This is a genomic window from Leisingera sp. SS27, assembly GCF_028368855.1.
GTDB lineage: Bacteria > Pseudomonadota > Alphaproteobacteria > Rhodobacterales > Rhodobacteraceae > Leisingera.
Map to the genome: position 1 here is coordinate 109,543 of NZ_JAQNCY010000005.1, position 114,242 is coordinate 223,784.

Here is a 114,242-nt window from a genome sequence, read left to right on the forward strand (position 1 = left end):
CGCCAGCGGCGCAATCGCGGCGGTTGACCCGGTCAGCGCAATCGCGACCAGCACCACCGGTTCCATGTCGCGGAAGCTGCGGGCGATATTGACGGAGAAGGCATAGCACAGCGGCGCGCACAGTGTGATCAGCACCGCCCAGGCTTCCGAGGACTGGCCGCCCTCCAGGATCGGCAGCGACAGCAGCACAATGCCCAGGAACCCGCAGATCACCCCCAGCGACTTCAGCACCGTCGCCCGCTCGCCGCCGGGCCAGAAATGCGACACCACAACCGCCAGCGCAGGCGTGGTGGCATTGACGATCCCGGCCACGCCGCTGGCGATGTGCTGCTGGCCCAGCGCGTAGAAGGCAAAAGGCCCGGCATAGCTCAGCACGCCGAACCCGAACAGCGCCAGCCAGCGCCGCGCATCAGCCGGCACTTTCTTCCGCGCCGCCAGCACGTAGATCCAGCAGCCCAGCGCGCCAAAGCCCACACGGCCCATGGAGACCGACAGCGGCCCCAGCTCGCGCAGCAGAATGGCATTGAACATGAATGACATGCCCCAGCCGATGCCGAGAATGAAAATCACCGCCCAATAGCGCAACGCCATGCCAACTGCTCCCTCGAAATGCTTTGCACCGATCCATCGCAGTTTTTGCAGGATTGTCGACCCGCTTCTTGCCCTTTAGGAGTATCAGGCATGAGCGACACCCTCGACACCGTCTTTGCGGCCCTCGCCGACCCGACCCGCCGGGCGATCCTGACCATGCTGCTGGAGGACGACATGGCGGTCACTGACGTGGCAGAGCCGTTCGAGATGTCGCTGGCGGCGATTTCCAAGCACCTGACCATCCTCACCCGCGCCGGCCTCATCGCGCAGGAAAAGCGCGGCCGGGTCAAATGGTGCAAGCTGCAGCCCGACGCAATGCGGGCCGCAAGCGTATGGATGCAGGGCTTCGGCCAGTTCGAGCCGGTGAACCTGGACGCCTTCGAGCGTTTTCTGGAGGCGGAGCACCTGTCTGAGGATGCCCCATCCGAAACCTAGGGGCCGAAACCTAGCGGACGACGAACACCGAAATCTCGGAATGCAGCACCAGGTGGCTGGCGTGGGACGAGAACACATAGTCCAGAATGCCGGGCATATGGGTTGCGATCACGATCAGGTCCACCTCCAGCTCCTTGGCGGTCCGGGCCAGGATGGAGTCCATCTCCGACCCCACATCAACGGAATGAACCGGCAGCCCCTCGACTCTTGCACCGCTGCTTTCGGCCATCTTGCTGGCCAGTGCAGCCAGTTCATCACCTGACGATCCCAGGGTGTGTGCGCCTTCGATCTGCTCACCTGTCACATGGACCAGCGTCACCCGCGATCCATGGTTGGCAGCGAAATCCGCGGCCACGTTCAGGGCTTTCTTGACCGCCGGGGGCATGTGCAGGTCAACGGGCACCATGATATGTTTGAACATCTTTCCCTCCTTCTCCTGACGCGTCCCTCTGGACCAGCATACAGGAAAACAAGAGGCTTGCGTTGACCTGCCGCAAGCGGCACCAGGGGCCAACTTCAGGCGCGCACCGGCTTGGCGTCGCCCTCCAGCAGCATCACCAGGGCAATAACCGACATCACCACCCCGATCAGCACCATGCCCGGCGGCGCACCGCGGCCCAGCGCGATCTCCCACAGGATCACCCAGCTGGGCGTCAGATAGGTATAGGCCATCACCTTGGCCGACGGCAGGCGCAGGGTGGCGTATTGCAGCAGCACGAACGTCGCAGAGCTGGCAAAGACCGCAAGGTAGAATAGGCCGATCCAGACAATGCCCGGCAGCTGCATCCAATCGGTTGCCAGAATGTCCTGCCAGCCGAACGCCGCCAGCAGCGCACCCCCGGCCAGCAGCATCCCGAAGGTAAAGACCACCGCGGGCTCGCCCCGGTTCAGCTTGCGCACCATCGGCGTGTAAATCGCGTGCAGCACGCAGCCCCAGAAATAGATGATCTCCCCCTGGCCGATCTGAAACGCCGCCAGTGCCTGCATGTCGCCGCGCACAATCACCCAGACCGCACCAGCGGCACCTATCGACAGCGCCAGCGCCATCCAGCGGGTGGTCACCTGCCGCAACAGCAGCCAGCCAAAGCCCGCGCTCATCACCGGCACCAGCGTGAAAACCGCCGCTGCGCTGACCGGTGCCGCAGACTGCAGCCCGTAGAACATCAGCACGAAATAACCGCCGAACAGCCCGCCCAGCACCGCAAACCGCCAGGGGGCCTGGAAATGCACCCGCCGCATCCCGGTGGTGGCCATCGCGGCAACGCCAATCACCACCGCAGCAATGCCGAACCGCGCCGCATTCAGCGCCGCCGGTGCAATCTCATTTGCCACCATCACGCCCAGCGAGAACGACCCCGCCACCAGCGCTGAAAACAGCAGCATCGCCAGATGCCCGCGCAGCGCCTCGTTCACAGCTGCCACTCTTTGGCCTGTTCCTTGAGGAACTTCAGGAAGGTCTGCACTTTGGTGGTGCGGTGCAGGTCCACATGGGTCACCAGCCACAGGGTGCCTTCCCACTCTTCCTTCGGCGCCATCATCTCCACCAGGTTCGGGTTCTGGCGCGCCTCCCAGGCCGCCATAAAGCCGATGCCGGCGCCGCTGTGCACCGCGTTCTGCATGGTGAACCCGTTGGAGCAGCGGAACGAGATCGCCTCAGCCGGCGCATTGGCCCGCAGCCAGCGCGAAAACGGAGCGCGGCTGTTTTCATCGTCATTGCCGATGAAACGGTGATTGGGCATGTCTTCGACACCCTGCAGCACGCCGTATTTCTCGGCATAGGCCTTGGAGGCATATAGACCCACCTGCTGCTTGATGAAGGGCTGCACCACGTTGTCCGGCTGATCCGGCGCATTGCCGGCCCGCACCGCCACATGCGCCTCGCCGTATTCCAGCCGGAACAGGCGGTCGCCGGTCAGATAGCGGATGATCAGCCCCGGATGCATGTCCTGGAACTCCTTCAGCGCCGGCACCAGCATCGGCGCAAAGGACGCCAGCGACGTCACCACCAGCTCTCCGGAGACGTCGTCGCCCTGCCCCTTCAGGCGGCCGACCAGCTGGCTGAACTGGTCATCGGTTGCCTGCGCCACACGCAACAGATCCTGCCCGGCCTCGGTCGGCGTGTAGCCGCGGGCGTGGCGCTGGAACAGCTTCACCCCAAGCCGGGCCTCGATGGCGTCGATATGGCGGATCACCGTGGCATGGTGCACGCCCAGCACTTCAGCCGCGCCGCTGACCGTGCCCATGCGGGCCACCTGATAGGCGGTGCGGACTTCATCCCAGTTTTCCATGCCGGTCTCCTTGCCAACATGCGCACATGCGCACAATCAGTGTTACTTTTGCGGCGTTGCGTTCGAAAATGCAATAACCCAAATTCCTGTCAGCAACAAGCACAGGAATACCAAAATGACCCGCACCGTTCTGCACCTCGACTCCTCTGCCCGCACCGAAGGCTCGGTGACCCGGGACCTCTCCGCACAGATCGTCAGCCGCCTGGGCGCTGACACCGTGGTCCGCCGCGACCTGGCCGCGCCGCTGCCGCTGCTGGACGGCGCCTGGATCGGGGCCAACTTCACCCCCGCCGACCAGCGCAGCGAGGACGACAAACAGCTGCTCACCCTCTCCGATGCGCTGGTGGAGGAACTGAAACAGGCCGACACCATCGTGATCGGCGCGCCGATCTACAACTTTTCGGTGCCTTCCACGCTCAAGGCCTGGATCGACTTGGTGGCCCGCGTCGGCGTCACCTTCCGCTACGAGGAAACCGGCCCCATCGGCCTCCTGCACGGCAAGCGCGCCATTATCGCGGTGGCCTCCGGCGGCACCCAGGCCGGGTCCGACATCGACTTTGCCACTACCTACCTGCGCCATGTGCTGGGTTTCATCGGCATCACCGAGGTTGAGATCGTGGCCGCCGACGCCATGTCCATCGACGCCGAGGGCGCCCTGGCCAAGGCCCAGACCCAGATCGAAGCGCTGGCGGCCTGATCCCCTGCACCGCCCCGCGCACCTGCCGTCAGCCCCCCCGGCTGACGGCATATTTACGTTTGGCAGCGCGGCGAAGCCTGTGCCACTCTGCCTGCACCGGTATTTCAAAACACAGGCATTCCCATGAAGAAGATCGGCATTCTCGGCGGCGTCGGCTGGGCCTCCACTCTCGATTACTACCGCGCCATTTGCGAAGGCGCCGGGCGGTTCTTTGCAGAGCGCGGCGCGGGCTCACCGCTGCCGGTGCCGCCGATCACCATCGAATCCGTGGTGCAGGCGCAAACCCGCGCCTTGCGCGGCCGCCCGGGGGATGAGGCAAGCTGGGCCGCTTTTGATGCCGTCTTCCGCGAGGCGATGCTGACGCTTGAACGCGCCGGCTGCGATTTCGCCCTGATCGCCTCCAACACCCCGCACGCCCGCCTGCATGCGATCCGCGAGGGCGTGGTGATGCCGATCCTCAGCATCTTCGACGCCACCGCGGAAGCCACCGCTGCAACCGGTGCCGCCCGCGCACTGGTGCTGGGCACAACAGTCACCATGCAGGCCCGCAACTATTCCAGCGTGCTCGCCGCACATGGGGTCACAGCAAATGAGACCCTGCCGCAGGACGAGATCGCTGAAATGCAGATGATGATCGACGAAGATTTCTACGGCGGCGCATCGGCCACCGCACAGGACCGCCTGCTGCGGTTCTGCGCGAAACACGCCCAGCCTGGCACCGCCATCCTGCTGGCCTGCACCGAACTGCCTCTGGCCTTCCCCGGTCACATCGACGACGTCAGTTTCGAGGCCGGCGGCTTCCTGTTCGTGAACCCTTCGGCCGCCCATGTCACCGCAGCGCTGGATCTGGCGCTGGCGGACGAAAAGGCCGGTTAGACCCAGCGCACCTCAACGCCGATGCGCTCAAAGAACGCCATCACGTCATCGCGCTTCATCGCCACCGTGCGGTCATTGACCAGCGGGTGCATATAGATCACGTCCGCCTCCTGCGCCTGCGCATCCATATAGAAGGTGACGCCCTTCCCAGCGCCAGTGATCATCGCCAGCGGGCTGACCGCGCCGGGACGGATGCCGAGATTCTCCAGCAGCCGGTCGGCAGAGCCAAAGGACAGGTTGCCGATGTCCAGTTCTGCGCCCAGCGCCTTCAGGTCGATCTCCCGGTCCTGCTGCAGCGTCACCAGGTAGTTCCGCTTCTTCTTGTCCCGCAGGTACAGGTTCTTCAGCCGCAGCGCGTTTTCGCCCGGCACCATGAACTGCGCCTCGACACCCTTGGCATCCACCACCGTGCGCAGCGGCACATGGGTATGCAGCTGATAGGCAATGCCCCAATCATCCAGCTGCTTCAGCAGCGCATCCGAGGAGATGGGCAGGCTGTCCTGATAGGCCGATGACGCATCCATGATCTTACTCCGCAAGCCGTTCCGGTTTGCCGCGCAGATCACAAAAAACAGTGCCGGGGCGCAAGAGCTGTTCCGCCCTTCGCGCCCCGTTTTGCGCCATCGCACCACAGGGCGGGTGCTCAGACCCGCCCCCTGCCATATCACGCCTCAGCGAAATCCGCCCGCCGTGCCTCCTCGTAGTGGTCGAAGTCGGTGCTGAACCAGCCGGTGCCGCGGGTGGCGCTGGCCAGGGTGCTGCACAGATCATCCTGCGCCGACATCGGCAAGAGCGTCTCGAACACGTCCCAGCCCGCGACGCCGTCCTCGGCCTCGAACCCCAGGATTTGCCCCTTCATGCCGCTCACCACCGGCACCAGCCCGCCGGTGAACACCGACGGCACATGGATATGCACCCGCATGATCGGCTGCAGCAGCACCGCACCGGCTTCTGCCAGCGCCTCCTTCACCGCGTTCTTGCCAGCGGTCCGGAACGCATAGTCGGAACTGTCCACCGAATGGTGCTTGCCATCCTTCAGGGTCACGCAGATATCCACCACCGGATGGCCATTGAGGCCCAGCGCCAGCGCCTCGCGCGCGCCCGCCTCGACCGAGGGGATGTAGTTCTTAGGCACCGCGCCGCCCTTCACGGTTTCCTCGAACACGAAACCGCTGCCGCGGGGCAAGGGCTTCACCTCGATCACCACATCGGCGAACTGGCCGGCGCCGCCCGACTGCTTGCGGTGCCGGTGATGCACCTGCACCGCTTTCTTGATGGTCTCGCGCAGAGCCGGCGGCACCGGCGCCTCCTCCACTTCGACGCCGAACTCATCCTTCAGCGCTTGCTTGATCCGCCGCATATGCAGCGGCCCCTGCAGGTTCAGCAGCACATGGCCGCTGGCTTCATCCTGGCCCAGCACCAGCGCCGGGTCGATTTCCGCCAGCCGCTCCAGCGCCGTGGACAGCCGGGCGTCATCACGCTCGTTCACCGGCGTGATCACCCGCCGGAAGGTTGAGGGCCGCGGCTGCGCCCACTCCGGCAGCGGTGCCGCGCCATCCGGCCCGTAGGCAAAGCCGAGGTTCAGGTGGTCGGATTTCACCGCCTGCCCCATATCGCCTGGCGTCAGGCTTGTATTGGCGGCCGAACCGACGCCAGTCAGCGATCCCAGCGCCGCACCGCCAACCGGCACGCCGTTGCCGACACTGCCGTCCAGCGCGCGCACCATCACTGTCTTGCCCAGATGCTTGACCAGATCCGCCATACAGCCGACCGCCGTAACGCTGCCGTCCTGCGACAGCCGTTCCAGAGCCGCCCCCACATCCGGCGCTTCATGGCGCAGCGACTTCATCAGCCGCAGGATCCCGTTCTTGTGCTCCGCCGATCCCATCAGCGCCGGGATCAGGTCGTTGTGCTGCAGCACCTTGGTGGCCACCTCATAGGCTTCCTCGGCCATCACCTGCTGATCCTCGATCAGCTCCTCCAGCAGCGTGTCGTCAAAATCCGCCAGCGCCTCCAGCAGTTCGGTTCGGGCTTCCTGTTCGCGCGCGTACATGGCAACCGGCAGCTCGATCAGCGCCGAAGGCTTGCCTTCCTGATACTGCCAGGCGCGCTCGGAAATCAGATCCACAGCACCCACAACCTGTCCATCCTCGCGGATCGGCACCTGCCGCAGGATGATGTTGTGGCTGCAATAGGCCTGAAGCGCAGCAACGATCTCCGCCACCCGGTCCGCCGCCTGGTCCATGCGGTTGACAAAAATAAAGGCGGGGACCCCCGCCTCCTCCAGCTTGCGCAGGTACGGCGCGCTCAGCACCGCAGCGCCGGCGTCAGCCGGAACGCAGAGGACGGCAGCATCACTGGCCGCCAGCGCCGGACCCGCCTGCGCCAGATTGTCAGCACCGCCCGCGATGTCGATCGCAGCCCAGTCCTCGCCCATAAATGAAAAAGGCTGCAAAGCGGCGACGCCTGCAACCTCCTGCCGCTTGCCTGCAGCGCTGTCCAGATTGGCCAGCGCCGAGGCCAGCGTTGATTTGCCGGACTGCGACGGTCCCAGAATAGTGAAAACGCGCATGTTCTCAGATCCTCCCTTAGCTGATGCGGCTGCCCGCCAAGGTGCGCGAACCCTTCGGTTCGCGTGAACTGCCTGCGCTGAAGATCTGCCTCACGGCTCTTTCGAGCCGGCCCATCCGCTGAGTGATTGGCGTTGGGCCACCGTTTGATGTTGGCCAGCCACCCGCGCCCGTGTCAAGCGCGCAGAGGGTGTAGCGGCGGGCCCCCGCGCACGATTTTTGACGCAACCCGTGCCGATTTCCCCTCCCTCCCGCCTTTCCCTGGGGTAAGCTTGAATTATGAAAATCACCCGCAACACGCCTGAGCAGCTGATCCTGGCCGACAACCCCTGGTTCATCGGCATCTCCCTCATTCTGTTTATCCTCGTCTTTGCCGGGGCAGGCCTGGGGGCGGCCAGTACCGGCGGTGAAAATCTCTGGTTCGGCCTCTTCTTTGCCCTCGCGGGCGGCGGGATGGGCTTTGCCGCTTTCTGCCTGTTCGTGCGCCGGGTGCAGGTGATCCTCGACCGGCCCGGCGGCAGCGTCGTGATCCGGCGCCAGTCGGTGTTCGGCTACAGCCAGGTGGAGCACCGCCTCGCCGACCTCTCCCATGCCGAAGTGGAAAGCACCACCAGCCGCCGCGAGGGCCGCACCCGCACGCTCTACCGCCCGGTGCTTGTGCTCGACAGCGGCATGAGCGCCGGCCGCCACCCGGTGGTCGAAGCCTACACCAATGGCAGCGGCCCGCAGCGGCTGGCGGAGGCGATAAATGCCTGGCTACCCGCCTCAGAGACGGACGGGCAGCAGGAAAGCCGCTAGGCTCAGCCCGTGAAGGTGCAGTATTCCCGGACATAGCGGAGATAGCCTTTGGTGAACATCTCAGCCTTGGCCTGCACATCTTGGCCTTCATGTAGGATGAAGCCGCTGTTTTTTCTTTCAATGTAATGTGTTGTACCGTCACCCCGGGGGGATCTTTCAAACTCTCCCTTTGGCGTCCGTTCAAACGGTTTCTCGTGGGTAAACTCGGTTCCAGACTTGGCCTTCAGAACTATCAGCGTCAAAGGCGGGCTTGCTTCCAAATAACTATAGCGCAAAACCTCACCTGACTTGGAGAAATCACCCAAATCCACCGACGCCATTGGCAGAGTAAAGGACGTCCATAAGACCCAGCCCTCATCTTCAACGTTTTTCCAGCGAAAGGTCGTCAAAGTGCAGCCGTCAACTTCGACTTCATGGCGCTCCTCGCTGGTCTCATTCCTTCCGCCTGCTTCAATCTGCGCAATCAGATCCTCCCGGGTCACCTCATCCGCCAGCAGCGGCGATGCCAGCACCGCACAGCACAGGGCAATAACGTTCAGAATATTCCTCATCAAAAGCCTGCTTTTAACAACATCACTTTTGCAGCTAGCCACTGCCCCGCCAGCGTTCAAGCCACAAAGGTTGACTCCGGCCCCCAATCCGCGTAACCCCCGCCCCAACATCCGGGAGATTTGAGTCTTCCGGTCCCTGCCCGTGCCAGGGATCGCCCCCCACCAGCGTGTTACGCCCGTGGGGGCATTTGCGCATGGTTCGCTTGTCCCCTACATACGGGGGCGCCACACCTTGAAACCGGCATTAGGAGGCCGCAGGCATGTTTGAAAATCTATCCGAACGCCTTTCCGGCGTCTTTGACCGGCTGACCAAACAGGGCGCCCTGAACGAGGAAGACGTCAAATCCGCCCTGCGCGAAGTCCGCGTGGCGCTCTTGGAAGCCGACGTCTCGCTGCCGGTTGCCCGCGACTTCGTCAAGAAGGTGCAGGAACAGGCCACCGGCCAGGCGGTCACCAAATCGGTGACCCCGGGCCAGCAGGTCGTGAAGATCGTGCACGACGCGCTGGTCGACGTGCTGCGCGGCGACGAGGACCCCGGCAAGCTCAAGGTCGACAACCCGCCCGCCCCCGTCCTGATGGTCGGCCTGCAGGGGTCCGGTAAAACCACCACCACCGGCAAGCTGGCGAAACGGCTGAAGGAGAAAGAGGGCAAGAAGGTCCTGATGGCCTCGCTCGACGTCTACCGCCCGGCGGCGATGGACCAGCTGGCCGTCCTCGGCACCCAGATCGGCGTCGACACCCTGCCCATCGTGCCCGGCCAGAAACCCGTCGACATCGCCAAACGCGCCAAGCAGCAGGCGACCTTGGGCGGCTATGATGTCTACATGCTGGATACCGCCGGCCGCCTGCACATCGACGAGACCCTGATGCAGGAGGTCGAGGACGTCCGCAATGTGGTCTCCCCGCGCGAGACCCTGCTTGTGGTCGATGGCCTGACCGGCCAGGTCGCCGTCGAGGTGGCCGAGGAATTCGACGCCAAGATCGGCATCAGCGGCGTGGTGCTCACCCGGATGGACGGCGACGGCCGCGGCGGTGCGGCGCTGTCGATGCGCGCTGTCACCGGCAAGCCGATCCGCTTTGTCGGCCTGGGCGAGAAGATGGACGCGCTCGAAACCTTCGAGGCCGACCGGATCGCCGGCCGCATCCTCGGCATGGGCGACATCGTGGCGCTGGTCGAAAAGGCCCAGGAAACCATCGAGGCCGAACAGGCCGAGAAGATGATGAAGCGCATGATGAAAGGTCAGTTCAACATGAACGACCTGAAGATGCAGCTTGAACAGATGCTCCAGATGGGCGGCATGGAGGGCATGATGCAAATGATGCCCGGCATGGGCAAAATGGCCAAGCAGGTGCAGGACTCCGGCATGGACGACAAGGTGCTGAAGCGCCAGATCGCCATGATCCAGTCGATGACCAAGAAGGAACGCGCCAACCCCGCCCTGCTGCAGGCCTCCCGCAAGAAACGCATCGCGGCCGGTTCCGGCATGGAGGTCTCCGACCTCAACAAGCTTCTGAAGATGCACCGGCAGATGGCCGATGTGATGAAGAAGATGGGCAAGATGGGCAAAGGCAAGATGCTGAAACAGGCCATGAAGGGCATGTTCGGCAAGGGCGGCATGCCGGATATGGGCGGCATGGACCCCAGCCAGATGGACCCCAAGGCGCTGGAAGCGGCAGCCAAGGCAATGGGCGGCAAAGGCGGCCTGCCCGGCGGCCTTCCGGGTCTTGGCGGCGGCATGGGCCTGCCCGCAGGCCTCAGCGGATTTGGCAAGAAGAAGTAAGCCATGCAGCTCCCCGCCATCCCTCAGCTCGAAACCGAACGCCTGGTCCTGCGCGGACCGGAGGCGGCGGACTTCGGGCCGGTGGCAGCGTTCTTCGCGGACGAAGCACGCTCCTGGGGGTTCGGCGGGCCGCTCGACCGCAACGAGGCCTGGCGCTGGTTCACCATGTCGGTGGGCCACTGGGCGATGCGCGGCTTCGGCTTCTGGACCATCACCTGCAAGCAGACCGGCGAGGCGCTTGGCATCACCGGCGTCTGGCAGCCCGAAGGCTGGCCCGAACCTGAACTGGGCTGGGTTGCCTTCCCTGCAGGCGAAGGCCGCGGCATCATGGCAGAGGCCGCACTGGCCGCTCGCACCCACGCCTATGAGGTGATGGGCCTGCCTGCACTTTGCTCCAACATCTTCCCGGGCAATACCCGCTCGGTGGCGCTGGCCGAACGGCTGGGCGCAGTGTTCGAGGCAGAGTTCGACAACCCCAAACACGGGCGCGAACTGGTCTACCGCCACCCCGCGCCCGTAACGCCTTGCGACGGCGGAATGGAGGCCTACGCATGACCTCCCGTCAGTTCACCGTGCCCGGCTTAACGAAAAATTACGCAGTCTCCCCGATACTCCTTCACCGGATGGGTGAAATTGACACCGGGCGGCCTGCCGCCCGGGCAATGGGGTATGACATGAAAGACGCGCAAAGGCAGTATCCTAGGCTGGCCTCCAAGCGGCTAATGCTGATTTCTCCGGCGGACCCGGAGTTTGACGCCCAGGCGGCCTTCCTGGCGCCGGACGCGCCGCGTTTCATCAATGTTGCAGATGATGCCGATTCGCTGTGGTGGTCGATTGCTACCATCATCGGCCACTGGCACCTGCACGGCTACGGCCTGTTTGCTGTGCTGGAGCGCAGCACCGGCCAGACTGTCGGCCTGGTTGGCCCCTGGTTCCCCAAGGGCTGGCCGGAACCGGAATTGTCCTGGCACCTGATGGAAACCGGCGAGGGCAAAGGCTATGCCAGCGAAGCTGCGCAATGCGTGCTGGACTGGCTGTTCACGGTGGCTGGCTGGGACTCGATCGTTTCCTACGTGCCAGAGGAAAACAAAGCCTCCATCGCACTGGCCCGCCGGGTTGGCGCACAGCCGGAAAGGACCGTCTCCTTCCGCCTGCAGCCTGCCCCGAACATCCGCGCCTGGCGTCACCTGCCGTCTGCCCGCGGCGGGCATACCCGGGATGCACGGGGGTTGCTGCACTGATGCGCCCGGCATCCGTCATATCCCAGCGCCACCGCGCCCTTCCGCAGGAAGGAGCGCGCTGATGCCGTTTGACATCCCGGTGATCGAAACCCGCCGCCTGGAACTGCGCGGCCCCGAAGCGCAGGACTACCCTGACTTCAAGGCCACCTTCAGTTCCTACCGCTCGCGTTTCATGGGCGGGCCTCTGAACACATATGAGGCCTGGATGCTTTACGCCGCAGAGATCGGCCACTGGCAGGTCCGCGGTTTTGGCATGTGGATGATCCACGACAAGGCAAGCGGCGAGACCTACGGCATGGCCGGCGGCTGGCAGCCCGCGGGCTGGCCGGAGCGCGAGATCGCCTGGATCATCTGGCCCGGCGCGGCCGGCAAGGGCTACGCGCTGGAGGCAGCACATGCCGCCCGCCGCCACTTTTATTCGGAACTGGGCTGGGAGACGGCGGTCAGCTATATCGACCCGAAGAATCTCGACTCGATCCGGCTCGCGGAACGGCTCGGCGCCACCAAGGACCATGGTGCCGCCACCATCGACGGCAACGATGCCGTCTACCGCCACCCCGCGCCGGACGCCCTGAAGGACAGCCAGATTGCCCATGGCATCGACATGGAAATCAGCCATTACGCCGATCCGCTCTTCAAACCGGAGGGCTGGGCCATTGACTGACCTGCGCGCGAATTTGCGGATGCTGCGCTGCGGCGGTGCACAGGTGGTGCACAGCCGGTGCACCCCAGGCACCCCCCTGATGACACCCCGGCCTGCTGCATTGCGGAGAACCCGATGACAACAGATACCCAAGATCCCGTCGCCCGCGCAGCCCAGCTGCTGAAGGGCCACCGCGAAAGCATCGACCGTCTGGATGCAATCCTCGTCTATACTCTGGGCGAGCGGTTCAAGCACACCCAGGCGGTGGGCCATCTTAAGGCCGAACACGACCTTCCCCCGTCCGATCCCACCCGCGAAGCGGCCCAGATCGCGCGGCTCGAAGACCTGGCGGAACAGGCCGATCTGGATCCTGAATTCGCCAAGGCATTCTTGAACTTCATCATCGATGAAGTCATCCGCCACCACAAAAAACACCAAGAATAACAAAGACAACAGGAACAACCGGGGCATACCCCGGATAACGCCATCAAAGGAGATGTACCCATGGCAATGAAAATCCGTTTGGCCCGCGGCGGCTCCAAAAAACGCCCCTTCTACCGCATCGTGGCTGCTGACAGCCGCATGCCGCGCGACGGCCGCTTCATCGAGAAGCTGGGCACCTACAACCCGCTGCTGCCGAAAGATTCGGAAGAGCGCGTGAAAATGGACATGGAGCGCGTGCAGCACTGGCTGGACCAGGGCGCGCAGCCGACCGACCGTATCGCCCGCATGCTGGAAGCCGCAGGCGTCCGTGCCAAGACCGAGCGCAACAACCCGAAAAAAGGCACCCCGGGCAAGAAGGCCCAGGAGCGCGCTGAAGAAAAAGCTGCAAAGGCTGCTGAAGCCGCCGAAGCAGCTGCTGACGCGGAATAATTCCGTGGAGCTGCGGGGCGCTTTTCCCGAAGAGTTCCGCAGCCAGCTTGATCTGCTGATGCGGCTCCGGCGCGACGTGCGCCGGTTCCGCAGCGATCCGGTGGAGGAGGCAGTGCTGATGCGCTGCCTCTCTGCCATTCAGCTCGCCCCCTCCGTGGGCCTGAGCGAACCCTGGCGCATCCTGCGGGTGGAGAGCGATACCGCCCGCGCCGCGGCGCTGAAGAATTTCGAAGCCGCCAATGCCCAGGCGCTGACCGGGTACTCCGGTGAAAAGGCTGAACGCTATGCGGAACTGAAACTGTCCGGCATGCGCGAAGCTCCGGTGCAGCTGGCGGTCTATTGCGACGACGAGACCCTCCAGGGCCACGGGCTGGGTGCGTCCACCATGCCGGAAATGCGCCGCTATTCGGTAGTCACCGCCATCACCCTGTTCTGGCTGGCGCTGCGCGCCGAGGGCCTGGGGCTCGGCTGGGTTTCGGTCCTGGACCCCCAGCAGCTGAACCGTGACCTGAATGCACCCGAAGGCTGGAAGCTGATCGGTTATTTCTGCATCGGTTACCCGGAACGGCTGTCGGATACGCCGGAACTGGAAGAAACCGGCTGGGAAAGCCGGATGGCGGATCTGCCGCTCGAAACCCGCTGAGACCGTCATGGGACGGTTGATAAGGCTTGTGTTTTTTGTTGCAGTGGCCTTTACCGCGGGCATCTTCTTTGAACGCAACCACCAAGTGGAACTCTGCGAACAATCCGGCGGCCAATGGCTGCGCGCGGGGTTCTGTGCAAAGGACTGACACCATGAGCGATCTGATCTGCGTAGGCGCAATTGCCGGCTCCTTCGGGGTGCGCGGCGAGGTGCGGCTCAAGAGCTTCTGTGCGGTCCCGGAAGAGATCGAGGACTACTCGCCGCTCAGCAACGAAGACGGCAGCCAAAGCTATTCCCTGACCATCACCCGTCCGATCAAGAACGGCTTTGCAGCGCTGCTGGGTGGTGTGGAGACCAAAGAAGACGCCGACGCAATCAAAGGCCTGCGCCTGTTTGCCCGCCGCGATCAGCTGCCGCAACTCCCGGACGACGAATTCTACCACGCGGATCTGATCGGTCTGGAGGTTTATGACACCGGTGGCACCCTGCTGGGCACCGTGAAGTCGGTGCAGAACCACGGCGCCGCCGACCTGCTGGAAATCCACGGCCCTGGCCTTAAGGCCACGGTGCTTCTGCCCTTCACCCTGGAAGCTGTGCCAACCGTGGATCTGACCCAACGGCGCATCATCGCTGACCCGCCTGAAGGGCTGTTCTGAGACGGCAGGTCAGTCTGCCTCATCCGCCAGAAGGGCATCCAGAACCCGCACCGACCAGACGGCTACCATTTGGGTCTTCACACGCTCCTCAGGTGGTTTGGCCCCCAGGCTGAGCCAAAGCCGGAACAATCGCCAGGCAAAGAAGAAACGGAAAACCGGATCCCCTGTCAGCCCGGCGCCATAACCTTCTTCAAAAGCCGCCCAATCCGCTTGTGCCACCAGCCCGAACCCGGGGACACTGTCTTCTGCAGCTAAGTGCTCCAGGCAGTTTGCCAGCCAGATATCGGCCAGATCGCGCTGCGGGAAAACAGCCTTATGGTTCAGGAAATCAATGAACGAGACCTCCTGATCCGACAGGATAATATTGCGCAGGTGCAAGTCGCCATGCGCCACTGCGCTGCGGAACTCGCATCCCCGCGCGCGCCTTGCAGCCCGGTGCAGATGTGCGCACAGCCCCAAAAATCTATTGGGTTTCGGCAGTTGAAGCTGCCCCTCGCGCACCGCCTGCGCACGGTCTGAAACCGACTTCAAAAAAGGTTTCGGCCAGAACTGCTTCTGCCCGGCGTCGGATACTCTGTGCAATTCGGCCACTGCACCACCAATGCGGCGCAGAACATCAGCCCTGGCACCAAAGCCGTAGTCGGTCAGGGCCAGCGCCCGGTAGGCTGTTTCCCCGGGGACAAATTCCATCAGCACATAAGGATGTTCCGGATCCTGCCACAAGACTTCCGGAACCGACACACCAGGGACAGACTTCAGCTGCCGGGCAACTTGCCCATGACGCTCCAGGTCCCTTACCCGCCTTAGCGGATTGTCGGATTGGAAATCGGCCCGCAGCACAAACCGTTGCCCCGCAGCTGTCGCAATCTCCAGCACGCAGCGGCTTTGCTGCAGGCGCCGGTTGGACTGCATCCTGCGGAACTTCGCGCCAGCTTCAGGCAGACCGGCGGCCGCTGCCGCCTGAGGCCACAGCGCCTGGGTGCGGGCCTGCACCTCGTCCGAGGCAGCAAACCCGTCTCCGGCAACCGTTGGCGGCCTTTCTGAATTCATCAAAACACCCAAGCTTTGTATTGCGTGAAAATCTGACTGAACTAAACAGCATCATTATGACAGCACCAAGCAAATCCCATGGCCGCAAAGCCATCCGCCCGACCCTGAAGCCGCGTGAGCTGATGACCCCGACGCCGGATCTGGCCGGCGTGTGGAAGGCCAAGATCATCACGCTGTTCCCGGAGGCCTTTCCCGGTGTGCTGGGCGAAAGCCTGACAGGCAAGGCGCTGCAGGAGGGGCTTTGGCAGCTGGAAACCACCGATTTGCGCGAATTTGGCATCGGCAAGCACCGCAACGTGGATGACACGCCTGCAGGCGGCGGGGCCGGCATGGTGCTGCGCGCTGATGTGCTGGGCGAGGCGATCGAACACACAATGGCGGACACCCGCGGCAACTGGCCTCTGGTCTACCTGACCCCGCGCGGCCGACCGATGAACCAGCAGATGATGCATAATTTTGCCCAATGCGACGGCATCACCCTGCTCTGCGGGCGGTTCGAGGGCGTCGATGAGCGGGTGCTGGAGCATTACGGCATCCAGGAGGTCTCGCTGGGAGATTTCGTGATGACCGGCGGCGAGTTAGCCGCGCAGGCACTGATCGACGCCACCGTGCGGCTGATCCCGGGGGTGCTGGGCAATCACGCCTCAACCGAGGAGGAGAGCTTCTCCTCCGGTCTCTTGGAGCACCCGCAATACACCCGCCCCGCCGAATGGAAGGGCCGGGAAATCCCGGATGTGCTGATGTCAGGCCATCACGGCAAGATCGCCGAATGGCGGCACGGGATGAGCGAAGAAATCACCAAGGCCCGCCGTCCGGACCTGTGGGAGGCCTATGTCCGCGTCAAGGATCGCGGCAAACCGTAACGCAAGTGATGCAGCAACCTGGCTTTTCCCCGATGCAAGCCGTTGCCGCAATGGCGAACCCGTGTTTTACTCTTCCTGCATAAGTTAAATGACAGGAGACCGCAGGGTGGCTGGGAAATTTGAACTCTATACAGACAATGCAGGCGAATTCCGCTTTCGCCTGAAGGCAGGCAACGGCGAGAACATTCTGGCCAGCGAAGGCTACAAGCAAAAGGCCAGCGCTGAGAACGGCATTGCGTCGGTCAAGAAGAACGCCGGCGATGATGCGCGCTATGAGCGCAAGGAAACCTCAGCCGGCAAGCACATGTTCAACCTCAAGGCCACCAACGGCCAGGTGATCGGCACCTCGCAGAGCTATGCCAGCGCCTCTGGCCGGGATGGCGGCATCGAGTCGGTCAAGAAGAACGCGCCGGATGCAGCCATCGACGATCAGACGGCCTGAGACGGCTCCGGGCCCGGTCCGGGCCCGGCCGCAGCCTGCCTTCAGGGCATCTTGTTGTTCTGCCAGACGGTCAGCGTTGTTCCCTGTTTGAAGGTGACATCGCCCTTGGACTGGTTTCGCACTGTTTCCCAGCCAATATCACTGCTGCCCAGCCGGTCATCCGGGAAGTGGGTCTTGAACTTCCAGTCGCCGGCCGTGGACGAGCGGGTCAGCACGACCAGGCAGTGGGGCACCATCTTCACACCGCCGCCGCCGGATTTCTCGACCAGTTTCACGTTCAGGGCCTTGAACATATCATCCAGGCTGGATTTACCCTGCTCAAAGTCGGAAACGGCGGATTTGATATCGTTGAGCGAAACGGCAGCCCCATCGCGCTTGAGCGCGTAGCCCCAGCCCGGCGCCGAAGCCGGCGGCCCCATCTTCAGGGTCAGCGACGTCAGTTCATCCGTCACCTGATTGGCCTGGGACATCTTGCCAGTGGCATAATGCGTGAACCCCTTGAACTTCGCGGCAATGGCCGTTGCCCGGTCGACGGCTTCCTTTTCAAGAACCGGGGTTGCCCACATGGAGGCATTGCCGCCGCTGTACTGTTTACGGTCAAAGCTGGCTGCGATCTGCTTTTCGACCTCCGAACGGTTGGCGATCACCCGTTTGCCGTCCTCCTCGGTATAGGTGATTTTCACCTTGTTCCACTTCTCGGTCACCTGCGCCGTGCCTGAGGAATTGCCGCTCTGGTCCGGGGTTACCCCGTCCTGCGAAGAGGCCCGCATCGCCTGGCGCTCCATGCCGGTCTGCGCACCATGGCGACCCGTGCCGTGGCCTTCGCCGCCGTCCTCTGCCTTGATGCGTTCTTCCTGCCATTGCTGCGCCTCAGCCTGCTTCTTGATCAGCGCCTCGATCTGGCTGCGGGCCTGATCCACCGGCACGCTGTCCAGCATGTCGTCCAGTGCCGTGATGCGGGACTTGATGTTGCTCAAAGCTGTCACAAAGGCCTTCTCCTTCTCCAGCTTCTCGGCCTTCATCTCCTCAACATTCTTCAGCAGCTGGCCACGGGACTGCTCCAGCACCTGTTTGGCCTTCTCAAGCCGCTCGGCGCTGGCATCCACCTGCTGCTGCTTCTTGCTGATATCCTTGGCTTTGGTCAGCCCTGATAGGGTCTCCTGCAAGTCCTTCAGCACCCCGGCTTCGCGGGTCACAGCCGTTTCCAGCTTGCCCAGTTTAGCGATTTCCTCCTTGATCCGGCTGGCCAGCATCTTGGCCGCCTTGCCAGAGTCTGATTGCGCAAAATCCTTGCTGCGCTTCTCCGCGTCCTGTTCATCGGACGCCAGCGCCGCCTTCACATAGCCGACCATTTCCTTGTCGAGCACTTCCATCCGGGCGTAGGCCTGTTTCCATTCGCCTTTCTCGAAATGTTCCGCCACAGCCCCGAAATGCTGGCGCAGTGCCTTGCGCTCATCATCCATGATCTTGCCCTTGACCTTGTCGAACCGGGCCGTCGTGGCTTTGAGCCGGGTCTTGGCGTTGGTTTCTTCCTTGGAGGCCTCCTTGCCGCCGCCGATCAGCTTGATCAGCTCCTCCATCCGGGTATTGAGGGCGATCAGAGTCTTGGCAGCCTTCTCTTGATCGGTGTCCTTCTGCTCCTCAATTTGCCCGAACAGGATGCGCAGTTCCTTGCGCTCGTCATCGGTTATCCTGCCCTTGATCTTGTCAAACCGGCCTTCCACTGCTTGCAGCCGTTTCAGAAATCGCTTGTCCGGATCAGCCTCGCCGCCCGCATCCAGGTCTACGGCCACAAGCTCATAGCCGAACTGGGTGCCCTTCATCAGCGGCTTCAGCTTCTTTTCAGGCATTCTGCCCTTCACAAGGCTGAGCCTCAGCGTGCCATCCTTGACAGAACACTGGCCCACAGCCCGCTGCTTGGCTTTGGACTTCAGCTCCTTCAGCAGGGGCGGTGCCGCTTCGCCGACAATCAGAATGGATTGAGCTGAGCCATTCAGCGTGACCTCATCATAGAAGTAGAAATCGCCCGGCGTGGCATCCAGTTTCTTGAGCTCCTTCTTCAATTCCGTCTTGTAGGATTGTTCGCTGTTGAAAATGTCGATTTTCTTGAATGGCATGCTGTTTCCCCTCCCTGATGAGGCGTGCCCGGCCCGCTGCATATGCTGACGCAGCGTAAAGTAATGTATTTGAACGGTAACCGCAGATCTGCAGCCGATCAAAAGGAAAACACGGCCTGCGATCCGGGCGGTACCGCAGAATTCCCTTGAAACATTGGCACGGCAGGCCTAAAAGCCGCTCGTCTGGTGCCGGGAATCGGCCCCGGGCCGCTGGCTGTTGGATCAGTCCCGGAAATCTTCTTCGGTTTCCTTCAGGATCCGGCCTGCCAGCTGCAAGGAACAGACGGCGTGATCTCTGGCGGGCTGCCTAAGGCGGGACCCGGTGAAGACCAGGAGCTCTCATGACGGCACAAACCTCTGCGGAATGAACCGCAGGCAAATTAGGAGAGTTGCGATGGACCTGATCGCACAGCTGGAGGCGGAACAGATCGCCGCCCTGGGGAAAGAGATCCCCGACTTCAAAGCCGGTGACACCATCCGTGTCGGCTACAAGGTGACCGAAGGCTCGCGTTCGCGCGTGCAGATGTACGAAGGCGTTTGCATCAGCCGCAAGAACGGCTCGGGCATTGCCGGCTCGTTCACCGTCCGCAAGATTTCGTTCGGCGAAGGCGTGGAGCGTGTGTTCCCGCTGTTCTCGACCAACATCGACTCGATCGAAGTGGTGCGCCGCGGCCGTGTCCGCCGTGCCAAGCTGTACTACCTGCGCGCCCGCCGCGGTAAGTCGGCCCGTATCGCAGAAGATGCGAACTACAAGCCCAAGAAAGCCTGAGGAGCGGTATCATGAAAAAAGACACCCATCCCGAATACCACTTCATCGACGTCAAAATGACCGACGGCACCATCCTCAAGATGCGCTCCACCTGGGGTTCTGAGGGTGACCAGCTGGCACTGGACATCGACCCGACCGTGCACCCGGCATGGACCGGCGGCACCTCGCGCCTGCTGGACGCCGGCGGCCGCGTGTCCAAGTTCAAGAAGAAATACGAAGGCCTGGGCTTCTAAGCCGCCTGCCGTACTTTTCAGAACTCCCGAAGGCTGCCCCGGACGGGCAGCCTTCTTTCTTTTTCTCCTGACGCTGGGGCCCGATGCGCGCCCTGCGGGAAAGACAGCCCCCTCGTGAAACAAGCCCTGGCCAACGCACTGCAAGAACGCGGATATGAAACCCTGACCCAAGTGCAGGAGGCCGTGACCCAGCCCGAGGTGGAAGGGCGCGACCTGCTGGTGTCTGCACAGACCGGATCGGGCAAGACTGTTGGCTTTGGCCTGGCTTTGGCCCAGGATCTGCTGGGTGAGGATGAGGCGTTTGGCGACGCCGCGGCGCCGCTGGCGCTGGTGATTGCCCCGACCCGCGAACTGGCGCTGCAGGTGAAACACGAACTGGGCTGGCTCTACCGCGGCGCAGGCGCACGGATTGCCTCCTGCGTGGGCGGCATGGACATGCGCGACGAGCGCCGTGCGCTGGAGCGCGGCGCCCATATCGTGGCCGCGACCCCGGGCCGCCTGCGCGACCATATCGCGCGCGGCTCCATCGACCTCAGCCAGGTGCGCGGCGTGGTGCTGGACGAGGCCGACGAGATGCTGGACCTTGGCTTCCGCGAGGATCTTGAGTTTATCCTGAGCGAAGCGCCCGAAGACCGCCGCACCCTGCTGTTCTCCGCCACCGTGCCGCCGGCAATTGCCAGCCTGGCCGAAACCTTTCAGCGCGATGCGATGCGGATCAAGACCGCGGGCGAGACCAAGCAGCACGCGGATATCGAATACCGCCTGATGAGCGTGGCGCAAGCGGACGCAGAAAACGCCATCATCAACGTGCTGCGCTTCTATGAGGCGCCCAGTTCCATCGTCTTTGCCAACACCCGCGCCGCGGTGAACCGTCTGGCGGCGCGCCTGACCAACCGCGGCCTGCCGGTGGTGACCCTGTCGGGCGAGCTGTCCCAGACCGAACGCAGCCACGCGCTGCAGGCGATGCGCGACGGGCGCGCGCGGGTCTGCGTCGCCACCGATGTGGCGGCCCGCGGCATCGACCTGCCGGGGCTGGAACTGGTGGTCCATGCAGAGCTGCCCTCGAACCACGAAACCCTGCTGCACCGCTCCGGCCGCACAGGCCGCGCGGGCCGCAAAGGTGTCAGCGCCCTGATCGCGCCGCCAAAGGCACGTTCGAAGGCGTTGCGCCTGCTGAAATGGGCCAAGCTGACCGCCGAGCATTGCGAGGCCCCTTCTGCCGATGATGTGCTGGCCCGCGACGAAGAGCGCATACTGGCCGACCCCGTCTGGCAGGAGCCGGTTGCCGAAAACGAGCAGGCTGGCGTTCAGACCCTGCTGGACACATTCACACCCGAACAGATCGCTGCCACCTACCTGCGCCTGTTCCGCAGCCGCCACTCTGCACCTGAGGACCTGCGCCCGGCGGACACGCCGGAACCCCGCAAGGAGCGCAAGGAACGCAAAGCCTTCGGCCCATCCGTCTGGTTCTCGCTGTCCGGCGGCCGCGAGGCCGGCGCCGACCCGCGCAAGGTGCTGCCGATGCTGTGCAAGGCCGGCAATATCGACCGCGATGCCATCGGCGCAATCCGGGTGCAGGACAATGAAACCTTTGCCGAAATCAGCGAAGGCGCGGTCGCGGGCTTCCTGAAGGCGCTGGACGGCAAGACCGAACTGGAGCCGGGCGCGGTGCTGACGCAGCTGGCGGAAGCACCGGAGCTGGCCCCTGCCCCGCGCCGCGGCCCCGGCGGGCCGAAGGGCGGCTTCAAAGGCGACCGCAAACCCAAGCCGCACCGCGGCAAGGAAGACGGCCCGAAACCCTACCGCGGCAAAGACAGTGCGGAGAAGCCCTACCGCGCAAAATCCGAGCGGTCCGAGGACAACCGTCCGCCGCGCAAGGAGTGGAAAGACAAACCGGCCCGGGAAGAGCGCAGCGAGCCGCGCAGCGACGCCCGCCCCAGCAAGCCCAAGCCCGCAGTAACTGCCAAGCCCAAAGGCGCATCGGATCCGTCCAAGCGGATGGCCCGGCCCGGCGCGCCCGCGGCCAAGCCGTTCAAGTCCAAGGGCCCCAAACCGCCGGTTGGCAAGCCCAACAGCAAGAAGAACAAGGCCCGCGCTGCGGCAGGGCTGACTGCAAAAGGCGGCAAGGGCGGCGATGCCCGCCCCAAGCGCAAGCCGGCGGGTCCTGCAAAACACAGGTGATACACTAAGTTTACCAGACTGTCCGCGCGGCTTTTCTTGGCGGAATCCAGAGCCTATACAGGGTCTCAAAGCAAAAGACGTGCAACAAAGCACGAGCGAAGGGACCTGTACATGGCGCATATCATTGTCGTCGGCAACGAGAAGGGCGGCGCGGGAAAGTCGACCGTTTCCATGCACGTCGCAACCACCCTGGCCCGGCTGGGCCACAAGGTGGCGGCGCTGGATCTGGATCTGCGGCAGCGCTCCATGGGACGCTACCTGGAGAACCGCAAGGAGTTCTGTGCCAAGGCAGGGCTGGATCTCCCGATGGTGGAAATCCACGAGCTGCCGGAGATTGACCCGGCGAGCCTGCAGCCGGGCGAAAACATCTATGACCACCGCCTGTCGGCGGCGGTTTCGGCGCTGGAGCCGGGCCATGATTTCATCCTGATCGACTGCCCTGGATCACACACGCGCCTCAGCCAGGTTGCGCATTCGCTGGCAGATACGCTGATCACACCGCTCAATGACAGCTTTGTCGATTTCGACCTGCTGGCGCATGTGGATCAGAAGGGTGAGACCATTACCGGTCCGTCGGTTTATTCCGAAATGGTCTGGAACGCCCGTCAGTTGCGGGCACAAGCCGGGCTTAAGCCGATCGACTGGATTGTGATCCGCAACCGGGTCGGCACCCAACGCATGGTCAACAAGGAAAAGATGGAACGCGCCATCAAGATGCTGTCCAAACGTATCGGATTCCGCATCGCACCGGGTTTTTCCGAAAGGGTGATTTTCCGCGAGCTTTTCCCGCGCGGCCTGACGCTGCTGGATCTCAAGGATATCGGCGTGAAGCAGCTGAATATCTCCAACATCGCCGCGCGGCAGGAGCTGCGCGACATGATGAAAGAGGTTAACCTGCCCGGGGTCGAGATCAGCCTCTGACTCCGGCTGGGCGGCCGCTTAGCTGTCGCAGCCGCAATTGCCACGGTAGATCGTGTACAGCTCCATCGGCTCTGCCACACCACGCAGCATGTAGCGCCCCAGGGACACCAGATCATGATTGGTGCCTCTGGCGGCGGTTTTCACATCTTCGGACATGATGATGTTCTGGCCGACAGAGCGGTGCATGCCGGCAATCCGGGCGGTCTGGTTCACCGCCTGGCCGATCACAGTGAAATCCAGCCGGTTCTCGGCCCCGATATTGCCATAGAGAATGGTCCCGGCGTGCAGCGCCAAGGTGAAGCCGGCAGTCGGCAGCCCCTCCTCCTCACGTTCTGTGTTGTAGGCGCGCACTTTGCCGCATAGCTCATTGGCGGCAGCCAGAGCTGCGTGGGCGTCTTCCTCGATGCTGCCCAGATTGAACATGGTCAGCATGCCGTCCCCCATGAACTTGAGGATGTTGCCGCCATGCGCCTGGATGGTTTCCACCGCCAGTCCGAAATAGCCGTTCAGCATCTCGATGAGTTCCGTTCCCGGCAGCCGTTCGGCCAGCCGGGTGAATCCTTTGAGGTCGAACAGGCAGATCACAGCGTCGATCTGCTGCGAGGAGCCGCGCTGGATTTCCCCGGACAAAACCCGGCGCCCGGCGTCGCGCCCCAAGTACACCTGCAAAAGATCGCTGGCCATCTGCCGGTTGGAAGATGATTTTAACGCGAGCCCCAGATGCGGCAGAGTTGTGCGGATCAGGTCCAGCTCGCGGCCGGAAAACCCGCCGGGCCGGTCTGAAGCCCAAGAGACCAGCATGCCCTCGCGCGGGTGGCGCGGATCGTTGGGCTGATCATCCGGCGGCGAGAACCGCACGCCTTTGGCAAAGTAGTCGGTCGCCCCGCGCTCCCGTAGTTCGGGCAGCAGGGGGAACTGTTCCGGCGCGCCGTCCTCCAGCCGCTCTCGAAACTCTTCCAGATTGTGTTCCAGGATGTGGAAGAACGGACTGCGCAGCCATTCCTCGCGCGGGGATTCGCGGTATTCGTAATGTTCGTGGCTGATGCCGTCTGCCCGGGTCCAGTTGAAGCCGATACCGCCGAATTTCGGGTGAAACGCCCGCTGTGCCAGATGGAACCGCCACAGCGGCACCCCCGCATCAACCAGACGCTGGCAATACCCCTGCAATAGATCCTGCTGCTGCGCCCCATGCAGGCCCTGCTCCATCAGCCAGGCAATCAGCGGCCCTGAATTGACATCAATCTGTATCATCGCTTCACCTTCAATCCCGCTGTCTTATCTGGGGGCTGGGCCTTGCAATGTCTATGGTTCAATCCCTGCTAAATTGCGCAGCATATACCGCAAAATTGCAACCTCGCCGGTGGTGAAGCGGGCACAGATCCTGGTGTCGAATTCCAGCGCGTGCTCGCGCAGGTCCTTATACGCCGCCTCACCGGCCGGGGTCAGCGCCAGATGTTCGGCCCGGCGGTCGTTTTCATCGCGGGTGCGGGTCACAAAGCGCTTTTCGGACAGCTTGGCCACCGCGCGGCTGATCTTGGTCTTGTGGATCTTGGCGCGGCTGCCGATCTCCTTGGCGGTCATCTGGCCGTAGTTGCCCAGGTGGAACAGTACCCGCCACTCAGTCCGCAGCATCCCATAGCGGTTCTTGTAGTGTTTCTGGAACCCCAGCGAGCTTTCCTCAGCGGCGCGGTTCAGCAGGTAAGGCAGGAAATCCTGCAAAGCGAAATCATCTTTTTCGTTCATATTCGTCCCCTCTCCCTTGTTAGTTACAAAAACAACTAATATCCCGCAAGCAGCAAGAGGAGAAACGCGCGATGAATCGGCCAGCCGATCCACATGAAATGATCCAGGCCCCCTCTCTTCAGGGGCCGCACGAGGGCTATATGCCCGGCTTTGCGAACGACTTTGAAACCGAGGCGCTGCCCGGTGCGCTGCCGCAGGGCATGAACAGCCCGCAGAAGTGCAACTATGGCCTTTACGGTGAACAGCTGAGCGGCACCGCCTTCACCGCCGATGTGCCGGAGCGAACCTGGTGCTACCGGATCCGCCCGTCTGTAAAACATTCGCACCGCTATGAAAAAACCGACCTGCCGCACTGGAAGTCAGCACCTTGCGTTGATCCCGACGTGATCTCATTGGGCCAGTACCGCTGGGATCCGGTGCCCCACACGGAGGAAGGCCTCACCTGGCTCACCGGCATGCGCACCATGACCACCGCGGGCGACGTGAACACCCAGGTCGGCATGGCGAGCCACATCTATCTGGTCACCGAGTCGATGGTGGACAGCTACTTCTTCTCCGCCGATTCCGAACTGCTGGTGGTGCCGCAGGAAGGCAGGCTGCGGTTCGCGACCGAGCTTGGCATCATCGACCTGGCACCGCAGGAGATCGCCATCATACCGCGCGGGCTGGTCTACCGGGTGGAGGTGCTGGAAGGCCCCTGCCGCGGATTTGTCTGCGAGAATTACGGCCAGAAGTTCGACCTGCCGGGCCGCGGGCCGATCGGGGCAAACTGCATGGCCAACCCGCGCGACTTCAAGGCGCCGGTGGCGGCGTTTGAGGACCGCGAGGCGCCCTCGACCGTGACCATCAAATGGTGCGGCCAGTTCCACGAGACCAAGATCGGCCATTCGCCGCTGGATGTGGTCGCCTGGCACGGCAATTACGCGCCCTACAAATACGATCTGACCACCTATTGCCCGGTCGGTGCGATCCTGTTCGACCACCCGGACCCGTCAATCTTTACCGTGCTGACCGCGCCGTCGGGCGTGCCAGGCACCGCCAACATCGACTTTGTGCTGTTCCGCGAGCGCTGGATGGTGGCCGAGAACACTTTCCGCCCGCCGTGGTACCACAAGAACATCATGTCTGAGCTGATGGGCAATATCTACGGCCAGTATGACGCCAAACCGCAGGGGTTCGTGCCGGGCGGCATGAGCCTTCACAACATGATGCTGCCGCACGGGCCGGATAAGAACGCCTTTGAGGGCGCGTCGAACTCCAACCTGGGCCCTGAGAAGCTCGACAACACCATGTCCTTCATGTTCGAGACCCGCTTCCCGCAGCATCTGACCGCATTTGCAGCCAAGGACGCACCGCTGCAGGATGACTACATCGACTGCTGGAGCGACATCGAGAAGAAATTCGACGGCACCCCCGGCCTGAAATGAAACGGTGAGGGGGCGCTGCCCCCTCTGGGCCGGACAGGCCCATTCACCCCCGGAGTATTTCCGGAAAGATGAAAAGGATCTTCGGATCCGGAAACTGGAGACACGATGCCTCTGCTGAAATCCTGGGTGGCCTCGGCCAATGATGCGAACCACCCGTTCCCGCTGAACAACCTGCCTTATGGTGTATTTTCCATTGATGGCGATGATCCGCGTTGTGGCGTTGCCATTGGCGACATGATCCTGGACATGCAGGCCGCCGAGGAGGCCGGGCTGGTCCAGCTGGGCGATGCGCCGCTGTTCGACGTGCCCTACTGGAACGACCTGATGGAGGAAGGCCCGGCCGTCTGGACCGCGCTGCGCGACCGTCTGACCGCGCTGCTGTCCGAAGGCGCTGCCGAGCAGACGAAGCTGGAGCCCCTGCTGGTTGCCGCTGCGGATGCCGAGCTGCACATGCCCTTTGCGGTCAGTGAATACACCGACTTCTACGCAGGCAAAAACCACGCCTTCAACGTCGGCACCATGTTCCGCGGCCCGGAAAACGCGCTGCCGCCGAACTGGCTGCATATACCGATCGGCTACAACGGGCGCGCGTCCTCAGTCGTTATTTCCGGCACCGATGTGCGCCGTCCCTGGGGCCAGCTGAAAGGCCCGAATGACGACACCCCCCGCTGGGACCCCTGTGCACGGTTCGACATTGAGCTGGAGATGGGCGCCATCGTGGGCACCCCGTCGGACGGCCCGATCACCGTGCAGGAAGCCGATGACAATATCTTTGGCTATGTGCTGCTGAACGACTGGTCCGCACGCGACATCCAGGCCTGGGAATACCAGCCGCTGGGGCCCTTCCAGGCCAAGGCAACCGCCAACACGATCTCCCCCTGGATCGTGACCAAACCGGCGCTGGAGCCGTTCCGCTGCGACACGCCGGAGCGCGAAGTGGAACTGCTGGACCACCTGAAGGACTGCGGTCCGATGCTCTATGACATCGACCTCGAAGTGACCCTGGCTCCGGAAGGTAAAGAAGCCACAACCATCGCGCGGACCAACTACAAGGAGATGTACTACTCCGCCGCGCAGCAGCTGGCGCACCATACCACTTCGGGCTGCCCGATGAACGCAGGCGACCTGTTGGGCTCCGGCACCATCTCCGGCCCCACCAAGGAAAGCCGCGGCTCGCTGCTGGAACTCAGCTGGGGCGGCAAGGAGCCGATGACGCTGGATACCGGCGAGGAACGCTCCTTTATCGCCGACGGCGACACGCTGACCCTGAAGGGCGCGGCCATGGGCGATGGCTATACGATCGGCTTCGGCGACTGCACCGGCACCGTGCTGCCCGCACTTGAAGACCCCTACGCAAGATAAGGAAGACCACCATGGCAAAGGCTTTTGCGTCCCAAGGGGACCTGACCGAAAAGAAGATCACCTTTGATGAGATCGGCGAAGGGCTTTATGCCTTCACCGCGGAGGGCGACCCGAACTCCGGCGTGATCATCGGCGATGACTCTGTGATGATCGTCGAGGCGCAGGCCACCCCGCGGCTGGCAAACAAGGTGATCGAATGCGTGCGTTCGGTGACCGACAAGCCGATCACCCATGTGGTTCTGACCCACTACCACGCTGTGCGGGTGCTGGGCGCCAGCGCATTCGGCGCGCAGCAGGTGATCATGTCCAACGCCGCCTATAACATGGTGCTGGAGCGCGGGCAGGAGGACTGGGACAGCGAGTTCCAGCGTTTCCCACGCCTGTTTGAAGGCCACGAAAGCATCCCGGGGCTGACCTATCCCACCACAACCTTCACCGATCAGATGACTGTCTTCCTCGGCAACCGCCGGGTCGACATCAAACAGATCGGCCGCGCCCACACCGCCGGCGACGCGGTGATCCATGTGCCGGATCAGAACGTGATGTTCACCGGCGACATCGTCGAATACCACTCGGCCTGCTACTGCGGTGACGGGCATTTTGCCGATTGGGGCCGGACGCTCGACAACATCAAAGCCTATGATGTGGACGCGATTGCGCCGGGCCGCGGCGATGCGCTGGTGGGCAAGGAGATGGTCAACGCCGCAATCGAAAACACCCGCGATTTTGTCGAAAGCACCTACCGCCCGGTTCAGCGCATCGCTGCACGCGGCGGGTCTCTGAAAGAAGCCTGGGACGCCGTGCGCGCGGAATGCGATCCGAAGTTCGCGGACTACGCGATCTACGAGCACTGCCTGCCCTTTAACGTCGCCCGGGCCTATGACGAGGCACGCGGCATAGCACACCCCCGCATCTGGACCGCCCAGCGCGATCTGGAAATGTGGGAGGCCCTGCAGGGCTGATTCTGCAACCGGGGCGCTTTGATCCAGATCGTATCGCCCCGGAAGAACCTGTGAGACGCTAAACCATCCTCCCGGCGTGCCCATGCCGGGAAACGGTGAAGCTGTGCCTGACGGCACCCGGAAATTGGGAGGAGACCTGATGAACAAGATCTTTGAAGTCCCGTTGTACCCCTATGCGCGCCACGCGGATCAGGATGCCGCGGCACCTGTGCGCCGCAAGGTGGTGGTGATCGGGGCAGGCCCTATCGGCCTGGCGGCCGCCATCGACCTGGCGCAAGCCGGAACCGAGGTGGTGGTGCTGGATGACAACGACAAGGTGAGCTTCGGCTCCCGCGCGATCTGCTTTGCCAAGCGGCCCTTGGAAATCCTCGACCGGCTCGGCTGCGGCCAGCCGATGGTAGACAAGGGCGTGCAGTGGAACGTCGGCAAGGTGTTCTTTGACGACCGTCAGGTCTATGACTTCAACCTGCTGCCGGAAGAGGGCCACAAGCGCCCCGCTTTCATTAATCTGCAGCAGTATTATTTCGAGGAATACCTGGTGAACCGGGTCCGCGAACTGCAGGAGCAGGGCGCGCCGATCGAAATCCGCGGCCGCAACAAGGTCTCGGCCATCGGCACCCATCCCGGCCATGTGACGCTGGAAGTCGACACGCCCGAAGGCCCCTACAATCTGGAGGCCGAGTGGCTGATCGCCTGCGACGGCGCAGGCTCCCCCACCCGGCAGATGCTGGGACTGGACTTTGTTGGCCGGGTTTTCGAGGACAATTTCCTGATCGCCGATGTGATCATGGAGGCGGATTTCCCGACCGAACGCTGGTTCTGGTTTGATCCGCCTTTCAACAAGGGGCAGTCGGCCCTGCTGCACAAGCAGCCGGATGGTGTCTGGCGCATTGACCTGCAGCTGGGCTGGGACATCGACAAGGAGCGCGAGAAGCGCCCCGAGAACGTGATCCCGCGGCTGCAGGCCATGCTGGGCGAAGACGTGAAGTTCGAGCTGGAGTGGGTCTCGATCTACACCTTCCAGTGCCGCCGGATGGAAAAGTTCCGCCATGGGCGGGTGCTGTTTGCGGGCGATGCCGCGCATCAGGTCTCACCGTTCGGCGCCCGCGGCGCCAACTCTGGCCTGCAGGACACGGACAACCTGTGCTGGAAGTTGCAAATGGTACTAGACGGCAAGGCGCCGGAAAGCCTGCTCGACAGCTATGACATCGAGCGCATCCATGGCGCCGACGAGAACATCCTGAACTCTTCGCGCTCGACCGATTTCATCACGCCCAAGTCGGAGATGAGCCGGGTGCTGCGCGACGCGATTCTGGACCTGTCCGAACAGTATGAATTCGCGCGTCCCTTGGTGAACTCCGGCCGGTTGTCGGTGCCGTGCACCTATGACGGCTCACCGCTGAATTCGGCGGACGCGCTGGACGGGCCAGAGCGCACCCGGCCCGGATCGCCCTGCCCCGACGTGCCGCTGGGCGACGGTTTTCTGCTGGACAAGCTTGGCGACAAATTTGTGCTGCTGACCATCGATGCCGATGCCCCCGAGGTGATCGAAGAAGCAGGCGTAGAGGTGACCCGGCTGGCGTTGTCCATCAAGGACGACAAGACACTGGCGCTGAAGGACCGCTACCTGGGCAAGCATGAGAGCGGTGTCTACCTGATCCGACCGGACCAGCATGTCGCCGCCCGCCGTCCCAGCTATGACGATAACCAGTTCCGGCACGCGATCCGCCGGGCCATCGGCAAGGAGTGATCAAGATGACCGAAGACCAACTGATCCTGGCCGCCAACCTCGAGCGCGCCGACGATTTCTATGCCGATCTGCTGGCCGCTCATGAGGACCTGAGCAAGGCGGAAAGCGACGCGCTGAACGCGCGCCTGGTGCTGGTGCTGGCCAACCACATTGGAAAACGCGCGATCCTGAAACAGGCGCTGGCGGCTGCCGCGCTCAAAACCGGGGAGGACTCCGCTTGAAAATCGAACAGATCCACCACGTCGCCTACCGTTGCAAAGACGCCAAGCAGACGGTGGAGTGGTACAACAAGATGCTGAACATGGACTTTGTCCTGGCGATTGCCGAAGACCATGTTCCCTCCACCCACGAACCCGATCCCTACATGCATATCTTCATGGATGCAGGCAACGGCAACGTGCTGGCCTTCTTCGAGCTGCCGACCAAGCCGGAAATGGACCGCGACCGCAACACGCCGGTCTGGGTGCAGCATATCGCCTTCAAGGTGAAGGACCGCGAAACCCTGATCCAGTTCAAGAACCATCTGGAGGCCAACGGCGTTGAGGTGCTGGGTGTTACCGACCACTCGATCTTCCACTCGATCTACTTCTTCGATCCGAACGGCCACCGGGTCGAGTTGGCCTGCCCCGACCCGGAAGAAGAGGCGCTGCTGCAAAAGCTCGACTCGGTAAAATGGGAAATGCTGGAGGAATGGTCCAAGACCAAGAAGGCACCCAAACATGCCGAATGGCTGCACGCCAAGGAATTGAACAAGGTCTGATTGGTTCAGGCCGCCAAGGCAGCCCGTGGGGCTGCCTTTACCGTAATGGAGGACGCCGATGGGCAGCACCATCCTTTATGATTACTGGCGCTCATCAGCCAGCTACCGGCTGCGCATCGCGCTGAACCTGGCCGGGATCGACTACGCCTCAGTCCCGGTTGATCTGGTCAAGGGCGAACACAAGAGCCCGGAACATCTGGCCCGCAATCCGCAAGGGTTCGTGCCGGTGCTTGAAATTGACGGGCTGCGCCTGACCCAGTCTTTGGCGATCCTCGATTACCTGGACGAAACCCGGGGTCTCGGCTTGCTGCCCAGTGATCCCGCTCAGCGTGCAAAAACACGGGCGCTGGCGCATTCCGTCGCGGTTGACGTGCATCCAGTCTGCAACCTGCAAGTTGCCAAACACGCCAGCGCGCTCAGCGGCGGCGCGGCGGATATGCCCAAGGCCTGGATGCAGCATTTCATCCGCCCCGGCCTGCAGGCGTTTGAAAGGCTGTTGGAAGGCTTCAACCAGACGCTGTATTGCACCGGAGACACCCCTGGCCTGGCCGACATCTGCCTAATGCCGCAGCTCTACAACGCCCGCCGCTGGGAAGCGGATTTTTCAGACCTGCCGCGAGTCTCAGCTGTGGAGGCGGCCTGCGCCGCCCACCCTGCCTTTGCCGCAGCCTTTCCCGTGCAGCCGGGCTGACCGGACAGGTCAGCCCTCCGCGTCACGAAGAGCGCAGCAGAACCTTGCTGGAATTCAGCGCCTGGGCGATCCGCTGGTAGTGCAGTGCCACATCGTTGTTGCCCTCCGCCGAGCGCAAAAGAACCGTTGTGGTGTCTTCCAGAATTGCCAGCGCCTTGGCGTTGGTTTCAGCCACGGTTTCCTGCTTCACCGCCGCAACCGGGCGGCGCTTGGTCTCGCTGTCTGATGGCACAGTGATCTGCAGCCGGGGCTGGCTGTAGTCACGGTTCTGCCGCGACAGGCTGGCCAGCTGAGCCGAGGCGGTGGCCAGTGCCTCACGCGCAGCGGCATATTCACCGTGAGCCGGCAGCTTCTTAACCAATGCCTGCAGTTCCTTGGCCAGACAGTCCGTCCTGTAAGCCGTGCCAACGGCTTCACAGGCTGCCGACGAGATACTGATTTGCGCGACCACAGCGCTGGTCACCGAGTTTGTGACAGACGCCGGGCCGAACGCTGCAGCCGTGCTGCTGCTTCTGACGCCATCCGCTTCTGCCGCATCACCGCCCGTTTCGCCAATGCCGCTCCCGCTGACACCAGTATTGCCAGACCCGCCGAAATTCGAAGCCGACGGGGCTCCCCGGACCTGCGCCTTGTGCAAATATGGCGCGGCGCCTTTCTGCAGCACTGGCCTGCTGGACACTGCAGCGGCTTCAGCCAGTCCTGGCACCAGAAACAGTGCAGCGAACAAGGGCACAGACCTGGCCATATGATACTTTTTTTCGCTCATTGAACCCTCAATTCGTTGTCTTTCACAAGCATAATCCATTGCTGGCAAACTAGGTTGCCGACCTGAAAAGACGCACTGGAAACAGCGCCTCCTACATCGGTGCGGGACCACCGGAAAGACCGATAATGTGATCTGATGTCAGTTCTGTCACTCCGAGAAGAAGGATTTCGAAGTCGAGCAGGTTCTCACTGCTGTCATATGCCAAAATAAGCAGACCGTCGGCATGATCATCGATGTCGATGAAAATGTCATAAAATGTGCTTCCATTGGACGGTGTCAGATCAAATCCGCCATCATCAAGAAACACGCCGATATATGCGTCATTCAAGGTGAGGGAACTGAAGTCGATCTGATCCTGAGCTCCGTCGAAATCCGTGACCACATCCCGCTGCCCGTCGCCAGCCAGGCTGTGATCGAAATTGTTGAAGACGAAAACATCTGCATCCGCGCCGCCAGTCAGAGTATCGGACCCGAGGCCGCCACCCAGAGAGTCCGCTCCGGCACCGCCCTGCAGAAGATCATCACCGTCGTAGCCGAGCAGCGTGTCGGAGTCCGCGCCGCCCTGCAGTGTGTCGTTGCCGGAACCGCCTGTCAGCGTGTCACTGCCGGAACCGCCCACCAGCACGTCGTCGCCACTGTTGCCCCGCAGATCGTCCGCTCCGCTGCCGCCACCCAGAGAGTCCGCTCCGGCACCGCCCTGCAGAAGATCATCACCGTCGTGGCCGAGCAGCGTGTCGGCGTCCGCGCCGCCCTGCAGAGTGTCGTTACCGGATCCGCCTGTGAGCGTGTCGCTGCCGGAACCGCCCACCAGCACGTCGTCGCCACTGCTGCCCCGCAGATCGTCAGCTCCGCTGCCGCCACCCAGAGAGTCCGCTCCGGCACCGCCCTGCAGAAGATCATCACCATCGTAGCCGAGCAGCGTGTCGGCATCTTCATTGCCCTGAAGCGTGTCGTTGCCCGAACCGCCTGTCAGCGTGTCGCTGCCAGAACCGCCCACCAGCACGTCATCGCCACTGCTGCCCCGCAGGTCGTCCGCTCCGCTGCCACCACCCAGAGAGTCCGCTCCGGCACCGCCCTGCAGAAGATCATCACCGTCGTAGCCGAGCAGCGTGTCGGCGTCTTCATCGCCCTGAAGCGTGTCGTTGCCGGAACCGCCTATCAGCGTGTCGCTACCGGTACCGCCATGCAGGAAGTCTGCACCACCGCCAGCTTGCAGCGAGTCATTCCCTTCATTGCCGGAAAGTGTATCCGCATCTTCACCGCCCGACATTACGTCTGCGCCGGCACCGCCTTCAAGAATGTCTGCACCTGCGCCACCGTACACTCTGTCGTTACCCGAACCGCCGGAAAGCACATCAGCGCCTTCCCCGCCGAACAAGGTGTCCGCGCCATCCCCGCCCTCTAGCCTGTCAGATCCGTCTCCACCAATCACTTCATCATTGCCAGCCCCCCCGGCCAGGGTATCGTCTCCGATGCCGCCATAGAGAGTATCGTCGCCGCTGTAGCCCCAAATCAGGTCGGCTCCGGACAGGCCGTTCATCGTATCGCTCGAATCCGAACCGTAAAATGTGTCGGAACCGCCATAGAAAAGCAGCAGAAACTCCTCAGATGTTATGTTCGGGTCCGCCACGACGGTATTGGCATCAAGTGACAGGCCGGTAACAGAATAAGTAAGCTCCGTAACGCTGTAGGGCTGGTACTGATAGTAGGACTCAATTGTGCCGGTCATCGAGAAACTGTTATTCGGGCCAACTATCAGCTGGAATGCCGAACCTGCCGCAGCTCTGTATTCTGCGCGAAAGCCGTCTGCGCCTGTAAAAATGATACTGCTGCTTGTCACCAGAAATTCTGCCTGAATTTCCGTACCGACATCAAAGGGCTCATAAAAGGTGATCGTCGCCATGGCGGCCTCATCAAGTTTTCGCGGGTGTATCAATCACGGCCCGGGGCAACCCGCTGCTGACCAGACCTTTGGCTTTGGGAAAATGAGCAGGCAGGTGTCCCGCCATGCCTCGCCACGCTAGCCCAAGTTACACGCCATCTCCAGACCATTGCCGGCAGGATTTTTTTACTGCCGACCAAAGATGCAAAAATGGCACCAGCGTACTTCCCTGCAATCCCGCCACTTGGCCGCGCCAACCTGCAAGCGGCAATGCAAGCAAACAAGTTTCCGGTCTGCCGTTCCGGAATGCGCCTCCAGCCCCCGGCAACCACCTGGCTCCGGGCCCTGCGATACCACACAAAGTATTGCACGACAGCGTAACAGCAACCTTTCGGCATTTGTTTCTGCTACTGACTGCTTCGGCCCGCCGCTGGAAGGATGGATTCTCCAGCATATGCCAAACACCTGCTGATGCCGCCAGAACGGCAATAGCACTCCAATCCGTGCCAACTATAGAACATTACGGGCTGGACTGGGCAGAGGCGGTCAGACTTGCCATCAGCATTGACTTTTTACCGGGCTTTTCCAGCGCCGCAACTGTTCCCAGTTACCAGGACAGGGTCCAGAAACCCAAATCTTTTGACAGGTTTGAGCAGCCCAGCACCGGATTTCCGGCAGCCAGTTCGTTCATACAGCAACAATCCAAGCAACGAGCAAACACATTGCAGCCGACTGCGGCGCATGTCCAGGCGCGGGGCGCATTCAGTTCAATAGTGCTGCCGCTTCTGTCACCCGTTCTTCAGACAAGGGCTTGGTAAGGAACTTGCGGATCAAGGGGAACTTGGCCGCTCGTTCAAGGTCAGCCGGATTGACCGTCGTGCTGACAATCACAATAACGGGTACCGGATCCAGGCTTTCTATCTGTGCACTGCATTGTTCCAGGAACTCGAAACCGGTGACCGGCGGCATGTTGATATCCAGGAAAATCAGCTCCGGAGGCCGCCCGACGTTCTCAATATGCTGCATTGCAGCCGCGGGCCCTTCGAACAGCTCCACTGTTTCAAACAGCTGCGATTTACCAAGAGAGCGCTTCGCGAATTTCCGGTCCATTCTGTCATCGTCAATGACATAGGCAGTGCCGCCGCATCTATTCACTTTTTTTCTCCTGCAGTTTCAAATCAGCACTAAAGCATGAGCCCTGTCCGGCTTCGGACTCAACCGTGATCACAGTGCCGTGGTTCTCTGCCACCCTCTTGCACAGGGCCAGCCCGATGCCAGAACCGGGGTGCTGCTCGTACCGGTGCAGGCGTTTGAACAATTCAAAGATACGCTGCTGCATTTCCACCGGAATACCTGGCCCGCGATCGGCAACAAACAGGCGCACCCGGCCTGATGACTCTGCCGGTCCGCAGCCGACGCTGACCTCAGCTGCCTGCCCCTCTTTCCTGTATTTCAGCGCATTTGCCAGAAGGTTGGTCAGCAGAACCCGGATTTGGAAGGGGCTTCCCATAATCACAGGCAGTTCGCCCACGTGTATCTTGGCCTGAGCGCTAACGACCAGACTGTCAATGTCCTGAAGGATTTGCTGCACCATCTCCTGCAGGTTCACTGCTTCAGGTGTAAACTGATGACCGACTACCCTTGAGTAATCCAGCACATCGTCCACCAGCTGCCGCATCCTCTGCGCTGTCCCGGTAAGATCCCTGATGATTCCAGCCGCGTCAGGCGGCAGTTCGCCTTCAAAATCCTCCAGCAGAACATCCAGAAAACAATGTATCGTGTTGATCGGTGTTTTCAGGTCGTGAGACAGTGCGTATGTGAAATTGGACTGGTCCTGATTGGTTTGAATCAGCTGCCTGTTTTTGCATTCCAACTCCTCTGCGCGGAATTGAATCTCTGCTGTCCTCTTCTGCACCTCTGCATCCAACTCATCCCTCTGGCGGGCCAGTTCAAAGGTGATGTCGCGCAGTTCTTCCTCAACCCGGCGCCGTTCCGCGACTTCTTTTCTCAATTTGGCAGTGCCGCTGACGTACCCGCGCAGCGCCATGTCATAAACTGCCATCCCTTCCAGAAAGAAATCCTCTGCCCGGTCAAGGCACAGCCCCGATCCGCCCGGCGCCTGCAAGCGCTCCCTCAGTCCCGAAAAATGGAAAAGCCCAAAGTCGGACAATGTCACATTGGCCGCCAGGGCAAGGCGGGCTGCTTCATATGCCGCCTCCAGCTGCCTGGCATCGCCGCTGTCCATATACGCAGCCATGGCAGTGGAATAGCGGCGGGCCGCCGCCATCATGGCGTCTTGCGTGCGGGAGGCGTCCACACTGCTCATTCCACCCTCCCGCAGTGAGCAGCAATCAGGATTGTCCGGTCATCATTTTCCCTGCCAAATTCATCTAGACAAGATGACGCCCACTCTTGAGGCGGGACTTGAATAAAGGGCAACGCGTTCCGGAATTGCCGGGAGATCCCGTCAGACGCAAGGATCAGAACGTGCTGCCTAGGAAATTTTTGCGACTGACAGTAAATGCCAGGGAAATGCACGCCCAAGGTGCCTCCCTTCTGCATAACCGCGCTGCTGTCCGTGCTGACAGTCTGCATCCGGCAGATTATACCTTCCACATCCCCAACAGCGGCCCATTCGACAGTCTCGTGACCCGGGTCGATCAGCGCCACAGCCAGCGCCGCTCCCCGAGAGCCCTGCAACCGCGCATGGGCGGCCGTGAACAACTCCGCGATCCCTCCGACAGGTCCTGCTGCCAGTTCCGCCAGACAGGCGTTTGCCGCGTCCCGTGCATGCGGGCCGCTGCCGACGCCATCTGCCAAGGCAACCAGCAGCCTTCCGCCTGCCCGTCTGAGCAGATATCCGTCGCCGCAAACGGTGCATCCCGCCTTGGAGGCCTGGGCTACTGCCCAATCAATCCGGGATCTGCCTGTGCCGAATGCAATACTGCCGCCTGCTGCATTTACCGCCATTTCGCCACCGTCACAATGAGCCCGCGCCCAGGCTCTGAGCGGATCTCGAAATCATCAACGATCCGCCGTGTGCCCGGCAGGCCCAGACCGAGACTGTTCCCGGTTGAATACCCGTCCTGCATAGCCAGCTCGACATCTTCCACCCCGGGCCCCCGGTCCCGCGCTGCCACCTTAATCCCGAACCGAGTACCGCTGGCGATAGTGCACAGCTCGATCTCACCTTCGTCGGCATATTTCACAATGTTGCGTGCAAGTTCTGAAACTGCAGTTGCGATCAAGGCTTGATCAGGCCTGCTGAATCCGATCTCCACAGCCAGCCTGCGTGCCAGCTGGCGCGCTGCCACGACATCGCTGTCGCAGGATACTGGCTGCAGCACGGCAGAAGGCTCCATCACGGGCACATTCATGACCTGTCCCGCAAGATTTCCATTCCGTGGTCCAGGTTCAGCGCCGTAGGAACACTCTCCAGGTTGAGCCCAAGGAGCACCATTGCCATGGCAATTTCCGGCCGGATGCCAACAATTGCAATCCTCGCACCGCGCAGGGAAACAGATGCTGCGATATCACTCAGCATCCTCGTGCTGAAACTGTCGATGACATCCAGAAGACTGACGTCCAGAATAACTTTGGACGCCGCACGGCGGGACACTTCGGTCAGGATTCTGTGCTGCATTTCCTGCATATCACTGTCTGACAGTTCTTCCTGAACCGCCACGATCAGCATGTCTTCCTGACTGATTATTGGAACGCGCCGCCCCACCTCAACGCTCCAGTAGCCTGCGAGCGGTTGCGACACCGCGCTCCAAGTCGCCAGCGGGGTTCAGAGCATCGCCTGTCACACCGATCTTGACCAGCGCCTGTGCCACTTCTGCGCTGATACCGGTCAGCACCGATTGCGCCCCCATCAGACGGGTTGCTGTCATGGTCTGGATCAGATGATTGGCTACCATGCTGTCCACCGCCGCGACCCCGGTGATATCGAGCACCACGACGCGGGCATCCTGATCCCGGATCGCATCGAGGATTTGCATTGTCAGCAGGCGCGACCGGTGGCTGTCCAGCACTCCGACCACAGGCACCAGCAACAGCCCCTCCTGCAGGCGCAATGCCGGTGTCGGCAATTCACTCATCTGCCGTTCGCGCTGTTCAATCGCTTCCGTTCGCGCGGCTGAAAATGCCTCAATGGTGATTGCCTGGTGACAGGCCGCCATCTTGCGCAGCGCCCGCTGAGTTTCCAGGGCTTCTGCCGGCTCATTCGTTTCATTCTGAATCAGATCGCAGATCCGGTTGATGGAGTACGTGTAAAGGCTCAGATAAAGGCTTGGAGAGACACCGTGAGCTTCATTGAAAATTCCAGCAAGCATGCGACCATCAAAATACTTCTGATCAAGACCAGCATCGTAAAGTTCAAGAAGATGACGCCTCTGCTCCTCCATCACCACCTGCATTCCGGAAGCGTGCCCCCGAACGCCGCGACGGTCATAGCCGCCTTCCCGTGCATAGAAGTCTTGCAGAATTGCTTCGATATTCTGCTCAGCCAGCGGCAGAAGCTTCGAAACCCGGGCCCGGTCGTCCTGACTGACGTCGAACCAGCCCCAAACTTCCTGCAGCCCCTTTTCGGGGGGCAGTATTGTCGAAGAAATGACCTCGTTCATAGGACCCTCACAACCGTGGCTAACTGCCAAGAGAGAGTCTGGCGATATGCTTAACGAATAGCTAAAGGCGGCAGGTTGGCAGCAATAACTTTTCATAAATTCAATCACTTGGCAGACTTTACTCTGTCACATGAGCAGACCAGGGGCATTAGAATACCCACTTGAACTAGCCCTCCGCTATTCTGGGAAACGGAGGACTGCGAATGGCGAACAAGGGGTACAAACCAAAGGAAATAGTTCAGCAGTTTCCGCAAGTTGATGTGCTTGCAGGGCAAGGAATGCATCGGCTGGACGCGATCCGCGAGGTTTGCATGACCGAACAGACGTATTATCGCTGGCGAAAGCAGTATGGCGGGATGGGAACCGAGCAGCTTAAGGAACTCAAGCCGCTGCAGAAAGAGAACGAGCGGCTTTGGAAAGCGGTTTCAAAGGTGACCTTGGACAAATTAATCCTGAAGGAAGCCGCACGGGGAACTTCTGAGTCCCGCCCGTCGCCGCGCCTGCATCGAGCTGATACGCAGCGAGATGAAAGTGCCGGAACGCCGGATTTTCCGGGTGCTGGGACAGCATCGATCAACACAAAGGAGTCAACGGCAAGGCCAGGAAGAACGAGCCATTGAAGGCGCCATTGGTTCGAGCCCAATGACGAGTGACCGGCTCGTAGCGGACATGATTGAACTGGCCAGGCAGTCCGGTGGCAACCGCAGCCGTCATCTACCGGCTGTGAAACTCAGTGTGTCCTGACCCTGCACGGCGTTGCCGGTCAACCCCTGCTGCATGGCAGACAAAAAGCTGGACAATCAGGAAAGCACAGCAAGGACTCGACAGCCATCGGCTGGTTCTCGACGGCATACCTACGCCAATGGGCACGGGTTGCAACCTGCCAAGGAGGACGGTTGAAAGGTCAGTGCCGCCATAAAAGAAAGAACAACGGCCACCCCTTCCAGTGCGGCCGCTGTGAGGTGCTTGAAAAGTTACGCCCGCGAAACGTCGGGAGTTTTCAGCACATGGGGTGTGTCATACGCTTCCAGATCAATTTGATCTTCAGACTTCGCAATAAGCACCGTGCAGGCTGCGTCGCCCGTGACATTGAGCGCGGTGCGGGCCATGTCGAGAATGCGGTCAATGCCTGCAACTATGGCAACACCTTCCAGAGGAAGACCGACGGAGGTCAGAACCAGCGACAGCATGACCAGCCCGGCCCCGGGAACACCAGCGGTGCCGATGGAGGCAAGCGTCGATGTCAGAATGATCGTGGCGTATTCCGCCATGCCCAGTTCAATTCCAAAGGCCTGCGCCACAAAGAGAGCAGCAACACCCTGGTACATGGCGGTGCCGTCCATGTTGATCGTCGCGCCAAGCGGCAGCGTGAAGCTTGCAACTGACCGGTTCACACCAAGGTTCTGCTGCACGGCAGTCATGGTGACAGGAAGTGTTCCCGAGGAGGATGTGCTGGTAAAGGCCACGATCTGCGGCTCAATGATACCTTGGAAGAAGCGGACCGGGTTCAGGCGTGCAAAGACCGAAACAAGACCGCCATAAACAATCAGCGCGTGCAGGACACAGCCGATGTAAAGCGCAGCGATGACGGTGCCCAGAGGCAGCAGAAGATCAAGCCCGTAGGTTCCGGCGACCCATGCCATCAGTGCAAACACGCCGTAAGGGGCGAAACTGATCACTATTTCTGTCAGCTTGAGCACAACTGAATTCAGGGATTCAAAGAATTCCCGCACCGGCTTGCCTGCCTCGCCAACCAGGTTAATGGCCAGGCCGAACATGATCGCGAAAAAGATGATCTGCAGAACGTTTCCGTCTGCTGCGGCGGCAACCGGATTCTTCGGGACGATCCCGATGAGCTGCTGAATGAAGGGCGGTGAGGTTTTGGGTTCCATGGCGGCGGCGGCGCTCAGATCGATGCCCGCGCCGGGTTGCATCAGCAACCCCAAAGCCAGGCCGATCGTGATCGCAAATGCGGTGGTGCCCAGATAGAAAACGATCGATTTCAGGCCAATACGCCCCATGCGCGCCATGTCGCTGACGGATGTCATGCCGCAGACGAGCGACACGAAGATCAGCGGGACAATCAGCATTTTGATGAGCGACAGGAACAAGGTCCCGATGTTTTTGATCATTCCGGCAATTGCCTGGTTGCCGGTCGCGTTCAGCAGAACGCCTGTAATCACTCCAAGTACAAGTGCGATTACGATTTGCTTCCACAGAAGCATGTTTCTCCAAGGTGCCAAAAACCCTGTTTTTTGACTGGTATTCGCCATAAGGACCTCCCTTTCCATGGCAGCCGAACGGATCGGGCTGCCGGCAGTCGCAGCATGGTACCAGTTCGGTGACGGGCAGCGTCGCGCAAACATGGAAAGGGCGTTGCAAGTTTTGCAACGCCCTTTCAGCCTCCAAGAGGAAACCGGTTCCTCTAGGGTTTTGCCAGGTGCACACATTTGCGGGCCAGCACATCGGTCGGGTCAACGGCCAGCGCTCCCAGTTCCCCGGCGCCCGCTGTTACAAGCAGAGGAAGTTCCGTGCAGCCGAGAATGACCGCTTCGGCGCCGCGCGTGACCAGGTGGGAAAAGGCCCGGGTTACCTGCTCCTTGCAGAGGCCCTCAGTGTGCCCTGCCTTGACGCCGGCCGGGCCGTAGATCGCTTCCATGACCAAATTTTGATGCGGCTCATCGGGAACAATATAACTCAGGCCAGCCTCCTCAAGAGCCTGCTGATACAAGCCGCTACGAATTGTGCCATCGGTGCCGAGTATCCCGACCGTGCGCGTCCCGGGAGAATTCTCCCTTATGTGGTCCGTGGCCGCTGACAAAATGCTGATGATCGGAACGTCGAGATGGCGCTGGATACGATCGACATAGGCGTGGGCGGTGTTGCAGGGGATGACCAGAATATCGGCCCCGCCGCGTTCCAGCTTCTTGCAGGTGGAATAGAGGGCGACTGTCGGATCGGTTCCTGACCCCACCAGGTTTTCAGTCCGGTCAGGGATTTGCGGGTTTTGTTCGACCAGCACCTTGATGTGATCCTGATCGCAGGCAGCCTCTGTCCCCTTGACCAGTTTGGAAAGGAAATCCACCGTCGCCGCAGGTCCGACACCGCCAACCACCCCGACCTTGAACCGGCGGCGGCGGCCCGGGTGCGTCTCCCTCAGCGCATGTTCCGCATAAACCGCTGCGGTGTCGATGGCTGTCATCCCCTCCGGCAGGTCAAGCTGATCAAGCAGCAGGGGCAACTCGGAAAGCCCGGGCACAAAAACCGCCGCCCCCTGTTTCGAAAGGCTGGCAAGGGCTGCGTTGATAGGTTGCAACACCTCATCCCTGCGGTTGCCGGTTTTGAAGCCGTTGCCGCCATAGACTGCCTCCATCACGGCGCTTTCCAAATCAATGGCAGGATAGACAACCTGCACATCTTCGCCGAACAGGTTATCGAACAGGCCGTTCTCCCTGACATAAGGCGTTGCGATAACGCCAATCTTCTCCGGTTGCGGTTTCAGCTTGGCAACGGCAGCTGTGATTGCGCCGGTCATGCTGATCAGCTTCAGCTCCAGCTCCTCTTCCAGCTCATGCAGGAAACTATGCGTGACAAAACAAGGGAGAAGAGCCGCATCGCATCCATCCCGCTGCATGCGGGAGAGCGTATCAAATACGTAAAGCTTCCGGTGTGTGGGGATGTAGGCCGGCTCCTTGGGGGACACGGGTTCGCGCAGTGGCTTCTGATGGAAAATCAGCTCCCGGTGATCCTCTTCCGACCTGACCGGGGTCATCTGCACAATTCTGTTCAGCAGATCGGCCCCGGCGAGGGCGCCCAGGCCTCCAACGATTCCCAGGCGGAGAGACTGGTTTCTGTTCATCAGGCGTTCTCCGGTATCCTGCCCTGAAGATGTTTCAGGGCTGTCTCGGCCAATTCTTCCGGCAATGCCGGCAGTGCAGCGGACTGCAGACACAGACCGTTTGCCTGCGCATATTTTGCAAGTTTGGTCGCAGCTTCATAGCCGATTACGGGGGCGAGCGTAGTTACTTGCACAAGACTATTGCTCAGCAGAAACTGGCATCTTTCCTCATCTGCGATGATGCCGTCCACGCACCGGGTCCGCAGCACGTTCATTGCACTGGTCAGTGAACCCATTGTTTCCAGCACCTTATGGATGATGACAGGCTCCATCGCGTTGAGCTGAAACTGGCCTGCCTCGGCGGCCATGGTGACAGTCAGATCATTACCAATCGCCTGATAGCAAACTTGATTAACCACTTCCGGAATGACCGGGTTCACCTTTCCAGGCATAATCGACGACCCCGCCTGGACTGCAGGCAAAATGATTTCGCCAATTCCTGCCCGCGGCCCCGAGGACATGAGGCGCAAATCGTTGCAAATCTTGGACAGTTTGATGCCAACCCGCTTGAGCGTGCTGGAAAACATCACAAAGGCGCCCAGATCAGAGGAGGCCTCGATCAGGTCCGGGGCCAGTTGAAGAGGTTCGCCCGTTATTTCACGCAGGTGCACAACAGCTGCTTCGCCGAAATTCGCAGGAGCATTGATGCCGGTGCCGATAGCTGTACCCCCAAGGTTCACTTCTGTCAGAAGACGGGAAAGGTCACGGAGCCGGTCAGCGTCCTCATTTATCGTCGTGGCATACCCCCGGAACTCGGCGCCAAGCGGCATCGGCACAGCATCCTGAAGCTGCGTGCGCCCGACTTTCATAATATGCTGAAACTCGGATGCCTTGTTGCCGAATGAAATGGTCAGCCCGTGCATCGCTTCAATGAGAGGGGTGATCCGTGAGAGGACGGCAAGCCGGATTGCGGTGGGATAAACATCGTTTGTGGATTGCGAGCGGTTCACATCGTCATTCGGATGAAGCCGGCCGTAAGTGCCAAAATCCGCACCAAGCTTCTTCAGCGCAAGATTCGCAATGACCTCGTTGGTGTTCATATTAGTCGACGTGCCAGCGCCGCCTTGCATGACATCGACAACAAAGTGGTCGTGATGACGGCCGCTGATGATCTCATCGCAGATACCGGCAATGGCAGCCGCCTTTCCGGCGGGCACAGCGCCGAGATCCCGGTTCGCCAGCGCACAGGCCTTCTTGACGGAGGCCAGGCCCGTGATCAATTCCGGATAGTGGCTGATTGACACCCCGGTAATCGGGAAATTTTCCAGCGCCCGCTGGGTCTGACTGCCCCAAGCGGCGGCTTGCGGGATCTTCACCGGGCCAAGACTGTCGGACTCTGTTCGGTATTTGCTCATCACTTGGGACCTTTTTCTGCGGTCTTGCAGCCAGCAACTGGAAACGCAGAGCCGGGAGACCGTTAAAGTGCAGGCCAGAACCTACTGCCGCCCTTCCCTTGTAACCATGACAACCGGCGCAAGGATGTTGCAAACATTGCAACCCGTTCCTACCGTTCAGGGACCACTTTCAGATGGAGAAGACAGGTGGAGATCGACTGGCTGGAAGACTTTTTGGCCCTTTCGGCCGCAGGTGTGTTTGCCCGCGCCGCGGATGCGCGGAACATTAGCCAGTCAGCCTTTACGCGACGGATCAAAAATCTGGAAAACTGGACAGGGACTCCGTTGTTTGACAGGAGCGTGCACCCTGTTGAGCTCACCGCGGCAGGCAGGGCTTTCAAGCAAACCGCCATCGACACAGTTGCGGCGCTGAAGCAATCCAAAAGCGATATACGCGGCCTGTCCCGCCAGGAAGCATCAGTGCTGGACTTCGTCGCGCTTCATACCCTGGCCATTTCCTTCTTTCCGGCGTGGCTCATGCGCATGTCCAGCCACCTTGGTCCCATCAAGTCCAGGCTGGTTGCGGAAAACTTCTCTGGCTGCGCGGAGGCAATACTGTGCGGAAGCGCAGACTTCATGCTGTGCTACCACCATCCTGCCGTCCCCACGATTTCTGATGAAAACCGGTACCCGTCCTCGACGATTGCCAAAGACCGGATCATAGCCGTCAGCAGTGCCGGTGCTGACGGGCGCGCCAAGTTCAGCTTGGAGGGCGATGACCCGGTGCCGCTACTATCCTATTCCCCCGACACCTTTCTGGGCCGGGTGTCCCAGGTTTGCCTGGAACGGGGGAACTTAAGCAGCAAAGTGGACCCCATCTATGAAAACTCGGTGGCTGAAGCGCTAAAATCCGCCTGTCTCGCCGGGCTGGGAATTGCTTTCCTGCCCGAAGGGGCCGCGGCGCGGGAGCTGAAAGTCGGAACACTGCACAAAATCAGCCGGCCGGAATTCGAACTCGTCATTGACATAAAGCTTTACCGTTCAATCGAACGTTCCAGAGCGGAACTGGAACGCTTCTGGATGCTGGCTCAAAACCTTTGAGGGCTGCAGCAGAGTTTACCGCGCTGAAGAAGCAGCACTTTTTGCCAGCGTCCAAAACCTCTCCACGGAAGGGCGGCTTCTCTCAATTGAGCGGTACAGCTTGATGGACATCCGGCGTTCAGAAAGGTCGTCACTGATGCGCACAAGCTTGCCCTGATCAAGCATTGGCAGAATTGTCATCCGGGGCAGCCAAGCCACTCCCAGCCCCTCCGCACAGGCTGCTTTCTGCGCTTCAGCCACCGAGTTTTCGCTGCGGATCTCCAGTTTTTCTGCCAACCCTGCCCGCTTGATGGAGATCTCGCTCATCCGCCCCAGAAAGCTCTCCGGGGAATAGGCCAGGAACGGCAGTTTACCGTCCTGATCGAAGCGGTAGAGCGCGTTGCCGGAAGTGTCGGTGCCGGACACGGCCACAAGCCTGTCGTCCGCGATCCTGATTGACGGGTAGCGGTCATCCTTGGACATTGAGGCAATGGACGGATGATCATAACACAGCATGAAATCGGTTGTTCCGGCCATCAGCGTTTCGACGCAGTCCGAGAAATTCTCAACCGCAAACTTGGTGTTGATCGGGCCTATGGCAGCGGATACGTTTTTTATCCACGCTGGGATGAAGGAAATCGCGAGTGTGTGCAATGTGGAAATACTGATGACATCCCCCTCGCGCTGCACGAGCTGTTTCAGATCCTGCCGGGCCAGGCGAAGCGCTTTCATGGTCTCATAGGCTGTTGGCTGGAAAGCCTCTCCGGCCGCCGTCAGAACCACCGGGTGCACGCTTCTATCAAACAGGACCGCCCCCGCCCAGTGCTCCAGGTTCTTGATCCTGCGCGTGAAGGCTGACTGGCTGATATTTCTGGCGTTGGCGGCTTTAGCAAAGACTCCTGCGGAGGAAAGAGCCAGGAAATCCTCCAGCCAATCAATTTCCATACCTGCTCTCCTTAGGGTTCAATAGATTGTAGCGGCGAAGCAAGATGCGTAGCGTTGCAATCCTTGCAACGCAGTTGCAAACTTTCGCTGAGCTTTGGCGAGGTTCCCTTCGACCAAACCCCGGAACAATCAACCGGTGCAACCGCGGGACATTTTCGCATGCCGAATAGACAAAACCTTGAAACGCTCAAAGGCTCTAAGTCATGTTGACAAATGGCAGAGCCAAAGGCGGATCAAGCAGCGCAAGCGTCTGAAGCGGGAAAAGCCGGACGAACTGGCTGTGCCTGGCCGAATTCCCGAAGGAGCCCGCGGATCACGTTCAGCATCTGGGTTGTCTGGCGGACGATGAGCTGGTGCACCGGATGCATCGTAAGCAGGGCTTGCTGTTCTTTCGACTTAACGGCAACAAGCCGCGTCGTCAGCCGAGTGACTGCCTCGCAATTCGCCTTCGCGTCGACAGTTTCCGTCTTTCCGCGTTTCACATATGGCTTGACTTAGACCGCAGGCATCAGGCGCACATCTTGCCCGATAGCAATCAGTTTACGCGCACAATGATGCGCTGATCCACATGCTTCAATACCGATCAAACAACTTGGCAGCGCCCCGAACAACTTAAGCAATTTTCTTCGCCGGACCGAACGATTGAAGACAACAGCGCCATCGGAGGCAATGCCGAAATCCTGAAAAACATCCTTGCCCAGATCCAATCCTACTGTCGTGATTTCCATGGTGGGGCTCCTTTCCTGTCAGAAGATGACTTCCACAGTTTACCGCAATGCGCAGCGGTTGGGAGCAGACTCAATCCACCCCATCCGCATCCGAACCCGGCCAGGAGGACAGCACTGTTCTCGCGGATCGGACATTCACGTCTGGCGCGACGAAAGTGCAGGAAGAGCCCTAATTGCTAGATGCTACGAAGCGGACAAATGTCTGGATATTTCAAAGAGCAGCCAATAGGTGGTTGTTTGGAGAATGCCGCTGAATGGAGTATCCTCGTCTGCCCGAGCAGTGCCCTCATGCTTTCGCGGGCCTGCCCAGACGATCTCCGTTGATAGCCCCCTTTCAGGACCCGCCGGGCCACGCGAAAGCACTCCAAGTCCTGTGGCACCCCGCAGTAGATACCGATCACGTGGATGATCGCCCGGGTTTCATCCTGGGTGACGCCATTATTCCGCACGCCGCGGCAATGGGTTTCCCATTCGTGCATTTTGCCGAGCGCGCCGATCATCGACTGGTTCATCATCGACCGGGTCTTGGCGTCGATCACGTCGTCGCCCCACCCAAAGCCCCAGCACCACGCAGTCATCGCCTCCTGAAAGGGACGGGTGAAGTCATCCGCCGCAGCGAGGTTTTTCTCGACATATTCGGCGACAAGCGTTGCCTTGCGCTGCCCCAGCCCTTTCAGGAACAGGTCTTCGTCGAATGTGCTCAGGTGCTAGCCTTTCAGTCGGATCGTAATATTCTTGGTCTGCACGTAGTTCCAAAGCGCCTCGCGTCCCTTTTCGCGGGCATAGCCGGATTTGCCATAGCCCCCGAAGGGCGTTTCGGCACCGCCTGCATACCATTCGTTCACGAACACCAGACCGGCACGCAGGTGCCTCGCGGCGCGGGTGGCGCGACCCAGATCGACGGAAAAACACCCGCCACAAGCCCGTAGTCTGTTCCGTTGGCGATCTCGATGGGATACGCGTCGCCGCGAAAAGGAAGGACCGAGAGAACCGGGCCAAAAACGTCCCGCTGCGCGATCTCAATGCCGGGTGAGACGCCCGCCAGCACTGTGGGTTCTAAGAACGCACCGGGACGGGACGGTTTCCGCAAGCCGACAATGACCCATGCGCCCTGTTCGCTGGCGCGAGTGATCATCCCGAGTGCGCGTTCGCGCTGGCTGTCGCTGACCATGGCCCCCATGTTGGGGCCGAAATCAGGCCGGTCGATGCCCGGGCCGACAGAGAGGGATCTGGCGATGACCGCGGCGCGCTCGACAAGTTTATCATAGCGGCTTTCGTGCACGATTACGCGGAACATGGCCGAACATACCTGCTCTGCATTGAAATAGATGCCCCAGCGGATGTCGGTCTCGAAGGCGTCTGGATCGGCGTCACCGTGCACAATGGCGGCCGACCTACCGCCCAGTTCAAGCACGCAGGGCACCACGTTTTGCGCTGCCGCTGTCGCGATGGCGATGCCGGTTGAAACGGAGCCGGTAAAGACGATTTGATTGACATGCGCATGCCCAGCGAGCGCCGCGCCTGCATCCCGCCCCAAGCCCGCAGATCACAATACCGCGGCAGCCGGAAAACCCGCCGCCGCTGCTGCCCTGGCCAGCCACATATCGGTCAGCGGCGTCATCTCGGGCGACTTGATCACACAGGCATTGCCGTGGCCAACGCCGCCGAGAGCGAACGCGCGGTCATCTCGACAGGATAATTCCACGGGATGATCTGGGCCGAAACCCCGCAGGGTTCGTATTCCGTCCAGTCCATGTAACTGGCACTGAGGGGATTGAGCGGCCTTCGACGGTGCTGGCCTGATTGCCGTAATACTCGAAGTAGAGCGCTGCGCCTTCCACTTCGATGTGAGATTCCTACAAGGGTTTGCCTTGTTCCAGCGTCAGGATGCGGGCGACCTCGTCCTCATGCTCAAGCATATACCGGCCCATAGCCTGCACCATCCGGCTCCTTTCGATCGGGCGCATGGCTGTCAACGCGCCAGGCAGGTGCAGCCGCCGCGCGGCCTGCATGGCGATCTTTTCCGCTGTCGCCGGGTCGGTGGTGTCGATCCGTCCTGAACCGTCATCAACCCAGCGACCGTCTATGAAATTCTGCCAGTAGGGGGGTCATATCAGCCATCCACTGCCTCCCGCATCCAGCGTTGCAGGTGCATGACAGAGTGTTCCGAGTTCACTCCGCAGCCGGGATCAACCACCAGAGGCCCCGGCACGTAGCCGCGAGATTTCAGGCCGCGCTGCACCGACTCGACAAGGTGGATGTCTTCCTCGACAGTCGTGGCGCGATCCTGCTGGGCCATACGGCGGACGGTTTCATCATCATAGCCCCCGACGGAATACCAGCCGCGCCAGACCACCACGTGATCGGCGTCCACCGCGCGCCAGTGATAGGTGTTCAGCAGGTTGCCCGGATAGACCTGAAAGCTGAACATCGGCCACAGGAACCAACTGGAATACTTGTCATTATTAGCAAACCCGCTGTCGATGCCATAACTCATCTGGCTCAGGTCATTGCTCTCTGTCGTGTGGCGCAGGCAGTAGCCCTGAGGCTGGATATCATAGGTTTCCGGCCGGATCACACCGGTGGCAAAGGTCGGGTGGTTCAGAGCGCAGTGGTAGCATTCCGAGTAATTCTCGACCGAAACCTTCCAGTTGCAGGCCTCTGGGATCTTTACCCATTCCAGCGGCTTCAGATCGGCCCAGTTGGGCACGAAGCCTTCCAGCTCGGCGCGTGCATTCGGGAACCACTCGTCCATCGGACCGGCATCCGGGTCGAGGTTGACGAAGACGAAGCCCAGGAACACCTCTGTCCGCACTTCGGTCAGGCAGATGCTGGCGGCATCAAGGCCGGGCACCGATTTGGCGTTGGGCGCGGCGCGCAAGCGTCCGGTCAGCTCATAGGTCCAGGCGTGATAGGGGCAGACCACGACACGGGTGCTACCTTCACCGCTGACAAGCTGATGCGCGCGATGCTGGCAGACGTTGTAGAAAGTGCGGATTTCACCATCCCTGCCTTTGATCGAAAACAGGCTTTCATCGCTCAGATCAAAGGCCACGTAGTCGCCCGCGTTCTCCAGCTGGCTGGCGTGGCATGCGAATTGCCAGGTGCGGGCCAGCAGCCCGGTCTTTTCGACCTCGAAGACGTGCGGATCGGTGTAATAGCGCGCGTCCAATGACCGGACGGGGCCTGTTTCATCCGTCATTCCGGTTCCTCCAAATAAATGCCAAGCTGATGGCGGCGGGCATGAAATTTCCCGACCCGCTCCACGATCTCCTCCGACGCCACAGCAATCACGAAGCTCAGCAGGGTTTCCAAAACCGAAATGGTCGACACCGACGACGGAAAGAACTGCGGGGTATCGGCGGCAACGACAAAGCCGTGATCGGCGGCACGGATGATCGGGCTGGCGGGGCTATCGCTCAGGCCAATGATCGTCATGCCCTGTTCGCGGGCGACCTCGATGGCTGCCATGACCTCGGTTCGGTAGGGGCGCATGGACATGGCGATCAAGACATCACGGCTGTCGGCCCAAGCCAGATCATCCGTGGGCGTTGATCCGGGGCGGGGGATCGCATGGAACTGCACCATCCCGGTAGAGGCGAGGTAGGTGAAGTTGCGCGCATTGGCGTTGTTCACACCGACGCCCAGCGTAAAGACCTGCCGGCTGGCCCAGATCGCCTCGGCGGCGCTTTTCAGCGCGCCTGCATCGATTCCGGCAAAGGTTTCTTCAAGGTTGCGGATCGCTCCTTCGGCCATATCGGCATAGAGCCCGCCGAGATCGCCAGACTTGCGGATGTCCTGCAGCCAGCGCGCCCGGTCGGGGAAGCTTACCGCTCCCTTGCGGATCGCCTCGCGGAAGGGCGCGCGGAAATCCTCGTATCCTTCGAATCCCACCTGACGTGCCATCCGCACAAAGGTGTTGGGTTTGACATTTGCCGCCTCGGCAATCTCGCGCACCGTAGACACCCCAACGTCATTGGGGTTCTCGAGCACATATCGTGCGGCCTTCTGTGCTTCGGGGGTCAGGGCGTCCCACTCTTCGGTAAGACGCGCCAGGACTTGGTTTGATACATTTGTGTCATTCATGATTGACAGTGGTACAATCATACACTTAGCCTTGTCCACAAGTTTTGCGGCTCCCGAACAAAGGACGCGACAATGCCGGACAGGAAGTTTCCCAGCCACGCCCGCGTGGTCATCGTAGGCGGCGGCGTGATGGGGGTCGGGCTTGCCTACCACCTCGCGCATGAGGGTTGGGGGCCAGAGGTAGTCTTGCTGGAAAAGGCTGAACTGACCTCGGGCAGCACCTGGCACGCAGCGGGGCAGATCACGCATTCGACCTCCAGTTTCAGCCTTGGAAAATGCGTGGACTACAACATCGGGCTCTACTCCGGCGGGCTGGAGGCCGAGACCGGGCAGGCGGTGACATGGCATGGCTGCGGGTCGTTCCGGTTGGCCTATACCGAAGACGAGATGGACTGGTTGCGCCACACGCTGTCGGTCGGGCGGTCGCTCGGGTTCAATATCGAGCTGGCCGGCCGGGACCGGGTGGCCGAGCTGCACCCGTTCTATAACCTCGACGGCGTAATTGGGGCGCTGCATACGCCCGATGATGGGCATGTCGACCCAACTAACGTGACCATGGCGATGGCGGCAGGGGCACGGGCCAAAGGCGCGCGGATCATCCGCCGTTGCCGCGCAACCAATATCACGCAGGCCGCAAACGGCGAATGGGTGGTCGAGACCGAGCAAGGCACGATCACCTGCGAACATGTGGTCAACGCGGGCGGCACCTATGCGCGGCAGATGGGCGAATGGTCCGGCCTGCAACTGCCCATGACCTCGATGACTCACCATTACTTTGTCACCGACGAGGTGCCGGAATTCCGCGATCTCGACCGCGAATTGCCGGTGATCCGAGATGACCGCAAGGTGTCAGGCTATATCAGGATGGAGCAGAAAAAGGGTCTCATCGGCATCTACGAGAAGGCCAACCCCAACTCGGTCTGGGAGGATCACTGTCCTTGGGAGGCCGAGAACGAGTTGTTCGAGGCCGATTATGACCGCGTCATGCCCTGGCTGGAGGAAGCGATGGGGCGGATGCCGATCTTTGCGGAACTGGGCATCACCCGCGATGTCCATGGCGCGATCAGCCATCCGCCTGACGGCAATCCGCTGATCGGTCCTGCGCCGGGCGCGCGCAACTACTGGTGTTGCTGCGGCACCCAGATCGGGATCGGCTGGGGCCCGGGACTGACCCGCGAACTCGCGCGCTGGATGGTGCATGGCGCGGCGGATATCTCCATGCGCGACTATGATCCGCGCCGGTTTGGCAGCTACGCCACCAAGGACTGGCAAGTCATAAAGGCCAAGGAGGATTATTGCCTCCGCCACGAAATCCCGTTCCCGCATTTGAACCGCCTGGCCGGTCGGCCGATCAAGCCATCGCCCTTGTATGAAACGCTCAAGGCCAAGGGCGCGGTCTTTGAAGAGGTCTACGGGTTCGAGCGCCCGCGCTGGTTTGCAAAAGGCGGCGTAGCGCAACAGGATCACTACAGCTTCCGGCGCACGGTGGTGGACGGCATGGTTGCGGCCGAGGTCAAAGCCGTGCGTGAGCGCGTGGGGATCATGGAAGTGACGGCCTTCACCAAAGTGCTGGTCGAAGGGCCGGATGCCTATGCGCTGCTGGACCGGCTGACCGCCAACCGGATGCCGCAAAAGGTCAGGTCCATCACGCTTACACATATGCTGAACCGGCGGGGCCGGATTGAGCTGGAAACGACCATCGTGCGGATGGCCGAGGACAAATTCTATCTCGTCTGCGCCGCCTTCTTTGAGCAACGTTTGTTGGACCACTTTGCAGCGCAACGGACGGATGAAGACGCCACCGTCACCGCGCTTTCCAGCACATGGGGGGCGCTGTCTCTCAATGGCCCGAGGTCCCGCGATGTGCTCGCCGCCTGCACGGATGCGCCGCTCGGCAATGCGGCCTTCCGCTGGCTTTCGGCACAACAGATCACTGTCGCAGGCCACAGCGTCTGGGCCTTGCGCATGTCCTATGCGGGCGAATTGGGGTGGGAGTTGCACATGCCGTTTGCCGCGATGCAGGATGTCTATGCCGCTCTTTGGGGCGCGGGCGAGTCGCATGGCATCGATGACTACGGCAGTTTTGCCATGAACGTGATGCGCATGGAAAAGGGCTTTAAGGGGGCAGGGGAGCTCACCAACGAAGTTACCCTCGCTGAGGCCGATGTCCTGCGCTTTGCCCGGACGGACAAGGATTATCTGGGCCGTGACAAGACTCTGGGCACCGACCTGCCGTGGGTCTGCGCCTACCTGGAGATCGAACCGGACGGCGCAATCGACGGGCATGGCGGCGAGGCGGTGACGCTGGATGGCAAAGCCGTCGGATCAACGGCATCTGTGGTTTATGGGCACACGGTTGGCAAGATCCTCGCCTTTGCCTACATCAAACCGCACGCAGCCGCCCCCGGAACAGCGCTGCAGGTGATCATCCACGGCAAACCGCGCCCTGCGCGCGTTCTCAGCGAACCGGCCTATGATCCGCAAAGCCTGTTGCCCCGCGCCGATACCGTGCAGGAACCCGCCGGATGAGCCTGCCTGACACAATGCAGGCCATGGTCACCATCGGCCACGGCGATCTGGACCAGCTTGTCCTGCACGAAGACTGGCCCCGCCCCGATCCCGGTCCGGGTGAGGTGCTGATCCGGGTTGGCGCATGCGGGCTCAACAACACCGACGTGAACACGCGCACCGGCTGGTATTCGAAGGCCGTGAACGAGGCCACAACGGGCGCGGCCTATGACACGGTGCACGAAGACGATCCGACATGGGGCGGCGCACCGATTTCCTTTCCGCGCATCCAGGGCGCTGACGTCTGCGGCAGGATCGTCGCGGCGGGCGCAGGCGTAGACCCGAACCGCATTGGCGAGCGGGTGATCACCGACAATTGGCTGCGCGATCCCGATGACCCGGACAACAAGGACAAAACCGGTTACTTCGGCTCTGAGCGCGATGGCGGCTTTGCTCAGTTCACCACGATCCCTTCACGCAATGCGCTGGCGGTCAACAGTCCGCTCAGCGATGCGGAACTGGCCACATTTTCCTGCTCCTACTCCACCGCCGAGGGCATGCTGACGCGGGCGATGGTCACGTCCGGCGACACCGTGCTTGTCCCGGGGGCTTCAGGCGGCGTCGGCGGCGCGCTGGTGCAATTGGCAAAGCGACGCGGCGCCCGCGTGATCGCGATGGCCTCCCAGGCAAAACACGTAGATGTCGCCGCGCTTGGGCCGGACCGCATCCTGCCCCGCGCGCCGGGTGACCTGCGCGCCGCACTGGGCGATGAACAGATCACTGTTACCGCTGATGTGGTGGGCGGCCCCTGCTGGCCGCAGCTCATCGGCATTCTCGAACGCGGCGGCCGCTACACGTGTTCGGGGGCCATCGCCGGCCCGATGGTCGAACTTGACCTGCGGACTTTCTACCTGCGCGACCTGACCTTCACTGGCTCTACCGTGATCGACGCAGCTGTGATGCCGAACCTGATCCGCTATATCGAGGCGGGCGAGATCAAACCCGCGCTGGCTGCGGCCTATCCCCTGGAAGATCTGCGCGAGGCGCAAGCCGCGTTCATCGCCAAAAAACACACCGGCAACATTGTGGTGATCCCATGAAGATAACCCGTATTACCGTCTATCAGGTCGATTTGCCGCTAGAGCATCCCTATTGGCTGTCGGGCGGGCGGCTGAAGTTCGAGTGTCTCGATGCGACGCTTGTCAAACTGGAGACCGACGCCGGGATCACCGGTTGGGGAGAGGGCACGCCTTGGGGACACACCTATGTTCCCGCCCACGGGCCCGGCATCCGCGCCGGGATCCAAACGATGGCGCCTTTCGTGCTGGGTCTTGATCCACGCCGGGTGCTGGATGTGGAACGGGCGATGGATCTCGCCTTGCCGGGACACCTCTATGCCAAATCCCCCATCGACATGGCGTGCTGGGACATTGCCGGGCAAGCGGCGGGGCTGCCCATTGCCGATCTGATGGGGGGAGGAAGCCGCACGCCGCGGCCTATCGCATCCTCAGTCGGAGCCAAGACGATCGAGGAAACCCGTGCTGTCATGGATCGCTACCGCCAGCGCGGCTATGTGGCGCATTCAGTCAAGATCGGTGGTGACGTGGAACGCGATATCGCGCGGATTCGCGATGTAGAGAGCATCCGCAAACCCGGCGAGATCGTCCTTTACGACGTCAATCGCGGCTGGACCAGGCAGCAGGCGTTGCGCGTCATGCGCAGGACCGAAGACCTGCACGTCATGTTCGAACAGCCGGGCGAGACGCTGGACGACATTGCTGCGATCCGCCCGCTGCATTCGGCGCCTGTCAGCGTGGATGAATGCCTTGTCACGCTCCAGGATGCTGCGCGTGTCGCGCGCGACGGGCTGGCCGAAGTCTTCGGCATCAAGCTCAACCGCGTCGGCGGGCTGACCAAGGCTGCGCGGATGCGCGATATTGCATTGGCACATGGGATCGACATGTTCGTGATGGCCACTGGCGGCTCGGTTCTGGCCGATTGCGAGGCGCTGCACCTTGCCGCCACCATTCCCGACCATGCCTGCCATGCGGTCTGGGCCTGTCAGGACATGCTAACAGTGGATATCGCGGGCGGACGCGGCCCGCGCAACACGGATGGCCACCTGCATCTGCCCGAAGCCCCCGGCCTTGGCGTGCATCCCGATGAAGACGCCCTTGGCGATCCTGTGGCGGTCCATTCATGAAAGTCACCCGCCTCAGTCTCTGGCATGTGCCGCTGACCAGCCACACGGCCTATTACATGGCCGATGGAAAAACCTGCGACACCGTCGAAACCGTGGTGATCGCGGTTCAGACGGATACGGGGATAACCGGCTGGGGCGAGGTCTGTCCGATCCCGCATTACCTGCCGGCCTATGCGCGCGGCGTCGCCCCGGCCGTGCAAGAGCTGGCCCCGGTGATCCTCGGAGGCGACCCTGCCGGGGCAGAGGGGCTGATGGCTACGGCCGATTCCTACTTGCCCGGCCACGTCTATGCCAAATCCGCGCTGGACATTGCGCTGTGGGATATCACCGGGCAGGTGGCGGGCTTGCCTTTGCATGCGCTTCTTGGAGGGCGACGGCAAGAGACCCTGCCGCTCTATCATTCCATCACCTGCGTAGAGCCGGACAAGATGGCCCGCATTGCCCGCGAAGCGCTGCAACAGGGGATCACCCAGTTCCAGGCCAAACTGGGGGCGTCCGGTGACTGGCAAACCGACGTGGAAAGGCTAACCAAGGTGCGCGAGGCTGTTGGGCCCGGCCCCTTGGTCTATGGGGACTGGAGCTGCGGCGCGACGACGCTGGACGCAATCCGCGCCGGCCGCGCCGCGGGGCATCTCGACGTCATGCTGGAACAGCCATGCGCCACGCTGGAGGATTGCGCCCGGGTGCAGTCAGCCACCGGTCTTCCGATGAAGCTCGATGAGCTGGCCCACGACACCGCGTCGCTGCTTGCGGCGCACCGGCTGGGCATCATGGATGCGGTCGCGCTGAAGCTGTCCAAGTTCGGCGGGGTGTCAGCGGCACGGCGGGCGCGGGACCTGTGCCTGCATCTTGGCGCCAAGATGTGCATCGAATGCACATGGGGCAGCGATATCGTCACAGCCGCGGCGCTGCACCTTGGGGCAGCAACCCAACCCGCCCGCCTTCTGAACGTCTGCGACCTCTCGGGCTATGTCAGCCCGCGCCTTGCACCCGACGCACCAACCCGCAGCCATGGCCGCATCGCGCCGCCCGATGGGCCGGGCCTTGGCATCACCGTCGACAAGGAAAGCCTCGGCACACCCGACCTGATACTGGATTGAGCCCATGAACCGCATTCACTCCCAAGCCGACTGGATCGCCCGCGCCCGCGAAGTTCTGCCGGCGGCGGGCTTCGGCAATTTTGATGCCTCCATCGTGATCGCGCGGGGCGAGGGATCCCGTGTCTGGGACGAGGACGGAAATGAATACGTCGACTACCTGATCGGCTCCGGCCCCATGCTGTTGGGCCACGGCCACCCCGAAGTCATGGAAGCGGTGCTGGAACAACTGCCCAAGGGCATGACCTTCTTCGCCAACAACGCCAAGGGCATTGAACTGGCCGAAGCGATCGTCGAAGCTGTGCCGTGTTGCGAGCAAGTCCGGTTCGTCGCCTCTGGCGGTGAGGCGGATATGTACGCGATCCGGCTTGCCCGTGCCTATACCGGCAAGCCAAAGATCCTGAAATTCGAGGGCGGCTATCATGGCATGTCGGCCGAGGCGCAAATGAGCCTTGCACCCGCGCGCGAGGTGAATTTCCCCACGGCGGTGCCCGACAGCGCGGGCATTCCGCAGGCCGTGGCAGACGAGATGCTGATCGCGCCGTTCAACGATTTGGAGGCCGTGGCCTCTCTCCTCTGCGAACACAGCGACATCGCTGCTGTGATCGCAGAGCCCCTGCAGCGCATCATCCCCGCACAGACCGGCTTCCTGCAAGGTTTGCGCGATTTGTGCGACAAGCACGGTGTGCTTCTGATCTTCGACGAGATCGTTACCGGTTTCCGCCTCGCCTACGGAGGCGCACAGGACCACTATGGCGTGGCACCGGACATTTGCACGCTGGGCAAGATCATCGGAGGCGGCTTTCCCTTGGCCGCGCTCGGGGCCAGCGCCGAAATCATGGCGCATTTCGACAAGGCCGCCGTCGGAGCCGACAAGTGGCTGATGCAGCTGGGCACGCTCTCGGGCAATCCGGTGGCCTCTGCTGCGGGGCTCAAGACCATGGAAATCCTGCGGCGTCCGGGGCAATATAACCAGTTGCGTGCACTGGGTCAGACCCTGATGGACATGCAATCCGCAGCCCTGTCCGAACAGCGGATCACCCACCGCATCTGCGGCGGCCCAACGCTGTTCGACATCTACTTCACCGATGCCGATCCAGTCGACTATAGAACCGCCAAGCACCGCGACCCAAAGATCAACGAGGTCTGGAATACCACCTTGCGCTCCCATGGCGTCTTCAAATCGCCCGGGAAACTCTATCCATCCCTGGCCTTGAAAACCCGTGACCTGGAAATGTCCAGAACAGCCTTTGAGCGCGGGGCACAGGCTGTGTCGGAATATCTTACGAAGGCCAAGTGATTTGCAGTCGCGCGATTTGTTTGGCCTGCAATTCACGACCGCTTTGCCAGTTACACCAGACCCTGGCACTTGCTGTTTAAAAGGCGGTTTTCGTCTGTAATTGGTTACCAGGCTGAGCCCCCTCTACCCGCCTTGGTCAGCGACAGAAAGACGTCCTCCAGATCGGCTTCCTCTGTCTTCACGTCGCGGATCGAAATGCCAGCGGCGTGGACCGCGGCCAGCACCTCCTCGGCGCTGGTGGCCTGGCTGCGGTAGCGCAGGGCGACGGCGCCGTCTTCGCGCAAGTCCGCTTCGATGCCCGCCCCCTGCGGCAGCACTGTCACCGGCACCGCGGGCTGGACCACCATGGTCTTGGCGTCGAGCCGTCCCAAGAGGCGCGCTTTGGTGTCCCGCGCCACCACCTCGCCCTGGTTGATGATGGCGATCTCGTCGCACATCTCCTCGGCTTCCTCCAGATAGTGGGTGGTAAGAATGATGGTCATGCCTTGGGCGTTCAGTTTGCGGATGTTCTCCCACAGCATCTGGCGCAGCTCGATATCGACGCCCGCTGTCGGCTCGTCCAGCACCAGCACGCTGGGACGGTGGACCAGCGCCTTGCCCAGGAGGAGCCGCCGCCGCATGCCGCCGCTTAAGGTCCGGGCGTAGGCCTCTGCTTTGTCCTCCAGGCCGATCATCCGCAGGATCTCGTCACTGTGGCGCTCGGCCTTTGGCACGCCGTAAAGACCAGCCTGCACCTCCAGCGCGCCGCGCGGGGTGAAGAAGGGGTCGAGGTTCAGCTCCTGCGGCATCACCCCGATAGCGGCACGGGCCTGGCGCGGGTTTGCGTCCTGGTCAAAGCCCCAGATCGAGACCGAGCCGGAGGTCTTGCGCACCAGCCCTGCCAGGATGTTGATCATCGTCGACTTGCCTGCGCCGTTCGGCCCCAAGAGCCCGAAGACAGAGCCGCGCGGCACCGTCAGGTCGACGCCCTTGAGCGCGTGTTTCTCGGGCTGGCCCTTATGGCCCTTGTAGATTTTGCGCAAAGCTTTGATCTGGATTGCGTCCGCACTCATCGCCGCACTTGCCCCCGGTTTTTCCTTGGCTCATAAAAGCGCCTAGCCGAAAAGTGAAAGGACTGCCAGCCATGACCCCCGCCCCGTCCCATGAAGCGCCGGAAACCAGGACCGTGAACAGCCGCAAGGTGGCCTGCGACGGCAGCGAGGGCGCGCTGGGGCATCCACGGGTCTATCTGCAGATCCCGGAGGCCGAGGGGTTCGTCGAATGCCCCTATTGCGACTGTAAGTTCATCTATGAGGACGCCACGAAGGCCGCGGAGTGATCCGGGCCGCCCAAGGTTTCCAGGGCGGCGTCCGGGCGCCGGAAAATTCGAATTTTCCGGCCAAATTTCTTTGAAGAAATTTGCCTGCGTCCGATAGTGTCCGGTGCGGGAACCAAGCGCGGGCAGCGGGTATGGCACACTTATTAATCGTCTATCACAGCCGCACCGGCGGCAGCCGCCAAATGGCGGAGGCCGCGTTTGAGGCTGCGCGCGGCGAGATCGGAACCGTTCTAATGCGGGCCGAAGATGCCGGGCCTGAGGATTTGCTGGCGGCGGACGCCTATATTTTCTGCGCGCCGGAAAATCTGGCGGCGCTTTCCGGCCAGATGAAAGAGTTCTTTGACCGCTGTTACTACCCGGTGCTGGGGCGCCTCAACGGACGGCCCTATGCGCAGATGGTCTGTGCCGGGTCGGACGGCGAAAACGCGGCCCGGCAATGCGCGCGGATTGCCACCGGCTGGCGCCTGAAAGAGGTGCAAAAGCCGCTGATCCTCTGCACCCATGCGCAGACGCCGGAGGCCATTCTGGCGGAAAAGGCGATTCCGGAGGACCAGCTGGAGGCCTGCCGCGAGCTGGGGCTGGCCATGGGGGCAGGTCTGGCGCTGGGGGTGTTTTAGACAGGTTTCAGAATAGCTAAAACCTATTTTCCCATAACAGCCGGAGCGTGTTTTCAGGGGCGGGACTCACCTGCATAATGGACCGTCCGATGCCCGTAATCTCATCCAATTCAACTGTTAGCCAGCTGTCTTCCCAGTTTACCGACACATCTGCCGCCCCGTCCTCGAATAAAGGGAAAGGCAAAAACACTGGTGCGCAGGCGCAGGGTAAGGCGGCATCGGCCTCTGTCTGGAATGAAGCATCCGCAAAGCTCGATCAGCCGAAGGGGAAAAAGCCGGGATTCTTCTCGCGCTTGATGGCCAAGCCGACTGTCAACACGACTGGAGCAGGATTGCCAGAGGGTTCGAAAATCCAGAAACCCGCACTGCACAAAAGCCCGCCTCAGCTGTCGCAAAACATGCGGGACTGCAAGGAATTGCATGCGCTGCTGAAAGGAAGAGACGGCAGGCTTGCTGCCCCGCCGGAAGGTGCCGCCGCTGATGCTCTCTCACGGATGATGGAATCAAGCGCCGGCCACTCCGGGGCAGCATCGACCGCAGGACAGGCTGGAGGGTTTGAACTGCCGCCTTCACTTAGGCTTTTGACCGGATTGCTGGGGCCGGATCATCCAATTGAGGGACTGCATATCCTGCAGGACGTTTGCGAAACCGAGGCGCAAAGCCTTCCTGCGGGCAGCAGCAAACACGAACAGGACAAGGCCAAGCAGGACATTGCGGAACGTCTTGTTGGCGGTCTTGCCGGCCATCAGAAGCTGGACCTGCGGGAGGCACTCAGCAGTGCCAACATGAACAGCATTGCCGAAAGCCTTATGAACCAGGCGGAAACGCTCAGCGTTGCAGGCAATGAGGCCCAGATGTCACGTTCCATGGAAGTGCTGCAATGGGCTGAGCTGGTAAAGAATGCAGTGGACAAGGAGCTTCCCGGATATACTGAAAGCACAACCGCAGGCCCCGATGCAGCCGGGAAGCTGCCTGCGGTGAAGCTTGGGCTGTCGCCGATCAAGATCGACAGCACACTGAGCAAGGAGATTGCCTCAGGCATTGATTACACCGCCAAGCAGATCGCCAGCAGCACGTCCACCGAAGACATGCTTCAGGACATGTGTGAACGAGAAGAGGGTTTGACGACTTCTCGGGACGAGATCCTCAGCAAGATGGAGAGTGCTGAGTTTGGCAAGGAAAAGCTCAAGAACATTTCCGAGGACGGCAAGGTGCTCAGGTTCCATTTTGAAAGTGAAACACTCACGTTTTCAAACAGGGGCTGCGGCAACATGGAGTTCCGGGGCAGCAACCTGAAAGCGACAGCGGAGGAAACGGACTTTTCCAGCCTGCGGGAACTGATGGAAACCGGGAAGCAGAAATGGATAGATACAGCCACGCGCAATGCTGCAGTCGTGAACATCTTCAATATGGCGCAAGGACTTGGCACAAATTCCGTGCGCGAGGTCCGCGACGTGGCAACAACCTTCATGGACTCTAAAAAAGACATGCTGGATTCGCATGGAATTGACCGCCAGGAAGTCATGTCTTCACTGGTGAAGCTGCAGCACAAAGCTGAGGCCTAGGCGGCCGGGCTGCAGGCTGGCAAGCCTGGCCGCAGCCCTCCCTTCAGGCCCGCCAAACTCCAATTGCCCTTCCCGCCCGGATCACCGATAACCGGGAAACAGAACGGATACGGATTTCCAACGGGAGCGCGGCGGACATGAGCGGGACACACTTCGGCAAGGGCTGCCATCTGCATCTGATCGACGGCTCGGCCTTCATCTTCCGCGCCTATCACGCGCTGCCGCCGCTGACGCGCAAATCCGACGGGCTGCCAATTGGTGCCGTGGCGGGCTTCTGCAACATGCTGTTTAAGCAGGTCGAGGACAACAAGGGCCCGGATGCGCCGACCCATGTGGCGGTGATCTTTGATTACTCGGGCAAGTCGTTCCGCAATGAGATGTACGATTTGTACAAGGCCAACCGCCCGCCCGCGCCGGAGGATCTGGTGCCGCAGTTCCCGCTGACCCGCGAGGCGACCCGTGCCTTCAACATCGCCTGCAAGGAGATCGAGGGGTTCGAGGCCGACGACATCATCGCAACCCTGGCGCATCAGGCGCGCGATGCAGGCGGGCGGGTCACGATCATCTCGTCAGACAAGGACCTGATGCAGCTGGTCGGCGGCGGCGTCGAGATGCTGGATGCGATGAAGAACAAGCGCATCGACAGCGACGGTGTGGTGGAGAAATTCGGCGTCGGCCCCGAGCACGTGGTCGATGTGCAGGCGCTGGCCGGCGACTCGGTCGACAACGTGCCGGGCGCGCCGGGAATCGGGATAAAGACCGCCGCGCTGCTGATCAACGAATTCGGCTCCTTGGAGGAGCTGCTGGACCGCGCCGAAGAGATCAAACAGCCGAAGCGCCGCCAGACGCTGATCGAGAAGCGCGATCAGATCGAGCTGTCAAAAAAGCTGGTGCAGCTCGACTGTAATATGGCGTTGGACTTCACCCTGGACGATCTGGAGGTGAAGGAGCCGGATGCGGAGACCCTGCTGACGTTCCTGTCTGAAATGGAGTTCCGCACCCTGTCCAAGCGCATGGCCGATCAGTTGGGCATGGACGCCCCTGCGATCCCGGAGGCCCCTGCCGCCGCGGCGGTCTCCGCGGCAGCGGCGCCGGAAGCGGTGCCGTTCGACAAAGAGAAATACGAATGCGTCCGCGACGCAGGCGCTCTGCAGGTCTGGATCGACCGCATCCGCAACCGCGGCTGGGTGGCGGTGGATACCGAGACCACGGGTCTGGATGAAATGGTCGTCGATCTGGTCGGCATCTCGCTGTGCGTCGAGGCGGGCGAGGCCTGCTATATCCCCTTGGCGCACAAGGCCGGGGGTGATGATCTGTTTGGCGGCGAGGGCCTGTCCGAAGGGCAGATGCCGCTGGAAGAGGCGGTCGCGATGCTCAAAGACGTTCTGGAAGATCCGGCGATCATGAAGATCGGCCAGAACATGAAATACGACGCCAAGATCCTGCACCGCTACGGAGTCGATGTGGCGCCCATCGACGACACCATGCTGATGTCCTATGCGCTGCACGCAGGCATGCACGGGCATGGCATGGATGCGCTGTCCGAACGCTATCTGGATCACACGCCGATCCCGATCAAACCGCTGTTGGGCACCGGCAAATCGGCAGTCACCTTTGACCGGGTGCCGATTGACGACGCGGTGCCTTATGCGGCGGAAGATGCTGACATCACTCTACGCCTATGGCAGGTCTTCAAGCCGCAGCTGCATCAGGAGCGCGTGACCACGGTTTATGAAACACTGGAACGCCCGCTGGTGCCGGTGCTGGCGGATATGGAGCGCAACGGCATCAAGGTCGACCGCGATACTCTCTCGCGCATGTCCAATGCCTTTGCCCAGAAAATGGCGGGGCTGGAGGCGGAAATCCATGAACTCGCGGGCGAGACCTTCAACGTCGGCTCGCCTAAACAGCTGGGTGAGATCCTGTTTGACAAGATGGCGCTGCCGGGCGGCAAGAAGGGCAAGACAGGCGCCTATGCCACTGGTGCGGATATCCTGGAGGATCTGGCGACGGAACACGACCTGCCTGCGCGGGTGCTGGACTGGCGGCAGCTTTCCAAGCTGAAATCGACCTACACGGACGCGCTGCAGGACCATATCAATCCCGACACCGGCCGGGTGCATACGTCTTATGCCCAGACCGGGGCCAGCACCGGGCGCATGGCCTCGACCGATCCGAACCTGCAGAACATTCCAGTGCGCACCGAGGAAGGCCGCCGCATCCGCGGGGCCTTTGTGGCGGAAGAGGGCAATGTGCTCTTGTCGCTGGACTACAGCCAGATCGAACTGCGCATTCTGGCGCATATGGCCGGGATCGATGCGCTGAAACAGGCTTTTGCGGAAGGCGTCGACATTCACGCCATGACCGCCTCTGAGATGTTCGAGGTGCCGCTGGAGGAGATGACGCCGGAAATCCGCCGCCAAGCCAAGGCGATCAACTTTGGCGTGATCTACGGCATTTCCGGATTTGGCCTGGCGCGCAACCTGCGCATTCCGCGCAAGGACGCGCAGGGGTTCATTGACCGCTATTTCGAGCGTTTCCCGGGCATCCGCAAGTATATGGATTCGACGGTGGAGTTCGCCAAGGAGCACGGATACGTCCAGACCCTGTTCGGGCGCAAAATCCACACCGCGGAAATCAACGCCAAGGGGCCGAAGGCGGGCTTTGCCAAACGTGCGGCAATTAATGCGCCGATCCAGGGGACGGCTGCGGATGTGATCCGCCGGGCAATGATCCGGATGCCGGAGGCGATTGCCCATCTGCCCGCCCGGATGTTGCTGCAGGTGCACGACGAACTGCTGTTTGAGGTGCCGGAGGCGGCGGTGGAGGAGACCATCGAAACCGCGCGGCAGGTGATGGAAAACGCAGCCGATCCGGCGGTGCATCTGGACGTCAGGCTGGTGGTGGACGCAGGCCGCGGCTCGAACTGGGCAGAAGCGCACTGAGGCAGGTTTGCCATGGCTAGCGGGGTACTCCCGCCCGGCTTCGATCTGACGATCTCATCCCGTTGGGCATGGCGCCGCTGGCGCGGCGCGGATTGTGCCGCTCCCTCACCGCACCGGGTCAAGGGAGGCGCAGCCTCCGCGCGACCAGCGCGGCTTGCCCTTGACGCGGCCCGCCCTGAGAAGAATCGAAGAAGCCCCTAAGGGCAGACCTGCCCTTAGGGGCTTCTCAGCTCAATCCCTTTCGCGCCGCGCCAGCGGCGCCACGCCCAACGGCTGCTGCTGCATCTTTGATGCAGCTTGCAGCGGGCGGGAGAGCCCCCCCTGCCCTTTCACTGCCCCGTTTCAGCTGCCAGCGGGCTGCTTGACCAGTTTGGCGACCAGCCTGCGCACCATGGGCGCGGCGGTGAAGGCGACGGCGAAGGCGATCGGCCAGCTCAGGCTCCAGGCCTGCATCCAGGCGCCGCCGAACCCTGTGCCGAAGCCCAGCGCCTTCCAGGTAGCGACGCCAGTCACGATGAAGGACATCATCCCCGACAGGATCAGGCTGAACAGCACGGGCGCAAAACGGGCGGGGAGCATGGGCGGAGTCCTTTCACTGTTGCGGCAGCTTATGCCGTGCAGCAATCACATTGCAATTCACGAATATATATTCCGGCCTGCCGGAGCCATCATGCCGCATCCGGCGGGCGGATGGCGACAGCCACGATGCGGCGCACAAGCGGCGCCACCACCAGCACAACCGGAAAGGCCACCGTCCAGCTGTAGGCCCAGGCAGTCAGCCAGGCGGCGGCAAAGCCGTCATCCGCGCCGCCAACCCGCAGGGTGGAGATGCCCGACACGATCGAGGACATCATCAGCGACATCAGGAAACCAGACAGAAGCGGGGCAAAGCGGGCGGGGATCATGGCGGTCTCCGTGACAGCGGGGCATGGGGTGCTGCCTCAGATATGCGGAGACTTGGCTGCGGGACAATCTGCGCCGCTGCACAGATATCTGCGCAGGCGGACCGGAGGGACGGTCAGCGCATCCAGCCCAGGCTGTCCTCGGTGCGGCGGGTCGAGGGGGTGTATTCGGCGCTGACCCAGCCGCCAAAGCCGCTCTCGTCGATGGCCTCAAACAGCTGCTGGAAATCCACCGGCCCGGTGCCCGGCTCGCAACGGCCCGGGGCGGCGCCGATCTGCACATGCACGGCGCGGGGGCCGAAGGTCTCCCACACTTTGAGCGCGTCGCCGTGGATCATCTGCGCGTGGTAGGCGTCGTATTGCAGGCCGACATTGGGGCGGTCCACCGCGTCCAGCACTTCTATTGCCAAGTTGTAGTCGTCGAGGAAATAGCCGGGCTGGTCACCGCTGTTCAGCGGTTCGATGGTGAACTGCTGCTCCGGCGCGCGATCGGCAGCCCATTGCAGGTTTTTGATGAAGGTCCTTTGGGCGTCCGCCCCCTTGGCGTAGCCAGCCATCACGTGGATCTTGCCCGCCTTCAGCGCCTCGGCGTAGCGCAGCACCCGGCGGATATCGCGCTGGAAGCGGTCGACGCCCTCCGGCACCGCCGCATAGCCGGGCATGCCGCCGGTGTAATTGGGCGGCGGCGCATTGATCAGCAAAAGCCGCAGACCGTTCGCCATCAGCGCGCGCTGGGTTTCCTTGGCAGCGATTTCATAAGGGTAGAGGATTTCAACCGCCTCAAACCCAGCCGCGGCGGCGGCCTGGAACCGGTCGAGATAGGGCAGCTCGGCAAACAGCAGCGAGATATTGGCCGCGAAGCGGGGCATAGGATTCTCCTTGTTGACTGATGGTCTAGCGCCGCTCTGCCGGGCAGCCAAGGCGTCAAAAGAGCAGAATTTTCCTATTAAACTTTCGTTAACCGAAGGCGAGCTGGTTATTGCCGCCGGCAGTCTGGCAACTGGCAGCATCGGCGCGCGCATGTGGAGATAACACCCTGACCCCCAGCCGGCCTAAGCTGATCCCATCACAGGAGAATGCAATGTGCGATGCGAAGGGAACTGCCAAGCCGGTCACCAGAATTGACAACAGCCGGGTCCGCGTGACCGAGTGGCACTTTGCCAAACGGGGCGACAACACAGGCTGGCACCGGCACGAATTCGATTATGTCGTGGTGCCGCTGTTTGACGGGGTGCTGGAAATCGCGCACCCGGACGGGTCGCGTACTGAAGCAGTGATGCAGCACGGGGTGCCCTACTTCCGCGAGTCGGGCGTCGAACACGACGTAATCAACGGCAATGACTTTGCCTGTGCCTTTGTCGAAACCGAGCTTTTGGAGAATGCTCCCTCCAGCTAGGGTTCAGTCCCCGTCCAGCTCCGCGGATGGAATCAGCGGGAAGAATTTGCCGCCGGACCAGACGCCGAACCAATCTTCATGGTGTTCACTCAGTTCCGCCAGCCGGTAAAAGCTCTTGCGGTCTATGAGCGCCTCAAGGCCTGCGCGGATCATGACATAGGGGGATGGCTCGCCGGATTCGGGGTCGCGCTCTGCACGGATCATGTGGTCCGGCCCGGCTGCGGCACTGTCGCCGATGTTGGTGGTGAAGGTGATCACCTGATCGCGCCCCTGCCCCGCCACATCGAAATCCACCGCCACAAAGGGCGCGTCCTCGACCGTTATGCCGACCTTTTCGACCGGAGTCACAAGGTAAAACTTGCCGCCCTCCAGCTTGAGGATGGAGGCAAACAGCTTGACCAGCTCAAACCGGATGAACGGCGTGCCGAGGTAGTACCACGCGCCGTCGCGGGCGATGCGGATATCCAGATCGCCGCAAAACGGCGGGTTCCACAGGTGGACGGGCGGCAATCCCCCGCGCTTTCCCGCCTCCTTTCCGGCCGCTTTTGCCGCCGCGGCAATGCCTTCGGCATCGGGGGTCACGGGTTTTTGTCCGCTCATTGCTTTTGCCATTTCCTGTCAGCACGATAGAGTAACAGCATATATCCGGGAAACGAGGAATGTCATGCCTGAAACGGACGATCTGCTGAGGGGTATCGAAGCGCTGGAAGCCAAGCTGCAAGAGGCGCGCGCGTCGATCACCAAACGCTTTATCGGACAGGAGCGGGTGGTGGACCTCACGCTGTCGGTGCTGCTGTGCGGCGGCCACGGGCTGCTGATCGGCCTGCCGGGGCTGGGCAAGACCCGGCTGGTGGAGACGCTCAGCACGGTGATGGGGCTGGATGGCAACCGCATCCAGTTCACCCCAGATCTGATGCCTGCTGACATTCTGGGCTCCGAGGTGCTGGATACAACGGAGGACGGCCACCGGTCGTTCCGCTTTGTGCCGGGGCCGGTGTTCTGCCAGTTGCTGATGGCGGATGAGATCAACCGCGCCAGCCCGCGCACCCAATCGGCGCTGCTGCAGGCGATGCAGGAGCGGGTGGTGACGGTGGCGGGCGAGGACCGCTCCCTGGGCGCACCGTTCCATGTGCTGGCGACCCAGAACCCCATTGAACAGGAGGGCACCTATCCGCTGCCGGAGGCGCAGCTGGACCGGTTCCTGCTGCAGATCGACGTGAATTACCCGGACCGCGCGACTGAGCGGGATATCCTGCTGGCGACCACCGGGGTTGAGGAAGAGGCCGCCTATGAGGTGTTTACCGCCGCTGAGCTGATTGAGGCGCAAACCCTGCTGCGGCGGATGCCGGTAGGGGAATCGGTGGTCGAGATGATTCTGGACCTGGTGCGCGCCTTCCGGCCCGACGAGCCCGATGTCTCTGACCATGTGGCGCAGACCGTGGCTTGGGGGCCTGGTCCGCGGGCGGCGCAGGCACTGATGCTGGCGGTACGGGCACGGGCGCTGCTGCAGGGGCGGCTGGCGCCCAATGCAGAAGACGTGCTGGACATGGCGAAACCGGTCCTCAGCCACCGGATGCAGCTGAACTTTGCCGCCCGGGCGCGGGGTGAGAGCCTGGCAGCGCTGATCGAGGAAACCGCAAGCGAACTGGCCCGGACCGGGGCCGCCGCGTGACAAGGCCTGCGGCCTCTGACGCTGCAACCGGATTGCGGCACCGGGCGGAGGCCGAGGCAAGCGCCCTGCCGCCCCTCTTGGTGCAGGCGCGGCACTTGGCAGGCTCTGTCCTGATGGGCGAGCATGGCCGCCGCCGGGCTGGAACGGGGGATGATTTCTGGCAGTACCGCCCGGCGCAGGCCGGCGACAGCCGCCGGATGATCGACCATCGCCGGTCCGCCATGGGCGATGTGCAATATGTCCGCGAGCGCGAATGGCAGATTGCCCAGACGGTGCATCTGTGGGTGGATACCGGCGCCTCGATGCGCTTTGCCTCCGCGCCCAAGCTGCCGCAGAAGGCAGAGCGCGCGCGGCTCTTGGGCCTCGCCGCCGCAGTGCTGATGGTGCAGGGCGGCGAACGCGTGGGCCTGACGGGCGGCACCCTGCCGCCCCGGCGCGGCAATGTGCAGATCCTGCGGCTGGCAGAGGCGCTGATGGATGACGATGCAGAGGATTACGCCCCGCCCGGACACCGGGCGCTGATACCGCATGCGCGCGCCTTGTTCATCTCAGATTTCCTGGGGCCTTATGAACCGGTCGAGCAGGCCCTGTCCAAGGCCGCCGCGCGCGGGGTGCGCGGCGTGCTCTTGCAGGTGCTGGACCCGGCGGAGGAGGCCTTTCCCTTCTCCGGGCGCACGCTGTTTCAAAGCATCGCGGGCGGTGTCACACATGAAACACTGAAGGCCTCTGCCCTGCAGGAGCGCTATCTGGACCGGCTGGCGGAACGGCGGGACGCGCTGGAACGCCTCTGCCGCGAGGCCGGCTGGCGGTTCGGGCAGCATCACACGGGCGATCCGGCGCAGGCGGCGCTGATGTGGCTTTACCATGCACTGGAACGGACCGCGCCATGACAATGATTGCAGGCATCGGCTTTTCCGCGCCCTGGCTGCTGCTGGGCTTGCTGGCCCTGCCGGTGCTGTGGCTGCTGTTACGGGCGATCCCGCCTGCGCCGAAGCGCCAGCCGTTCCCGGCGGTGACGCTGCTGTTGGGCTTGAAGGATGACGAAAGCCTGTCGGACCGCACGCCGTGGTGGCTGCTGCTGCTGCGCCTTCTGGCGGTGGCCGCGGCGATCATCGGCCTGGCCGGGCCGGTGCTGAACCCCGCGACCGAGGATGCGGGCGGTAGCGGGCCGCTGCTGATCGTGATGGACGCCAGCTGGGGCGGCGCGGCGGGCTGGAAACAGACCAGCGCCCAGGCCGCGGTGCAGCTGGACGAGGCTGGACGGGCGGAACGCCCGGTGGCGGTGCTGCGTCTCAGCGCGCCGGAACGCCTGCAGTTCCGCGCCGCAAGCGGCTGGCAGCGGCAGCTGGCCGGGCTGGTGCCGCTGCCTTGGCAGCCGGGGCCGGAGCAGCTGGCGCAGGCGCTGGAGGCAATTGGCGCCGCAGAGGGCGGGTTTGACACTGTGTGGTTCAGCGACGGGCTGGATTATCCGGGCCGCGACGGGCTGATCGAGGCGCTGGGGCAGCGCGGCGAAGTAGAGGTTTTTGAACAGCCCTTGCCAGTCTTGGGACTGATGCCTGCAAGCTACACCGGCGGAACCATTGAACTGACAGTGCAGCGCAGCCGCGGCGGGCCGGCGCAGGAGATCTCCGTGGTGGCGCAGGGCAAGGATCCGGGCGGCACCGAGCGCAGCCTGGCCTCGCTGCCGTTGCGGTTTGCGGATGGCGCCCGCAGCGCCTCTGCCGAACTGTCGCTGCCTGCGGAGTTGCGCGCACGGCTGTCGCGGTTTGAAATCAGCGGCGTGAACTCGGCGGGTGCGGTGGCGCTGACCGATGACAGCCTGCGGCGGCGGGAGGTGGCGCTGGTCTCCTCGCAAAGCGCCGATGAGGGCCTCGCCCTCTTGTCGCCGCTGCATTACCTGCGCCAGGCGCTGGCGCCCTCAGCCGAGCTGCTGGAAGGCGCGCTGCGGGATCTGCTGCCTGCCAATCCGGATGTGATCGTGCTGGCCGATGTGGCGCGGCTGGCGCCCGCACAGGAAGAGGCTGTGATCGATTGGGTCGAGAACGGCGGTCTCTTGCTGCGCTTTGCCGGGCCCCGGCTGGCGGCCAGCGACACCGCGCGCAGCGGTGAAGAACCCTTGATGCCGGTGCGCCTGCGGATTGGCGGCCGCAGCATCGGCGGCGCCATGAGCTGGGGCGAGCCGAAGACGCTGGCGCCCTTTGGCGAAGGCTCGCCGTTCTACGGGCTGGAGGTGCCGCAGGAGGTTTCGATCAGCTCGCAGGTGGTGGCGCAGCCGGATCCGGAACTGGCCGGCCGGGTGATTGCGGAACTGGCGGACGGCACGCCCCTGGTTACCCGCAAGACGCTGGGCCAAGGCCAGGTGGTGCTGTTTCACGTGACCGCCAACGCAGAGTGGAGCAGCCTGCCGCTGTCGGGCCTGTTCGTGTCGATGCTGGAGCGGCTGGCGGTCTCCTCCTCGGCCGCGCAGCCCAAGGCAGAGGATCTGGAAGGCACCACCTGGACGCCGGTCGAGGTTCTGGACGGTTTCGGCCGGCTGGAGGCCGCAGAGACGCTGCCCGGTGTGGCAGGCCCGGATCTGGTGGCGGCACCCGCGGGGCCGGAGCTGCGGCCCGGGGTTTATGACGGCGGGCGGCGGATGCTGGCGCGCAATGTGCTGCGCCCGGGCGATGAGCTGACGGCCGCGCGCTGGCCTGCCTCGGTTGCGGTCAGCGGCTATGGCGCGCCGCAGGAGCTGCCGCTGGGCGGCACACTGCTGACGCTGGCGCTGGGGCTTCTGGCGCTGGATGTTCTGGGCACGCTGGCGGTTTCCGGCCTGCTGGGCCGCGCCCGGACAGCGGCACTGGCGGCAGCACTGGGTCTGGCGGCGCTGGTTCCCGCGCAGGAGCTGAGGGCGCAGGACGCCGCCCTGCCCGCCCCCTCGCAAGCGCAAACCGAAGATGACCTGCGGGCGGCGGCCATTGCCTCGGAACTGGTGCTGGCGCATGTGCTGACCGGCGACGCGCAGGTGGACCGGGTCGCGGCGGCAGGCCTGCGCGGGCTGACGGACACGCTGTTCTTCCGCACTTCGGTCGAGCCCGCCGCGCCGGTAGCTGTTGATCTGGAGCGCGATGAACTGGCGTTTTATCCGCTGCTCTACTGGCCCATCACCCGTGGCCAGCCGCTGCCTTCGTCTGAGGCATATGCCAAGCTCAATACCTATCTGCGGTCGGGCGGGATGATCCTTTTTGACACCCGGGACGCGGATCTGGCGGCCTCGGGCGCGACCAGCCCGGCGGCGCGGCGGCTGCAGCAGATTGCGCTGCCGCTGGACATTCCGCCGCTGGAGGTGGTGCCAGAGGACCATGTGCTGACCCGTGCCTTCTACCTGCTGCAGGCCTTTCCCGGCCGCCACGGGCGCGGCCCGGTCTGGGTCGAGGCGGCGCCGCCGGATGCGGAACAGGCCGAGGGCATCCCCTTCCGCAACCTCAATGACGGGGTGACGCCGGTGGTTATCGGCGGCAACGACTGGGCCGCAGCCTGGGCGGTGGATGACAACGGGCGGCCCTTGCTGCCTGTCGGGCGCGGGTATGCGGGCGAGCGGCAGCGGGAGCTGGCGTTCCGGTTCGGCGTCAACCTGGTGATGCATGTGCTGACCGGCAATTACAAATCCGACCAGGTGCATGTGCCGGCCCTGCTGGACCGGTTGGGGCAATAGGAGTGCTGCGATGACACAGACGATCCTGTTCGACCCGCTGGTGCCCTGGCCGGTGATCTGGGCCGCGGGGGCTGTCACTCTGGCCGCCCTGCTGCTGGGGGTGTGGAAGGGCCTCGCGGGCTGGGCCTTGCGTGCCTTGGCGGCGCTGGTGCTGCTGGCGGCTCTCAGCGGTCCGGTGCATCAGAGCGAGGACCGCGCACCGCTGAGCGACATCGTTATCGTGGCAGAGGATCAGACCGCCAGCCAGCAGCTGCGGGACCGCCCAGAGCAGTTGGCGCGCGCCCGCAGCCAGCTGAAGGCAGCGCTGGCGGACCGTCCAAACACCGATGTACGCTGGATTACCGTGCCGGATGGCGAAGGCGACGAGGGCACAAGGCTGATGGCAGCGGTTGCGCAGGCGCTGGCGGATGAGCCGCGGGCGCGGGTGGCGGGGATCATCGCGCTCAGCGACGGGCAGGTGCATGATGCGGAGCAGCCGGTGAACCTGCCCGCGCCGATGCATCTGCTGCTGACCGGGCGCGCAGACGACTGGGATCGGCGCCTGATCGTGAAAAACGCCCCCGGTTTTGCGATCATCGGCGAGCCGGTGAAGCTGACAATCAGGATCGAGGATCAGGGCGCGGTGCCGGTGCAGGGCGGCTTTGCCGACATAGAAGTCTCGGTCGCGGGCGGGCCGCCGCAGCGCTTTGCCCTGCCAGTGGGCGTGGATTTCGAACTGCCGATGGTGCTGAAGCACGGCGGACGCAACGTGATCCAGTTCTCTGTGCCGGAAGAACCGGGCGAGCTGACCGCGCGCAACAATCAGGCGCTGGTGCAGATCAACGGGGTGCGCGACCGGCTGCGGGTCTTGCTGGTATCAGGTGAGCCGCACGCGGGCGGACGCACCTGGCGCAACCTGCTGAAGTCCGACAGCGCGGTGGACCTGGTGCATTTCACCATTCTGCGCCCGCCGGAGAAGCAGGACGGCGTGCCGGTGGAGGAGCTGTCGCTGATCGCCTTCCCGACCCGCGAGCTGTTCCTGGAGAAGATCGAGGATTTCGATCTGATCATCTTTGACCGCTACAAGCGGCGCGGTATCCTGCCGGCGGTCTATCTGGACAATGTGGCGAATTACGCGATGGGCGGCGGCGCGGTGCTGGTGGCGGCCGGCCCTGACTTTGCCAGCGCCGACAGCATCTATCGCTCGCCCTTGTCGCTGATCCTGCCGGCAGAGCCGTCGGCGCGGGTGCTGGAGGAGGCCTACCGCCCGGAAGTGACGGATCTGGGCAAGCAGCACCCCGTCACATCGGGCCTTGAGGGCGCGGCGGACTGGGGCCGCTGGCTGCGCCAGATCGAACTGCGCACACCGGAGGGCCACGTGCTGATGAGCGGTGCAGGCGAACGGCCATTGCTGGTTCTGAACAGGGTGGGTGAGGGCCGGGTGGCCCTGCTGGCCTCAGACCATGCCTGGCTGTGGAGCCGCGGATACGAGGGCGGCGGGCCGCAGCTGGAACTTCTGCGCCGCCTTGCGCACTGGATGATGAAAGAGCCGGAGCTGGAGGAAGAGGCGCTGTGGGCCGAGGTCTCGGGCCAGCGGATGCGCATCCTGCGCCGAACGCTGGCGGGCCGGGTCGGGCCGGTGACGGTGACCGCACCCGATGGCTCTGCCGTGGCGCTGGAGCTGCGCCAAACCGCACCGGGTCAGTGGGAAACCCGCTATGAGGGGCCGGAGCCGGGGCTGTACCGGCTGGAAGAAGGCGAGGAGAGCACGGTGGTCGGGCTTGGGCCTGCGGCGCCCAAGGAGCTCGAGGAAACCATTGTCACCGGGTCCGTGCTTGCACCGGTGCTGGAGCCGGTTCGCGGCGGCATCCTGCGGCTGCAGGACGGGCTGCCGTCTTTGCGTAGCGTGCGGCCCGGGCGGCCCGCGTCGGGGCGCGGCTGGATCGGCCTGACCCCGCGGGAGGCCTATGAGACGCTTTCCGTATCCCAGGGCCCGCTGCTGCCGGGCTGGCTGGCCCTGCTGCTGGCGTCCTTCTTCATCCTCGCAGGCTGGCTACGCGAGGGACGGCGGTAGGCAGGTCTCGCAACCAGTGTTCTCCCGCCTTTCACAGGTTTTCAGATGAAAACTCGCGACAGTTGGGCCTAGCGCCGCGCCAAAGGCGCGGCGCGGGCCGCTTCGGGCACAGCCCGAAGCGAAACACCTCCTGCGACCGGCAGCAAATTATTCTTTGAAGAACACCTGCACCACCGGGTTACCCGGCAGCCCGTCGTAGGTCACGCTGACCCCGCCCTTGCCTGCCTGCGGCGGGAACAACGGGCCGAAGGACCCTACCGAGATCAGGTCACCCGGTTTGAACACCACCCCTTTGGAGCGCAGCCACAGCACGGCATTGACCGGGTTGCCCAGAACCGCCCGGCCCGGTGCCTGTACCAAAACGCCGCCGGCCGCATCGTGCATCGTGACGGACATCTCTTCCAGCATCCGGGCCATCGCCGCCGGGTCTTCAACCGGCACTGGCGCGCCGAGGACGCCGAGCCGGGTGCCAACGCCCATTGCGGTGATGGTCTCCGGGGTGAAGGGCTGGCCCTTGGCAAGCGTCAGATCCGGCAGTTCGATGAAGGGGCGGATGACGGAAATATGGGCCAGTGCCTCTTCCGGCGTCGTGGCGGCGTTGATGCCAGCATCTGCAACCACCAGTACAAGGTCAGCCTCCATCATTGGGATGGCGCCCCAAGGCGCATCCAGAGTCGCCCCATCCTCCAGCATCACATTCTGGTACAGCAGGCCCCGCACAGGTTCCATAGCACCAAAACGCTCTTGCGCCGGTTTGCTGGTAAGACCGGCCTTGTAGCCGATCACCGGCCCCATATGCGGCTCCAGTGCAGTGGAGAGTTTGGCCTGAGAGCAGAGCGCATCCTCCATGCTGCCGCCGGGGGATAGCGCCTGTGCCGGGGTCTTGGCCAGGTAACTGTCCACGAAGGCGGCGATTTCGGCATCACTGGCGCAGGCGGCTATGGCGGCAGGGGGGATGAGAGCCAGAGCACAGGCGGCGAGGAAAGGTTTCAGCATGAACGGGCCTCAGGGCAATTTGCGGGATCAATCAATCCGCAGGTTAACCCGGTCGGAGCGGCCGGCGCCATCGACAATCACCAGCGAGGAGAAGCCGGGGCCGGGGCTGGGCAGGGAGAACTCGCGCCTTCGCTGGCCCGTGAGCACCGGCTGTCCGTTGGCCATCACCAGAAACGGCGCGGTGCCGCCGCGGAGTTTAAGCGTGAGGTCCGCGCCCTCCAGAATCAGCCGGGCGCCTTCGGGCGGGAAGATCAGTTCGGGCGCGTCTGCGGGGCCTGAGAAGGCCGCATCGCGGGGGCGGAAGCGCTGCAAGGGCGGCGGCAGGTCTGCGGAGCTGACGATCAGCGTGGCGGGCGGCGGCGGCGGCAGCGGGTCGAGCGCGGGCTTCAGCCGCCCGAAGGCCTCAAACAGGACCGGGGCGGCCAGATCGCCGCCGAAGATACCCGGCACCGGCGTGCCGTCGGCGCGGCCCATCCAGACGCCGATCACATGGCGCCCGTCCCAGCCGATCACCCAGGCATCGCGATGGCCGTAGGAGGTGCCGGTTTTAAAGGAGATGGTGCCTGCGCGCGCGCCCGCAGGCACCGGCAGGCCGCGCAGGATGTCTGCCACCTGCCAGGCGGCTTCGGGGGAAGTAAGGCGGCCCGCGGGCTGGCGTGCCTCGCCTTGCATCACACGCAATTCCGGCCCCTGCCCGCCTGCCGCCAGCCCGGCGTAAAGCTGCACCATGTCCTGCAGGCTGATGCCGAGACCACCAAGGGACAGCGCCAGCCCCGGCGCGCCGCCGGGCAGGTCAGGCTTGGCACCGACGGCCCGCAGCGAGGCCATCACCCGCGCCGGACCAAGTTCCTGCGTCAGTTTCACCACGGGGATATTGAGGGACAAATGCAGCGCCTCGCGCACGGTTATGTCGCCGCGGAATTCACCGTCGAAGTTCTGCGGCGCGTAACCTGCAAAGTTGACCGGGCCGTCATGGATCAGGGTGTCCGGATGCGCAAGACCCTGGTCAAAGGCAAGGCCGTAGATCAGCGGTTTCAGGGTGGAGCCGGGAGAGCGGATCGCCTGGGTCATGTCGACAAAGCCGCGGCGGGTGGCGTCGGAGTAACCGGGGGAGCCGGCCATCGCCAGAACCTCACCTGTCTGATGGTCGGCGGCGATGAGGGCGGCGGAGAGGCGCGGCCCGGTGCGGCGGGCTGCCTCAGCCAGCAGGGTTTCCATCCGCACCTGCACCGCGCCGTCGAGCGTCAGGCGCAGCTGACGCATGCCCGGGTGCCGGGCTGCCACCCGGTCCGCAAGATGCGGGGCAAGGCGCGGGAAGGCGGCCATGCGGTGCGGCAGCGGGGTGCGACGGGCGGCCTCGGCCTGTTCCCCGGTCAGGATACCCTGGTGGTGCATGCGCTCCAGCACCCGGTCGCGGGCCTCGCTGGCGGCCTGGGGAAAGCGGTCCGGACGGCGGCGCTCGGGGCTTTGCGGCAGGGCCACCAGCAGTGCGGCCTCTGCGGACGTCAGGCGCTTCGGCTCCTTGCCGAACCAGCTGTAGGTTGCCGCGCGGATGCCCTCTGCCGCGCCGCCATAGGGGGCGTGGGTCAGATAGAGGGTGAGGATCTGATCCTTGCTGAGTCGGCGCTCCAGCGCCAGCGCCACCCGCATCTGCCGCAGCTTGCCCGCCCAGCGGCCGGTGGTGCCGTCCTCCAGCAGACGCGCAACCTGCATGGTGAGGGTGGAGCCGCCGGAGACTGTTCTGCCGTTCCAGAGCGCCTGCCCCGCGGCGCGCAGCAAGGCGATGGGGTCGACACCAGCGTGGGAGCGGAACCGCTTGTCCTCGTAGCGCAGGAGCATATCGAGGAAGCGCGGATCGACGTCCTGTGGCTGGACGGCGAGGCGCCAGAGGCCGTCGCCTACGGGGTAGGCGCGCAAAAGCTTGCCGTTGCGGTCGAGGACTTCGGTGGATGTTTCCCCGAGGGTGAGCGGAAGGTTTGTGCGGTCGATCCAAGTGTCGAAGGCGCGATAGGCCGTAAAGATTGCAATAAGCAGAACCGCTAAAGCAACGGCATACCATTTCAGCCTTTTGCCTGGCCAAAGGCCGGGCAGCGCCCGTCCCGCTCCCCACGGGGCGGGACGGGCGCTGCCCTTCGCTTTGGTCCGCCAGCGTCTCACCTGACTTCCACACGCCCCGTTGCCGTGCGGGCGCGGTATGCGGGACGGTACATGTCCTCAACCGAGGCGGCCGGGTGGTGGAACACGCCGGGTGTCACCGCGCGGACCACATAGGCCAGCGTCACCTGCGATGCATCGCGCACATTCACCGCCGCCAGGAACCGGTCGCTGCGGAACTCGGCGTGCTCGGCCTCTGCCGGGTTCAGCCAGTCGAGGTCGCGCAGGTCACCGGAGCGCAGAAGGTTCGGGTTGTCGATCTCAAACCCCGCGGGCAGCGGATCGTTGATCATCAGCCTCGCACCGGTCTTTTCATGCGGTTTCACCCGGAGGACCGCCACAAACCGCGCGCCAGTTTGTACGGACTGCACCTCCAGCGGCTGGCCTTCCAGCGAATAGTAGCTGCGTTTGATGGTGTAGCCGAAGCCGCCCGCGGCCGGCGGAACTTCTGGCACGCCAAGGGTGGTGAGGGTTATTTCAGCCGTTTTGCCGCTGGCGGCGGTCAGTGCCAGTTCCGGCACGTCCTGACCGCCAGCAGCCTGAACGAACGGCCCCTGCACGGGCTGGCCGTTGACCAGCAGGCCGGAGTCTTCGGGGTATTGCGTCAGTGCCTGGGCGGCCATCAGGGTCCAAGCGGACTCCTGGGTGGAGCGGTATCCGCTGGCGTTTGAAAGCCGCGCCGTCAAGCTGGCGCGGTCCAAGGCCTCAGACCCCGCTTCTGCCGCCAGTGTCAGAACGCCGGCGGTGTCGCGCAAACGGGTGCCGAAGTCGGCGCGCCAGAGGCGGGCTTCATCCTGCCCCTCGCTGCCGATCATCTGCGCTGCGCGGGCAAACATCCGGTCCGCCCGGCGCTGATCCCCATAGGCCGCCAGCGCCGCGCCTAACTGCGCGGCAGCAAGGGGCGTCGCAAACCCGTCGCCCTTCACATCCGCATAATAGCGCAGGTCGCCCATCTGGGCCGCGCCTTCGCGGGCCAGCACCAGCAGGGCATAGGCGATCTCCTCACCGCCGATGTCGAAGTCGGGGGCATAGTTGATGCGGTTGCGCAGGTTGTCCATGGCCTGCGCGAAGGCCTGCTGCGGTACCTCATATCCTTGGGCGCGGGCACGGCTGAGGAAGTCGCTGGCGTAGGCATCCAGCCAGAACTCGCCGCTGTCAGCGCGCCATAGGCCAAAAGCGCCGCTGGGGGCCTGCCGGGTCAGCACCTGGCGGATGGCGGCGTTGATGCGCTTGTCCACCGCCGGTCCGTTGCCCAGCCCGGCCGCCTGCGCGACAGAGCTGAAATAGAGGAGCGGCAGCGCCTTGGATGTCACCTGCTCGGTGCAGCCGTAGGGGTACTGGTCCAGTTCCGCCAAGAGGCCCGGCACGTCGAATTTTGCCAGCGGGCCGGAGGATATGGTGGCACGGGCAGTGCCGGGGCGGAGGCCGGTGAAGACGTCCTTGCTGAACAGGAAGGTGTCGCCTGCCGCCAAGGTGAAGCGGCGGGTCTGTGATACCACCGGATCATTGGCACGGACCGGCATCCGCAGGGTCTGCTGCAGCTCCTGCCCGTCGGGCGTAGTGAGGGTGAGGGTCAGCTGGTGGTCGCCAACGTTTTCTGCTGTGACCGGCAGTTCCAGCACGGTCTTGCCTTGTTCCTGCAAGGTGACAGCGGCAGGCAGGCTGCCAAGCGCCAGGCCGCCTGCGGCGGTTGCGGTCAGCTGCATTTCGCCTGCCGGGCCGTCGGCGTGCACGATCTCGATCCTTGCGCGGCTCTCATCACCCGGCGCCAGGAAGCGCGGCAGCGAGGCGGTGACCACCACAGGGTCGCGCACCAGCATGTCGGCCTCTGCCTGCCCCACGGCCTTGCCTGACCACGCGACTGCCATAAGCCGCACAGTTCCGTTGAAGGCGGGGAGCGTCAGAGGGAACTCAGCCTCGCCATTGGCATCAACTTTCAGCGGGCCGGAGAACAGCGCCACCAGGTCCTGAGTGGGCGGCGGCGATTGCATCTTCATGCCGCTGTCAGCGTCGCCGCCGGAGCGGATGCGGCCCATGGCGCCATTGCCCGGGTCGATGAGGCGGCCGTAGACGTCACGCAGCTCCACGCCTAAACGGCGCTGGCCATAGTAATGCGCGCTGGGATCGGGGCTGGTGAAGCCGGTGAGGTTGAGGATGCCGTGGTCCACCGCAGCCACGGTGAGCCAGACCTCCTCGCCCTCAGCCGCGCCACCCACGCGAAGTTTCGCCACTTGGGTGCCGCGCGGACGGGCCACGTCGGGGACGTCAATCGCGACCTGCAGCTGCTGGCCGGGCTGGGTGACGCTGGCGTGGGCCAGCCCCAGGGCGCGCAGCGGGGTGCGGCCACGGTCGCCAGCCACGGGCTGGATCACGGTTGCCGTCACATAGGCGCTGCTGCCCCAATCCTGCGTGACCTCCAGCGGGATCACGGTTTCGCCGGCCGGAACTTCCACTGCCACACGGTAGATCAGATGGTTGGAGACCACCGAGACCAGCGCCGTGCCTGCGGCCTGCGGCACGATGCGCAGGCGGGCTGTGTCGCCGGGGGTGTAGCTTTCGCTATCCAGTGACAGCTCCAGCCGCGCGGGTGTTTCAGAGCTGCCTTCGGGCGCGTACCAGCCGGCATAGAAGTCATAGGCGGCGGAGGCATATTCGCCATCAAGGCGTTCCACCACCAGCTCATAGCGGCCCCAATCGACGGGCTGGGAGAGCGCCAGGGGTTCGCTGCCCAGCTGCGCCTCGCCGGTGGCGATGCGGGTGCGGCGGGTAATCGGCTCCCAGTTCCAGTTGCCGTAGAGCTGATACCATTGATAGCGGGTTTCGACCCGGTTCAGGGTCCATTTGACCCGCATCGGCATTGGCGCCAGGTCCGGGGCCAGGGCGATGAGTTCGAAACCTGCCTCGGAGCCTTCTGCCGCGACCTCGTCAAACTGCGGCTTGATGCCAAGGACCGGGCCTGCGGGCCGCACAGGCAGCTCCATCGTGCGTTCCACCGGGCGGGCGGATCCATCGGAAACGCGGGTGGTGAGAGTGGCCAGCAGCGGTTTTCCCTCGGCCGGGGTGGCAGCGGGGAGGCTGGCAGCAATGACAGCGCTGCCGTCTGTGCCGGTTTCCTGGCCGCCGAAGTATTCGGTCTGGGCGGAGGAGGCCTCGTCATAGCGGCCGAAGCGGAAGCCGGGCCACTGCTCCAGCGTATTTGCGGCGGTGAGACGGAGGCTGCCCTCTACCTTCAGGCCTGCGCCGGGGGCGCCGAACAGGTAGTCGGCTTGCAGATCAATCTGGGCTGCACCGCCGGGCTGGAGGGCGTCTGCGTTGGCAACCTGCTGGGTAAAGTCGATGCGCTCAGGCAGGAAATCCTCGACCAGGATCTGGCGGCTGGCGAGCGCCGGAGCCTTGAGGTCGCTCTTGATTTCGATCCGCCAGGTGCCGCGCGGGGCGGCGGGGCCGGTGGCGAGCGCAAAGACATGGCCGCCCTGATGGACTGCGGCGGAAGTCTGGCGGGTGTATTCCACCCCGTCCGGGCGCAACAGGATTGCAGTCAGCGGCATACCGTCGATGGCCTGCGCCTTGCTGTCACGGGCCAGCGCGGTCACATGCACCGTTTCCCCGGCACGGAAGGCGCCGCGGGTGGTCGCCAGGAACACGTCCACCGGCCCCGGCGCGGGGCGGCCCGCAACGCCGCGGTCCGACAGGTCAAAGGCGGCATCGTTCAGCGGCAGGAAAGTGAAGTCGCCCTCCCCTGCCCGCGCGGTGATCAACGCAGGCGCCGCGCCACCGGTGCCGCGGGTGAGGCCGGGGGCAAAATGCACGTAACCGCTGGCGTCGCTGCTGGCGGTCGCCAGAACCTCGTTGGCGGCAGAGATCAGGCTGACCTCGGCACCCGCCTGCGGTTTGGCATCGCGCAGCCCCTGCACCTGAACATGCAGGCCATCGCTGCCGGACATGGTGCTGAGGCCAAGGCCGGTCAGCACGAACCACTGGGTGGCGCCGGCATCGTCATAGGGATCTGCCCCCGGCACCCGGGCGGTGAGCGCGTAAAGCCCCGGCGTCTTCTGCCCGGTCAGCGCATCGTCAAGCGGCAGACGGCTGGTCATCACCTGGTTGATGGCGGTGTCGACACTGGCACTGCCGGTCCAGATTTCCTCGGCAATATTCGCAGCGAAATGCTCATCCTCCCATTGCGAGAGCGGCTTGGCGAAATAACCTTCCTGCAGGGTACGCAGCACGTTGCGGCTGCTGACCCGGCGCAGGCGCAGGTCCATGTCTGTGACATTCACCGTCTCCACCGGCAGCGCCGCTGCGCCGCCCGCGGGCAGCACATAGGCACGGCCCGGGAAGCGGACCTGCGGGGACCGGTCACGGACATAGTGGGTCAGTTCCACGTCCTTCAGCAGCTGCTCGCCGCTGGCCGCAGGCAGGCCGCGGCGCAGGGTGATGCGGTAGCGTTTGCCATGCTCCACCCCGTCCAGGCACAGCTGGCGGCCCTGGGCGGTGACGGCGAGGCTGGCCTCATCCATACGGACGTAATTTTCGTAATCGGTGCCGGCCTGCTCCAGATCTTCCGAAAATTCAGCGCAGATGCGCGGCGCGGCGCTGTCGCTTTCCACCGTGCTGGAGGTAACGCGGAAGCCGTATTTGCGGATCGCATAGTTCAGCAGCTCGGCATTGGCCTTCAGCGGAATGATCTCCTCTGCCAGATACAGGAGCGGCAGCATATCCCGCCCGCGGCCCAGTGTTTCCACCGCCTCAGCCGCTTGGCGCAAAGCCTGGGCCTGTGCCTCGGGCGCCGCGGCCCGCAGATAACCGTTCAGTGCTGCGGAATAGGACTGCGCACGGTGGCGGCGCTGCTGGCTGCGGCTGCTGCTGTCCTTGGCAGCACGCAGCAAAAATCCCGAAAATTGTGTCCAATCCGCGGCGTCGTCCTCCAGCACAACAGACTGCGCCATCCAGCGCAAGGCAGCGAAGGCCTCACCCTCCCGCCGCAGGGCGCGGGCGGCGGTTCGCGCCTCACCTGCGTCATTGGTTTCCAACGGGTAGTCCAGACCCAAGGACCGGGAGAGGCCGGCAGCGCGCTGCAAGTCCTGTTCCGGCAGGAAATCCAGCCGCGCGGCGCGGGCCGCCGCAGCAGCAGCCAGACCGGGCGCCGCAAGTTGCTTCACCGCAGTCAGGGCGCCGGCATAGGGGCTGGACTGTCCAAGTGCAGATTTTGGAAAGCAGGCGTTAGCCCTTTGATTGAAGACGAAGCCGGCGCAGTCCTCCTGTGCTGAACAGGCCCTGGCGCAGGATCCGGCGTCTGTATCAAACAAGGGCTGCAAGTCAGAGCCGAAAAAATCTGTATCCGCGTAGGCGCGGTAACGGAATTCAGGAACCGCCTGCTGCGCCATGGCAGCCGGCAGAAACATAACAAAAGCAATAAAATAGGGAAAAGCAGAAGCAAACAGACGCGGCATGGCACCCTCCAAAACTGGGGTCAGGCTGACACGGGCTTAACGTCATAGCAAGATTCCTCCGCGTAACAAAAAGGGAGAGCAGCGCGGCTGCCCTGCGCGCAGAGATTGCTGCGCGCCTTTTGTGGTGATGAATGGCGGAGTTTGCAGGGATGAGCCTTGCTGACAAACTGGCGGAGGAACGGCGGGCGCGGCTCGCTGCTGAACGGCTGCTTGAGCTGAAGCAGGCCGAGCTGTCCGCCGCCAACCGCAAACTGGGCCGCCACGCGCTGGCGCTGACCAAGCAGATTGGCCAGACCCAGGCCGAGGTGGCCACCGTGCGCGATGAAAACGCCAAGGTGAAATCCGACCTCCATACCGCCAATGAGAAGATCGAAACCGCCGAACGGCGGCTGTGGCATTCGATCCAGGCGTTTCAGGACGGGTTCGCCTTCTTCGACGCCGCAGGCCACCTGATCGGCGCCAATACCGCCTACCTCAACATCTTTGACGGGCTTGAAGAGGTCACGCCGGGCATCACCTATGAGCGGATCCTCGAGCTGCTGATAGAAGAGGGGCTGATCAGCACCGGCAGCATGAAAGCCCGGGACTGGCATGCGATGATGTCAGAGCGCTGGCATTGCGATTCCCCGGAACCGGTGGTTGTCCAGCTTTGGGATGAGCGGTACCTGCGGCTGATCGATCAGCGCGGTCACGGCGGCGATGTGGTCACACTGGCGCTCGATATCACCTCGACAGTGCGCTATGAGCAGGAACTGCAAGATGCCCGCGCCCGGGCCGAGGCGGCGAACCGCGCCAAATCCGCCTTCCTTGCCAATATGAGCCATGAGATCCGCACCCCGATGAACGGCGTCGTCGGCATGGCCGAACTGCTGAACGATACCGAGCTGGACGATGAGCAGCGGCTCTATGCCAAGACCATCAAGAACTCGGGCGAGGCGCTGCTGGTCATCATCAACGACGTGCTGGACTACTCCAAGATCGAGGCTGACAAGCTGGAGCTGCATCCGCAGGAATTCGACCTGGAGCGCAGCCTGCATGAGGTGGTGATGCTGCTGCAGCCCACCGCGCGGGACAAGGGGCTGGCGCTGCTGGTGGATTACGACCTGTTCCTGCCGACCTGTTTCATCGGCGATCCCGGCCGGATCCGGCAGGTGCTGACGAACCTGATCGGCAATGCGGTGAAATTCACCAAACAGGGCCATGTGACTCTGCGGGTGACCGGCATCGCCTCACCCGAAGAGGGCCAATGCGCGGTGCATGTTACCATCGAGGACACCGGGATCGGCATTCCGGAAGACAAGATCGAACATGTGTTCGGTGAGTTCAACCAGGTCGAGGACGAACGCAACCGCAAGTTCGAGGGCACCGGACTGGGGCTGGCAATCTCCAAGCGGCTGATCGAGATGATGGGCGGCGAGATCTGGGTCGAAAGCGAAGACGGCAAGGGCTCCTGCTTCGGCTTCAGGGTACCGCTGCCGGTGAAAGCCCCAGCGGAGCAAACGCTGCCGAAGCTGCCATCCAGCCTGCGCCATGTCCTGCTGGTGGACGATGTGCCGCTGAACTGCGAAATCCTGCAAAAGCACCTTCAGATGCTGGGCCTCAAGGTGACCACAGCCGGCACCGCGGCGGAAGCGCTGACGGCCATGCAGGGCGGCGTCAATCTTGTGCTGAGCGGCCATAACCTGCCGGGGCTGGACGGGCTGCAGCTGGCCCGCGATCTCAGGTCCTACGGCTGGAACGGGGTGCCGGTCCTGCTGCTCAACTCCAGCCCGCATGCCGCCATCGGGTCTGATGTGCGGCAGCTGGTCAGCGGCGTGCTGCAAAGCCCGGCCCCGCGCGATGACCTGTTCAGCCAGCTGGCCCGGCTCGGCAGCGAGGCCGCAAACCCGGAAGCGCCCCGCGCGGCCGCCGCTCCCGCTGCAGCAGCACCTGCTGCAGCGCCGGCGGTGTCCCCCGCTCCGGCCGCCGCGGTGCCGCTGGCGCCCGCAGCTCCAGCGTTTCGCAAAATGCGGGTGCTGGCAGCAGAGGACAACAAGACTAACCAGCTGGTGTTCCGCAAGATCGTGAAGGAGCTGAACATTGAGCTGCAGTTCGCCGGAAACGGACTGGAGGCGGTGGAGGCCTACAAGCACTTCCAGCCGGACCTGATCTTCATGGACATCTCGATGCCGATGATGGACGGCAAGGAAGCCACCGCAGAGATACGCAAGCTGGAGGCCGGGACCGGCAGTCATGTGCACATCGTGGCACTGACCGCGCACGCGATGGCCGGCGATTCCGAGGGTATACTGGCTGCCGGGCTTGATCACTACCTGACCAAACCGCTGCGCAAGGCGCTGATCCACGAGCAGATCCGCAGCCACGCGCCTGCAAATATCCAGCCGGTTGAAGCCGGGAGTGTCCCGCCTGAGGCCGCAGCGGGCAATGCCCCCTGAGCAGGCAAGAGCCAGATTTTCTGTGACCGCGCGCCCGGCTGAAACCGCTTCCGGGCCTGCGGATAATGCAAGAACCCAACGCCGGATAACCGCCGCGGCCGCCAATGCACTGCTGCCTATTCCTGACCCTGCATAGCCTCCCGGCGGCTCTCCCGCGCCCGCGGGTGCACCGGCTGCGCCGGAGACCCCCTTTTACGGCCTTGGGCCCGGCAGCGCGCGTTCCGCGCGCTGCCGGGCCCAACCGGGACGGTGCATTCTTTGAATGTGCCGGAGCAGGCGGGAGCCGCCCTTTGCGGACGTCAGGCCTTGCGCAGGAAGACAGGCTTGTCCGGCTCCGACATCTGCGGCTGGTAGGCATAGCCGCCGGCATCGAATTCCTTGAGGCTTTCGGCATCCGTGAGCCGGCCTTGGATGATGTAGCGGGCCATCGCGCCGCGGGCGCGTTTGGCATAGAAGCTCACCACCTTGGGGGTGCCGTTCTTGTCTTCCATGAAGACCGGCGTGACCACCCGCAGCTTCAGCGCTGCCAGATCCACGGCACCGAAATACTCCTGGCTGGCGCAGTTCACCAGCACTTCCGCGCCCACGGCCTCTCCTTGCGCATTCAGCGCCTCGGAGATCTTGCTCCCCCAGAACTCATAGAGGTTCTTGCCCCGCGGATTTTTCAGGCGCGAGCCCATTTCCAGCCGGTATGGCTGCATCGCGTCCAGCGGCCGCAGCACGCCGTAAAGGCCGGACAGGATGCGGAAATGCTTCTGCGCCCAGGCCATTTCATCGGAATCCAGAGAGGCCGCTTCCAGACCCTGGTAGGTGTCGCCGGCAAAGGCCAGCGCCGCCGGGCGGGTTGCCTGTGTTTTGGGGTCGGCGGCAAAGTCCTGGAAACGGGCGTGGTTCAGCTTGGCCAGATCCTCGCTGATGTGCATCAGCTTCATCAGGTCCGTCACCGATTGTTCGCGGGCCACCTCTGCCAGCGCCACCGCATCGTCATGCAGCGCAGGCCAGGTCATCTCCTGTTCCCGTTCCGCCCAGTCCAGCTTCTTGGCCGGAGAGGTTACTACCAGCATGTCTGCCCCCAAATTTTCCTAGCCCGGTTTCTTGGCGCGACCCTAGCCCGCGCCGCGCAGGACGTCCAGAAACGCCGAGGCGAAACGTTCGGCGCGGCGCTCTCCTAACAGCCTTGTGATGCCGGCCTCGTCACCGTCGCGCAGCTGCGCCACCTTAGCCAGCAGCGAGGCCGAGCAGGTCAAGGGCTTCAGGGTGCCGCACTCGCCGCGCGCCAGCTGCGCCTGCACTTCCAGCAGCCCGTCATAGACGGATCCGGAGTTGCGCCCTGCCAGCTTGCGCCGCGCCGGGTGCAGCTGCTCCGTGGCGCCGGTGATCACGCTCAGGAAATCGTCGCCGTAGCGTTCCAGCTTCTTGGCGCCGACGCCGTTGATGCGGGCCATCTGGTCCAGGGTTTCCGGGCGCTGCTCGGCCATCTCAATCAGGGTGCGGTCCGGAAAAATCACATAGGCCGGCACTTTCTGCGCCTCGGCCAGCGCCCGGCGCTTGGCCTTGAGCGCGGACAGCAGCGGCGCGTCCTCCTCGGAGACCAGCGCCTTGACTGCCGGGCGGCGGTCAGCGGATTTGATGGTGTCGCGGCGCAGCTCGATGGACTGCTCACCGCGCAGGATCGGCAGCGCTGCCTCGGTGAAGCGCAGGGCGCCGTGGCGGTCCGGGTCGGGGCGCAAGAGGTCGTGGCCCATCATCTGCCGGAACACCGCCTGCCACTGGCGCTTGCCGAACTCCTTGCCGCAGCCGTAGACCGACAGTTCGTCATGTCGCTTGGCCCGGATCCGCTCGTTATCGGCGCCCAAAAGGATGTCGATCAGATGGCCGGAGCCGAACCATTCCTCTGTCCGCAGCACCGCTGACAGCGCCTTTCGCACCACGGTGGTGCCGTCGAACACATCAGCCGGGCTGTCGCAGAGGTCGCAATTGCCGCAAGGCTCTGCTTCCTCGCCAAAATACCCCAGCAGTTTCTGGCGGCGGCAGTGCAGTGCCTCGGCAAGGCCCAAGAGCGCGTTCAGGCGGGCGTGATCGGCGGCGCGGCGTTCGGGCGGAGCGAGGCCCTCGTCGATCTGCGAGCGGCGCAGACGGATATCGTCGGGACCGAACAGGGTCAGCGTCTCCGCTGGCGCACCGTCGCGGCCCGCGCGGCCGATTTCCTGGTAGTAGGCCTCGATGGATTTCGGCAGGTCGGCGTGGGCGACCCAGCGGATGTCGGGCTTGTCGATGCCCATGCCAAAGGCGACGGTGGCGACCACGATCAGCCCGTCCTCACGGGCAAAGCGGGTTTCGACGATGCGGCGGTCCTCGGCCTCCATGCCGCCATGGTAGAAACATGCGGAATGGCCTGCCTCGCGCAGGGCGGCGGACAAGGCTTCGGTCTTGGCGCGGGTGCCGCAGTAAACGATGCCGGATTGGCCCTTGCGGGCGGCGGCAAATTCCAGGATCTGGCGGCGCGGGCTGTCCTTGGCGCCGAAGGCGAGGTGAATGTTGGGCCGGTCAAAGCCGCGCAGGAAGCTGCGGGGGGCCTCGCCGTCGAACAGTTTCTGGACAATTTCTTCCTGGGTTTCCTGGTCCGCGGTGGCGGTGAAGGCGGCCAGCGGCACGTCCAGGGCGCGGCGCAGCTCGCCGATGCGCAGGTAGTCGGGGCGGAAGTCGTGCCCCCATTGGCTGACGCAATGCGCCTCATCCACCGCGATCAGGCTGACGCCGATGCGGCGCAGCATGCCCATGGCGGCGCCGGAAGCCAACCGTTCGGGAGCCATGTAGAGGAGCTTGAGCCGCCCGGCCTCGATTGCCTCCCAGACCTGTTCGGTCTCTTCATCGGTGTTGCCGGAGGTGAGCGCGCCTGCAGTGACGCCGGCCTCCTGCAACGCGCGGACCTGATCGCGCATCAGCGCAATCAGGGGGGAGATCACCACGGTGATGCCGTCGCGCAGCAGCGCGGGCAGCTGAAAGCACAGCGACTTGCCACCGCCGGTGGGCATGATCGCCAGCACGTTCTCCCCGGCAGTCACGGCGTCGACGATCTCCTCCTGCCCCGGGCGGAAAGCGTCAAAGCCGAAAATCTCGCGCAGAATGGGAGTCGCGCCGCTGAGGGCGGTCATATCCGTCATGGGGGCGGAGGGCCTCGTGGTCAGTGCTGCTCTTCTTTGGCAGGCACAATCCCACAGGAGGCATGGGGCGGCAAGGCCCGCAAGCAAAAAGCCCGGCGAAAGCCGCCGGGCCAAAGGCCTTCAGATCAGTAGAACGCCGAGACGTTATTCACCAGGATGATGCGCAGCGCATAGACGCCGATCAGCACCGCCAGCGGCGCCAGATCAATGCCGCCCATGTTGGGCAGGATGCGGCGCACCGGCGCATAGAGCGGCTCCAGTATCCGGTTCAGGCCGTACCAGATCTGCCCCACCAGCTGCTGGTGCAGGTTCAGAACCTGGAAGTTGATCAGCCAGCTCATGATCACATGGGCAATGATGAAGAACCAGACCACGTCCAGGATCAGCATCAGGATTTGGAACAGCGAGACCATCTCTTATTTCCCTCTTTCGAACAGCCTCACAGGTAAGCAGACGCGGCGAAATGCGCAAGGCTTCCGCGAGGTTGCGGTTGACGCGCTGTAAACGGGTGGCATCACGGGCACATGCCAACATGGAGCGTGCGCCGATGTACCCGATATTCCGCCTGATCAAGGATACCGTTCTGGCCAGCCGGATGGAGCCTTTGCCGATCACCGGCATGCATGTCTCGAGCCACATCTGCTGGCCCTGGGACCTGGACATGTGGATGGAGCTGAACAACGGCCGCACCATGACGCTGTATGATCTGGGGCGCACCATGCTGGCGCAGCGGGTGGGGCTTATCAAGGCGCTGCGCCAGCAGCGCTGGGGGCTGACGGTGGCGGGCTCGTCCGTGCGCTACCGCCGCCGCATCCGGGGATTTGAAAAGTTCGAAATGCGCAGCCGCACCGCGGGCTGGGACGGCAAGTTCATCTATGTCGAGCAGTCGATGTGGAAGAAGAGCGGCGATTGCGCCAGCCATGTGATGCTGCGCACCGCAGTGACGGACCGCAACGGCATCGTGCCGCCAGAAAAAGTTCTGGCAGCGCTGGGGCAGGACGCCGAAGCCTCGCCGGAACTGCCCGGCTGGATCAAGGACTGGTGCGAAGCGGATGGCGGCCGGCCCTGGCCGCCGATGCAGGACGGGCTTGCCTAGGCCCCTGCCCGCCTGCCATACCTGAAGGCAAGAGGGTGCAGACCCGTAACTCCTGCGCCCCGATAACAAGAGGGCGGGCATGCAGCAGGTATCCATGCGCAAGCGCATCTGGGGGTGGTGGTTCTTTGACTGGGCCAGCCAGCCCTTTCACACCCTGCTGGTCACCTTTGTCTTCAGCCCGTTCTTCGCCGCTGTCGCGGCGGAGCATTTCCTCGGACAGGGTTTGGACGATGAGGCCGCCAAGGCGCAGGCGCAGACGATCTGGTCGCTGTGCCTGACCGTGACCGGCCTGATCATCGGCTTCGGCGCGCCTTTCATGGGAGCACTGGCCGATATCTCCGGGCGGCGGCGGCCCTGGATCATGATGTTTTCGCTGATGTACCTGCTGGGTGCCTGCGGGCTTTGGTTCATGGATCCTGCGGGCAGCAACCTGTGGTGGATGCTGACCAGTTTTGGCCTCGGCTTTATCGGCGCGGAGTTTGCGCTGATCTTCGTCAACGCGCAGCTGCCTTCACTGGCCGGCAAGGAGGATGTGGGCAACGTCTCCGGCTCCGGCTTTGCCTTTGGCTATCTGGGCGGGGTGATTTCGCTGTTCATCATGCTCCTGCTGTTTGTCGAGCAGGCCAGCGGCAGGACCCTGATCGGCCTCAGCCCCCTGTTCGGCCTGGACGCCGAAGCGCGCGAGGGCACCCGCGCTGTCGGGCCCTTCACCGCACTGTGGTTCGCCGTTTTCATGATCCCCTATTTCCTGTGGGTGCGCGAGGGCCGCGCCACCGGCCAGCGCGGCACAGTGGGCCAAGCGGTGGCGCTGGTGGTGCAGTCGGTGAAAAACCTGCGCAACCGGGTCAGCCTCGCCAGCTACCTCGGCTCCTCCATGCTGTACCGCGATGCGCTCAACGGGCTCTATGGCTTTGGCGGGGTCTACGCCAAGCTGGTGCTGGGCTGGCAGATCACTCTCATTGGCGTCTTTGGCATCGTGGCGGCGCTGGCGGCCACGATCTTCTGCTGGATCGGCGGCAAGGCAGACCGGAAATTCGGGCCAAAGCCGGTGATCATCCTCTCTATTCTGGTGCTGAGCCTGGTCTGCCTGACCATCGTCAGCATGTCGCGCGACCAGATTTTCGGCATTTCTCTTCCTGAAGGGTCGAAACTGCCGGACGCCGTGTTCTTTGGCTGCGGCGTGCTGATCGGCGGATTTGGCGGCATCCTGCAATCCGCCAGCCGCAGCCTGATGGTGCGCCACACCGACCCGGCCAAGGCAACCGAGAGCTTTGGCCTTTATGGCCTGTCGGGGCGCGCCACCGCCTTTCTGGCGCCGATGATGATCGGCGTTGCAACAACTGTCACCGGCAGTGCCCGTCTGGGGATCACCCCGGTCATCGGCCTGTTTCTGATCGGATTGGTACTGTTACTTTGGGTTCAAGGAGAAGGAGATCAGAATTGAGACTGTTACTAGCCATTTGCCTGGCAGTGGCGGGGCTGTCTGTTCCAGCCAGCGCGCAGACTCCCGCCAAGGCGCTGTTCGGGGCCAAGCCGAGCGCCTCGCAGCAGAAACCCGCACCGTTCGGCTCCTACGCCAAGGGCTGCGTCGCCGGTGCTGAGCAGCTGCCCGAGACCGGCCCCACCTGGCAGGCGATGCGCCTCAGCCGAAACCGCAACTGGGGCCATCCGGCAGCCATCGATTTCGTCAAGGATCTGAGCCGCGCGGCCGCGAAACAGCGCGGCTGGAAGGGGCTTTACATCGGTGACATCAGCCAGCCGCGCGGCGGGCCGATGCTGTCAGGCCACCGCAGCCATCAGATCGGGCTGGACATCGACATCTGGATGCGGCCGCCGGACCGGCTGAACCTGAGCCGCAACACCCGCGAGAACATCTCCTCAATCTCCATGCGCCGGGCCAAGGGCGCCTATGTAAACAGCAGCTGGACCCGTGCCCACCATGAGATCCTGAAGGCCGCTGCGCAGGACAAGCGGGTGGCGCGGATCTTTGTCTTTCCCGGCGCCAAGGTGCAGATGTGCAACGACGAAAAGGGCGACCGCCGCTGGCTGCGCAAGATCCGGCCGTGGTGGGGGCATCACTATCACTTCCATGTGCGGCTCAACTGCCCGCGCGGCGCCCGCGGCTGTGTCGACCAAGCGGCCCCGCCCAAGGGCGACGGCTGCGCCGATGCGCAGCGCTGGGTCAATGACATTCTGAACCCGCCGCCGCCGAAACCGGTTGACCCGAACGCGCCAAAGCCTAAACCGAGACGGGATTACACCCTTTCGGACCTGCCCCAGCAATGCGCCGCCGTTCTGCAATCAAACTAACCTTGGCATTTGCCGCCGCTGCAGGACTGGCAGCGGCGGCTTTTGCTGCCAGCCGTCCAGCGCCGGCAATCAGCAAGGCGCAGTTTTTGGGCAGCTATACATGGAAACTGAAACAACCCTGGTTTGGCGGCTTCTCGGCGCTGAAGATCAGCGCCGGCGGACGGGAAATGACGGTGCTCAGCGACCGGGCCACCTTGGTGACCACCTCTCTTCAGCGCAAGGGCGGGCTGATTTCCGGCGTGACGGCGCATACGGCACACGGGCTGCGCGCTTCAACCGGCAAGATGCTGACCGGCTTTGCCGGCGACAGCGAAGGCCTTGCCATCGCGCCGGACGGCAGCCGCTACATCTCCTTTGAGGGTGCCGCGCGGGTCGCCCGCTACCGCCGCCCTGACGGTCGGGCCAAGGTGCTGCCGCGGCCCAAGGCGTTCCGCAAACTGCCGCTCAACAAGTCGCTGGAGACGCTGGCGATCAATGCCCGCGGCCACCTTTATACCCTGCCGGAGCGCGCCTTTGACAAACACGGCCAGATCCCGGTCTGGCGCTGGAACGGCAGCCGCTGGAGCCGGCCCTTCAGCCTGCCGCCGCGCGGCGGCTTCCTGCCGGTAGACGCGGATTTCGGCCCCGACGGGCGGTTCTACCTCCTGGAACGCGACCTGACCCTGCTCGGCTTCCGCAGCCGGCTGCGGCGCTGGGATATTACTGCCGCGGGCCCTGAGAATGAGACCCTGCTGCTGCAAACAGGCCCCGGTACCCATGACAACCTCGAAGGCCTGTCGGTCTGGGCCGGCAGCGCCGGACGGATGTTCGCCACCATGGTGTCGGACGACAATTTCCTGCCACTGCAGCGCACCGAGCTGGTGGAATACGCCCTGCCCGACTGACCCTGCGGCCCGCGCCGCGCCAGCGGCGCCCGGCCCAACCGCAAGGGGGCCTTTGGCAAAAGGCACCCGGCGCGGGCGGGAGCCCCCTCCCCTTGCACCCGGCTATCTTGCGAAACAGGTTCAAGCAGTTTAAAGAAGCCGGTCTTTTGCTGCTGCGCAGCCTTCTTCGCAGCCCCGGAACAAACGGATCCCGCGCATGACCCGCTCGCATATTCCCGGCATTCTTGCCATGGCCGCCGTGGTGGTGGCCTCCAATGTCCTGGTGCAATTCCTGTTCGGCAATTGGCTGACCTGGGGCGCCTTCACCTATCCGGTGGCCTTTCTGGTCACCGATGTGATGAACCGCGTTTACGGCGCTGCCGCTGCGCGCAAGGTCGTGGTGGCGGGCTTCATCACCGGGGTGATCTGCTCGCTCATCGGCACTCAGGTGATGCTCGAAGGTGATGGCTTTACCTATCCGGCGGTGACGCTGCGCATCGCACTAGGCTCCGGCCTCGCGTTCCTGACGGCACAGATGCTGGACGTTGCCATCTTCTCTGCCCTGCGGACCGGCAAATGGTGGCGGGCGCCGCTGGCCTCCACCCTCATCGGCTCCACCGTGGACACAGCGATCTTCTTCACCGTCGCCTTCTCCGTCCCGCTCGCGTGGATCGAGCCGGCCAATGATGTGTCATGGGCCGGCGACAGGCTGCCCTTGATCGGACAGGGGCCGGTGGTGCCCTACTGGGTCTCGCTGGCTTTCGCCGACTGGCTGGTGAAACTAACGCTGGCGCTGCTCGCGCTTGTGCCCTTCCGCATCATCGTGCGTAAGCTCTCCGTAAAGACCACATGATTTTGTTTTGACATTAACCGAATCTGTGGCAGGCTAGGCTTACACGAAACATCAGAAAGGAGGTGCCCATTGTCTAGAGAAGCTATGGAGAGCAGTGCCGGAACAGTTCAGAAGGAGTGCGGCCGAGGCAGCCCTTGGCGCGTATAGATACCTGAATTGGTGCTGACCTAACCGGTGCACCTCCTATCATCTCGAAGGGCTGTTCCCCGCGTGTGGAACAGCCCTTTCGATTTTAAAGCCGCCTTCCGCAAACCAACGAAGCCATGATCCGCATCAACGACCAGATTACCCTGCAGGACTGGGAAATGACCGAGAGCTTCATCCGCGCCTCGGGCCCCGGCGGACAGAATGTGAACAAGGTGGCGACCGCGGTCGAACTGCGGTTCGAGGCGGAGCGTTCGCCTGCTCTGGCGCCTGCGGTCAAATCACGGCTGAAACGTCTGGCAGGCCGCCGCTGGACCAAGGACGGTGCTATCATCCTGCAATGCGACGAAACACGGTCCCAGCAAAGAAACCGCGAGATTGTGCGCGAGCGGCTGGCTGAGCTGGTGCGCAAGGCGCTGGTGGCACCGAAACGGCGGATCGCCACCAAACCCACCCGCGGCTCCGTCCGGCGGCGGCTGGACGCCAAGAAACAGCGCGGCGAATTGAAAGCGACGCGCGGTAAGATCGATCCGGATTGACCCGTCCCGCCTCCGGGGATTGCACAGCGCTTCTCTCCACCCCATGCTGACGCCAATCAATGCGGGAGGAAAATCATGCGGCTGGACGGAAAAACCGCCATCGTGACCGGCGGCGCCTCAGGCTTTGGCGCAGGCATCACACGCAAGTTCCTGGCTGAAGGTGCGCGGGTGATGATCGCCGACATCAACACCGCCGCAGCAGAGGCGATGGCAGCGGAACTGGGCAGCAACGCGGTTGCGCAGACGGTAAATGTCGCGGATGGCTCATCGGTCAACGCAATGGCAGAGGCGGCGCTGGCGGCCTTCGGGCAGCTGGATATCCTGGTGAACAACGCAGGCGTCACCCATCTGCCCAGCCCTTTGGAGGAGATCAGCGAGGCGGATTTCGACCGGGTGCTGGGCGTCAACGTGAAGTCGGTCTACCTGACCGCCCGCGCCCTGGTGCCGCATATGAAGGCCAACCGGCGCGGTGCGATCCTGAACGTCGCCTCCACCGCCGCCGTGTCGCCGCGCCCCAACCTCAACTGGTACAACGCCTCCAAGGGCTGGATGATCACCGCCACCAAGACCATGGCGGTGGAGCTGGCGCCGCACGGGGTGCGTGTGAATGCAATCAACCCGGTGGCAGGGGAAACCCCGCTGCTCAAATCCTTCATGGGCGAAGACACGCCGGAGATGCGGGCCAAGTTCCTGTCCACTATCCCGATCGGCCGTTTTTCGACGCCGGAGGACATGGGCAACGCCGCCTGCTTCCTGTGCTCGGACGAGGCAAGCATGGTGACTGGAGTCGCTATGGAAGTGGATGGAGGGCGCTGCATATGAAGACCGTGAACCTGGCAGAAAAGCTGGCGATGTTCTCCAGCCACTGGGACCCGCATGTGGTGGCGGATTACAACGGCAACGATGTGATGGTGGTGAAGTTCCAGGGCGAATTTCCCTTTCATCATCACCCGGACACCGACGATTTCTTTCTGGTGCTCGAAGGGGAGATGGTCATGGATATCGAGGGTGAGCCGCCCCAGACCGTAGACGCGGGCGAATTGTTCGTGGTCCCCAAAGGCGTCACACACCGCCCCCGTGCCGATCAGGAATGCAAAGTGCTGCTTATTGAGCCGAAAGGCGAGCCAAACACTGGTGATGCAGCAACCGCAGCCTCCAAGCCTCGGATCTGACCCGGCCTTTTCATCTTTCTTCAAATACTCCCGCCGGAGGCCGCGCGCGCCAGCGCGCTCCCCAGGAAAAGGACATCCCACCATGCTCCCCGGTCCCAGGAACCTGATCACCGACGTGCCCGGCCTGCGGGTCGGCAACGCACAGGATGCAGCATTGAAATCAGGCACCACGGTGCTGACGGCGGACAAATCCTTCACCGCTTCGGTGCATGTGATGGGCGGTGCGCCGGGCACGCGGGAGACTGATCTGCTGGCGCCTGACAAATCGGTCGCCAGGATCGATGCGCTGGTGCTGTCGGGCGGCTCTGCCTTCGGGCTGGATGCCTGTTCCGGTGTGATGGACGCGCTGCAGGAGGCGGACCGCGGCTTTCCGGTCGGCCCGGTGCGGGTGCCGCTGGTGCCGGGGGCCATTCTTTTTGACCTGCTGAACGGCGGGGATAAGGGCTGGGCCCAGAACCCCTACCGCGCTCTGGGCCGGGCCGCCTTTGACGCCGCGGCTGAGGCGTTTGAATTGGGCACCGCCGGCGCCGGCGCGGGTGCCCTGACGGCAATGCTGAAGGGGGGCTTGGGCTCTGCCTCTCTGGTTCTGGACAGCGGCGTCACCGTCGGCGCGCTGGTCGCGGCCAATCCGCTGGGCGCCGTCACCACCCCGGGAGAGCAGCATTTCTGGGCCGCTCCCTTTGAAATCGGCGATGAATTCGGCGGGATTGGCCCTGATACAGCCGCCGGGCTGGGCCGCAGCCTGCACAGCCGCAAGATCGATGCGATCCAGAAACTGGGCGGCACCCCGCTGCCGCCGGAGCGGGCCAATACAACCATCGCCATCGTTGCCACTGATACCGCCCTGACCAAGGCGCAATGCCAGCGGCTGGCCACAGCGGCGCATGACGGCATCGGGCGTGCCATCGTGCCTGCCCATTCCCCCGGCGACGGCGATCTGGTCTTTGCCGCCAGCACCGGTGCACGCGGGCTGGACAACCCGGATGCGGAACTGGGACTGCTCTGCCATGCTGCTGCGCTGTGCCTGAGCCGTGCAATTGCCCGCGCAGTCTACCACGCCCGGCCTGAACCGGGTGATCTGCTGCCCTGCTGGGACGCGCCTTGAATTGCCGCAGCTACCCGCTGGAACTTTGATGCGCGTCAAACTGCCGGTTGACACTGCCGGGTAATAAACCATGAGTCACATCTGCCAACTCAGAACTGGAGCAAGCAATATGAAACCTCTTATGACCGCCGCCATTTTCGGCCTCCTCGCAGCCCCAGCCTTTGCCGAAGGCGATCCGGCCAAGGGCGAAAAGGGGTTCAACAAATGCAAATCGTGCCACATGGTGGTGTCCGACGCGGGTGACGTGATCGTCAAGGGCGGCAAGACCGGCCCGAACCTGTGGGGCCTGGCTGGCCGTCAGGCAGGCACCGTCGAGGGATTCAATTACGGCGATGACCTGGTCGCGGCAGGTGAAGCAGGGCTGGTGTGGGACGAAGAGAAATTCATCGCCTTCGCCGCAGACCCGAAGAAATTCCTGCAAGCAGAAACCGGCAATGCCAAGGCCAAGTCGAAAATGTCGTTCCGCCTGAAGAAGGGCGGCGAGGACATCTATGCCTTCCTGGCCAGCCACAGCCCAGCGCCGGCAGAGGAAGCACCGGCCGAGGAAGCTGCTGCTGCGGAAGGCGCGGAAGCCGCTACCGAATAAGCTCTGATGGCCGTCACTGACGGAGGAGAAGCCGCGGCATTTTGGCCGCGGCTTTTCGCGTAATTGCTTTCCGTGCCAGCAAACGTTAGCGGTAGTCTTCAAAGCTGTCGAAATGCGGCAGGCCGCAGAACAAGAAACCGTCACGGACACAGCATGAGCCACATGATCCCCGCCTGGGTGAACGGTGAATTGACACCGGTTGACAAGCTGGCCGCGCATGAGCGCGGGCTGAAGCACAAGGCGGTCTCTGTCTTTGTGGTGAAGGGCGTGGAAATCCTTATGCAGCGCCGCGCGATGGGGAAGTACCACACTCCCGGACTTTGGGCGAACACCTGCTGCACCCATCCGATGTGGGACGAACAGCCCTCGGCCTGCGCGGTGCGGCGGATGAATGAGGAACTGGGGCTCACCGGCCTTTACCCTGAATTCCGCCACCACCTGGAATACCGCGCCGATGTCGGCAACGGATTGGTCGAGCATGAGGCGGTGGATGTGTTCCTGGCCCATGCCCACCGGCCGCTGCGGATTGCCGCCAATCCGGATGAGGTGATGGAGACCCGCTGGGTCGATTACCACGACCTCTTGGCAGAGGTGAGCCGCCACCCGGAACGCTTCACCCCCTGGCTGAAGATCTACCTGCATAACTACGCCGATGTGATCTTTGGACCCGACCTGATCATCGGCGGCCGGCGCTGACCTCTTTCACACCCTGACAGCTTGCCCCGCTCCCCATGCCGTGGTTATCTGCGCCCGCAAATGGGGAGTATGCTTATCATGTCCATCCTGATCGCCGGCGGCGGAATTGCCGGACTGACCCTGGGGCTGACGCTGCATCAGATCGGGGTTCCGTTCCGCATTTTCGAGGCCGCGCGGGAATTGAAGCCGATGGGGGTTGGCATCAATCTGCAGCCCAACGCGGTGCGGGAGCTGTTCGATCTGGGGCTGGAGCCGGAACTGGACGCAACTGGCGTCAGGACAAGGCAGCTGGGATTTTACAGCAAGCTGGGCAAGACAATCTGGGAAGAGCCCCGCGGCACCGGCGCGGGCTATGACTGGCCGCAGTATTCGGTGCACCGGGGCGAATTGCAAATGATGCTCTGCCGCATTCTGACAGAGCGTGCCGGGGCGGGCTGCATTGAAACCGGCGCGCGGGCCGCAGGGTTTGAGAACACGGGCGGCGGAGCCGCGTTGCTGCTGGCGGACGGGCGGCGGATCGAGGGCAGCCTGGTTGTTGCAGCCGATGGCATCCATTCCGCCCTGCGCGCACAGATGGCGCCGGATGAGGGTGCGCCCATCTGGAACGGGCGTATCCTGTGGCGGGCCACGACCCGTGCGCCCGCCTTCAAGGGCGGCGCGGCCATGGCGATGATCGGCCATGACCATCTGCGGCTGGTGGCCTATCCCATCTCCCAGCCGGATGCAGACGACCGCGTGACGATGAATTGGATTGCGGAGAAGAGCTTTGATCCCTCCACGCCCTGGCGGCGGGAGGACTGGAACCGGCCCGCGGATATCTCTGAATTCCTGCCGGATTTTGCGAACTGGCAGTTCGATTGGATCGACGTGCCCGCCCTGATCCGCGGCGCAGAAGTGGTCTATGAATACCCGATGGTGGACCGCGACCCGCTGGCGGGCTGGACCCAAGGCAACATCACCCTGATGGGCGACGCCGCGCATCCGACCTATCCGGTAGGGTCAAACGGCGCCAGCCAGGCCATTGTGGACGCGCGGGTGATTGGCGCGAAACTGCTGGAGCACGGGGTGATTGCCGCGGCGCTCGAGGCCTATGAGGCAGGGGTGCGCCCAGTGACAACAGCGGTGGGTCTGGCCAACCGCGCGGGCGGCGGGCCGGACGGGGTGCTGCAGCGGGTTGAGGACCTCTGCGGCGGAGACTTCGGAGACATCAGTGAGGTGATCCCGCAGGCGGAGCTGGCCGCTCATGCCGCCAAGTACAAGTCGATTGCGGGTTTCTCCATCGAGGAACTGAACGCGCGCCCTCCGACCATTCCGGCAGGCGCCCGCGTGAGCTGAAGCACTCCTGCGGCCAGCCGCCGTGCCGCAGGCACGGTTTACCCTTGAGGCGCGGATGGACGCACAGACCCTCGACAAGGCGCGTTTAAGGGCGGCCCTGCCCTTAAACCGCTTCTCAGCAAAGAAACAGCGCCGCGCGAAGCGCGGCGCCACCCCCAACTGAGAGGCGCATTCTTTGAATGCGGCGGAACAGGCGGGAGAACGCCCCTTTACCTTAGACGCCGATCACCGCCTGCACCGCGCGCTGCCAGCGGGCGTAGGCCGCCTGCCGCGCAGCAGGCTGCATCAGCGGCACAAACTGGCGGTCAAGCTTCCAGGTGTCGGCAAAGCCGGTCTGGTCCGGATAGATCCCGGCCCGCATCCCCGCCAGCCAGGCAGCGCCCAGCGCAGTGGTTTCCTGCATCACCGGGCGGTCGACGGCGGCGCCCAGGATGTCCGACAGGCTCTGCATGGTCCAGTCGCTGGCGCTCATACCGCCATCGACGCGCAGGGTCACGGTGTGGTGGCTGTCATCCTCCCAATCAGCGCGCATCGCCTCATAGAGATCGCGGGTCTGATAGGCGACGCTTTGCAGCGCTGCGCGGGCAAATTCAGCAGGGCCGGAGTTCCGGGTGAGGCCGAACATGCCGCCGCGGCACTCCGGCTCCCAGTAGGGCGCGCCAAGGCCGGTGAAGGCGGGCACCAGAATGACGTCCTGGCCCGGGTCGGCGCGCAATGCCAGCTCGCCGGACTCGGACGCCTGCTCGATGATCCCCAGCCCGTCGCGCAGCCATTGCACCGCAGCGCCGGCGATGAAGATCGAGCCTTCCAGCGCATAGGTCGGCTTGCCGTCCAGCTGATAGGCGATGGTCGTCAGCATCCGGTTCCTGGACACCACCGGTTCATCCCCGGTGTTCAAGAGCGCAAAACACCCCGTCCCGTAGGTGGACTTCATCATTCCCGGCTGGAAACAGGCCTGGCCGATGGTGGCCGCCTGCTGGTCGCCGGCCACGCCCAGGATCTGGACCGGGCCGCCCAGAATTTCCGGATCAGTGGTGCCGAAATCCGCCGCGCTGTCCTTCACCTCCGGCAGCATCTGCTGCGGCACCTCCAGAAGATCACTGATGGTGCGGCTCCAGCGGCCCTTTCGGATATCATACATCAGCGTGCGCGCGGCGTTGGTGGCGTCGGTCACATGCGAGGCGCCGCCGGTCAGGCGCCAGATCAAGAAGCTGTCCACGGTGCCGAACAGCAAATCCCCCGCCGCCGCCCGCTCCCGCGCGCCCGGAACGGTGTCGAGGATCCATTTCACCTTGGTGCCGGAGAAATAGGGATCCAGCAGCAGCCCGGTGCGGTCAGCCACCATTTCCGCGTGGCCCGCCGCGCGCAGATGCTCGCAGATAGCGGCGGTACGGCGGTCTTGCCAGACGATAGCGTTGTGGATCGCCTTGCCGCTGGACTTGTCCCAGACCACGGTGGTTTCGCGCTGGTTGGTAATGCCGATGCCCGCAATATCCGCGGCGGAGACATCCAGATCCGCCATCACCTTGCGGCAGACCGATACGGTGGTTTCCCAGATCTCCTCCGGGTCATGTTCCACCCAGCCCGCCTGCGGGTAATGCTGAGTGAATTCCTGCTGTGCGGTGCCCGCGACCTGCATGCCTGCATCAAACAGGATTGCCCGGGTCGACGTGGTGCCCTGATCAATTGCCAGAATATAGGTCATCGGCTGCCCTCCAGTCTCCTCTGACCGGGGACAATAAACGCAAAGGTGCTACCGCTGCCAGCCCCTACTAAGAATTTAGTTGATGAACTGCGATATTGTCGATCAGACGGATCCCGTCCATCCATGCCGCGGCCAGCAGGCGGGAGGGGCGGGAGGGTGTGTCCAGCGCCTCCAGCGTCTCAGAGCAGCGCAGGTCGAAATACTCGATATCGCCGAAACCGGCGTCTGCCAGCGATTGCCGCGCAGATGCTTCCAGCGGCGCCCAGGGCTCTCCGGCAGCGGCCTTGGCTGCCGCATCGCGCATGGCCGCATTCAACGCCGCAGCCTTGGCCAATGCGTCTTCGGACAGCAACAGGTTGCGCGAGGACATCGCCAGCCCCGAAGCCTCCCGCACAGTCTCGCAGCCGATCACCTCAATCGGGATATCAAGATCGCGGGCCATGCGGGTCACCACCATCAGCTGCTGGTAATCCTTCTGGCCAAAAAACGCCTTGTCCGCGCTGGTCTGCAGGAACAGCTTGGCCACAACAGTCGCCACCCCGTCGAAATGGCCGGGGCGGAAGGGGCCTTCCATGACCGCAGTGATGCTGCCGCCGACCGAGACATTGGTGGCATAGCCGTCCGGGTAAATCTGGTCCGGATCCGGGCAATAGATCAGGTCGATACCAAGATGGGCCAGTTTCTGCGCGTCGTCCTGCTCGGTGCGCGGATAGTTCGCCAGATCTTCCGGTTTGTTAAACTGTTTGGGATTCACAAAAATGGTCACAATCACCCGGTCGCAAGCCTTCTTCGCGGCCTCAGCCAACGACAGGTGGCCCGCGTGCAGTGCGCCCATTGTGGGAACCAGGCCAATGGTCTCGCCGGCGCGGCGCCATTCAGCGGTCTTGGCGCGCAGGTCAGACAGGCGGCGCAGGATCGGTGCAGTCATTTCTGAAGTCATCCTTTGGAGGGCGCCTGATCGGCAAAGACATGCTCGGCGGCAGGGAAACTGCGCGCCCGCACCTCAGCGGCGTATTCGGCGATGCCTGCCTCTGCCAGCGGGCCAAGATCGGCATAGCGCTTCACGAACTTCGGTTTGAAGGCGGTGAAGAAGCCCAGCATGTCATCGACCACCAGGATCTGCCCGTCACACCCGGCGCTGGCGCCGATGCCGATGGTGGGGATCGCCACTTCGGCGGTGATCTTGTCGGCCAGTTTCTGCGGCACCTTTTCCAGCACCACGGAAAATGCCCCGGCATCCGCCACCGCGCGGGCATCGGCCAGCACGGCGTCGCCTTGCGCATCACGGCCCTGCACCTTGTAGCCGCCCAGCGTGTTGATCGACTGCGGCGTCAGGCCGATGTGGGCCATAACCGGGATGCCGCGCTTGACCAGGAAGCGGATGGTCTCGGCCATCTCAACCCCGCCTTCCAGCTTGACCGCGGCGCAGCCGGTTTCCGCCATCAGCCGGGCGGCGTTGCGGAACGCCTGCTGCGGGCCTTCCTCGTAGGAGCCGAAGGGCATGTCGATCACCAGCATCGCCTGGCTCAGCCCGCGTGCCACAGCCTGCCCGTGCAGGATCATCATCTCCATCGTCACGCCCAGGGTGGAGGTCAGCCCGTGCAGCACCATGCCGACGCTGTCGCCGACAAGCACGAAGTCGCAATGCTTGTCCATCAGCCGCGCCATAGGTGTCGTATAGGCCGTCAGGCTCACCAACGGGGTGCCGCCCTTGCGGGCCCGGATATCTTCGGCGTTGGGCGCCTGTTTCTTGGCTGTCGCGCTCATGGCTGTCCTGTCCGCGGTTCTTAGAGTGGACACGGATTACCAATTAACGCCGCGTGCTTCCAGTGCGCGAAATGCCGCCCGGCCTTGATTACGCACGGGAAACAGGGAAACTCGTTTCCAATAGGCGCCGTTTTCCGGCCCGCAGTTTGCACACAGGGAGATTTCAGATGGGTTTCAGATCCTTTGTTTTTGCCGCCAGCTCCGCGCTGGCGCTGGTGGCGGGCGGCGCCTGGGCCAAGGACAGCGTCACCATCGGCCTGCAGCTGGAACCGCCGCACCTGGACCCGACCAGCGCCGCAGCGCAGACCATCGACTCGGTGGTTTACAGCAATATCTTCGAGGGGCTGACCCGCTTCATGGGCGATGGCTCTGTGGTGCCGGGGCTGGCGGAAAGCTGGGAAATCTCCGGGGACGGCACCGTCTACACATTCAAGTTGCGCGAGGGCGTCACCTTTCACGACGGCAGCGCAATGGATGCGGAGGACGTGAAATTCTCGCTCGACCGCGCCCGGGCGGAGGACAGCACCAACGCGCAAAAGGCGCTGTTTGAAGGGATCACAGCGGTCGACACGCTGGACCCGCAAACGGTGCAGATCACGCTGGACGCGCCGAACGGCAGCCTGCTGTTCAACCTCGCCTGGGGCGATGCGGTGATCGTGGCACCCGAAAGCATCGGAGACATCAAGACCAGCCCCATTGGCACCGGCGCCTATACCTTCCAGGAGTGGGTGCAGGGCGACCGCATAACGCTGGCGCGCAACCCGGACTACTGGGGCGAACAGCCCGCACTGGCCTCGGCCACGTTCAAGTTCATCTCCGACCCCACTGCGGCCTTTGCCGCGATGATGGCAGAGGATATCGACGCCTTTGACAACTTCCCGGCGCCGGAAAACCTGCCGCAATTCGACGCCGATCCGCGGTTCCAGGTGCTGGTCGGCTCCACCGAGGGCGAGACGATCCTGTCCACCAACAACAAGCAGGCGCCGTTTGATGACATCCGGGTGCGGCAGGCCCTGGCTCATGCCATCGACCGGCAGGCGATCATCGACGGCGCCATGTTCGGCTACGGCACCCCGATCGGCACCCACTTCGCGCCGCACAACCCGGCGTATAAAGACCTGACCGGCATGTCCGCCTATGATCCCGATCAAGCCAAGGCGCTGCTGGCGGAGGCGGGTTTCCCGGACGGGTTCGAGACCACTCTGCACCTGCCGCCGCCCTCTTATGCCCGGCGCGGCGGCGAGATCATCGCAGCGCAGCTTGCTGAGGTTGGCATCAAGGCCGAGATCATCAATGTCGAATGGGCGCAATGGCTGGAAAGTGTGTTCCGCGGCAAGAGCTTTGGCCTAACCATCGTCAGCCATACCGAGCCGATGGACATCGGCATCTATTCTCGGCCCGAATATTATTTCCAGTATGACAGCGAGCCGTTCCAGGCGCTGATGGCTAAGCTGAACATCACGACCGATCCGGATGCGCGCACCGCAATCCTGCAGGAGGCGCAGGAGATGATTTCGGCGGATTACGTCAATGGCTACCTGTTCCAGCTGGCCAAGCTTGGCGTGGCCAAAACCGGGCTGCAAGGGCTGTGGGAGAATGCGCCCACAGCGGCCATCGACCTCAGCGCGCTTAGCTGGGTGGAATAGTCCCAGCTTGCAACCGAACGCCCGGCCGGCAGGCCGGGCAGCGCCCACGGTTCGAGCGATGCCCTCAACGCTTCAAACCCCACGCCTCACCCGCAAATAATCCACCCGCTCCCGGATCTCCTGCCGCACCTCCCCGCCGCGCGGCTGATCGCGCAGCGTGGTGAACCAATGGTCCGGCGGATTGCGGCCCAGCCGGTTGCTGTTGAACTCCAGCCCGCGCAGCACCGCCTCGCCTGCCGCCGGCAAACGCTCCGGCACCTCAAAACCGTTCAGCGTGGCCCAGACACCGGTCCAGAGCCGCCCTACCGACCATGGGTTGTAACCGCCGCCGCCCAGCACCAGGTAACGCGGCGCCATCCCCATCAGCGCCCGCACCACCCCCCAATGGGCATTGTTGGACAGGTCCAAATGCGGCAGCGGGTCTTCGGTGACGGCATCCGCCCCGCATTGCAGCACGATGGCATCAGGGTCAAAGGCCGCCACCGCGGGCAGGATCAGCGCGTCTCGGATATGCCCCATCTCGTCATCGTTGAAGCCGCGCGGCACCGGCAGGTTCAGCGCTGATCCGCCCGCGTCATCGTTCAGCGTTCCGGTCTTGGGCCAGAGGTTTTCCTCATGCACCGAGATCATCAGCACATCGGCGTCGCCGGCAAAGCCATGCTCCACCCCATCCGCATGATGGGCATCAATGTCCACATAGGCAATCCGCCGGGCGCCGTGATGGCGCAGCGACAGCATTGCCAGCACCGGATCGTTCAAATAGCAGAACCCGTTGGCCCGGTCCGGCATCCCGTGATGGGTGCCGCCCGCGGGATTGTAGATGATGCCGCCATCCGCCAGCAGCTCGCCCGCCAGGATCGACCCGCCCGCGGCGGTGGCCGGGCGGCGGAAAATTTCTGGAAACACCGGGTTGGAGATCGTGCCCAGATGATGCCGCGCACGAACCTCAGCGCTGACCTCCTGCGCTTCCTCCGCCGCCTGCAGCGCCGCGATGTATTCGGGCGTGTGCCAGACCGTCAGCGCCGCAGGCTTGGCGCGGGGGGAATTTACATAGACCGAGTCCGGCAGCCAGCCCAGCGCACGCGAGAGATCCATCACGGTCGAAACCCGCGGCACCCGCAAGGGATGGGTGCGGCCATAGGAGGAGCCGCGGTAAATTTCCGATCCGATGAACAAGGGGCGGGACAGCATGGCCCAGTGATAACCGGTTTCTGCCGAATGCCAAAGGGCACGCCTCAACCCTTTGACGTTGCGCCTTTTTGCCCGCCCGCTGCGGTTTCACTTCACCGCCCACTGGACCCGCCCGCCCCGCGCTCCTAACGTGGCATTTATGCTGCGTTATGCCCTGAAACGCCTGGTGTCGCTGATCCTCAGCCTGGCCGTTGCCTCGCTGGTGGTTTTCCTTGTGGTGGAGGTGGCGCCGGGCGATCCGGCCTCCTTCATGCTGGGGGTCAATGCACAGCCCGACACCGTCGCCGCACTGCGGACAGAGCTGGGTCTGGATGAGGGCAAACTGACCCGCTACCTGACGTGGGCCGCAGGCATGCTGAGTGGCGATTTCGGCACCTCCTACACCTACCGCACGCCGGTCGCAGGGATGATCGCCGACCGGCTGTGGGTGTCGCTGCCGCTGGCGCTTTATGCGCTGACGCTGTCGACCCTGATTGCCTTTCCCGCGGGCATTTACGCCGCCGCCCGCCGCGGTAAGCCGGGTGACATGGCGGTTATGGGGGCAACCCAGCTGGGGGTTGCGGTGCCGAACTTCTGGTTTGCGATGATGCTGGTGCTGGTGTTTGCCATCAACCTGCGCTGGTTCGGCGCCGGCGGGTTTCCGGGCTGGGACGCGGGGCTTTGGGCGGGCCTCCATGCGCTCACCTTGCCTGCCATCGCGCTGGCCCTGCCGCAGGCTGCAATCCTGACCCGGGTGATGCGCTCTGCCCTGCTGGACATATTGGGTGAGGACTTCATGCGCACCGCCCGCGCCAAGGGCCTCAGCCGCCGTCAGGCGCTGTGGCGCCACGGAGTGCGCAACGCGCTGATCCCGGTGCTGACCATCATAGGGCTGCAGTTCTCCTTCCTGCTGGCAGGCGCCATCATCATCGAACAGGTGTTTTACCTGCCCGGCCTCGGACGGCTGGTGTTCCAGGCGATCTCCTCGCGCGATCTGATCGTGGTGGAGTCCGTGGTGATGCTCCTGGTCTTTGCCGTCATCACAGTGAATTTCCTGGTTGATCTCGCCTATGCGCTGGTCGACCCGCGGCTGAGGAGCCGGACATGACACGGAAATACGGGAACCCGCCTCTGTCTTTTGGCCCGGCAACGCCGGGCCGCGCCCTCCCCTCCCCCCGGGAGGGCGCTTCGCACCCACCCAGGCTCGGGCGCGTCCCTCGGTTCATTGACGCCGTTGGAGGCGATAGATGACCCGCAACCTGATCCTAGGCGCAGTTCTGTCCTCTCTGGTGCTGCTGGCGGCAGCGGTGTCCTTCATCTGGACGCCGTTTGACCACGCCGCGATGAACATCCCCGCCAAACTGCAGACGCCGAATGCGCAGCACTGGCTGGGCACCGATCATTTCGGGCGCGACCTGATGTCGATGATCATGGTCGGCGCGCGCACCTCCATCGCCGTTGCCTTGGTGGCCGTCGGCATCGGCATGGGCGCAGGCGTGCCGCTGGGTCTGGCCGCCGCGGCGCGCAAGGGGTCGTGGCTGGATGAATTGATCATGCGCGGCAACGATCTGGTCTTTGCCTTCCCCTCGCTGGTGATCGCCATCCTGATCACCGCCGTTCTGGGCGCAGGAGCCGTCAACGCCATCATCGCCATCGGCATCTTCAACATTCCCGTCTTTGCCCGCATCACCCGCGGCGCGGCGCTGTCCCTGTGGGAGCGCGAATTCATCCTGGCCGCACGGGTCGCAGGCAAGGGCGCGGCACGGATCTCGGCGGAGCATATCCTGCCCAACGTCATGAACCTGCTGATCGTGCAGGGCACCATCCAGTTTTCGCTCGGCATCCTGGCGGAGGCAGGCCTCAGCTATGTCGGCCTTGGCGCGCAGCCGCCCACCCCCAGCTGGGGGCGGATGCTGGCCGATGCGCAGACCATGGTCAGCTTTGCCCCGCATCTGGCGCTGGTGCCGGGCATGGCCATCATCCTGACGGTGCTGGGGTTGAATCTGCTGGGCGACGGTTTGCGCGACTATCTGGATCCGAAACTCAGGATGGCGCGCTCATGACCCTTATGGATGTCACCAATCTATCGGTCAGCATCGGCGCTCTTCAGGTGCTGAAGGACGTGTCCTTCCATGTCGATCCTGGCGAGATTGTTGCCGTCACTGGTGAAAGCGGCTCGGGCAAATCGATGACCGCGCTGGCATTGATGCAGCTGCTGCCGGAGCTGGCGGAAGCCAAGGGCTATGTCACCCTGGACGGCACCCAGCTGCTGGATCAAAACGAAGTGCAGATGTGTGCCATCCGCGGCCAGTCCATCGGCATGGTATTCCAGGAACCGATGACCGCACTGAACCCGGTGAAAACCATCGGCGATCAGGTGATGGAAACCATCCTGATCCACAAGGCGATGCCGCGCGAACAGGCCGAAGCCCGCGCGCGCGAGGTGCTGGAGCGGGTCGGGCTGCCGCAGGACCGCTTTCCGCTGTCGCGCTATCCGCATGAGCTGTCGGGCGGCCAGCGCCAGCGGGTGGTGATTGCGATGGCTATTGCCCTGCGCCCCAAGCTCTTGATCGCAGATGAGCCGACAACCGCGCTGGATGTGACCACCCAGGCGCAAATTCTGGACCTGCTGAAGGACCTGGTGCAGGACTATGGCATGGGACTGCTGATCATCACCCATGACCTGGCGGTGGTGGCGGATCTGGCGGACCGGATTGTCGTCATGCGCCAGGGCGAGGTGGTGGAGACCGGCAACACGGACTGGCTGTTGTGCAACATGCGCCACCCATACACGCGGATGCTGTTTGAAGCCTCCAGCCATCAGGTGGCGCTGCCGGAACCGCCTGCCCCGTCACCTCTGCTGGAGGTCAGGAATGCGGTTCGTGACTACAAGACTCCGCGCCCGTCGCTATTTGCCAAACCTGGCAGCTTCCGTGCTGTCCGGGACGTCTCCTTCACCATCAACCGAGGCGAGCGGCTGGGGCTGGTGGGGGAGTCGGGCTGCGGGAAATCGACCCTGACACGGGCAATTCTGGGGCTGGAGCAGCTGCAAGGCGGAGATATCCTTTTGGATGGCGCGCCCGTGACAACCGGGCTTAGCCCCGGTCTCAGGCGTAAGATGCAGGTGGTGTTTCAGGACCCCTACGGCAGCTTCAACCCGCGCCACCGGGTAGAGCGGCTGATCACTGAGCCGTTCCATACGCTGCCCGATCCTCCCACGGGCGCCGCGCGCGGCAATCTGATTGCAGAGACTCTGATTGCCGTCGGGCTGAAACCGGAGGATGCGCAGAAATACATCCACCAGTTCTCAGGCGGCCAGCGCCAGCGCATCGCCATTGCCCGCGCCCTGATCACCCGGCCGGAGCTGATCATCTTCGACGAGGCGGTCTCAGCTCTGGATGTTTCCGTCCGTGCCCGCATCCTCGACCTGCTGGCAGAGCTGTGCGCAGCCTATTCCCTTACCTATCTGTTCATCAGCCACGACCTCAGCGTGGTGCGCACGATCACCGACCGCTGCCTGGTGATGAAACAGGGCGAAATCGTCGAGCAGGGCGAAACCGAAGCCGTGTTCAGCAATCCGCAGCACCCCTACACCCGCCAGCTGATTGCCGCAGCCCCGGTGCTGCCTGAAATCTCCGATCCCGAAAGGAACCCCCGGCATGTCTGATCCCCTCTGGTTCGATCCCGCGCTTTGCCTGATTGGCGGCAAATGGCTGCCCGCGGCCAGCGGCGGCACGCTGCCGCTGGTGAACCCGTCGGACGGCAGTGAAATCTGCCAGATTGCCCGCGGCGGCGCGGCGGATATCGAGGCGGCGGTTTTGGAAGCCGAGACAGCGCTGGACGGCGAATGGGGCCGCATGACCGCGCTGGAGCGCGGCCGCATCCTGACCCGCATTGGCCAGTTCGTGCTGGAGCGGGTTGACGCGCTGGCCGCGATCGAGGCGATGGACGTGGGCAAGCCGCTGACCCAAGCGCGGGCTGATGCGGTAGCGCTGGCGCGGTACTGCGAGTTCTACGGCGGCGCAGCAGACAAGGTGATGGGGGAGACCATCCCCTATCTCGATGGCTACACCGTCTATACCCTGCGCGAGCCGCATGGGGTGACAGGCCACATCGTGCCCTGGAACTACCCGATGCAGATCATCGGCCGTTCTGTCGGTGCGGCGCTGGCGATGGGCAATGCCTGCGTGCTGAAACCGGCGGAGGAAGCCTGCCTGACCACCCTGGCCTTTGCCCGTATCGCCATGGAGGCCGGACTACCCCCCGGTGCCCTGAACGTGGTGCCGGGGTTGGGCGCAGAGGCCGGCGCGGCGCTGGCGGCGCATCCGGGCGTGCATCATATCTCCTTCACCGGGTCGGTCAGAACCGGCGCGCTGGTGCAGCAGGCGGCGGGGGGCAATGTGGTGCCGGTGACGCTGGAGCTGGGCGGCAAGTCCCCGCAGCTGGTGTTCGATGATGCCGATCTGGATGCGGCCCTGCCGTTCCTGGTGAACGCAGGGGTACAGAACGCGGGCCAGACCTGCTCGGCTTCCTCGCGCATCCTGGTGCAGCGCGGAGTGTATGAGGACGTGAAGGCACGGATGGCTGCAGCCTATGGTGCGCTGACCGTGGGGCCTGCGGCAGAGGACCTGCGGGTCGGGCCGTTGATCTCTGCCCGGCAGAAACAGATTGTCGAGGACTACCTGAAGCAGGGCGCGGACCTGCCGGTGGCGGCGCAAGGGGCAATAGTGGAGCACGCCCCGGAAAGCGGCGCCTACGTCCGCCCCACCCTGTTTGCCGATGTGCCGGAGGATCACGTGCTGGCGCGGGAAGAGATTTTTGGCCCGGTGCAGGTGCTGATCCCGTTTGAGACCGAAGAGGACGCCCTTCGGATTGCCAATGCCACCGACTATGGCCTTGTCGCCAGCGTCTGGACCCGTGACGGGGCGCGGCAGATGCGGCTGGCGAAACGCCTGCGCGCGGGCCAGGTTTTCCTCAACAACTACGGCGCCGGCGGCGGGGTGGAGCTGCCGTTTGGCGGGGTCGGAAAATCCGGCCACGGGCGGGAAAAAGGGTTTGAGGCCCTCTACGGTTTTTCGCAATTGAAGACCGTGGCGGCACATCACGGTTAGGGCAGAAAATAGGTCAGCCGTTATGTCCCAATGTTTCGCGCGCGAAACATTGGGACAGTGACTCTGCCACTAATTGTACTGCATCACAGAATACCCGCCGCAAGACCGGCGAAGTGTTATCAGACGATTACCGCCTGCCGTTCCTGCTCGCCGACACCGAAAACGCGCTTGTAGCGGTCGATTTCCTCTGCCGGCCCCATCGCCTTTTCCGGGTTGTCGGACAGTTTCACCGTGGGGCGTCCATTGGCCGCAACCGCCTTGCAGACCAGCGAGAACGGCGCCAGCGCGTCATCCGGCACCAGCTTGCGGAAGTCGTTCGTCAAGAGTGTGCCCCAGCCGAAGGAAACCTTGGTGCGGTCCGAGAACTGCGCGTGCAGGTCCTGGATTTGCTGTACGTCCAATCCATCGGAGAAGATCACCCGTTTCTCTGCCGGGTCCTCGCCGCGGGCTTTCCACCAGTTGACCGCTACCTCGGCGCCCTTGGCAGGGTCGCCGCTGTCGATGCGGATGCCGGTCCAGCCGGCCAGCCAGTCCGGCGCACGGTCGAGGAAACCCTGGGTGCCATAGGTATCCGGCAGGATGATGCGCAGGTTGCCCTCGTGCTCATCATGCCAGTCGGACAGCACGTCGTAGGGAGCCTGCGCCAGTTCCGCGTCACTGCCGGCCAGCGCCGAATAGACCATCGGCAGCTCATGCGCGTTGGTGCCGATCGCCTCAACCTCGCGGCGCATGGCGATAAGGCAGTTGGAGGTGCCGGTGAATTTGTCGCCCAGCCCCTCGATCATCGCCTGCACGCACCAGTCCTGCCACAGGAAGGAATGGCGGCGGCGGGTGCCGAAATCGGCGATGGTGAGGCCGTCCACCTCGCGCAAGCGTTCGATCTTTTCCCAAACGCGGGTCATGGCGCGGGCGTACAGCACCTGCAGTTCAAACCGGCCCATGCTGTTGATCACTGCCCGGCTGCGCAGCTCCATCAGCACGGCAAGGGCGGGAATTTCCCACAGCATGACCTCGTGCCATTTGCCCTCGAACGTCAGCTCGTACTGATCGCCCTTGCGCTCCAGGTGGTAGGGCGGCAGGCGCAGACCTTCGAACCATTCCATGAAATCGGGGCGGAACATCTGGCGTTTGCCGTAAAAAGTATTGCCGCGCAGCCAGGTGCTTTCGCCGCGGCTGAGCGACAGCGAGCGGATGTGGTCCAGCTGTTCACGCAACTCTCCCTCGTCGATCAGCTTGGCCAGCGGCACATGCGCCGAGCGGTTGATCAGCGAGAAGGTGACGGTGGTGTCCGGCTTGTTTCGGAACACAGACTGGCACATCAGAAGCTTGTAGAAATCAGTATCAATCAGCGACCGGACGATCGGGTCGATCTTCCATTTGTGATTGTAGACGCGGGTTGCAATATCCACCGGCGGCCTCGTGCATAAGGGTCACTGATTGATAGGACAGCGCGGCAGCCGGGGCAAGGAGATCAGCCCGCGCGACGGCTTTGCGCCTGCGGCGCCAGCCGGGCCAGCAGTGCCAGCAGCTTGGGCTTGCTGATCGGCTTGCTCATGAAATCGTCCATGCCGGCATCCAGGCAGGCCTTGCGGTCAGAATCAAAGGCATTGGCGGTCAGCGCCACAATCACCGGCTGCGGCCGGGCCAAAGCACGGATTGCGCGGGTGGCTTCCAGCCCGTCCATTTCCGGCATCGACATGTCCATCAGGATGACATCCGGCACAAAAGCTTCGAACTGCGCCACCGCCTCGCCGCCATCCTGGGCAAAGGCCAGTTCGACGGGCGCTGCAAGCAGGAATTTCTCCACCAGCAGCCGGTTCACGGCATTGTCCTCTGCCACCAGCACCCGCAGCCCGTCCAGCACCGCAAGATCGCCTGGGGCCGCGGATTCAGGCTGCGCGCCGGTTTCGTCCTGCGCGTCCTGCAGAAGCAGGCGAACCGCGAAACAGGACCCCCTGCCCAATTCCGAAGATACGGCGATGCTGCCGCCCATGGCCTCTGCCAGGCGGCGGGAAATGGCCAGCCCCAGGCCGGTGCCGCCAAACCGGCGGCTGATGGCGGCATCGGCTTGCGAAAACCGCTCAAACACATCCCCCAGCTTATCCTCGGCGATGCCGATGCCGCTATCCGTCACCGAGAACGTCAGCTCATACCCGCCTGCCGCCGGAGTGCCGCCCAGCATCACCGAAACCCGCCCCTGCTTGGTGAACTTGACCGCATTGCCGGCCAGATTCATCAGAATTTGCCGGATCCGTCTGTCGTCCCCGCGCAGCTGCGCAGGCAGGTCTTCCTGGATCTCCAGCACCAGTTCCAGCCCCTTGGCATCCGCCTGGGCCTGCAGCAGGCGGATGGTGGTTTCGAAACAGGCACGGGGGTCAAAGCTGACCGGGCTAAGCGTAAGCTCCTCTGCCTCCATCTTGGAGAAATCAAGGACATCGTTGATCAGCCCCAGCAGCATGTCCGCAGAGCTGAGGATAGTATCGGCATAAAGCGCCTGTTCCTTGCTGAGACCGCTGTCGCGCAACAGCTGTGCCATCCCGATTACCCCGTTCATCGGAGTGCGGATTTCGTGGCTCATGGTGGCCAGAAAGTCCGATTTGGCACGCGCGCCTTCTTCTGCTGCAGCGCGCGCCTCTTCCAGCTGCTGGGCATGTTCCTTGGCGGCGGTGATGTCGCGCTCCACTGCGATCAGGGTTTCCAGCTTGCCGGCGCTGTTCAGCATCGGCACCTGGCTGGTTTCGATCCAGACCAGCCGCCCGTCCTTGCAGCGGTTGCGGATCTCAACCCGGACCGGCTGGGCATAGCGGATACTGTCCTGCAACATCTTGATTGTGCCGGGATCGGTCTCGCCGCTGTTCAGCAGGTCGCCGGGCAGCTGGCCCAGTGCCTCCTCAGAGGTATAGCCGGTTATACGGGTGAAACTGTCATTGACCCAGGTGATCCGCCCTGTCCGGTCCATCAGCATCACGCTGTCATTGGCATTTTCCGCAACCAGCGCCAGGCGGCGGGCCTCAATACGCTGTTCCTGCAGGCAGGCGTTCGCGGCCTCCAGCTCCTGCTGCTGGGTGGCGGTGGCCAGATTGTACTGGCGGGTGTTTTCAAAGGTGCGGCGCCCATAGGCGGCCAGCCAGAACATGAAGCCGGTCAAGGTTATGATACCGACAGCATGCAGCTGCCATTCAGTGGTAAAGCCGCCGCCCGCAACAAGGTCAACCGCAAGCATGGCTGCAGGCACGGCACAGAAGATGACCATCCAGACGATTGAAGCCGGACGGTGGTACGGAAGGGTAATCGCGGCATTCATCGCAATGCCGGCAAGGAAGGCAATCGTGAACAGAATGTCGAGGTGATGTTCAGTGTCAACGCCGGCGTCCACCCAAGGCAAATATGGCAGGGTGGCGCAGATGCTCATCCCGG

General features: G+C 63.3%; 104 protein-coding genes and 3 pseudogenes (2 of these 107 only partly in view). 59 read left to right on the top strand and 48 right to left on the bottom strand.

Features of this window, described 5'->3' with window-relative positions:
* On the bottom strand, positions 1–591 hold the 5' portion of the coding sequence (locus tag N6L27_RS12525) for a DMT family transporter (protein ID WP_271907604.1). Its footprint begins 306 nt before the window's first position; the window shows 591 of its 897 coding nt (coding positions 1–591); it begins with the start codon at positions 589–591; its stop codon lies off the left edge, out of view.
* 90 nt (positions 592–681) lie between these two features.
* Here N6L27_RS12525 and N6L27_RS12530 point away from each other — a divergent pair, with 90 nt between their 5' ends.
* On the top strand, positions 682–1,026 hold the full coding sequence (locus N6L27_RS12530; protein WP_271907605.1) for an ArsR/SmtB family transcription factor: 345 nt from the start codon (positions 682–684) through the stop codon (positions 1,024–1,026).
* A 10-nt stretch (positions 1,027–1,036) separates the two neighbouring features.
* Here N6L27_RS12530 and N6L27_RS12535 read toward each other — a convergent pair whose 3' ends face one another.
* The 3 genes from N6L27_RS12535 to N6L27_RS12545 all read right to left on the bottom strand — a co-directional run bounded on the left by N6L27_RS12535 (position 1,037) and on the right by N6L27_RS12545 (position 3,314).
* A complete protein-coding gene (locus N6L27_RS12535) occupies positions 1,037–1,447 on the bottom strand; it encodes a universal stress protein (protein ID WP_271907606.1) in 411 nt (136 codons plus the stop codon).
* Positions 1,448–1,542: 95 nt separating this feature from the next.
* A complete protein-coding gene (locus tag N6L27_RS12540; protein WP_271907816.1) occupies positions 1,543–2,439 on the bottom strand; it encodes a DMT family transporter in 897 nt (298 codons plus the stop codon).
* Positions 2,436–3,314 (bottom strand): LysR family transcriptional regulator, encoded by an 879-nt coding sequence (locus N6L27_RS12545; protein WP_271907607.1) that lies wholly within the window; start codon positions 3,312–3,314, stop codon positions 2,436–2,438. The genes N6L27_RS12540 and N6L27_RS12545 overlap by 4 nt, the downstream gene beginning before the upstream one ends.
* A 115-nt stretch (positions 3,315–3,429) precedes the next feature.
* Between N6L27_RS12545 and N6L27_RS12550 the strand changes: the two genes are divergently transcribed.
* Both N6L27_RS12550 and N6L27_RS12555 read left to right on the top strand, forming a co-directional pair.
* On the top strand, positions 3,430–4,011 hold the full coding sequence (locus N6L27_RS12550; protein ID WP_271907608.1) for an FMN-dependent NADH-azoreductase: 582 nt from the start codon (positions 3,430–3,432) through the stop codon (positions 4,009–4,011).
* A 123-nt stretch (positions 4,012–4,134) separates the two neighbouring features.
* Positions 4,135–4,887, top strand: a complete 753-nt coding sequence (locus N6L27_RS12555) for an aspartate/glutamate racemase family protein (RefSeq protein WP_271907609.1) — start codon at positions 4,135–4,137, stop codon at positions 4,885–4,887.
* On the opposite strand, the gene N6L27_RS12560 is transcribed toward N6L27_RS12555, so the two are convergent.
* Positions 4,884–5,411 (bottom strand): prolyl-tRNA synthetase associated domain-containing protein, encoded by a 528-nt coding sequence (locus N6L27_RS12560; RefSeq protein ID WP_271907610.1) that lies wholly within the window; start codon positions 5,409–5,411, stop codon positions 4,884–4,886. The genes N6L27_RS12555 and N6L27_RS12560 overlap by 4 nt on opposite strands.
* Before the next feature lie 140 nt (positions 5,412–5,551).
* Entirely contained in the window at positions 5,552–7,459 is a 1,908-nt protein-coding gene (locus N6L27_RS12565) for an elongation factor G (RefSeq protein ID WP_271907612.1), read from the bottom strand.
* Between the two features lie 277 nt (positions 7,460–7,736).
* Here N6L27_RS12565 and N6L27_RS12570 point away from each other — a divergent pair, with 277 nt between their 5' ends.
* On the top strand, positions 7,737–8,255 hold the full coding sequence (locus N6L27_RS12570) for a hypothetical protein (RefSeq protein WP_271907613.1): 519 nt from the start codon (positions 7,737–7,739) through the stop codon (positions 8,253–8,255).
* A gap of 2 nt (positions 8,256–8,257) precedes the next feature.
* Here N6L27_RS12570 and N6L27_RS12575 read toward each other — a convergent pair whose 3' ends face one another.
* On the bottom strand, positions 8,258–8,806 hold the full coding sequence (locus N6L27_RS12575; protein ID WP_271907615.1) for a hypothetical protein: 549 nt from the start codon (positions 8,804–8,806) through the stop codon (positions 8,258–8,260).
* 260 nt (positions 8,807–9,066) lie between these two features.
* Between N6L27_RS12575 and ffh the strand changes: the two genes are divergently transcribed.
* The 8 genes from ffh (at position 9,067) to rimM (ending at position 14,643) form a co-directional block, all read left to right on the top strand.
* Positions 9,067–10,587, top strand: coding sequence for a signal recognition particle protein (ffh, locus tag N6L27_RS12580; protein WP_271907617.1), 1,521 nt, complete (start codon positions 9,067–9,069; stop codon positions 10,585–10,587).
* Positions 10,588–10,590: 3 nt separating this feature from the next.
* Positions 10,591–11,142, top strand: coding sequence for a GNAT family N-acetyltransferase (locus tag N6L27_RS12585; RefSeq protein ID WP_271907619.1), 552 nt, complete (start codon positions 10,591–10,593; stop codon positions 11,140–11,142).
* A gap of 167 nt (positions 11,143–11,309) precedes the next feature.
* Entirely contained in the window at positions 11,310–11,828 is a 519-nt protein-coding gene (locus N6L27_RS12590) for a GNAT family N-acetyltransferase (RefSeq protein ID WP_271907621.1), read from the top strand.
* 61 nt (positions 11,829–11,889) lie between these two features.
* Positions 11,890–12,492: a GNAT family N-acetyltransferase gene (locus N6L27_RS12595; RefSeq protein ID WP_271907623.1), complete on the top strand. Its 603-nt coding sequence runs from the start codon at positions 11,890–11,892 to the stop codon at positions 12,490–12,492.
* Between the two features lie 114 nt (positions 12,493–12,606).
* The gene (locus tag N6L27_RS12600; protein ID WP_271907625.1) at positions 12,607–12,915 is read left to right on the top strand and encodes a chorismate mutase; all 309 of its coding nucleotides are present in this window, start codon (positions 12,607–12,609) and stop codon (positions 12,913–12,915) included.
* A gap of 60 nt (positions 12,916–12,975) precedes the next feature.
* Positions 12,976–13,344 (top strand): 30S ribosomal protein S16, encoded by a 369-nt coding sequence (gene rpsP / locus N6L27_RS12605; RefSeq protein ID WP_271907627.1) that lies wholly within the window; start codon positions 12,976–12,978, stop codon positions 13,342–13,344.
* Between the two features lie 4 nt (positions 13,345–13,348).
* On the top strand, positions 13,349–13,987 hold the full coding sequence (bluB, locus tag N6L27_RS12610) for a 5,6-dimethylbenzimidazole synthase (RefSeq protein WP_271907628.1): 639 nt from the start codon (positions 13,349–13,351) through the stop codon (positions 13,985–13,987).
* A 152-nt stretch (positions 13,988–14,139) separates the two neighbouring features.
* Positions 14,140–14,643 (top strand): ribosome maturation factor RimM, encoded by a 504-nt coding sequence (rimM, locus tag N6L27_RS12615; protein ID WP_271907630.1) that lies wholly within the window; start codon positions 14,140–14,142, stop codon positions 14,641–14,643.
* A gap of 9 nt (positions 14,644–14,652) precedes the next feature.
* Here the strand turns inward: rimM and N6L27_RS12620 are convergent, their stop codons facing one another.
* Entirely contained in the window at positions 14,653–15,693 is a 1,041-nt protein-coding gene (locus N6L27_RS12620; RefSeq protein WP_271907632.1) for an aminoglycoside phosphotransferase family protein, read from the bottom strand.
* Between the two features lie 56 nt (positions 15,694–15,749).
* Here N6L27_RS12620 and trmD point away from each other — a divergent pair, with 56 nt between their 5' ends.
* Together trmD and N6L27_RS12630 are read left to right on the top strand one after the other, a co-directional pair.
* Complete coding sequence (gene trmD / locus N6L27_RS12625) at positions 15,750–16,556, top strand: tRNA (guanosine(37)-N1)-methyltransferase TrmD (RefSeq protein ID WP_271907634.1); 807 nt, start codon at positions 15,750–15,752, stop codon at positions 16,554–16,556.
* Between the two features lie 106 nt (positions 16,557–16,662).
* On the top strand, positions 16,663–16,998 hold the full coding sequence (locus N6L27_RS12630; RefSeq protein WP_271907635.1) for a YegP family protein: 336 nt from the start codon (positions 16,663–16,665) through the stop codon (positions 16,996–16,998).
* Between the two features lie 41 nt (positions 16,999–17,039).
* Here the strand turns inward: N6L27_RS12630 and N6L27_RS12635 are convergent, their stop codons facing one another.
* Complete coding sequence (locus tag N6L27_RS12635; RefSeq protein WP_271907636.1) at positions 17,040–19,115, bottom strand: hypothetical protein; 2,076 nt, start codon at positions 19,113–19,115, stop codon at positions 17,040–17,042.
* Positions 19,116–19,509: 394 nt separating this feature from the next.
* On the opposite strand from N6L27_RS12635, the gene rplS reads away from it, so the two are divergent.
* The 4 genes from rplS (at position 19,510) to N6L27_RS12655 (ending at position 23,219) form a co-directional block, all read left to right on the top strand.
* Positions 19,510–19,884: a 50S ribosomal protein L19 gene (rplS, locus tag N6L27_RS12640; protein WP_019296661.1), complete on the top strand. Its 375-nt coding sequence runs from the start codon at positions 19,510–19,512 to the stop codon at positions 19,882–19,884.
* An 11-nt stretch (positions 19,885–19,895) separates the two neighbouring features.
* A complete protein-coding gene (gene rpmE, locus N6L27_RS12645) occupies positions 19,896–20,117 on the top strand; it encodes a 50S ribosomal protein L31 (protein ID WP_271907637.1) in 222 nt (73 codons plus the stop codon).
* A gap of 114 nt (positions 20,118–20,231) precedes the next feature.
* Positions 20,232–22,298, top strand: a complete 2,067-nt coding sequence (locus N6L27_RS12650; protein WP_271907638.1) for a DEAD/DEAH box helicase — start codon at positions 20,232–20,234, stop codon at positions 22,296–22,298.
* 111 nt (positions 22,299–22,409) lie between these two features.
* Positions 22,410–23,219, top strand: a complete 810-nt coding sequence (locus tag N6L27_RS12655; protein ID WP_039186833.1) for a division plane positioning ATPase MipZ — start codon at positions 22,410–22,412, stop codon at positions 23,217–23,219.
* Between the two features lie 18 nt (positions 23,220–23,237).
* On the opposite strand, the gene N6L27_RS12660 is transcribed toward N6L27_RS12655, so the two are convergent.
* Both N6L27_RS12660 and N6L27_RS12665 read right to left on the bottom strand, forming a co-directional pair.
* Positions 23,238–24,470 carry an adenylate/guanylate cyclase domain-containing protein gene (locus N6L27_RS12660; RefSeq protein WP_271907639.1) on the bottom strand — a complete coding sequence of 411 codons (1,233 nt, stop codon included), beginning with the start codon at positions 24,468–24,470 and terminating at the stop codon, positions 23,238–23,240.
* A 51-nt stretch (positions 24,471–24,521) separates the two neighbouring features.
* Entirely contained in the window at positions 24,522–24,962 is a 441-nt protein-coding gene (locus tag N6L27_RS12665) for a MarR family winged helix-turn-helix transcriptional regulator (protein ID WP_019296666.1), read from the bottom strand.
* A gap of 71 nt (positions 24,963–25,033) precedes the next feature.
* On the opposite strand from N6L27_RS12665, the gene hmgA reads away from it, so the two are divergent.
* The 7 genes from hmgA (at position 25,034) to maiA (ending at position 31,914) form a co-directional block, all read left to right on the top strand.
* Entirely contained in the window at positions 25,034–26,389 is a 1,356-nt protein-coding gene (gene hmgA / locus N6L27_RS12670; RefSeq protein WP_271907640.1) for a homogentisate 1,2-dioxygenase, read from the top strand.
* A 105-nt stretch (positions 26,390–26,494) separates the two neighbouring features.
* A complete protein-coding gene (gene fahA, locus N6L27_RS12675) occupies positions 26,495–27,751 on the top strand; it encodes a fumarylacetoacetase (protein ID WP_271907641.1) in 1,257 nt (418 codons plus the stop codon).
* An 11-nt stretch (positions 27,752–27,762) separates the two neighbouring features.
* Positions 27,763–28,713 carry an MBL fold metallo-hydrolase gene (locus N6L27_RS12680; RefSeq protein ID WP_039186842.1) on the top strand — a complete coding sequence of 317 codons (951 nt, stop codon included), beginning with the start codon at positions 27,763–27,765 and terminating at the stop codon, positions 28,711–28,713.
* A 139-nt stretch (positions 28,714–28,852) separates the two neighbouring features.
* Positions 28,853–30,463, top strand: a complete 1,611-nt coding sequence (locus N6L27_RS12685) for an FAD-dependent oxidoreductase (protein ID WP_271907642.1) — start codon at positions 28,853–28,855, stop codon at positions 30,461–30,463.
* Between the two features lie 5 nt (positions 30,464–30,468).
* Positions 30,469–30,684 carry a DUF2783 domain-containing protein gene (locus N6L27_RS12690; RefSeq protein ID WP_271907643.1) on the top strand — a complete coding sequence of 72 codons (216 nt, stop codon included), beginning with the start codon at positions 30,469–30,471 and terminating at the stop codon, positions 30,682–30,684.
* A complete protein-coding gene (locus N6L27_RS12695; protein ID WP_271907645.1) occupies positions 30,681–31,223 on the top strand; it encodes a VOC family protein in 543 nt (180 codons plus the stop codon). Before N6L27_RS12690 ends, N6L27_RS12695 begins: the two co-directional genes overlap by 4 nt.
* Before the next feature lie 58 nt (positions 31,224–31,281).
* Positions 31,282–31,914, top strand: a complete 633-nt coding sequence (gene maiA, locus N6L27_RS12700) for a maleylacetoacetate isomerase (RefSeq protein ID WP_271907646.1) — start codon at positions 31,282–31,284, stop codon at positions 31,912–31,914.
* A gap of 22 nt (positions 31,915–31,936) precedes the next feature.
* On the opposite strand, the gene N6L27_RS12705 is transcribed toward maiA, so the two are convergent.
* The 8 genes from N6L27_RS12705 to N6L27_RS12735 form a co-directional block, all read right to left on the bottom strand.
* Positions 31,937–32,680, bottom strand: a complete 744-nt coding sequence (locus N6L27_RS12705) for a hypothetical protein (protein ID WP_271907647.1) — start codon at positions 32,678–32,680, stop codon at positions 31,937–31,939.
* A 91-nt stretch (positions 32,681–32,771) separates the two neighbouring features.
* Complete coding sequence (locus tag N6L27_RS12710) at positions 32,772–34,583, bottom strand: calcium-binding protein (protein ID WP_271907648.1); 1,812 nt, start codon at positions 34,581–34,583, stop codon at positions 32,772–32,774.
* A 741-nt stretch (positions 34,584–35,324) separates the two neighbouring features.
* Entirely contained in the window at positions 35,325–35,717 is a 393-nt protein-coding gene (locus N6L27_RS12715) for a response regulator (protein WP_271907649.1), read from the bottom strand.
* Positions 35,710–36,738 carry a sensor histidine kinase gene (locus N6L27_RS12720; RefSeq protein WP_271907650.1) on the bottom strand — a complete coding sequence of 343 codons (1,029 nt, stop codon included), beginning with the start codon at positions 36,736–36,738 and terminating at the stop codon, positions 35,710–35,712. Before N6L27_RS12720 ends, N6L27_RS12715 begins: the two co-directional genes overlap by 8 nt.
* Positions 36,739–36,884: 146 nt before the next feature.
* On the bottom strand, positions 36,885–37,532 hold the full coding sequence (locus N6L27_RS23290) for a SpoIIE family protein phosphatase (protein WP_442915773.1): 648 nt from the start codon (positions 37,530–37,532) through the stop codon (positions 36,885–36,887).
* Positions 37,523–37,924: an anti-sigma regulatory factor gene (locus N6L27_RS12725; RefSeq protein WP_271907651.1), complete on the bottom strand. Its 402-nt coding sequence runs from the start codon at positions 37,922–37,924 to the stop codon at positions 37,523–37,525. Before N6L27_RS12725 ends, N6L27_RS23290 begins: the two co-directional genes overlap by 10 nt.
* 11 nt (positions 37,925–37,935) lie before the next feature.
* On the bottom strand, positions 37,936–38,256 hold the full coding sequence (locus N6L27_RS12730) for an STAS domain-containing protein (protein WP_271907652.1): 321 nt from the start codon (positions 38,254–38,256) through the stop codon (positions 37,936–37,938).
* 37 nt (positions 38,257–38,293) lie between these two features.
* Positions 38,294–39,187: an STAS domain-containing protein gene (locus tag N6L27_RS12735; protein WP_271907653.1), complete on the bottom strand. Its 894-nt coding sequence runs from the start codon at positions 39,185–39,187 to the stop codon at positions 38,294–38,296.
* A gap of 203 nt (positions 39,188–39,390) precedes the next feature.
* Between N6L27_RS12735 and N6L27_RS12740 the strand changes: the two are divergent.
* Positions 39,391–39,913: pseudogene (locus tag N6L27_RS12740) on the top strand (transposase); the annotation flags it as partial.
* A gap of 248 nt (positions 39,914–40,161) precedes the next feature.
* Here N6L27_RS12740 and N6L27_RS12745 read toward each other — a convergent pair.
* Genes N6L27_RS12745 through N6L27_RS12755 form a run of 3 tightly spaced genes read right to left on the bottom strand, consistent with a single transcriptional unit; the run spans position 40,162 to position 44,440 of the window.
* Positions 40,162–41,637 (bottom strand): dicarboxylate/amino acid:cation symporter, encoded by a 1,476-nt coding sequence (locus N6L27_RS12745; protein ID WP_271907654.1) that lies wholly within the window; start codon positions 41,635–41,637, stop codon positions 40,162–40,164.
* On the bottom strand, positions 41,613–43,046 hold the full coding sequence (locus N6L27_RS12750; RefSeq protein WP_271907655.1) for an amino acid racemase: 1,434 nt from the start codon (positions 43,044–43,046) through the stop codon (positions 41,613–41,615). The genes N6L27_RS12745 and N6L27_RS12750 overlap by 25 nt, the downstream gene beginning before the upstream one ends.
* Complete coding sequence (locus tag N6L27_RS12755; protein ID WP_271907656.1) at positions 43,046–44,440, bottom strand: aspartate ammonia-lyase; 1,395 nt, start codon at positions 44,438–44,440, stop codon at positions 43,046–43,048. The genes N6L27_RS12750 and N6L27_RS12755 overlap by 1 nt, the downstream gene beginning before the upstream one ends.
* Positions 44,441–44,626: 186 nt before the next feature.
* On the opposite strand from N6L27_RS12755, the gene N6L27_RS12760 reads away from it, so the two are divergent.
* On the top strand, positions 44,627–45,520 hold the full coding sequence (locus N6L27_RS12760; RefSeq protein ID WP_271907657.1) for a LysR family transcriptional regulator: 894 nt from the start codon (positions 44,627–44,629) through the stop codon (positions 45,518–45,520).
* 15 nt (positions 45,521–45,535) lie between these two features.
* Here the strand turns inward: N6L27_RS12760 and N6L27_RS12765 are convergent, their stop codons facing one another.
* The 8 genes and pseudogenes from N6L27_RS12765 to N6L27_RS12790 form a co-directional block, all read right to left on the bottom strand.
* Positions 45,536–46,444, bottom strand: coding sequence for a LysR family transcriptional regulator (locus N6L27_RS12765; RefSeq protein WP_271907658.1), 909 nt, complete (start codon positions 46,442–46,444; stop codon positions 45,536–45,538).
* 494 nt (positions 46,445–46,938) lie between these two features.
* Complete coding sequence (locus N6L27_RS12770; RefSeq protein ID WP_271907659.1) at positions 46,939–47,172, bottom strand: hypothetical protein; 234 nt, start codon at positions 47,170–47,172, stop codon at positions 46,939–46,941.
* Between the two features lie 332 nt (positions 47,173–47,504).
* Positions 47,505–47,876 (bottom strand): annotated as a pseudogene (locus N6L27_RS12775) (carboxymuconolactone decarboxylase family protein); the annotation flags it as partial.
* Between the two features lie 3 nt (positions 47,877–47,879).
* Positions 47,880–48,709, bottom strand: a pseudogene (locus N6L27_RS23250) (aldehyde dehydrogenase family protein).
* A 98-nt stretch (positions 48,710–48,807) separates the two neighbouring features.
* Positions 48,808–48,927 (bottom strand): aldehyde dehydrogenase family protein, encoded by a 120-nt coding sequence (locus N6L27_RS23255; protein ID WP_334312497.1) that lies wholly within the window; start codon positions 48,925–48,927, stop codon positions 48,808–48,810.
* Between the two features lie 101 nt (positions 48,928–49,028).
* Positions 49,029–49,184: an aldehyde dehydrogenase family protein gene (locus tag N6L27_RS23260; protein WP_442915774.1), complete on the bottom strand. Its 156-nt coding sequence runs from the start codon at positions 49,182–49,184 to the stop codon at positions 49,029–49,031.
* A gap of 101 nt (positions 49,185–49,285) precedes the next feature.
* Positions 49,286–50,374, bottom strand: coding sequence for an aromatic ring-hydroxylating oxygenase subunit alpha (locus N6L27_RS12785; protein WP_271907660.1), 1,089 nt, complete (start codon positions 50,372–50,374; stop codon positions 49,286–49,288).
* Positions 50,371–51,258, bottom strand: coding sequence for a MurR/RpiR family transcriptional regulator (locus tag N6L27_RS12790; RefSeq protein WP_271907661.1), 888 nt, complete (start codon positions 51,256–51,258; stop codon positions 50,371–50,373). The genes N6L27_RS12785 and N6L27_RS12790 overlap by 4 nt, the downstream gene beginning before the upstream one ends.
* Before the next feature lie 72 nt (positions 51,259–51,330).
* On the opposite strand from N6L27_RS12790, the gene N6L27_RS12795 reads away from it, so the two are divergent.
* From N6L27_RS12795 to N6L27_RS12815, 5 genes are read left to right on the top strand one after another with little or no spacing between them, the layout of a single operon-like run.
* Positions 51,331–53,787, top strand: a complete 2,457-nt coding sequence (locus tag N6L27_RS12795; RefSeq protein WP_271907662.1) for an FAD-dependent oxidoreductase — start codon at positions 51,331–51,333, stop codon at positions 53,785–53,787.
* Positions 53,784–54,866 (top strand): alcohol dehydrogenase family protein, encoded by a 1,083-nt coding sequence (locus tag N6L27_RS12800; protein WP_271907663.1) that lies wholly within the window; start codon positions 53,784–53,786, stop codon positions 54,864–54,866. The genes N6L27_RS12795 and N6L27_RS12800 overlap by 4 nt, the downstream gene beginning before the upstream one ends.
* Positions 54,863–55,969 carry a mandelate racemase/muconate lactonizing enzyme family protein gene (locus tag N6L27_RS12805; protein ID WP_271907664.1) on the top strand — a complete coding sequence of 369 codons (1,107 nt, stop codon included), beginning with the start codon at positions 54,863–54,865 and terminating at the stop codon, positions 55,967–55,969. Before N6L27_RS12800 ends, N6L27_RS12805 begins: the two co-directional genes overlap by 4 nt.
* Positions 55,966–57,069 carry a mandelate racemase/muconate lactonizing enzyme family protein gene (locus N6L27_RS12810; protein WP_271907665.1) on the top strand — a complete coding sequence of 368 codons (1,104 nt, stop codon included), beginning with the start codon at positions 55,966–55,968 and terminating at the stop codon, positions 57,067–57,069. Before N6L27_RS12805 ends, N6L27_RS12810 begins: the two co-directional genes overlap by 4 nt.
* Positions 57,070–57,073: 4 nt before the next feature.
* On the top strand, positions 57,074–58,366 hold the full coding sequence (locus N6L27_RS12815; RefSeq protein WP_271907666.1) for an aspartate aminotransferase family protein: 1,293 nt from the start codon (positions 57,074–57,076) through the stop codon (positions 58,364–58,366).
* Between the two features lie 104 nt (positions 58,367–58,470).
* On the opposite strand, the gene N6L27_RS12820 is transcribed toward N6L27_RS12815, so the two are convergent.
* Positions 58,471–59,418 (bottom strand): ABC transporter ATP-binding protein, encoded by a 948-nt coding sequence (locus N6L27_RS12820; protein WP_271907667.1) that lies wholly within the window; start codon positions 59,416–59,418, stop codon positions 58,471–58,473.
* 71 nt (positions 59,419–59,489) lie between these two features.
* On the opposite strand from N6L27_RS12820, the gene N6L27_RS12825 reads away from it, so the two are divergent.
* Together N6L27_RS12825 and N6L27_RS12830 are read left to right on the top strand one after the other, a co-directional pair.
* The gene (locus N6L27_RS12825; protein WP_271907668.1) at positions 59,490–59,684 is read left to right on the top strand and encodes a zinc-finger domain-containing protein; all 195 of its coding nucleotides are present in this window, start codon (positions 59,490–59,492) and stop codon (positions 59,682–59,684) included.
* A 131-nt stretch (positions 59,685–59,815) separates the two neighbouring features.
* Positions 59,816–60,301 (top strand): flavodoxin family protein, encoded by a 486-nt coding sequence (locus N6L27_RS12830; RefSeq protein ID WP_271907669.1) that lies wholly within the window; start codon positions 59,816–59,818, stop codon positions 60,299–60,301.
* Between the two features lie 569 nt (positions 60,302–60,870).
* Here N6L27_RS12830 and N6L27_RS12835 read toward each other — a convergent pair.
* On the bottom strand, positions 60,871–61,047 hold the full coding sequence (locus N6L27_RS12835) for a hypothetical protein (protein WP_271907670.1): 177 nt from the start codon (positions 61,045–61,047) through the stop codon (positions 60,871–60,873).
* A gap of 63 nt (positions 61,048–61,110) precedes the next feature.
* Between N6L27_RS12835 and N6L27_RS12840 the strand changes: the two genes are divergently transcribed.
* The gene (locus N6L27_RS12840; protein WP_271907671.1) at positions 61,111–61,866 is read left to right on the top strand and encodes a hypothetical protein; all 756 of its coding nucleotides are present in this window, start codon (positions 61,111–61,113) and stop codon (positions 61,864–61,866) included.
* Between the two features lie 137 nt (positions 61,867–62,003).
* Positions 62,004–64,811 carry a DNA polymerase I gene (gene polA / locus N6L27_RS12845; RefSeq protein WP_271907672.1) on the top strand — a complete coding sequence of 936 codons (2,808 nt, stop codon included), beginning with the start codon at positions 62,004–62,006 and terminating at the stop codon, positions 64,809–64,811.
* Between the two features lie 342 nt (positions 64,812–65,153).
* Here polA and N6L27_RS12850 read toward each other — a convergent pair whose 3' ends face one another.
* The 3 genes from N6L27_RS12850 to N6L27_RS12860 form a co-directional block, all read right to left on the bottom strand.
* On the bottom strand, positions 65,154–65,390 hold the full coding sequence (locus N6L27_RS12850; protein ID WP_271907673.1) for a DUF2798 domain-containing protein: 237 nt from the start codon (positions 65,388–65,390) through the stop codon (positions 65,154–65,156).
* An 89-nt stretch (positions 65,391–65,479) separates the two neighbouring features.
* Positions 65,480–65,716: a DUF2798 domain-containing protein gene (locus tag N6L27_RS12855; protein WP_271907674.1), complete on the bottom strand. Its 237-nt coding sequence runs from the start codon at positions 65,714–65,716 to the stop codon at positions 65,480–65,482.
* Positions 65,717–65,829: 113 nt separating this feature from the next.
* Complete coding sequence (locus N6L27_RS12860) at positions 65,830–66,582, bottom strand: hydroxypyruvate isomerase family protein (protein ID WP_271907676.1); 753 nt, start codon at positions 66,580–66,582, stop codon at positions 65,830–65,832.
* Positions 66,583–66,794: 212 nt separating this feature from the next.
* On the opposite strand from N6L27_RS12860, the gene N6L27_RS12865 reads away from it, so the two are divergent.
* The gene (locus N6L27_RS12865) at positions 66,795–67,109 is read left to right on the top strand and encodes a cupin domain-containing protein (RefSeq protein ID WP_271907677.1); all 315 of its coding nucleotides are present in this window, start codon (positions 66,795–66,797) and stop codon (positions 67,107–67,109) included.
* 3 nt (positions 67,110–67,112) lie between these two features.
* Here the strand turns inward: N6L27_RS12865 and N6L27_RS12870 are convergent, their stop codons facing one another.
* Complete coding sequence (locus N6L27_RS12870; protein WP_271907678.1) at positions 67,113–67,709, bottom strand: DUF1285 domain-containing protein; 597 nt, start codon at positions 67,707–67,709, stop codon at positions 67,113–67,115.
* Positions 67,710–67,773: 64 nt separating this feature from the next.
* On the opposite strand from N6L27_RS12870, the gene N6L27_RS12875 reads away from it, so the two are divergent.
* The 4 genes from N6L27_RS12875 to N6L27_RS12890 are packed head-to-tail and all read left to right on the top strand — an operon-like array spanning position 67,774 to position 74,528.
* The gene (locus tag N6L27_RS12875) at positions 67,774–68,781 is read left to right on the top strand and encodes an AAA family ATPase (protein ID WP_271907679.1); all 1,008 of its coding nucleotides are present in this window, start codon (positions 67,774–67,776) and stop codon (positions 68,779–68,781) included.
* Positions 68,778–69,671 (top strand): DUF58 domain-containing protein, encoded by an 894-nt coding sequence (locus N6L27_RS12880; protein ID WP_271907680.1) that lies wholly within the window; start codon positions 68,778–68,780, stop codon positions 69,669–69,671. Before N6L27_RS12875 ends, N6L27_RS12880 begins: the two co-directional genes overlap by 4 nt.
* On the top strand, positions 69,668–72,475 hold the full coding sequence (locus N6L27_RS12885) for a DUF4159 domain-containing protein (protein ID WP_271907681.1): 2,808 nt from the start codon (positions 69,668–69,670) through the stop codon (positions 72,473–72,475). Before N6L27_RS12880 ends, N6L27_RS12885 begins: the two co-directional genes overlap by 4 nt.
* Before the next feature lie 10 nt (positions 72,476–72,485).
* Complete coding sequence (locus N6L27_RS12890; protein WP_271907682.1) at positions 72,486–74,528, top strand: hypothetical protein; 2,043 nt, start codon at positions 72,486–72,488, stop codon at positions 74,526–74,528.
* Between the two features lie 147 nt (positions 74,529–74,675).
* Here N6L27_RS12890 and N6L27_RS12895 read toward each other — a convergent pair whose 3' ends face one another.
* The 3 genes from N6L27_RS12895 to N6L27_RS12905 form a co-directional block, all read right to left on the bottom strand.
* Positions 74,676–75,524 carry a 2-keto-4-pentenoate hydratase gene (locus N6L27_RS12895; RefSeq protein ID WP_271907684.1) on the bottom strand — a complete coding sequence of 283 codons (849 nt, stop codon included), beginning with the start codon at positions 75,522–75,524 and terminating at the stop codon, positions 74,676–74,678.
* Positions 75,525–75,551: 27 nt separating this feature from the next.
* Positions 75,552–77,588 (bottom strand): penicillin-binding protein 1C, encoded by a 2,037-nt coding sequence (gene pbpC, locus N6L27_RS12900; RefSeq protein ID WP_442915777.1) that lies wholly within the window; start codon positions 77,586–77,588, stop codon positions 75,552–75,554.
* Between the two features lie 89 nt (positions 77,589–77,677).
* Positions 77,678–83,128: an alpha-2-macroglobulin family protein gene (locus tag N6L27_RS12905; protein WP_271907686.1), complete on the bottom strand. Its 5,451-nt coding sequence runs from the start codon at positions 83,126–83,128 to the stop codon at positions 77,678–77,680.
* A 149-nt stretch (positions 83,129–83,277) separates the two neighbouring features.
* On the opposite strand from N6L27_RS12905, the gene N6L27_RS12910 reads away from it, so the two are divergent.
* Positions 83,278–85,563 (top strand): response regulator, encoded by a 2,286-nt coding sequence (locus N6L27_RS12910; RefSeq protein ID WP_271907687.1) that lies wholly within the window; start codon positions 83,278–83,280, stop codon positions 85,561–85,563.
* Between the two features lie 299 nt (positions 85,564–85,862).
* Here N6L27_RS12910 and yaaA read toward each other — a convergent pair whose 3' ends face one another.
* The 3 genes from yaaA to N6L27_RS12925 all read right to left on the bottom strand — a co-directional run bounded on the left by yaaA (position 85,863) and on the right by N6L27_RS12925 (position 89,140).
* Positions 85,863–86,627, bottom strand: coding sequence for a peroxide stress protein YaaA (gene yaaA, locus N6L27_RS12915; RefSeq protein WP_271907688.1), 765 nt, complete (start codon positions 86,625–86,627; stop codon positions 85,863–85,865).
* Between the two features lie 42 nt (positions 86,628–86,669).
* On the bottom strand, positions 86,670–88,727 hold the full coding sequence (recQ, locus tag N6L27_RS12920; RefSeq protein ID WP_271907689.1) for a DNA helicase RecQ: 2,058 nt from the start codon (positions 88,725–88,727) through the stop codon (positions 86,670–86,672).
* A 125-nt stretch (positions 88,728–88,852) separates the two neighbouring features.
* Positions 88,853–89,140: a YggT family protein gene (locus N6L27_RS12925; protein WP_019295027.1), complete on the bottom strand. Its 288-nt coding sequence runs from the start codon at positions 89,138–89,140 to the stop codon at positions 88,853–88,855.
* 134 nt (positions 89,141–89,274) lie between these two features.
* Between N6L27_RS12925 and N6L27_RS12930 the strand changes: the two genes are divergently transcribed.
* The 12 genes from N6L27_RS12930 to N6L27_RS12985 all read left to right on the top strand — a co-directional run bounded on the left by N6L27_RS12930 (position 89,275) and on the right by N6L27_RS12985 (position 99,426).
* Positions 89,275–89,823: an acyl-CoA thioesterase gene (locus tag N6L27_RS12930; protein ID WP_271907818.1), complete on the top strand. Its 549-nt coding sequence runs from the start codon at positions 89,275–89,277 to the stop codon at positions 89,821–89,823.
* Between the two features lie 79 nt (positions 89,824–89,902).
* Positions 89,903–91,267 (top strand): MFS transporter, encoded by a 1,365-nt coding sequence (locus N6L27_RS12935; protein WP_271907690.1) that lies wholly within the window; start codon positions 89,903–89,905, stop codon positions 91,265–91,267.
* Entirely contained in the window at positions 91,264–92,133 is an 870-nt protein-coding gene (gene mepA, locus N6L27_RS12940) for a penicillin-insensitive murein endopeptidase (RefSeq protein ID WP_442915775.1), read from the top strand. Before N6L27_RS12935 ends, mepA begins: the two co-directional genes overlap by 4 nt.
* Positions 92,106–93,017: an esterase-like activity of phytase family protein gene (locus N6L27_RS12945; protein WP_271907691.1), complete on the top strand. Its 912-nt coding sequence runs from the start codon at positions 92,106–92,108 to the stop codon at positions 93,015–93,017. Before mepA ends, N6L27_RS12945 begins: the two co-directional genes overlap by 28 nt.
* A gap of 196 nt (positions 93,018–93,213) precedes the next feature.
* Positions 93,214–93,849: a queuosine precursor transporter gene (locus N6L27_RS12950; RefSeq protein WP_271907692.1), complete on the top strand. Its 636-nt coding sequence runs from the start codon at positions 93,214–93,216 to the stop codon at positions 93,847–93,849.
* 263 nt (positions 93,850–94,112) lie between these two features.
* Positions 94,113–94,532, top strand: a complete 420-nt coding sequence (arfB, locus tag N6L27_RS12955) for an alternative ribosome rescue aminoacyl-tRNA hydrolase ArfB (protein ID WP_271907693.1) — start codon at positions 94,113–94,115, stop codon at positions 94,530–94,532.
* A gap of 75 nt (positions 94,533–94,607) precedes the next feature.
* Positions 94,608–95,354 (top strand): SDR family oxidoreductase, encoded by a 747-nt coding sequence (locus N6L27_RS12960; protein WP_271907694.1) that lies wholly within the window; start codon positions 94,608–94,610, stop codon positions 95,352–95,354.
* Positions 95,351–95,704 carry a cupin domain-containing protein gene (locus N6L27_RS12965; protein ID WP_271907695.1) on the top strand — a complete coding sequence of 118 codons (354 nt, stop codon included), beginning with the start codon at positions 95,351–95,353 and terminating at the stop codon, positions 95,702–95,704. Before N6L27_RS12960 ends, N6L27_RS12965 begins: the two co-directional genes overlap by 4 nt.
* A gap of 82 nt (positions 95,705–95,786) precedes the next feature.
* Positions 95,787–96,809 (top strand): P1 family peptidase, encoded by a 1,023-nt coding sequence (locus N6L27_RS12970; RefSeq protein WP_271907696.1) that lies wholly within the window; start codon positions 95,787–95,789, stop codon positions 96,807–96,809.
* Between the two features lie 109 nt (positions 96,810–96,918).
* A complete protein-coding gene (locus tag N6L27_RS12975) occupies positions 96,919–97,395 on the top strand; it encodes a c-type cytochrome (RefSeq protein ID WP_271907697.1) in 477 nt (158 codons plus the stop codon).
* A gap of 153 nt (positions 97,396–97,548) precedes the next feature.
* Complete coding sequence (idi, locus tag N6L27_RS12980; RefSeq protein WP_271907698.1) at positions 97,549–98,091, top strand: isopentenyl-diphosphate Delta-isomerase; 543 nt, start codon at positions 97,549–97,551, stop codon at positions 98,089–98,091.
* Positions 98,092–98,169: 78 nt separating this feature from the next.
* The gene (locus N6L27_RS12985) at positions 98,170–99,426 is read left to right on the top strand and encodes a flavin-dependent oxidoreductase (RefSeq protein WP_271907699.1); all 1,257 of its coding nucleotides are present in this window, start codon (positions 98,170–98,172) and stop codon (positions 99,424–99,426) included.
* A 214-nt stretch (positions 99,427–99,640) separates the two neighbouring features.
* On the opposite strand, the gene glpK is transcribed toward N6L27_RS12985, so the two are convergent.
* From glpK to panB, 3 genes are all read right to left on the bottom strand, one after another.
* Complete coding sequence (gene glpK / locus N6L27_RS12990; protein WP_271907700.1) at positions 99,641–101,131, bottom strand: glycerol kinase GlpK; 1,491 nt, start codon at positions 101,129–101,131, stop codon at positions 99,641–99,643.
* A 67-nt stretch (positions 101,132–101,198) separates the two neighbouring features.
* Positions 101,199–102,059 (bottom strand): pantoate--beta-alanine ligase, encoded by an 861-nt coding sequence (gene panC, locus N6L27_RS12995; protein ID WP_271907701.1) that lies wholly within the window; start codon positions 102,057–102,059, stop codon positions 101,199–101,201.
* Between the two features lie 8 nt (positions 102,060–102,067).
* Complete coding sequence (gene panB, locus N6L27_RS13000; RefSeq protein ID WP_271907702.1) at positions 102,068–102,898, bottom strand: 3-methyl-2-oxobutanoate hydroxymethyltransferase; 831 nt, start codon at positions 102,896–102,898, stop codon at positions 102,068–102,070.
* A gap of 167 nt (positions 102,899–103,065) precedes the next feature.
* Here panB and N6L27_RS13005 point away from each other — a divergent pair, with 167 nt between their 5' ends.
* Positions 103,066–104,544, top strand: a complete 1,479-nt coding sequence (locus N6L27_RS13005) for an ABC transporter substrate-binding protein (RefSeq protein ID WP_271907703.1) — start codon at positions 103,066–103,068, stop codon at positions 104,542–104,544.
* A 72-nt stretch (positions 104,545–104,616) separates the two neighbouring features.
* On the opposite strand, the gene N6L27_RS13010 is transcribed toward N6L27_RS13005, so the two are convergent.
* Entirely contained in the window at positions 104,617–105,735 is a 1,119-nt protein-coding gene (locus N6L27_RS13010; protein ID WP_271907704.1) for an acetoin utilization protein AcuC, read from the bottom strand.
* A 139-nt stretch (positions 105,736–105,874) separates the two neighbouring features.
* Between N6L27_RS13010 and N6L27_RS13015 the strand changes: the two genes are divergently transcribed.
* The 4 genes from N6L27_RS13015 (at position 105,875) to N6L27_RS13030 (ending at position 110,825) form a co-directional block, all read left to right on the top strand.
* Positions 105,875–106,822: an ABC transporter permease gene (locus tag N6L27_RS13015; RefSeq protein ID WP_271907705.1), complete on the top strand. Its 948-nt coding sequence runs from the start codon at positions 105,875–105,877 to the stop codon at positions 106,820–106,822.
* Positions 106,823–106,961: 139 nt separating this feature from the next.
* Positions 106,962–107,777, top strand: a complete 816-nt coding sequence (locus tag N6L27_RS13020) for an ABC transporter permease (RefSeq protein WP_271907706.1) — start codon at positions 106,962–106,964, stop codon at positions 107,775–107,777.
* Positions 107,774–109,381: an ABC transporter ATP-binding protein gene (locus tag N6L27_RS13025; RefSeq protein WP_271907707.1), complete on the top strand. Its 1,608-nt coding sequence runs from the start codon at positions 107,774–107,776 to the stop codon at positions 109,379–109,381. Before N6L27_RS13020 ends, N6L27_RS13025 begins: the two co-directional genes overlap by 4 nt.
* Positions 109,374–110,825, top strand: coding sequence for an aldehyde dehydrogenase family protein (locus tag N6L27_RS13030; RefSeq protein ID WP_271907708.1), 1,452 nt, complete (start codon positions 109,374–109,376; stop codon positions 110,823–110,825). The genes N6L27_RS13025 and N6L27_RS13030 overlap by 8 nt, the downstream gene beginning before the upstream one ends.
* A gap of 119 nt (positions 110,826–110,944) precedes the next feature.
* Here the strand turns inward: N6L27_RS13030 and pncB are convergent, their stop codons facing one another.
* Both pncB and N6L27_RS13040 read right to left on the bottom strand, forming a co-directional pair.
* Positions 110,945–112,234, bottom strand: a complete 1,290-nt coding sequence (pncB, locus tag N6L27_RS13035; RefSeq protein WP_271907709.1) for a nicotinate phosphoribosyltransferase — start codon at positions 112,232–112,234, stop codon at positions 110,945–110,947.
* 62 nt (positions 112,235–112,296) lie between these two features.
* Positions 112,297–114,242, bottom strand: partial view of a hybrid sensor histidine kinase/response regulator gene (locus N6L27_RS13040; RefSeq protein ID WP_271907710.1) — the 3' portion only. The gene runs 316 nt beyond the window's last position; only the last 1,946 of its 2,262 coding nucleotides appear in the window; the start codon falls outside the window, past its right edge — the gene reads right to left on this strand; its stop codon occupies positions 112,297–112,299.

Bases quoted from the DNA above. Each gene is read 5' to 3' on its own strand.
- rpmE (WP_271907637.1), top strand. From the start codon at position 19,896: ATGAAAAAAGACACCCATCCCGAATACCACTTCATCGACGTCAAAATG.
- N6L27_RS12725 (WP_271907651.1), bottom strand. From the start codon at position 37,924: ATGGAGCCTTCTGCCGTGCTGCAGCCAGTATCCTGCGACAGCGATGTC.
- N6L27_RS12810 (WP_271907665.1), top strand. From the start codon at position 55,966: ATGAAAGTCACCCGCCTCAGTCTCTGGCATGTGCCGCTGACCAGCCAC.
- N6L27_RS12930 (WP_271907818.1), top strand. From the start codon at position 89,275: ATGTACCCGATATTCCGCCTGATCAAGGATACCGTTCTGGCCAGCCGG.
- N6L27_RS12710 (WP_271907648.1), bottom strand. From the start codon at position 34,583: ATGGCGACGATCACCTTTTATGAGCCCTTTGATGTCGGTACGGAAATT.
- N6L27_RS12820 (WP_271907667.1), bottom strand. From the start codon at position 59,418: ATGAGTGCGGACGCAATCCAGATCAAAGCTTTGCGCAAAATCTACAAG.
- N6L27_RS12745 (WP_271907654.1), bottom strand. From the start codon at position 41,637: ATGTGTGCACCTGGCAAAACCCTAGAGGAACCGGTTTCCTCTTGGAGG.
- N6L27_RS12655 (WP_039186833.1), top strand. From the start codon at position 22,410: ATGGCGCATATCATTGTCGTCGGCAACGAGAAGGGCGGCGCGGGAAAG.
- N6L27_RS12830 (WP_271907669.1), top strand. From the start codon at position 59,816: ATGGCACACTTATTAATCGTCTATCACAGCCGCACCGGCGGCAGCCGC.
- N6L27_RS12815 (WP_271907666.1), top strand. From the start codon at position 57,074: ATGAACCGCATTCACTCCCAAGCCGACTGGATCGCCCGCGCCCGCGAA.
- N6L27_RS12835 (WP_271907670.1), bottom strand. From the start codon at position 61,047: ATGGCCGGCAAGACCGCCAACAAGACGTTCCGCAATGTCCTGCTTGGC.
- ffh (WP_271907617.1), top strand. From the start codon at position 9,067: ATGTTTGAAAATCTATCCGAACGCCTTTCCGGCGTCTTTGACCGGCTG.
- maiA (WP_271907646.1), top strand. From the start codon at position 31,282: ATGGGCAGCACCATCCTTTATGATTACTGGCGCTCATCAGCCAGCTAC.
- N6L27_RS12855 (WP_271907674.1), bottom strand. From the start codon at position 65,716: ATGATCCCCGCCCGCTTTGCCCCGCTTCTGTCTGGTTTCCTGATGTCG.
- N6L27_RS12965 (WP_271907695.1), top strand. From the start codon at position 95,351: ATGAAGACCGTGAACCTGGCAGAAAAGCTGGCGATGTTCTCCAGCCAC.
- N6L27_RS23255 (WP_334312497.1), bottom strand. From the start codon at position 48,927: ATGGACTGGACGGAATACGAACCCTGCGGGGTTTCGGCCCAGATCATC.
- N6L27_RS13015 (WP_271907705.1), top strand. From the start codon at position 105,875: ATGCTGCGTTATGCCCTGAAACGCCTGGTGTCGCTGATCCTCAGCCTG.
- N6L27_RS12555 (WP_271907609.1), top strand. From the start codon at position 4,135: ATGAAGAAGATCGGCATTCTCGGCGGCGTCGGCTGGGCCTCCACTCTC.
- N6L27_RS12690 (WP_271907643.1), top strand. From the start codon at position 30,469: ATGACCGAAGACCAACTGATCCTGGCCGCCAACCTCGAGCGCGCCGAC.
- N6L27_RS12770 (WP_271907659.1), bottom strand. From the start codon at position 47,172: ATGGAAATCACGACAGTAGGATTGGATCTGGGCAAGGATGTTTTTCAG.
- N6L27_RS23290 (WP_442915773.1), bottom strand. From the start codon at position 37,532: ATGGCGGTAAATGCAGCAGGCGGCAGTATTGCATTCGGCACAGGCAGA.
- N6L27_RS12805 (WP_271907664.1), top strand. From the start codon at position 54,863: ATGAAGATAACCCGTATTACCGTCTATCAGGTCGATTTGCCGCTAGAG.
- N6L27_RS12870 (WP_271907678.1), bottom strand. From the start codon at position 67,709: ATGAGCGGACAAAAACCCGTGACCCCCGATGCCGAAGGCATTGCCGCG.
- N6L27_RS12585 (WP_271907619.1), top strand. From the start codon at position 10,591: ATGCAGCTCCCCGCCATCCCTCAGCTCGAAACCGAACGCCTGGTCCTG.
- fahA (WP_271907641.1), top strand. From the start codon at position 26,495: ATGCCTCTGCTGAAATCCTGGGTGGCCTCGGCCAATGATGCGAACCAC.
- N6L27_RS12850 (WP_271907673.1), bottom strand. From the start codon at position 65,390: ATGCTCCCCGCCCGTTTTGCGCCCGTGCTGTTCAGCCTGATCCTGTCG.
- N6L27_RS12590 (WP_271907621.1), top strand. From the start codon at position 11,310: ATGCTGATTTCTCCGGCGGACCCGGAGTTTGACGCCCAGGCGGCCTTC.
- recQ (WP_271907689.1), bottom strand. From the start codon at position 88,727: ATGACGGATATGACCGCCCTCAGCGGCGCGACTCCCATTCTGCGCGAG.
- arfB (WP_271907693.1), top strand. From the start codon at position 94,113: ATGATCCGCATCAACGACCAGATTACCCTGCAGGACTGGGAAATGACC.
- N6L27_RS12895 (WP_271907684.1), bottom strand. From the start codon at position 75,524: ATGCTGAAACCTTTCCTCGCCGCCTGTGCTCTGGCTCTCATCCCCCCT.
- N6L27_RS23260 (WP_442915774.1), bottom strand. From the start codon at position 49,184: ATGCAGGCCGCGCGGCGGCTGCACCTGCCTGGCGCGTTGACAGCCATG.
- N6L27_RS12925 (WP_019295027.1), bottom strand. From the start codon at position 89,140: ATGGTCTCGCTGTTCCAAATCCTGATGCTGATCCTGGACGTGGTCTGG.
- N6L27_RS12545 (WP_271907607.1), bottom strand. From the start codon at position 3,314: ATGGAAAACTGGGATGAAGTCCGCACCGCCTATCAGGTGGCCCGCATG.
- N6L27_RS12755 (WP_271907656.1), bottom strand. From the start codon at position 44,440: ATGAGCAAATACCGAACAGAGTCCGACAGTCTTGGCCCGGTGAAGATC.
- N6L27_RS12840 (WP_271907671.1), top strand. From the start codon at position 61,111: ATGAACCAGGCGGAAACGCTCAGCGTTGCAGGCAATGAGGCCCAGATG.
- N6L27_RS12530 (WP_271907605.1), top strand. From the start codon at position 682: ATGAGCGACACCCTCGACACCGTCTTTGCGGCCCTCGCCGACCCGACC.
- N6L27_RS12890 (WP_271907682.1), top strand. From the start codon at position 72,486: ATGACACAGACGATCCTGTTCGACCCGCTGGTGCCCTGGCCGGTGATC.
- N6L27_RS12790 (WP_271907661.1), bottom strand. From the start codon at position 51,258: ATGAATGACACAAATGTATCAAACCAAGTCCTGGCGCGTCTTACCGAA.
- N6L27_RS12665 (WP_019296666.1), bottom strand. From the start codon at position 24,962: ATGAACGAAAAAGATGATTTCGCTTTGCAGGATTTCCTGCCTTACCTG.
- N6L27_RS12975 (WP_271907697.1), top strand. From the start codon at position 96,919: ATGAAACCTCTTATGACCGCCGCCATTTTCGGCCTCCTCGCAGCCCCA.
- N6L27_RS12825 (WP_271907668.1), top strand. From the start codon at position 59,490: ATGACCCCCGCCCCGTCCCATGAAGCGCCGGAAACCAGGACCGTGAAC.
- N6L27_RS12800 (WP_271907663.1), top strand. From the start codon at position 53,784: ATGAGCCTGCCTGACACAATGCAGGCCATGGTCACCATCGGCCACGGC.
- N6L27_RS12620 (WP_271907632.1), bottom strand. From the start codon at position 15,693: ATGAATTCAGAAAGGCCGCCAACGGTTGCCGGAGACGGGTTTGCTGCC.
- N6L27_RS12735 (WP_271907653.1), bottom strand. From the start codon at position 39,187: ATGAACGAGGTCATTTCTTCGACAATACTGCCCCCCGAAAAGGGGCTG.
- trmD (WP_271907634.1), top strand. From the start codon at position 15,750: ATGACAGCACCAAGCAAATCCCATGGCCGCAAAGCCATCCGCCCGACC.
- N6L27_RS12730 (WP_271907652.1), bottom strand. From the start codon at position 38,256: ATGCTGATCGTGGCGGTTCAGGAAGAACTGTCAGACAGTGATATGCAG.
- N6L27_RS12960 (WP_271907694.1), top strand. From the start codon at position 94,608: ATGCGGCTGGACGGAAAAACCGCCATCGTGACCGGCGGCGCCTCAGGC.
- N6L27_RS12985 (WP_271907699.1), top strand. From the start codon at position 98,170: ATGTCCATCCTGATCGCCGGCGGCGGAATTGCCGGACTGACCCTGGGG.
- N6L27_RS12950 (WP_271907692.1), top strand. From the start codon at position 93,214: ATGACCCGCTCGCATATTCCCGGCATTCTTGCCATGGCCGCCGTGGTG.
- N6L27_RS12635 (WP_271907636.1), bottom strand. From the start codon at position 19,115: ATGCCATTCAAGAAAATCGACATTTTCAACAGCGAACAATCCTACAAG.
- N6L27_RS12550 (WP_271907608.1), top strand. From the start codon at position 3,430: ATGACCCGCACCGTTCTGCACCTCGACTCCTCTGCCCGCACCGAAGGC.
- N6L27_RS12865 (WP_271907677.1), top strand. From the start codon at position 66,795: ATGTGCGATGCGAAGGGAACTGCCAAGCCGGTCACCAGAATTGACAAC.
- polA (WP_271907672.1), top strand. From the start codon at position 62,004: ATGAGCGGGACACACTTCGGCAAGGGCTGCCATCTGCATCTGATCGAC.
- rplS (WP_019296661.1), top strand. From the start codon at position 19,510: ATGGACCTGATCGCACAGCTGGAGGCGGAACAGATCGCCGCCCTGGGG.
- N6L27_RS12600 (WP_271907625.1), top strand. From the start codon at position 12,607: ATGACAACAGATACCCAAGATCCCGTCGCCCGCGCAGCCCAGCTGCTG.
- N6L27_RS12860 (WP_271907676.1), bottom strand. From the start codon at position 66,582: ATGCCCCGCTTCGCGGCCAATATCTCGCTGCTGTTTGCCGAGCTGCCC.
- N6L27_RS12535 (WP_271907606.1), bottom strand. From the start codon at position 1,447: ATGTTCAAACATATCATGGTGCCCGTTGACCTGCACATGCCCCCGGCG.
- N6L27_RS13025 (WP_271907707.1), top strand. From the start codon at position 107,774: ATGACCCTTATGGATGTCACCAATCTATCGGTCAGCATCGGCGCTCTT.
- rimM (WP_271907630.1), top strand. From the start codon at position 14,140: ATGAGCGATCTGATCTGCGTAGGCGCAATTGCCGGCTCCTTCGGGGTG.
- N6L27_RS12875 (WP_271907679.1), top strand. From the start codon at position 67,774: ATGCCTGAAACGGACGATCTGCTGAGGGGTATCGAAGCGCTGGAAGCC.
- idi (WP_271907698.1), top strand. From the start codon at position 97,549: ATGAGCCACATGATCCCCGCCTGGGTGAACGGTGAATTGACACCGGTT.
- N6L27_RS12795 (WP_271907662.1), top strand. From the start codon at position 51,331: ATGCCGGACAGGAAGTTTCCCAGCCACGCCCGCGTGGTCATCGTAGGC.
- yaaA (WP_271907688.1), bottom strand. From the start codon at position 86,627: ATGCTGGTAGTAACCTCTCCGGCCAAGAAGCTGGACTGGGCGGAACGG.
- N6L27_RS12785 (WP_271907660.1), bottom strand. From the start codon at position 50,374: ATGACGGATGAAACAGGCCCCGTCCGGTCATTGGACGCGCGCTATTAC.
- N6L27_RS13030 (WP_271907708.1), top strand. From the start codon at position 109,374: ATGTCTGATCCCCTCTGGTTCGATCCCGCGCTTTGCCTGATTGGCGGC.
- panB (WP_271907702.1), bottom strand. From the start codon at position 102,898: ATGAGCGCGACAGCCAAGAAACAGGCGCCCAACGCCGAAGATATCCGG.
- N6L27_RS12570 (WP_271907613.1), top strand. From the start codon at position 7,737: ATGAAAATCACCCGCAACACGCCTGAGCAGCTGATCCTGGCCGACAAC.
- N6L27_RS12905 (WP_271907686.1), bottom strand. From the start codon at position 83,128: ATGCCGCGTCTGTTTGCTTCTGCTTTTCCCTATTTTATTGCTTTTGTT.
- N6L27_RS12575 (WP_271907615.1), bottom strand. From the start codon at position 8,806: ATGAGGAATATTCTGAACGTTATTGCCCTGTGCTGTGCGGTGCTGGCA.
- glpK (WP_271907700.1), bottom strand. From the start codon at position 101,131: ATGACCTATATTCTGGCAATTGATCAGGGCACCACGTCGACCCGGGCA.
- N6L27_RS13010 (WP_271907704.1), bottom strand. From the start codon at position 105,735: ATGCTGTCCCGCCCCTTGTTCATCGGATCGGAAATTTACCGCGGCTCC.
- N6L27_RS13005 (WP_271907703.1), top strand. From the start codon at position 103,066: ATGGGTTTCAGATCCTTTGTTTTTGCCGCCAGCTCCGCGCTGGCGCTG.
- N6L27_RS12935 (WP_271907690.1), top strand. From the start codon at position 89,903: ATGCAGCAGGTATCCATGCGCAAGCGCATCTGGGGGTGGTGGTTCTTT.
- N6L27_RS12560 (WP_271907610.1), bottom strand. From the start codon at position 5,411: ATGGATGCGTCATCGGCCTATCAGGACAGCCTGCCCATCTCCTCGGAT.
- rpsP (WP_271907627.1), top strand. From the start codon at position 12,976: ATGGCAATGAAAATCCGTTTGGCCCGCGGCGGCTCCAAAAAACGCCCC.
- N6L27_RS12750 (WP_271907655.1), bottom strand. From the start codon at position 43,046: ATGAACAGAAACCAGTCTCTCCGCCTGGGAATCGTTGGAGGCCTGGGC.
- N6L27_RS12945 (WP_271907691.1), top strand. From the start codon at position 92,106: ATGCGCCGCCGTTCTGCAATCAAACTAACCTTGGCATTTGCCGCCGCT.
- N6L27_RS12765 (WP_271907658.1), bottom strand. From the start codon at position 46,444: ATGGAAATTGATTGGCTGGAGGATTTCCTGGCTCTTTCCTCCGCAGGA.
- N6L27_RS12565 (WP_271907612.1), bottom strand. From the start codon at position 7,459: ATGCGCGTTTTCACTATTCTGGGACCGTCGCAGTCCGGCAAATCAACG.
- N6L27_RS12680 (WP_039186842.1), top strand. From the start codon at position 27,763: ATGGCAAAGGCTTTTGCGTCCCAAGGGGACCTGACCGAAAAGAAGATC.
- N6L27_RS12885 (WP_271907681.1), top strand. From the start codon at position 69,668: ATGACAATGATTGCAGGCATCGGCTTTTCCGCGCCCTGGCTGCTGCTG.
- N6L27_RS12685 (WP_271907642.1), top strand. From the start codon at position 28,853: ATGAACAAGATCTTTGAAGTCCCGTTGTACCCCTATGCGCGCCACGCG.
- hmgA (WP_271907640.1), top strand. From the start codon at position 25,034: ATGAATCGGCCAGCCGATCCACATGAAATGATCCAGGCCCCCTCTCTT.
- N6L27_RS12970 (WP_271907696.1), top strand. From the start codon at position 95,787: ATGCTCCCCGGTCCCAGGAACCTGATCACCGACGTGCCCGGCCTGCGG.
- N6L27_RS13020 (WP_271907706.1), top strand. From the start codon at position 106,962: ATGACCCGCAACCTGATCCTAGGCGCAGTTCTGTCCTCTCTGGTGCTG.
- N6L27_RS12910 (WP_271907687.1), top strand. From the start codon at position 83,278: ATGAGCCTTGCTGACAAACTGGCGGAGGAACGGCGGGCGCGGCTCGCT.
- panC (WP_271907701.1), bottom strand. From the start codon at position 102,059: ATGACTGCACCGATCCTGCGCCGCCTGTCTGACCTGCGCGCCAAGACC.
- N6L27_RS12660 (WP_271907639.1), bottom strand. From the start codon at position 24,470: ATGATACAGATTGATGTCAATTCAGGGCCGCTGATTGCCTGGCTGATG.
- N6L27_RS12595 (WP_271907623.1), top strand. From the start codon at position 11,890: ATGCCGTTTGACATCCCGGTGATCGAAACCCGCCGCCTGGAACTGCGC.
- N6L27_RS12705 (WP_271907647.1), bottom strand. From the start codon at position 32,680: ATGAGCGAAAAAAAGTATCATATGGCCAGGTCTGTGCCCTTGTTCGCT.